The 115343-nt window shown below is 64.9% G+C and carries 96 protein-coding genes (1 of these 96 running past the window's edge); 50 read left to right on the top strand and 46 right to left on the bottom strand.

Annotated elements, in window-relative coordinates:
- Both creD and BLEFHOIH_RS06225 read right to left on the bottom strand, forming a co-directional pair.
- Positions 1-1363, bottom strand: the 5' portion of a protein-coding gene (gene creD / locus BLEFHOIH_RS06230) for a cell envelope integrity protein CreD (RefSeq protein ID WP_088343655.1). Its footprint begins 8 nt before the window's first position; the window shows 1363 of its 1371 coding nt (coding positions 1-1363); the start codon lies at positions 1361-1363; its stop codon lies off the left edge, out of view.
- A gap of 54 nt (positions 1364-1417) precedes the next feature.
- Positions 1418-2245, bottom strand: a complete 828-nt coding sequence (locus BLEFHOIH_RS06225; protein ID WP_245296888.1) for a helix-turn-helix transcriptional regulator — start codon at positions 2243-2245, stop codon at positions 1418-1420.
- Between the two features lie 67 nt (positions 2246-2312).
- Between BLEFHOIH_RS06225 and BLEFHOIH_RS06220 the strand changes: the two genes are divergently transcribed.
- Both BLEFHOIH_RS06220 and BLEFHOIH_RS06215 read left to right on the top strand, forming a co-directional pair.
- Positions 2313-3521 carry an MFS transporter gene (locus BLEFHOIH_RS06220; protein WP_170937027.1) on the top strand — a complete coding sequence of 403 codons (1209 nt, stop codon included), beginning with the start codon at positions 2313-2315 and terminating at the stop codon, positions 3519-3521.
- A gap of 84 nt (positions 3522-3605) precedes the next feature.
- The gene (locus tag BLEFHOIH_RS06215) at positions 3606-4094 is read left to right on the top strand and encodes an SRPBCC family protein (protein WP_088343653.1); all 489 of its coding nucleotides are present in this window, start codon (positions 3606-3608) and stop codon (positions 4092-4094) included.
- A gap of 368 nt (positions 4095-4462) precedes the next feature.
- On the opposite strand, the gene sdhA is transcribed toward BLEFHOIH_RS06215, so the two are convergent.
- From sdhA to sdhC, 3 genes are read right to left on the bottom strand one after another with little or no spacing between them, the layout of a single operon-like run.
- On the bottom strand, positions 4463-6304 hold the full coding sequence (sdhA, locus tag BLEFHOIH_RS06210; protein ID WP_088343652.1) for a succinate dehydrogenase flavoprotein subunit: 1842 nt from the start codon (positions 6302-6304) through the stop codon (positions 4463-4465).
- Between the two features lie 2 nt (positions 6305-6306).
- The gene (sdhD, locus tag BLEFHOIH_RS06205) at positions 6307-6690 is read right to left on the bottom strand and encodes a succinate dehydrogenase, hydrophobic membrane anchor protein (RefSeq protein ID WP_088343651.1); all 384 of its coding nucleotides are present in this window, start codon (positions 6688-6690) and stop codon (positions 6307-6309) included.
- A complete protein-coding gene (sdhC, locus tag BLEFHOIH_RS06200) occupies positions 6687-7097 on the bottom strand; it encodes a succinate dehydrogenase, cytochrome b556 subunit (protein ID WP_088343650.1) in 411 nt (136 codons plus the stop codon). The genes sdhD and sdhC overlap by 4 nt, the downstream gene beginning before the upstream one ends.
- Before the next feature lie 181 nt (positions 7098-7278).
- On the opposite strand from sdhC, the gene BLEFHOIH_RS06195 reads away from it, so the two are divergent.
- The 3 genes from BLEFHOIH_RS06195 (at position 7279) to BLEFHOIH_RS06185 (ending at position 10803) form a co-directional block, all read left to right on the top strand.
- A complete protein-coding gene (locus tag BLEFHOIH_RS06195; protein ID WP_170937026.1) occupies positions 7279-8214 on the top strand; it encodes a prolyl oligopeptidase family serine peptidase in 936 nt (311 codons plus the stop codon).
- A 130-nt stretch (positions 8215-8344) separates the two neighbouring features.
- Positions 8345-8902, top strand: a complete 558-nt coding sequence (locus BLEFHOIH_RS06190; protein WP_088343648.1) for a hypothetical protein — start codon at positions 8345-8347, stop codon at positions 8900-8902.
- A 92-nt stretch (positions 8903-8994) separates the two neighbouring features.
- Positions 8995-10803: a methyltransferase domain-containing protein gene (locus tag BLEFHOIH_RS06185; RefSeq protein ID WP_088343647.1), complete on the top strand. Its 1809-nt coding sequence runs from the start codon at positions 8995-8997 to the stop codon at positions 10801-10803.
- Between the two features lie 60 nt (positions 10804-10863).
- Here the strand turns inward: BLEFHOIH_RS06185 and BLEFHOIH_RS06180 are convergent, their stop codons facing one another.
- Positions 10864-11355, bottom strand: a complete 492-nt coding sequence (locus BLEFHOIH_RS06180) for a DUF992 domain-containing protein (RefSeq protein ID WP_088343646.1) — start codon at positions 11353-11355, stop codon at positions 10864-10866.
- A gap of 167 nt (positions 11356-11522) precedes the next feature.
- Positions 11523-12827, bottom strand: coding sequence for an O-antigen ligase family protein (locus tag BLEFHOIH_RS06175; protein WP_088343645.1), 1305 nt, complete (start codon positions 12825-12827; stop codon positions 11523-11525).
- A gap of 253 nt (positions 12828-13080) precedes the next feature.
- Here BLEFHOIH_RS06175 and BLEFHOIH_RS06170 point away from each other — a divergent pair, with 253 nt between their 5' ends.
- Positions 13081-14142, top strand: coding sequence for an NAD(P)-dependent oxidoreductase (locus BLEFHOIH_RS06170; protein ID WP_088343644.1), 1062 nt, complete (start codon positions 13081-13083; stop codon positions 14140-14142).
- Positions 14143-14145: 3 nt separating this feature from the next.
- Entirely contained in the window at positions 14146-15471 is a 1326-nt protein-coding gene (locus BLEFHOIH_RS06165; RefSeq protein ID WP_088343643.1) for a DUF4910 domain-containing protein, read from the top strand.
- 18 nt (positions 15472-15489) lie between these two features.
- On the opposite strand, the gene BLEFHOIH_RS06160 is transcribed toward BLEFHOIH_RS06165, so the two are convergent.
- Positions 15490-15858: a DUF971 domain-containing protein gene (locus tag BLEFHOIH_RS06160; RefSeq protein WP_210191657.1), complete on the bottom strand. Its 369-nt coding sequence runs from the start codon at positions 15856-15858 to the stop codon at positions 15490-15492.
- Between the two features lie 94 nt (positions 15859-15952).
- Between BLEFHOIH_RS06160 and BLEFHOIH_RS06155 the strand changes: the two genes are divergently transcribed.
- From BLEFHOIH_RS06155 to BLEFHOIH_RS06125, 7 genes are all read left to right on the top strand, one after another.
- Positions 15953-16234 carry a hypothetical protein gene (locus BLEFHOIH_RS06155; protein ID WP_088343642.1) on the top strand — a complete coding sequence of 94 codons (282 nt, stop codon included), beginning with the start codon at positions 15953-15955 and terminating at the stop codon, positions 16232-16234.
- Positions 16235-16356: 122 nt separating this feature from the next.
- Positions 16357-16671, top strand: a complete 315-nt coding sequence (locus tag BLEFHOIH_RS06150; protein ID WP_125461607.1) for a hypothetical protein — start codon at positions 16357-16359, stop codon at positions 16669-16671.
- Between the two features lie 89 nt (positions 16672-16760).
- Positions 16761-17240: a hypothetical protein gene (locus tag BLEFHOIH_RS06145; RefSeq protein ID WP_125461606.1), complete on the top strand. Its 480-nt coding sequence runs from the start codon at positions 16761-16763 to the stop codon at positions 17238-17240.
- A 308-nt stretch (positions 17241-17548) separates the two neighbouring features.
- A complete protein-coding gene (locus BLEFHOIH_RS06140; protein ID WP_088343639.1) occupies positions 17549-19228 on the top strand; it encodes a DEAD/DEAH box helicase in 1680 nt (559 codons plus the stop codon).
- A gap of 558 nt (positions 19229-19786) precedes the next feature.
- On the top strand, positions 19787-21115 hold the full coding sequence (locus BLEFHOIH_RS06135; protein ID WP_088343638.1) for an aspartate aminotransferase family protein: 1329 nt from the start codon (positions 19787-19789) through the stop codon (positions 21113-21115).
- 40 nt (positions 21116-21155) lie between these two features.
- Positions 21156-22124 carry a prolyl aminopeptidase gene (gene pip / locus BLEFHOIH_RS06130; protein WP_088343637.1) on the top strand — a complete coding sequence of 323 codons (969 nt, stop codon included), beginning with the start codon at positions 21156-21158 and terminating at the stop codon, positions 22122-22124.
- A gap of 41 nt (positions 22125-22165) precedes the next feature.
- The gene (locus tag BLEFHOIH_RS06125) at positions 22166-22753 is read left to right on the top strand and encodes a PEMT/PEM2 methyltransferase family protein (RefSeq protein ID WP_088343636.1); all 588 of its coding nucleotides are present in this window, start codon (positions 22166-22168) and stop codon (positions 22751-22753) included.
- Between the two features lie 205 nt (positions 22754-22958).
- On the opposite strand, the gene BLEFHOIH_RS06120 is transcribed toward BLEFHOIH_RS06125, so the two are convergent.
- Entirely contained in the window at positions 22959-25796 is a 2838-nt protein-coding gene (locus BLEFHOIH_RS06120) for an Rne/Rng family ribonuclease (protein WP_088343635.1), read from the bottom strand.
- A 765-nt stretch (positions 25797-26561) separates the two neighbouring features.
- On the opposite strand from BLEFHOIH_RS06120, the gene BLEFHOIH_RS06115 reads away from it, so the two are divergent.
- The 3 genes from BLEFHOIH_RS06115 (at position 26562) to prfB (ending at position 31751) form a co-directional block, all read left to right on the top strand.
- Positions 26562-27842, top strand: a complete 1281-nt coding sequence (locus BLEFHOIH_RS06115) for an N-acetylmuramoyl-L-alanine amidase (protein WP_088343634.1) — start codon at positions 26562-26564, stop codon at positions 27840-27842.
- 129 nt (positions 27843-27971) lie between these two features.
- Positions 27972-30530, top strand: a complete 2559-nt coding sequence (locus BLEFHOIH_RS06110; protein WP_245296887.1) for a penicillin-binding protein 1A — start codon at positions 27972-27974, stop codon at positions 30528-30530.
- Positions 30531-30619: 89 nt separating this feature from the next.
- Positions 30620-31751 (top strand): peptide chain release factor 2 gene (prfB, locus tag BLEFHOIH_RS06105; protein WP_125461605.1). Its coding sequence is split into 2 segments (ribosomal slippage): positions 30620-30688 and positions 30690-31751, totalling 1131 coding nucleotides; the frame shifts between segments, so codons are not numbered across the junction.
- 185 nt (positions 31752-31936) lie between these two features.
- Here the strand turns inward: prfB and BLEFHOIH_RS06100 are convergent.
- Positions 31937-32818: an AraC family transcriptional regulator gene (locus BLEFHOIH_RS06100; protein ID WP_088343632.1), complete on the bottom strand. Its 882-nt coding sequence runs from the start codon at positions 32816-32818 to the stop codon at positions 31937-31939.
- A 573-nt stretch (positions 32819-33391) separates the two neighbouring features.
- Between BLEFHOIH_RS06100 and gltB the strand changes: the two genes are divergently transcribed.
- From gltB to BLEFHOIH_RS06085, 3 genes are all read left to right on the top strand, one after another.
- On the top strand, positions 33392-38098 hold the full coding sequence (gene gltB / locus BLEFHOIH_RS06095) for a glutamate synthase large subunit (RefSeq protein ID WP_245296892.1): 4707 nt from the start codon (positions 33392-33394) through the stop codon (positions 38096-38098).
- Positions 38099-38462: 364 nt separating this feature from the next.
- The gene (locus BLEFHOIH_RS06090) at positions 38463-39881 is read left to right on the top strand and encodes a glutamate synthase subunit beta (RefSeq protein ID WP_088343630.1); all 1419 of its coding nucleotides are present in this window, start codon (positions 38463-38465) and stop codon (positions 39879-39881) included.
- Positions 39882-40028: 147 nt separating this feature from the next.
- Entirely contained in the window at positions 40029-41099 is a 1071-nt protein-coding gene (locus tag BLEFHOIH_RS06085) for an esterase-like activity of phytase family protein (protein WP_170937024.1), read from the top strand.
- 31 nt (positions 41100-41130) lie between these two features.
- Here the strand turns inward: BLEFHOIH_RS06085 and BLEFHOIH_RS06080 are convergent, their stop codons facing one another.
- Positions 41131-42231, bottom strand: a complete 1101-nt coding sequence (locus tag BLEFHOIH_RS06080; RefSeq protein WP_245296886.1) for a PQQ-dependent sugar dehydrogenase — start codon at positions 42229-42231, stop codon at positions 41131-41133.
- 198 nt (positions 42232-42429) lie between these two features.
- Here BLEFHOIH_RS06080 and BLEFHOIH_RS06075 point away from each other — a divergent pair, with 198 nt between their 5' ends.
- The 3 genes from BLEFHOIH_RS06075 (at position 42430) to BLEFHOIH_RS06065 (ending at position 45741) form a co-directional block, all read left to right on the top strand.
- Positions 42430-43233, top strand: coding sequence for an alpha/beta hydrolase (locus BLEFHOIH_RS06075; protein ID WP_088343627.1), 804 nt, complete (start codon positions 42430-42432; stop codon positions 43231-43233).
- A 347-nt stretch (positions 43234-43580) separates the two neighbouring features.
- Positions 43581-44960 (top strand): FAD-binding oxidoreductase, encoded by a 1380-nt coding sequence (locus BLEFHOIH_RS06070; protein WP_088343728.1) that lies wholly within the window; start codon positions 43581-43583, stop codon positions 44958-44960.
- A gap of 424 nt (positions 44961-45384) precedes the next feature.
- A complete protein-coding gene (locus tag BLEFHOIH_RS06065) occupies positions 45385-45741 on the top strand; it encodes a DUF1036 domain-containing protein (RefSeq protein WP_088343626.1) in 357 nt (118 codons plus the stop codon).
- A 214-nt stretch (positions 45742-45955) separates the two neighbouring features.
- Here the strand turns inward: BLEFHOIH_RS06065 and BLEFHOIH_RS06060 are convergent, their stop codons facing one another.
- The 5 genes from BLEFHOIH_RS06060 to BLEFHOIH_RS06040 all read right to left on the bottom strand — a co-directional run bounded on the left by BLEFHOIH_RS06060 (position 45956) and on the right by BLEFHOIH_RS06040 (position 55578).
- Positions 45956-46843 (bottom strand): transglutaminase family protein, encoded by an 888-nt coding sequence (locus BLEFHOIH_RS06060; protein ID WP_088343625.1) that lies wholly within the window; start codon positions 46841-46843, stop codon positions 45956-45958.
- A complete protein-coding gene (locus BLEFHOIH_RS06055; RefSeq protein ID WP_088343624.1) occupies positions 46840-49401 on the bottom strand; it encodes a circularly permuted type 2 ATP-grasp protein in 2562 nt (853 codons plus the stop codon). The genes BLEFHOIH_RS06060 and BLEFHOIH_RS06055 overlap by 4 nt, the downstream gene beginning before the upstream one ends.
- A 229-nt stretch (positions 49402-49630) precedes the next feature.
- Positions 49631-52927: a transglutaminase family protein gene (locus BLEFHOIH_RS06050; protein WP_088343623.1), complete on the bottom strand. Its 3297-nt coding sequence runs from the start codon at positions 52925-52927 to the stop codon at positions 49631-49633.
- A 93-nt stretch (positions 52928-53020) separates the two neighbouring features.
- A complete protein-coding gene (locus tag BLEFHOIH_RS06045) occupies positions 53021-54082 on the bottom strand; it encodes an alpha-E domain-containing protein (protein ID WP_170937023.1) in 1062 nt (353 codons plus the stop codon).
- On the bottom strand, positions 54079-55578 hold the full coding sequence (locus BLEFHOIH_RS06040; protein WP_088343622.1) for a circularly permuted type 2 ATP-grasp protein: 1500 nt from the start codon (positions 55576-55578) through the stop codon (positions 54079-54081). Before BLEFHOIH_RS06040 ends, BLEFHOIH_RS06045 begins: the two co-directional genes overlap by 4 nt.
- 331 nt (positions 55579-55909) lie before the next feature.
- Here BLEFHOIH_RS06040 and BLEFHOIH_RS06035 point away from each other — a divergent pair, with 331 nt between their 5' ends.
- A complete protein-coding gene (locus BLEFHOIH_RS06035; RefSeq protein ID WP_088360694.1) occupies positions 55910-56824 on the top strand; it encodes an alpha/beta hydrolase in 915 nt (304 codons plus the stop codon).
- Positions 56825-56974: 150 nt separating this feature from the next.
- On the opposite strand, the gene BLEFHOIH_RS06030 is transcribed toward BLEFHOIH_RS06035, so the two are convergent.
- The 5 genes from BLEFHOIH_RS06030 to BLEFHOIH_RS06010 form a co-directional block, all read right to left on the bottom strand.
- Positions 56975-57751, bottom strand: coding sequence for an SDR family NAD(P)-dependent oxidoreductase (locus BLEFHOIH_RS06030; protein ID WP_088343620.1), 777 nt, complete (start codon positions 57749-57751; stop codon positions 56975-56977).
- A gap of 64 nt (positions 57752-57815) precedes the next feature.
- Entirely contained in the window at positions 57816-58142 is a 327-nt protein-coding gene (locus tag BLEFHOIH_RS06025) for a heavy metal-binding domain-containing protein (protein WP_088343619.1), read from the bottom strand.
- Positions 58143-58146: 4 nt separating this feature from the next.
- The gene (locus BLEFHOIH_RS06020; protein WP_125461603.1) at positions 58147-59985 is read right to left on the bottom strand and encodes a hypothetical protein; all 1839 of its coding nucleotides are present in this window, start codon (positions 59983-59985) and stop codon (positions 58147-58149) included.
- Positions 59986-60087: 102 nt separating this feature from the next.
- On the bottom strand, positions 60088-60273 hold the full coding sequence (locus BLEFHOIH_RS06015) for a hypothetical protein (RefSeq protein ID WP_088343617.1): 186 nt from the start codon (positions 60271-60273) through the stop codon (positions 60088-60090).
- Between the two features lie 50 nt (positions 60274-60323).
- The gene (locus tag BLEFHOIH_RS06010) at positions 60324-61031 is read right to left on the bottom strand and encodes a ribonuclease HII (protein ID WP_245296885.1); all 708 of its coding nucleotides are present in this window, start codon (positions 61029-61031) and stop codon (positions 60324-60326) included.
- 208 nt (positions 61032-61239) lie between these two features.
- Between BLEFHOIH_RS06010 and BLEFHOIH_RS06005 the strand changes: the two genes are divergently transcribed.
- Positions 61240-62322, top strand: coding sequence for a PA0069 family radical SAM protein (locus tag BLEFHOIH_RS06005; protein WP_088343616.1), 1083 nt, complete (start codon positions 61240-61242; stop codon positions 62320-62322).
- Positions 62323-62646: 324 nt separating this feature from the next.
- Here the strand turns inward: BLEFHOIH_RS06005 and fdhF are convergent, their stop codons facing one another.
- The 5 genes from fdhF to BLEFHOIH_RS05980 all read right to left on the bottom strand — a co-directional run bounded on the left by fdhF (position 62647) and on the right by BLEFHOIH_RS05980 (position 69929).
- Positions 62647-65550, bottom strand: a complete 2904-nt coding sequence (fdhF, locus tag BLEFHOIH_RS06000) for a formate dehydrogenase subunit alpha (protein ID WP_088343615.1) — start codon at positions 65548-65550, stop codon at positions 62647-62649.
- Between the two features lie 49 nt (positions 65551-65599).
- Positions 65600-67309 (bottom strand): NADH-ubiquinone oxidoreductase-F iron-sulfur binding region domain-containing protein, encoded by a 1710-nt coding sequence (locus BLEFHOIH_RS05995; protein WP_088343614.1) that lies wholly within the window; start codon positions 67307-67309, stop codon positions 65600-65602.
- Between the two features lie 355 nt (positions 67310-67664).
- Positions 67665-68492, bottom strand: a complete 828-nt coding sequence (locus tag BLEFHOIH_RS05990) for a substrate-binding domain-containing protein (RefSeq protein ID WP_088343613.1) — start codon at positions 68490-68492, stop codon at positions 67665-67667.
- Positions 68493-68518: 26 nt separating this feature from the next.
- Entirely contained in the window at positions 68519-69235 is a 717-nt protein-coding gene (locus BLEFHOIH_RS05985; protein ID WP_088343612.1) for an ATP-binding cassette domain-containing protein, read from the bottom strand.
- Positions 69236-69239: 4 nt separating this feature from the next.
- Positions 69240-69929 (bottom strand): ABC transporter permease, encoded by a 690-nt coding sequence (locus BLEFHOIH_RS05980; RefSeq protein ID WP_088343611.1) that lies wholly within the window; start codon positions 69927-69929, stop codon positions 69240-69242.
- Positions 69930-70024: 95 nt separating this feature from the next.
- Here BLEFHOIH_RS05980 and BLEFHOIH_RS05975 point away from each other — a divergent pair, with 95 nt between their 5' ends.
- The gene (locus BLEFHOIH_RS05975) at positions 70025-70909 is read left to right on the top strand and encodes a helix-turn-helix transcriptional regulator (RefSeq protein WP_088343725.1); all 885 of its coding nucleotides are present in this window, start codon (positions 70025-70027) and stop codon (positions 70907-70909) included.
- Positions 70910-70933: 24 nt separating this feature from the next.
- On the opposite strand, the gene glp is transcribed toward BLEFHOIH_RS05975, so the two are convergent.
- The 3 genes from glp to BLEFHOIH_RS05960 form a co-directional block, all read right to left on the bottom strand.
- A complete protein-coding gene (gene glp, locus BLEFHOIH_RS05970) occupies positions 70934-72199 on the bottom strand; it encodes a gephyrin-like molybdotransferase Glp (protein ID WP_088343610.1) in 1266 nt (421 codons plus the stop codon).
- Positions 72200-72311: 112 nt separating this feature from the next.
- Positions 72312-74288, bottom strand: coding sequence for a molybdopterin biosynthesis protein (locus tag BLEFHOIH_RS05965; RefSeq protein ID WP_088343609.1), 1977 nt, complete (start codon positions 74286-74288; stop codon positions 72312-72314).
- A 6-nt stretch (positions 74289-74294) separates the two neighbouring features.
- On the bottom strand, positions 74295-75425 hold the full coding sequence (locus tag BLEFHOIH_RS05960) for a molybdopterin-binding protein (RefSeq protein ID WP_088343608.1): 1131 nt from the start codon (positions 75423-75425) through the stop codon (positions 74295-74297).
- Positions 75426-75869: 444 nt separating this feature from the next.
- Here BLEFHOIH_RS05960 and cyoA point away from each other — a divergent pair, with 444 nt between their 5' ends.
- From cyoA to BLEFHOIH_RS05925, 6 genes are all read left to right on the top strand, one after another.
- Positions 75870-76751 (top strand): ubiquinol oxidase subunit II, encoded by an 882-nt coding sequence (gene cyoA / locus BLEFHOIH_RS05950; protein ID WP_088343606.1) that lies wholly within the window; start codon positions 75870-75872, stop codon positions 76749-76751.
- 2 nt (positions 76752-76753) lie between these two features.
- A complete protein-coding gene (gene cyoB / locus BLEFHOIH_RS05945; RefSeq protein WP_088343724.1) occupies positions 76754-78754 on the top strand; it encodes a cytochrome o ubiquinol oxidase subunit I in 2001 nt (666 codons plus the stop codon).
- The gene (cyoC, locus tag BLEFHOIH_RS05940; protein WP_088343605.1) at positions 78751-79377 is read left to right on the top strand and encodes a cytochrome o ubiquinol oxidase subunit III; all 627 of its coding nucleotides are present in this window, start codon (positions 78751-78753) and stop codon (positions 79375-79377) included. The genes cyoB and cyoC overlap by 4 nt, the downstream gene beginning before the upstream one ends.
- Positions 79374-79766, top strand: a complete 393-nt coding sequence (cyoD, locus tag BLEFHOIH_RS05935) for a cytochrome o ubiquinol oxidase subunit IV (RefSeq protein WP_088343604.1) — start codon at positions 79374-79376, stop codon at positions 79764-79766. The genes cyoC and cyoD overlap by 4 nt, the downstream gene beginning before the upstream one ends.
- A 148-nt stretch (positions 79767-79914) precedes the next feature.
- On the top strand, positions 79915-80604 hold the full coding sequence (locus BLEFHOIH_RS05930) for a TIGR04283 family arsenosugar biosynthesis glycosyltransferase (RefSeq protein ID WP_088343723.1): 690 nt from the start codon (positions 79915-79917) through the stop codon (positions 80602-80604).
- On the top strand, positions 80601-81233 hold the full coding sequence (locus BLEFHOIH_RS05925) for a TIGR04282 family arsenosugar biosynthesis glycosyltransferase (RefSeq protein WP_245296884.1): 633 nt from the start codon (positions 80601-80603) through the stop codon (positions 81231-81233). Before BLEFHOIH_RS05930 ends, BLEFHOIH_RS05925 begins: the two co-directional genes overlap by 4 nt.
- On the opposite strand, the gene BLEFHOIH_RS05920 is transcribed toward BLEFHOIH_RS05925, so the two are convergent.
- The 5 genes from BLEFHOIH_RS05920 to BLEFHOIH_RS05900 form a co-directional block, all read right to left on the bottom strand.
- The gene (locus BLEFHOIH_RS05920; RefSeq protein WP_088343603.1) at positions 81218-81517 is read right to left on the bottom strand and encodes an HPr family phosphocarrier protein; all 300 of its coding nucleotides are present in this window, start codon (positions 81515-81517) and stop codon (positions 81218-81220) included. The two genes, BLEFHOIH_RS05925 and BLEFHOIH_RS05920, sit on opposite strands and share 16 nt — an antisense overlap.
- Positions 81518-81932: 415 nt before the next feature.
- Positions 81933-82334: a PTS sugar transporter subunit IIA gene (locus BLEFHOIH_RS05915; protein ID WP_088343602.1), complete on the bottom strand. Its 402-nt coding sequence runs from the start codon at positions 82332-82334 to the stop codon at positions 81933-81935.
- A gap of 166 nt (positions 82335-82500) precedes the next feature.
- Complete coding sequence (locus tag BLEFHOIH_RS05910; RefSeq protein WP_088343601.1) at positions 82501-82950, bottom strand: HPr kinase/phosphatase C-terminal domain-containing protein; 450 nt, start codon at positions 82948-82950, stop codon at positions 82501-82503.
- Positions 82947-84746, bottom strand: a complete 1800-nt coding sequence (locus BLEFHOIH_RS05905; RefSeq protein ID WP_088343600.1) for a stimulus-sensing domain-containing protein — start codon at positions 84744-84746, stop codon at positions 82947-82949. The genes BLEFHOIH_RS05910 and BLEFHOIH_RS05905 overlap by 4 nt, the downstream gene beginning before the upstream one ends.
- On the bottom strand, positions 84743-85438 hold the full coding sequence (locus BLEFHOIH_RS05900) for a response regulator transcription factor (RefSeq protein ID WP_088343721.1): 696 nt from the start codon (positions 85436-85438) through the stop codon (positions 84743-84745). The genes BLEFHOIH_RS05905 and BLEFHOIH_RS05900 overlap by 4 nt, the downstream gene beginning before the upstream one ends.
- A 130-nt stretch (positions 85439-85568) precedes the next feature.
- On the opposite strand from BLEFHOIH_RS05900, the gene BLEFHOIH_RS05895 reads away from it, so the two are divergent.
- From BLEFHOIH_RS05895 to BLEFHOIH_RS05875, 5 genes are all read left to right on the top strand, one after another.
- Positions 85569-86300: a pyridoxamine 5'-phosphate oxidase family protein gene (locus BLEFHOIH_RS05895; protein WP_088343599.1), complete on the top strand. Its 732-nt coding sequence runs from the start codon at positions 85569-85571 to the stop codon at positions 86298-86300.
- Between the two features lie 231 nt (positions 86301-86531).
- Positions 86532-88106, top strand: a complete 1575-nt coding sequence (locus tag BLEFHOIH_RS05890; protein ID WP_245296891.1) for a phosphoenolpyruvate carboxykinase — start codon at positions 86532-86534, stop codon at positions 88104-88106.
- Positions 88107-88281: 175 nt separating this feature from the next.
- Complete coding sequence (locus BLEFHOIH_RS05885; RefSeq protein ID WP_088343597.1) at positions 88282-90012, top strand: glycosyltransferase family 39 protein; 1731 nt, start codon at positions 88282-88284, stop codon at positions 90010-90012.
- A 61-nt stretch (positions 90013-90073) separates the two neighbouring features.
- A complete protein-coding gene (locus BLEFHOIH_RS05880; protein ID WP_088343596.1) occupies positions 90074-90322 on the top strand; it encodes a type II toxin-antitoxin system Phd/YefM family antitoxin in 249 nt (82 codons plus the stop codon).
- The gene (locus tag BLEFHOIH_RS05875; RefSeq protein WP_088343595.1) at positions 90319-90735 is read left to right on the top strand and encodes a type II toxin-antitoxin system VapC family toxin; all 417 of its coding nucleotides are present in this window, start codon (positions 90319-90321) and stop codon (positions 90733-90735) included. The genes BLEFHOIH_RS05880 and BLEFHOIH_RS05875 overlap by 4 nt, the downstream gene beginning before the upstream one ends.
- A gap of 20 nt (positions 90736-90755) precedes the next feature.
- On the opposite strand, the gene dapD is transcribed toward BLEFHOIH_RS05875, so the two are convergent.
- Positions 90756-91601, bottom strand: coding sequence for a 2,3,4,5-tetrahydropyridine-2,6-dicarboxylate N-succinyltransferase (gene dapD / locus BLEFHOIH_RS05870; protein WP_088343594.1), 846 nt, complete (start codon positions 91599-91601; stop codon positions 90756-90758).
- A gap of 212 nt (positions 91602-91813) precedes the next feature.
- Between dapD and BLEFHOIH_RS05865 the strand changes: the two genes are divergently transcribed.
- Positions 91814-92065 (top strand): hypothetical protein, encoded by a 252-nt coding sequence (locus BLEFHOIH_RS05865; RefSeq protein ID WP_088343593.1) that lies wholly within the window; start codon positions 91814-91816, stop codon positions 92063-92065.
- On the opposite strand, the gene BLEFHOIH_RS05860 is transcribed toward BLEFHOIH_RS05865, so the two are convergent.
- Positions 92059-92805 (bottom strand): pyrimidine 5'-nucleotidase, encoded by a 747-nt coding sequence (locus BLEFHOIH_RS05860; protein ID WP_088343592.1) that lies wholly within the window; start codon positions 92803-92805, stop codon positions 92059-92061. The genes BLEFHOIH_RS05865 and BLEFHOIH_RS05860 overlap by 7 nt on opposite strands.
- Positions 92806-92950: 145 nt before the next feature.
- Between BLEFHOIH_RS05860 and BLEFHOIH_RS05855 the strand changes: the two genes are divergently transcribed.
- Entirely contained in the window at positions 92951-94852 is a 1902-nt protein-coding gene (locus BLEFHOIH_RS05855; protein ID WP_088343591.1) for an acyltransferase family protein, read from the top strand.
- 109 nt (positions 94853-94961) lie between these two features.
- On the opposite strand, the gene argB is transcribed toward BLEFHOIH_RS05855, so the two are convergent.
- On the bottom strand, positions 94962-95876 hold the full coding sequence (gene argB, locus BLEFHOIH_RS05850; RefSeq protein ID WP_088343720.1) for an acetylglutamate kinase: 915 nt from the start codon (positions 95874-95876) through the stop codon (positions 94962-94964).
- Between the two features lie 183 nt (positions 95877-96059).
- Here argB and BLEFHOIH_RS05845 point away from each other — a divergent pair, with 183 nt between their 5' ends.
- Positions 96060-97724 carry a Clp protease N-terminal domain-containing protein gene (locus tag BLEFHOIH_RS05845; protein WP_170937021.1) on the top strand — a complete coding sequence of 555 codons (1665 nt, stop codon included), beginning with the start codon at positions 96060-96062 and terminating at the stop codon, positions 97722-97724.
- Positions 97725-97875: 151 nt separating this feature from the next.
- Here the strand turns inward: BLEFHOIH_RS05845 and mutY are convergent, their stop codons facing one another.
- A complete protein-coding gene (mutY, locus tag BLEFHOIH_RS05840; protein WP_088343589.1) occupies positions 97876-98961 on the bottom strand; it encodes an A/G-specific adenine glycosylase in 1086 nt (361 codons plus the stop codon).
- Between the two features lie 5 nt (positions 98962-98966).
- Complete coding sequence (locus tag BLEFHOIH_RS05835) at positions 98967-100604, bottom strand: lysine--tRNA ligase (RefSeq protein ID WP_088343719.1); 1638 nt, start codon at positions 100602-100604, stop codon at positions 98967-98969.
- A 357-nt stretch (positions 100605-100961) separates the two neighbouring features.
- On the opposite strand from BLEFHOIH_RS05835, the gene BLEFHOIH_RS05830 reads away from it, so the two are divergent.
- On the top strand, positions 100962-101375 hold the full coding sequence (locus BLEFHOIH_RS05830; RefSeq protein WP_088343588.1) for a tellurite resistance TerB family protein: 414 nt from the start codon (positions 100962-100964) through the stop codon (positions 101373-101375).
- A 23-nt stretch (positions 101376-101398) separates the two neighbouring features.
- Here the strand turns inward: BLEFHOIH_RS05830 and BLEFHOIH_RS05825 are convergent, their stop codons facing one another.
- Together BLEFHOIH_RS05825 and BLEFHOIH_RS05820 are read right to left on the bottom strand one after the other, a co-directional pair.
- Positions 101399-102505 (bottom strand): PHB depolymerase family esterase, encoded by a 1107-nt coding sequence (locus BLEFHOIH_RS05825; protein WP_088343587.1) that lies wholly within the window; start codon positions 102503-102505, stop codon positions 101399-101401.
- Positions 102506-102618: 113 nt separating this feature from the next.
- Positions 102619-103101 (bottom strand): TspO/MBR family protein, encoded by a 483-nt coding sequence (locus BLEFHOIH_RS05820; protein ID WP_245296883.1) that lies wholly within the window; start codon positions 103099-103101, stop codon positions 102619-102621.
- Positions 103102-103320: 219 nt separating this feature from the next.
- On the opposite strand from BLEFHOIH_RS05820, the gene BLEFHOIH_RS05815 reads away from it, so the two are divergent.
- The gene (locus BLEFHOIH_RS05815; protein ID WP_088343585.1) at positions 103321-104115 is read left to right on the top strand and encodes an undecaprenyl-diphosphate phosphatase; all 795 of its coding nucleotides are present in this window, start codon (positions 103321-103323) and stop codon (positions 104113-104115) included.
- 10 nt (positions 104116-104125) lie between these two features.
- On the opposite strand, the gene BLEFHOIH_RS05810 is transcribed toward BLEFHOIH_RS05815, so the two are convergent.
- Entirely contained in the window at positions 104126-104356 is a 231-nt protein-coding gene (locus BLEFHOIH_RS05810) for a hypothetical protein (RefSeq protein WP_088343584.1), read from the bottom strand.
- Positions 104357-104710: 354 nt separating this feature from the next.
- Here BLEFHOIH_RS05810 and BLEFHOIH_RS05805 point away from each other — a divergent pair, with 354 nt between their 5' ends.
- Both BLEFHOIH_RS05805 and BLEFHOIH_RS05800 read left to right on the top strand, forming a co-directional pair.
- Entirely contained in the window at positions 104711-104896 is a 186-nt protein-coding gene (locus tag BLEFHOIH_RS05805; protein ID WP_088343583.1) for a hypothetical protein, read from the top strand.
- Positions 104897-105037: 141 nt separating this feature from the next.
- A complete protein-coding gene (locus BLEFHOIH_RS05800; RefSeq protein ID WP_088360692.1) occupies positions 105038-105682 on the top strand; it encodes a hypothetical protein in 645 nt (214 codons plus the stop codon).
- Positions 105683-106011: 329 nt separating this feature from the next.
- Here the strand turns inward: BLEFHOIH_RS05800 and BLEFHOIH_RS05795 are convergent, their stop codons facing one another.
- The gene (locus BLEFHOIH_RS05795; protein WP_088343581.1) at positions 106012-107508 is read right to left on the bottom strand and encodes a CoA-acylating methylmalonate-semialdehyde dehydrogenase; all 1497 of its coding nucleotides are present in this window, start codon (positions 107506-107508) and stop codon (positions 106012-106014) included.
- 477 nt (positions 107509-107985) lie between these two features.
- Between BLEFHOIH_RS05795 and BLEFHOIH_RS05790 the strand changes: the two genes are divergently transcribed.
- Complete coding sequence (locus BLEFHOIH_RS05790) at positions 107986-108462, top strand: GNAT family N-acetyltransferase (protein WP_245296882.1); 477 nt, start codon at positions 107986-107988, stop codon at positions 108460-108462.
- Between the two features lie 157 nt (positions 108463-108619).
- On the top strand, positions 108620-108808 hold the full coding sequence (locus tag BLEFHOIH_RS26120; protein WP_125461600.1) for a hypothetical protein: 189 nt from the start codon (positions 108620-108622) through the stop codon (positions 108806-108808).
- A 156-nt stretch (positions 108809-108964) separates the two neighbouring features.
- On the opposite strand, the gene BLEFHOIH_RS05785 is transcribed toward BLEFHOIH_RS26120, so the two are convergent.
- The 3 genes from BLEFHOIH_RS05785 to BLEFHOIH_RS05775 all read right to left on the bottom strand — a co-directional run bounded on the left by BLEFHOIH_RS05785 (position 108965) and on the right by BLEFHOIH_RS05775 (position 110667).
- Positions 108965-109516 (bottom strand): Panacea domain-containing protein, encoded by a 552-nt coding sequence (locus BLEFHOIH_RS05785; protein WP_088343579.1) that lies wholly within the window; start codon positions 109514-109516, stop codon positions 108965-108967.
- A gap of 154 nt (positions 109517-109670) precedes the next feature.
- Positions 109671-110387, bottom strand: coding sequence for an aquaporin (locus tag BLEFHOIH_RS05780; RefSeq protein WP_170937020.1), 717 nt, complete (start codon positions 110385-110387; stop codon positions 109671-109673).
- Positions 110377-110667 (bottom strand): BolA family protein, encoded by a 291-nt coding sequence (locus BLEFHOIH_RS05775; RefSeq protein WP_088343577.1) that lies wholly within the window; start codon positions 110665-110667, stop codon positions 110377-110379. Before BLEFHOIH_RS05775 ends, BLEFHOIH_RS05780 begins: the two co-directional genes overlap by 11 nt.
- A 156-nt stretch (positions 110668-110823) precedes the next feature.
- On the opposite strand from BLEFHOIH_RS05775, the gene BLEFHOIH_RS05770 reads away from it, so the two are divergent.
- The 4 genes from BLEFHOIH_RS05770 to cobT all read left to right on the top strand — a co-directional run bounded on the left by BLEFHOIH_RS05770 (position 110824) and on the right by cobT (position 115072).
- The gene (locus BLEFHOIH_RS05770) at positions 110824-111456 is read left to right on the top strand and encodes a J domain-containing protein (protein ID WP_088343576.1); all 633 of its coding nucleotides are present in this window, start codon (positions 110824-110826) and stop codon (positions 111454-111456) included.
- Between the two features lie 92 nt (positions 111457-111548).
- On the top strand, positions 111549-112535 hold the full coding sequence (gene cobS / locus BLEFHOIH_RS05765) for a cobaltochelatase subunit CobS (RefSeq protein ID WP_088343575.1): 987 nt from the start codon (positions 111549-111551) through the stop codon (positions 112533-112535).
- Positions 112536-112551: 16 nt separating this feature from the next.
- On the top strand, positions 112552-112968 hold the full coding sequence (locus tag BLEFHOIH_RS05760; protein ID WP_088343574.1) for a MaoC family dehydratase: 417 nt from the start codon (positions 112552-112554) through the stop codon (positions 112966-112968).
- 220 nt (positions 112969-113188) lie between these two features.
- Complete coding sequence (gene cobT, locus BLEFHOIH_RS05755; RefSeq protein WP_088343573.1) at positions 113189-115072, top strand: cobaltochelatase subunit CobT; 1884 nt, start codon at positions 113189-113191, stop codon at positions 115070-115072.
- Positions 115073-115343 lie beyond the last annotated feature (271 nt).

Genomic DNA, 115343 nt, shown 5'->3' with positions numbered 1-115343 from the left:
GTGCCGCCTCGCCCGACCAGTTCACCCGCAAGGTCGCGAACATGGTCACCGTCAGCATGACGAAGCCGGCGACCGCTCCCGCCAGCATGGCGTAATCCTCAAGGCGCAGAATGAGATATAGCAGCCCGTATAGAATAAGAAAGACGCATAGCATAACCAGACCGCGGATGCTGCTATGCAGCGATTTGCCGACGTAAAGCGACAACATGCCGCCGGTCGCCACGGATGCGATCAGATAGGCGGCGGTGAAGCCGATATGTTCGGCAAAGCTGAGCAGCAGCACGTAGAACAGGATCATTGCCACGCCGACGAAGACATATTGCACCGGATGGACGCGCCGGCCCGAGGTCAGCTCGAGCACCAGCACGGCGAAGAAGGCGACGGCGAGGAACATCAGCCCGTATTTGGCGGCGCGGTTAACGAGGTCGTAATAGTCGACCGGCACGTAGAAATTCACGCCCGAGGCCGCCATCGCGAGGCTGTTATGGATGCCCATGGTGGCATTGGCATCGACGCGCCAGGCTTGCGGCACGCTGCGGGCCAGATGCGGAATGCGCCAGGTCGCGTTGAAGCCGTCATTGCGGATTTCGCGCCTGTCGGGAAGGAAGGCGCCGACGAAGGACGGATGCCGCCAGTCCGAGGCCAGGGTGATGCGGGTCTCCCGCCCGATCGGCGCGATGGTCAGCGAGGAGGAGCCGTTGAAAACCAGCTCTGTCTCGAAGCTGAAGGCGGCGGGCGGCTGATCGACCGAGGCATCGACGGGAAACAGCCTTGCGTTCAGCCCCGGCGTGACGTTGCTCGGCAGGCCGGCGCTCGGCTCGAAGGCGATGCGGCGCGCGCCGTCTAGCGTGATGGCGGCGGCTTCCTTCAGCCCGGACACATCGCTGAGGCCGAGCGACAGGAAGGCGTCGCGCCAGCGCACGGTGGCGGCGTCCGGATCGACGAGGCGGATGTCGGGCGCGGCGAAGCGGCCCGTCAGCTTCACGCGCCCAGAGTAAACCGTCACGTCATAGATCGAGCGGCGGCGCACCTCGGACTTGGCCTCGCCTTCGGCGGCAAAATCATCCGGCAGGAAGACGGCGTAGCGGGTTTCGGTGTCCTCGACGCTCTTGTCGTTGCGCACGCGGGTGATGGTGACGGAATAAGGCACGATCAGCAGAGGGCCGATGATGCGCTGCTCGCCGCCGAACTGGCCCGCGATTTCCAGCGCCACGCCGCGCGAGCGCGCCTCGCGTTCCGAAACCAGCAGCCAGATCAAGGCGAGCGGGATGGTCAGCAAGAGGATGAGGCCGGCGACCAGGAAGAATTTGAAGCCGGGCGAGCGGGTGAAGCGGCTGATGGCATCGGCGAAGGATGTGGCCATGGCGGGTCCGGAGTTGGCGGCGATGGCGGCAGGGTAGGGCTGGCTGGTTGAACGTCACCTGAAATAGCGGCTCGGCACCATGCCGAGTTCGCGGCGGAACATGGCGGTGAAGGCGCTCGGACTGTCATAGCCGAGGTCGAGGGCGACGGCGAGGACGGAGGCGCCCTCGGCAAGCCGTTCCAGCGCGCCGAGCAGCCGCGCCCGGCGCTGCCAGCGGCCGAAGCTGAGGCCGGTTTCGGATTTCAGCAGTCGGTTGAGGCTGCGCCCGCTCAGACCAGCGGCGCGGGCGGCGCTCTCCAGCGGCGCGTCATGGGCGAGGTCGGAGAGCACGGCGGCGCAGGCTTTGCGCGCGCGCTCGTCGGACGGCATCGGCAGGTTGAGGGGCAGGGCAGGGCGCAGCCGGATCTCGCTGAGGATCAGGCGCATGACGAAGCCGTCCGGCCCGTCCCACTCATAATCATTAGGGATTTCCACCGCCCGGATCAGCAATTCGCGCAAGAGCGGGGAGACGGCGACCGCCTCGCAGCGATTGGGAAGCCCGGCGGCGTCGGCCGCGGAGGGCTCGACATAGAGGGTGCGAATGCGCACAGCCCCGGAGGCGCGGAACCAATGATCGACGCCGGGCGGAATCCACAAGGCCCGGCTCGGCGGCACCACCCAGCTTCCCTGGCCGGTGCTGATGGTCATGATGCCGGTGATGGCGAAGAGGAGCTGCGCCCGGCGGTGATAATGCGGCAGCGAATGGTAGCCGTTGGGATAGTCGACCGCCAGGGCAGAGGCCGGCTGGGGCGTGTCCTGGTAATCCGCCGAATTGGTGCTCTTGCGGCGCGGCGCGATGTCCATATCGCAATGATAGCTGTCCTGGCGGCGCGGGCAAGCCATGAGCGCCGTATGTATGATGAATTTACGGGCGCAATCGGCGCCCATTTCAGCAGCGGGACGCGAGAGCATGGACGGTAAGGATTCTTCACGGCTGATCGCCTTTCTCAATTTCGGGCATGGGCTCGATCATTTCGTCATGCTGATCTATCCGGCAGCCGTGCTGGCGCTGTCGGTGTCGCTCAACCGGCCGTTCTCGGAATTGCTGCCCTATTCCATCGGCGGCTTCGTCGCCTTCGGCGTGTTCTCGATGCCGTTCGGCTGGATCGGCAAGCGGGTGAGCGGCCACAAGCTGATTACGCTGTTCTTCATCGGCGTCGGCGCGGGCTGCGTGCTGACGGGCCTCGCGCAAACGCCCTTGCAGATCGGCATCGCGCTGACCGTGGTAGGCGTCTTCGCCGCGATCTACCATCCGATCGGCAATTCCATGCTCTCGACCATCGACGCCGCGCGCCTCGGCCGGATCATGGGCCTGAACGGGCTGTGCGGAAATATGGGCATCGCCTCGGCGGCGCTGCTGACCGGCGTGCTGACCGACCTGATTTCCTGGCGCGCAGCCTTCATCATTCCCGGCCTTGCCGGCATCGCCATGGGCATCGCCTTCTGGGCGCTCGTCCCCGATCCCGGCCCGTTGCGCTCCTCGGCGCGGTCGGGCATGGCGCGGAACGTCACGCGGGCGGAGATGGTGCGCGTCTTCGCCATCATCATGATCTCGACCGCATTCGGCGGCTTCATCTTCAGCGCGACGACGGTCGTCATGCCAAAACTGTTCGAGGAACGGCTTGCCGACCTGACCACCACGGTTTCCGGCATCGGCCTGTTCGTCTTCGTCGTCTATTCCCTCGCCGCCCTGGCGCAGATCCTGATCGGCTCGCTGCTCGACCGCTATTCGCTCGCCCGCATCTTCCTCTGGGTCGGGCTGCTGCAGACGCCGTTCCTCTTGCTGACCGGCCTGATCGGCGGCATCCCGACTCTTTTGTTCGCGCTGCCGATGATGTTCGTGGTGTTCGGCCTCGTGCCGATCAACGAGGTGATGGTCGCGCGCTACACCGTGCCGGAATTGCGCACCCGCGTCTATTCGGTGCGCTACACGTTCAGCTTCGCCGCCGTCGCGGCGGCCATCCCGGCCGTGTCCTATTTCCACAAGACCTATGCCGGCTTTGCGGAGCTGTTCGTGGTGCTCGCGGTGTTCGCGGTGTTCCTGACGGCCTCGGCGGTCTGGCTCTATCTGGTGGAGCGGCAGCCGGCTGTCCCCTCAGCGCAAGTTGCCTCCGCGTAAAAGGTCCATTGTCCTGACTCTGCGCTGTGTCCTCTGCTAAGATCGCGAACCTTAGCAAGAAGAACAGTTTTAGGGAGCGGAACAATGTCTTATCGCTTTATTGCGAGTGCTCTGGCCGTCAGCTTTGCCTTCACGGCGGCGGCGAATGCCGCCGAGGTCAGGCGCAAGGTCGAAATCCGGGGCGAGAAAGCGGCCGTCTGGGCCAAGATCGGCGGCTGGTGCGCCATCGCCGACTGGCTCCCGCCGATCGCCAAATGCGAGGAGTCGAGCGCGGGCGGCAAGAAGATCCGCACGTTGACCACCAAGGATGGCGGCGTCATCAAGGAGACGCTGATCAAGAGCGAGCCGCTCAGCTACAGCTACACCATCGACGAGAGCCCTCTGCCGGTCGCGAACTACACAGCGACGCTGGCCGTCCTGCCCGACGATGACGACGAGGACGAGGTGAATGTGGTGTGGTCGGCCAAGTTCGACCCGAAGGGCGCGAGCGAGGCCGACGCCAAGAAGGTGATCGAGGGGATTTTCAAGGACGGGCTGGCCGAGATCCGGAAGCAGGCCAAGGCGAAGAAATAGTCGGCTTCCCTTCGCCCGGACTCTCCTCTCGTCGTCCCGGACGCCGCGCAGCGGTGAGCCGGGACCCAATCATCGATCCGCGCGTGCTGCGGCAAAAGGTGAAGCGAGTGGGCCCCGGCTCTGACGGCCGGGGCGACGGATGAGAGGCTTCGAATTGGCGGGGAGGTAAGGTTCGTGGCCCGCCGAGAGGCATTACCCCCTCACCCGGGGCCTCGCGCCGACCTCTCTCCGGGGGAGAGGTGAAGTAGCGCGAGGCGTTCAATCCGGGGCGCAGCGGAACTTCCTCTCCCATTGGGAGAGGGCAAGGGGTGAGGGGGTACAAACCTATCGGCGGACATTGCCCTCTCATCCTCACCGCTACTCCGCGCTCAATACACTCGCGCCTTAGGCTCGATATACTTCACCTCGTTCGTCAGCGTGCGGGTGTGTACCGGCCGGTAGTCCAGGCGCACCTCGCGCGTCTTGTCATTCGCCCAGGACAGCGTGTGCTTCATCCATTCGGCGTCGTTGCGGTTGGGGAAATCCTCGCGGGCGTGGGCGCCGCGGCTCTCTTGCCGGGCGACGGCCCCGGCGACCGTCACCGCAGCCTGCGCAATCAGATTGTCGAACTCCAGCGTCTCGACGAGGTCGGAGTTCCACACCAGCGAGCGGTCGGTGACCTTGATGTCGTCGACGCCGCTCCAGATTTCCTGGATGCGCTCGGCGCCTTCCTCCAGCACTTCGGCCGTGCGGAACACCGCGCAATTGGACTGCATCACCTTCTGCATCTGCAGGCGCAGCGCGGCGGTCGGTGTGCCGCCATCGGCGAAGCGGAAGCGGTCGAGGCGGGCAACGGCGGCATCCCCCGCGCCGGCCGGGAGCGGCGATTGCGTGGTGCCGGTCTCGATGCTCTCGGCGCAGCGCAGGGCGGCGGCGCGTCCGAACACCACGAGGTCGATCAGCGAATTGGAGCCGAGCCGGTTGGCGCCATGCACCGAGGCGCAGGACGCCTCGCCGATCGCCATCAGGCCGGGGACGAGCGCATCCGGGTCGCCGTGCTGCGGCATGACCATTTCGCCGTGATAGTTGGTGGGGATGCCGCCCATGTTGTAATGCACGGTCGGCAGCACCGGGATCGGCTGGCGGCGCAGATCGACGCCGGCGAAAATCTGCGCGCTCTCGGTGATGCCGGGCAGGCGCTCGGCCAGGATTTTCGGGTCGAGATGGTCCAGATGCAGATAGATGTGGTCGCGGTCCGGGCCGACGCCGCGGCCTTCGCGGATTTCGATGGTCATCGAGCGCGAGACGACGTCGCGTGAGGCGAGGTCCTTGGCGTGCGGGGCGTAGCGCTCCATGAAGCGCTCGCCCTCGGAATTGGTGAGGTAGCCGCCTTCGCCGCGCGCGCCCTCGGTGATGAGCACGCCCGCGCCGTAAATGCCGGTCGGGTGGAACTGCACGAACTCCATGTCCTGAAGCGGCAATCCGGCGCGTAGCACCATGGCGTTGCCGTCGCCGGTGCAGGTGTGGGCGGAGGTGCAGGAGAAATAGGTGCGGCCATAACCGCCCGTCGCAAGGATCGTCTTGCGCGCCCGGAAGCGGTGGATGGAGCCGTCCTCGATGCACATGGCGACGACGCCGCGGCAGGCGCCTTCATCGTCCATGATCAGGTCGAGCGCGAAATATTCGATGAAGAACTCGGCTGAATAGCGCAGCGACTGGCCGTAGAGCGTATGCAGCATGGCGTGGCCGGTGCGGTCGGCGGCGGCGCAGGTGCGCTGCGCGGGCGGGCCTTCGCCGAAATCGGTGGTCATGCCGCCGAAGGGGCGCTGGTAGATCTTCCCCTCCTCGGTGCGCGAGAAGGGCATGCCATAATGCTCCAGCTCGTAGACGGCGGCGGGCGCGTTGCGGCAGAGATATTCGATGGCGTCCTGGTCGCCGAGCCAGTCGGAGCCCTTCACCGTGTCGTACATGTGCCAGCGCCAGTCGTCCGGCCCCATATTGCCGAGCGAGGCCGCGATGCCGCCCTGCGCGGCGACCGTATGCGAGCGGGTCGGAAACACCTTAGTGATGCAGGCGGTCTTCAGCCCGGCCTCGGCGCAGCCGAGCGTCGCGCGCAATCCCGCGCCGCCCGCGCCGACCACGACGACGTCGAAAGTGTGATCGATGAAGGGGTAGGCGCGGCCATTGGTCTTCGGGGCGCCGACGCCATTTGCCTTGCCGTTTTCGGCCATCTTCAAGCTCCCAGGCTCAGCTTTATGATCGCTATCACAGAGGTAAGAGCGACCGCCGCCGCAAAAAAGGTGTTCAGGATCAGCAGGATGAATTTCGGTGTGTTCGCATGCACATAGTCCTCGATGATGACCTGCATCCCGAGCCGCATGTGGTAGGCGGAGGAAAAGGCGAACAGGGCGGCGAGCAGGGCGACGACCGGCGAGCGGAAATAGGCGCGCACCACGTCGAGCGGCTCGCCCGCGAGTTGGATCACCGAATAGATGAGGAATGTCACCAGGAAGAGATTGGCGACGGCCGACAGGCGCTGTCCCCAAAAATGTTCCGTGCCGGCCTGGGCCGAGCCGAGGCCCCGCACGCGCTTGAGCGGAGTGCCGTAGCGGTTCATGAGAAGGCTCCCCATTTCGTCAGGCCGATGAACCAGATGATGAGCGTGATGGTCACGGAACCGGCAAGCGTCGCCCAGGACATCAGCCGGATGGTCGGCAGCTCGAAGCCGCGGCCGGTATCCCAGATGAAATGCCGGATGCCGCCGAGCCCGTGATGGATGAGCGACCAGCTATAGAGGAACAAAATGATGAGGCCGATGGGCGAGGCGGTGACGGCGTTGGCCGCCATGAAGCCGTCCGGGCCGCTGGCGGTGGCGGTGAGCCAGGCCGCAAGGAGCAGGGTGCCGAAATAATTCGCCGCGCCGGTGATCCGGTGCAGGATCGACATCATCATATTGATGTAGGGGCGGAAGATCGTGAGATGCGGTGATAAGGGCCGCGCCGGTTGCGCCTCGGCTTTCCCCATGTTTTATCGCTCCTGTGCAATCGTGCCGCCGTTTTACCGCGCCGCAGCAATGGCCGCAACGGGACAATGTCGTGAAATGCCATGCATTCCGGGAGGGGCCGGACCCGCCGGAAGGATGGCTGCCGCGCCGTATGGATCTCAGCAGGCGCTGAGCCAGGCACGTTTAGGGGGGATGGTTAGAATGAACGCTAAACTCTTGCAAAGCCTTATTGGTTTTGCCCTCAGCCTTTCGCTGTTTTGCGCGCCCGCGTCAACAGCCCATGCCGAGATTCTGGACGCCAGCATCGAAAGCGGCGGCCGGGAGCGCACCTTCCGCATCGTGCTGCCCGACGATACGCGCCCGGGCGAGCGCCTGCCGACCGTTGTCGCCCTGCATGGCGGGCTGATGAGCGGCAAATCGATGCGCAAGATCTTCGGCCTGGAGGAGATCGCCGAGCGCGGGCGCTTCGCCGCCGTCTATCCGGACGGCGTGTTCCGCAAATGGAATGACGGCCGCAGCGACAGCGACGGCCCGGACGACGTCCGCTTCATGCGCAATCTCGCCGATTACCTCGTGCGCAAGGGCATCGCCGATCCGCGGCGCCTCTATCTGGTCGGCATCTCCAATGGCGGCATGATGACCTACCGGGTCGCTTGCGAGGCGCCGGGGATCTTTGCCGCCTATTCCGCCGTCATCGCCAATCTGCCGGCGAAGGTGTCGGAGGAATGCAAGGGCGGCGGCGCGCCGTTCCTGGTCATCAATTCGACGAATGACAGCGTCGTGCCGTGGGATGGCGGCGATGTCGGCAATTTCATCAATAAGGGCGAGGTGCTGTCGACGCCGGAGACGGTGGAGTTCTGGCGCCGCCGCAATGCCTGCGCGCGCGAGGCCGAGGTCAAGCCGCTGCCGGACCGCGATGCGCGTGACGGCTCGACGGTGATGGCGACGCAATATGGCGACTGCAAATCGGGTGCGCCGGTGGTGTTGCTGACGGTCGAAGGCGGCGGCCACCTGCCGCCCGGCGCCAAGCTCGGCAACCGGCCGTTCCTGCGCTCGGTGCTGGGGCCGGCTAACCAGGATATTTCAGCAGCGGATGTGAGCTGGAAATTCTTCAAGCGCTTTCCGCTGGAGCGGTGACGTACGTCTTTGGACAATTGAGGGGCCGCTTGCCCGAACTTCATGCCCTGACGCAGGTTTGATTCACCTGTGGTGCGAAACCGGCGGATAATGCCGGCTAGATGCGGAACATGATTTTGAGGGCTCGATCATGCGGACACGACCCAATTCGGGGCGGCGGCGGGGGTTTCTCCTGCTCGCCGCCATTCTCCTTTTGCCAGGCGTCGCGGCGATCGCCGCAACGAAGCACAAGCCGGCGGAGCAGGAGCGCTGGAACACCTACCAGAACGCGCGCTTCGGCTATAGCCTCTACTACCCGACCGCGCTGTTCGAGCCGGGGGAGTTGCCCGCCAATGGCGGCGGCCAGAGTTTTGCGACCCCGGACGGGCGCGCCAAGATCGTCGTCTACGGCACTCTGAATACCGAGAATTTTTCCCCGCGCGAATACCGCAAGATCATCCTCGAAGAGTTCGGTGGCTACGACAAGATGGACTACAGCCCGACCGCGCAAAGCTGGTTCGTGCTGTCGGGCTTTCGCGGCGACAACATCTATTATCAGAAGGTGATGTTCTCCTGCTCGGGCAAGGTCATCAACGTGCTCAGCGTCACCTTCCCGACCTCGGAAAAGCCATTCTATGAAGGGCTGATCGAAACCATCGAGGACAATTTCAAGCCTGGACGCGGCGCGGACACCCCGCCGGGCTGCTGACTTGGCGCCATCGGCGCAAAAATGATGTGCGGGCGAAAAACCTGGGGCGGTTTTCGGTGGCCTTCGGGCGAAATCCGTCCTAGGCATCGGCCATGAAATCAACCCGCCGTGCCAAGCCGTCACCGCCGGATTTTTTGAGCGAGGGCAGAAAAGCCTTTCTCGCCGGACGCCCGCATCTCGCCGCAGAGGCCTTCGCCAAGGCCGTCAAGGCCGAGCCGCGAAATCCGGTGGCGCTGTTCAATCTGGCGAGCGCCAAGGAGCGCATCGGCGATATCGACGAGGCGGCGCAATTGCTGACCCAGGCGCTGCGGCAGCGCCCGGCCTGGTTCGAGCCGGCGCAGCGTCTCGCCATGCTCAATCTGCGCTATGTGCTGCAATCGCCCGGCGCGCTCGATCCGCACGGGATGCTCGCGGCCTTTGCCTTCGACCGGATTGACCGGCAGGCCGTCGCGGCCGCCGCTATCGCGCATCTGCGCGCGGCCTCACCGCTCGGCGAATTCATCGCGCTGGCCGATGCGGGCGGCGCCGAGGATGCGGCGCGCGATCTGATCCTGCGCCGCACCGACAAGATCCTCGCCCATCCGCTGCTGCTTGCCGCGCTCACCAGCGGCGCGAACCGGGATCCAGGGCTCGAGCGCTTGCTGACCGCTTTGCGCCGCGTGCTGCTGCTCGAAGTTCCGGCAGATCGTTTCGAGGACAAGGCGCTGACCGGCTTCGTCCTGGCGCTGATCGGGCAATGTCTCGACAATGAACATGTCTTTGTGGCCGGGGACAATGAGCGCGACGCTCTCGCAGCGCTCGGCATCGATTGGAGCGCCTTGCGCGGCGGCGCCTCCACCGAAGCGCGAAAGCTGCTGCTCGGCCTGCTCTACCGGCCGCGGCACGAGCTGATCGGCGATGCGCTGACCAGCAGCGATTGCCGGTCGCTGCGGCCGCGCGGTCTCGGCGAACTGCTCGCGCGCTACCTTGACGAGGCCGCGCGGCAAACCGAGCTGGCCGAAAGCATCCCGGTGCTCGGCGCCATCGACGATCCGACCTCGCGCAAGGTCGCCCGCCAATATGAGGCGCATCCCTATCCGCGCTGGACCAGCCTGCAAATGCCGGTCGAGGGTAGCGCCCGGAAAATTCTGGCGCTCTACGCGCCGCCGCAAACGCTATCCCGACTCGAGGGCCCATATAAGGTGCTGATCGCGGGCGCGGGGACAGGCAAGCACGCGCTCGGTGTTGCGGTGCGCTATGGGCCGCAGGCCGACGTGCTGGCCGTCGATCTCAGCCGGGCAAGCCTTGCCTATGCCAAGGCGAAGGCCGAAAGCTTCGGCGTCGGCAATATCCGTTTTGCCCAGGCCGATCTGCTTGCCATTCCGCCCGAAGCCGGGCCGTTCGACATTATCGAAGCCGTCGGCGTGCTGCACCATATGGACGAGCCGTTCAAGGGCTGGCAGGCGTTGCTCGGCCTGCTCAAGCCGGGCGGCCTGATGCTGACCGGGCTCTACAGCGCGATCTCCCGCCGTAACATCACCGAGTTGCGCACGGAAGCGGACTATCCCGGCCCCGCCTGCGGCGACGATGCCGCGCGGGCCTATCGCGCCGGACTGATGGATCGCCCCGGCGCGGCGGGCGGGCTGACCGCCTCGCATGATTTCTATACGCTGAGCAATTTCCGCGATCTGGCGCTGCACGAGCATGAGCGCCCGATCTTCCTCTCCGAGATCGAGGCGTTCCTGGACGCCAACGGCCTGATCTTCCGGGGCTTCAACTTGCCGGGGCCGATCATGGCAGCGTTCCATAAGCAGTTCCCGGGCGAAAAGCATCCCGGCTCGCTGGCGGCCTGGGCGGCCTTCGAGGAGCAGCATCCGCGTCTGTTCGATGCCATGTACCAGCTCTGGTGCGAGAAGCGCTGAAGCATAAAAAAGGCGCCGGGAAAGGCGCCTTTTTCAAGCTCATCCAAGAGCGTGGCGGGCTTACGAGCCGCGCAGAACCAGTTCGGACACGGCCAGCGCCGCATTGACGCCGGTGCCGCCGGACACGCTGAGCGGCTGCAGCGAGATGGTTTCGTCCGAGCCGCCGACCAGCAGGTTCGCGCCGGCGCCGACGCCGGCAGAGGCTTCGGCCGAGGCGCCGACATAATTGCCCTCCAGCGCGCCGCGGCGGACGTCCTCGGTCGGAGCGACCACGGCCCAGGTCAGGGTCGCCGGGCCGGTGACGCCGACATCGATGCCGAACTTGTTGATCTCGCCCTCATAGCGCTCTGAGCGGCCACCCGAGCCCTCGAAACGGCAGTTCAGCTCCTTGCTGGAGCCGAAGACGAAGCCCGGGCCGCCCTCGACCTTGCAGGTCAGCACGCCGACGCGCACGCCGTCGCGGCTCGGTTTGGCCATGGACCCCGGCGCGGCGAAAGCCACGAGCGCCAGAGCACTGACAGCAAGCACCGGAAGTTTCAGCTTATTTGACATTGGAATCCCTCCATTGGTGTCAGACAGCATCGGTCACCCCGTCCCCGGCTCAGGGGAGGGAACCGAATTCGCGGAAAATCCTGCGAAAAACGACTAACCAACAGACAATGCTCGATTCAATATGAACCAAACATTGTCTTGGACTGATGTAATCCGCGAGAGCCGCGTCAGTTCCGCTCGGGCGAAACTTCGCCGATGGCGCTCCGCGGGGGCGTGGGGTCGCGCGCGGCCATCGCCACCACGAACAGCACTTGCAGCAATTGGTGGTTGGCAAAGAGCGGGTTCTCGGCGAAGGCGTAGGTGATGACGAACAGGAAGAACAGCAGCGCCCAAAGCGTCGAGATCGATTTCGTGCGCAGGAATTCCATGAACGAGCGGCGGATGCCGACGACCAGTCCCGCCACCAGCAGCAACGGCCCCCAGATGCCGAAGGCGACGGCCACTTCGACGAAATTATTGTGAAAGATCTCCAGATCCTGCTGCATGACATAGCGCAGTAGCAGCATGGTGGACTGCTCGCTCGACCAATAGCCGCGATAGCCGAAGCCGAACCATGGCCGGTCCATGAAGGCCTCCCAGCCGAACAGCCAGAGCACGGTGCGGCCGGTGAGGGTCGCGTCCTTGCCGACGCTGCCGAGCACGGATTCCACCGGATTGAAATCGGTGGTGAGCAGGACGATGGCGAAAGCGGCGGCGGTGATGATGCCCGCGCCGAGGATCGCCAGGGTCAGGTTGGCATTGCTACGGTAGAGCATGGCGAGCGGCACGATGCCGCCGACCACAAGCACCGCGATCAGGAGCGATGAGGCGGAGCCCGACAGCACGATCAGCACACAGGCAGCCAGGAAGGCGCTCGCCGTCAGCATCGGCCGCCAGCCCTGCAGCAACAGGCAAAGGCTGGTGATGAGCTGCAGCAGCATATAGCTGCCCAGCACGTTCTTATGCGTGAACGCACCGCCGCCGGCGAATCCGACAGTCAGGCTCGGCATCACGAACAGCACCAGGAACGAGATCAGTTGCGTTGGCAGCAGGCCGAGAAAAATGATCTGGATCAGCCGCGTGCGCGTGGTCCAGGCGCAAAGCAGGAAGCCCATCAAGATGGTGAACATCAATTGCAGGCCGAAATAGAGGCTCTGCGAGGAGGACAGCGACCAGATCATCGACAGGCAGGCTAGGCCGCCCCAGGCGATCAGGATCCGGTTGTTGCGGGTGATGGCGAGCACCTGCCCAGGCAGCAGCAGCAGCCAGGCCACCACGATGACGTCGGCGATGATCCAGAGAAAGCGCTCATTGGCGAAGAAGCCGGGGAGCAGCGGCCTGAGCCCTGTGCTGGCCCAGAGAATGAAGATGATGCAGGCAAAATCCGTGACCGTCTTGCGCGACAAGACGATGGTCCAGCGCCGGCGGCGCGCTCGCGCGGGGGCGGGCGGCGGCAGGGGCGGGTAGCCGGCCGTGGAGGCGGCATCGCTCATCGGCTGCTGATCTCGCGGTGTGCGGCCAAGGGGAGACAGGATAGATTAATCATGCATGCAGTGTCCGTAAACGGCCTTACCAAATCGCAAACCGGGCCGGGCATGCGTGTTTACTCCCGATCCCTCTCGCCGTTGTTAGCTGTTTTGGCCGGATTTTGCAGCCAAGATGCGAAAATACTGCTATGCGAGGGCGTCTAAATTGCCGGTTGGGTGCTTCGGCAGGCGTAACGACTTACGTGGGAGGTGATGTCGGATGAAGGTTCTTGTCACGGGCCATCTCGGCTATATCGGAACGGTCATGGTGCCTTTCCTTCTGAAGGCCGGCCATGACGTCAGCGGCATCGACAGCGATCTCTATGAACGCTGCACCTATGATGCGGGCGGCAAGATCACCCCGGTGCCGGGCCTGCGCAAGGATATTCGCGATCTGACCCCCGCCGACCTGAAGGGCGTCGAGGCCGTCGTGCATCTCGCCGCGCTCTCCAACGATCCGCTCAGCAATCTCAATCCGGACGTCACCTTCGCCATCAATCATCGCGGCAGCGTGCATCTGGCCAAGGTTGCCAAGGAGGCGGGCGTGTCGCGCTTCGTGATGGCGTCCTCCTGCAGCAATTACGGCCAGGCCGGCGACGACATGATCGACGAGACCGGCGACCTCAATCCGGTCACCGCCTACGGGCAATCGAAAGTCTGGTCGGAGCGGGACATCGCGCCGCTGGCGGATGAGAATTTCGTGCCGGTGTTCCTGCGCCCGGCGACCGCCTACGGCGTCTCGCCCCGGATGCGCTTCGACATCGTCTTGAACAATCTCGTCGCCTGGGCCGTCACCAAGGGGCTGATCTATCTGAAGTCGGACGGCACGCCCTGGCGGCCGATCGTGCATATCGAGGATATTTCCCGCGCCTTCGCCGCCGCCATCGAGGCGCCCGCCGACAAGGTCAGCGGTCAGGCGTTCAATGTCGGCCAGAGCGAGCATAATTACCGCATCCGCGACCTCGCCGAGATCGTCGCCGAAGTGGTGCCGGGCTGCCGGCTCGAATATGCCAGCGACGCCGGGCCCGACAAGCGCTCCTACCGGGTGAGCTTCGACAAGATCGCCGACACGCTCGATTTCAAGCCGCAATGGGACGCGCGGCGCGGGGCCGAGGAGCTTTATGCGGCCTACCGCAGCTCCGGCCTGACGCTGGAGGAATTCGAAGGTCCGCGCTACCAGCGCATCAGCCACATCAGGACGCTGATGGCGGACGGCATCATCGACGCCAATTTGCGCCACCCTGCCGGTCGCGATGAGGTCAAGACGGCGCTTGCAAGCTAGGCGATGGCGGACACCGGTTCACAGGCTGGCATCGGCGGCGAGATCTATGCGCTCGCCGCCGAGCTTTACCCGATCTGCCGCAGCATCACCGGCGACGGCGTGCGCCGGACGCTCGGCATTCTCGGCCGCCATCTCGATCTGACCGTGCATGAAGTGCCTTCCGGCACGCCGGTCTTCGACTGGACCGTGCCGCGCGAATGGAACATCCGTGACGCCTATATCGCCAACGCCGCCGGCGAGCGTGTCGTGGATTTCCGGGCGCATTCATTGCATGTGCTGAATTACAGTGTGCCCGTGCGCCGGACCATGCCGCTCGCCGAGCTGAAGGCGCATATCCATACGCTGCCCGACCAGCCCGAGCTCATTCCCTACCGCACGTCATATTATGCCGAGCGCTGGGGCTTCTGCATGAGTCACAATGCGCTCGCGGCGCTGCCGGACGGGATGTACGAAGCCGTCATCGACGCCGCGCTGACCGATGGCCATCTGAGCTACGGCGAATATCTGCATCGCGGCGAGAGAGAGGACGAATTTTTGCTCTCCGCCCATATCTGCCACCCTTCGCTCGCCAACGATAATTGCTCCGGTCTTGCGCTGCTCGCGTTGCTGGCGAAGCACCTGGCGGGACGCAAGACGCGGCTCAGCTACCGCTTCCTGTTCGCGCCCGGCACCATCGGCGCGATCACCTGGCTCGCCCGCAACGAGGCGCAGGCGCATCGGATCAAGCATGGGCTGACGGTCTCCTGTGTCGGCGATGGCGGCGGGCCGACCTATAAGAAGAGCCGGCGCGGCAATGCGATGATCGACCGCGCGATGAGCCATGTGCTGCGCCACGCCGCGCCCGCGCCTGATATCATCGACTTTTTTCCCTATGGCTATGACGAGCGGCAATATTGCTCGCCCGGCTTCAACCTGCCCGTCGGTATGTTCCAGCGCAGCCAGTTCGGCACCTTCCCCGAGTATCACACCTCCGCCGACAATCTCGATTTCATCCGCCCGGAGCATCTGGCCGCTTCCTTCGCCATGATCACCGCCGCCATCGACATCGTCGAGCATGACGGGCGCTATCTGAACCTGTCGCCGAAATGCGAGCCGCAGCTTGGCCGGCGCGGTCTCTACGGCGCGATCGGCGGCGACAAGGATGCGGCGGCGAAGAACATGGCGATGCTCTGGGTGCTGAACCTGTCCGACGGCGAGCACTCGCTGCTCGACATCGCCGAGAGGGCGGGCCTGCCCTTCGCCGTGGTGCTGGCGACAGCCCGTCTGCTGGAAGAGCACGGCCTGCTGGCGCCGCTGCGCGAAGATCCGCTGGAGCGGCTGGAACTGTGAGGCTTGGGGCGCTTCGCCCTAATCCCGGCTGAGCCCCCGCTCCGCGACCGCCGCAAGATAGTCCTCCCACAGCTTCGCCTGACCCTCACCGACCTCGCGCAGATAGACCCAGGAAAATATTCCGGTGCCATGCCCATCGCTGAAGATGAGGCGCACGGCATAATTGCCGACCGGCTCGATCCGGGCGATCAGCACATCGCGCTTGCCGGGGACGATCTTGCGCTCTTCCGCGCCATGCCCCGTCACTTCGGCGCTCGGGCTGTAGACGCGCAAGAATTCTGCGGGCAAGGCAAATCGCTTGCCGTCTTCGAAGGCGATATGCAGAAGGTCTTTCGCCGGATTGAGACGGATTTCGGTCGGCCAATCCTCACTTATAGGGGTCATCATCGCTTGCCTCTTTGTGCCCTTCAGCACTAATTTAACGGACTGCCGGTAAGTGTTGCGTAACGGGTGAAAGCCCGCTTGTCGACGAGGTCGTTTGATGCCGCCAATCCAGCTTTCCCGAAGCGAACGCGCCTCGCTGGCCAAGATCCTCGAACGCCCGCGCGAGGCCTTCGAAATCCCGGCGGACCATCGGGAAAAGCTGATCAATTACGACCTCGCCCGCCAGATGGCGATGCTGATCTATATCACCCCGCTCGGCCAGGTCGAGCTGTTGCGCCAGCGCTTCCGCGGCATCAAATTGCCGCCCTTGTCGCGCCGCGCCTCTCCGGCCCCCTTGCGCCCCGGCACATCCCTTAACCATATCGAAGGCGGGATTTAACCCGCCTGACATTTGTTTGATCCATATTGCGGAACCCGAAGAAATTCCTGGTGTTGCCTAAGGTGTTGTTGTCGTAGCGGCGGCGCGATCGACGCTTCCGCACGGTTGTAAAGGAGTTTTCCATGAAACCATTGACGGCCTTGGTTGCGGTTGCCTCGCTGACATTGTTTTCCGCCACGACCGTGCTGACGAGCACCGCCGATGCAGGCTGGTGGCGGCGCGATCACGGCAAGGATAATGACGCGCTCTCCCACCGCAAGCCGCAGGTGCGCGGCTTCCTGTTCCGGCCCGGCGGCCACCGCTATGCCTTCGAGAATCAGCCCTTCCTCGACTGGAATGGCCCCTACGGCAACTATCCCAATTTCGACCCGCGCAATTTCAAGGAACGGGTCTTCAGCGATCCGCGTTTCGACACGACCAGCCCGTCGGCCTTTTGATCGTCCTGGTGCGTCGAGATCGGCTTTGACAGCGGTATCCCTTGGCGGCTAATGCAGGACGAGATCTGTATGCCGTCGAGGGGGTTCCTATGAAGTCTATGCTGCGCTGCGCCTTGCTGTTTGGCCTGCTCGCCGTGCCCTCTGCCGCGAGGGCGGAAGACCCCGAAAAGCTGGCATCCGTCGTTCCCGCCGAAATCTCCGAAGTGGTGAGCGGGGGCACCTGGTCGGATAGTGGTGCCTCCGGCGTCTACCGCGCCATCGTCGTGTCGCCGAGCGCCGTCGGCCAGGCCAATGTGCTGGTGCAGATGCTGGCGCTCGACAAGACCGACGTGCCGCCGAAAGTCGTCCGCACGGTCCTCATCAAGGAAGTCGCCGACAAGAAGCTCGCCAATGCTTTTCTCGCCATGGATGCCGAGACCGAAAACGAGATGACGCTGATCATCACCGCCTATGGCGCCGAGAGCGAGCAGGACACCTCGTTGCATGTGAAGTTCGACGCCAAGGGCAAATATGAAATCATGCCTTCGGTCGGCGAAGATGCACCGGCCCCGGCAGAGCCGAAGAAGTGACGAAGCGGCGCCGGCGACGTTAAAGCTGCCATTCTGCAGTTTTGCCACAGGCGGATTGTGGCCCGACCGCCTCGCCGGCGCGTTTAATGCTTGCATATGGCGCGCTGTGGCCTATATCTGCCATTCAAGCAGTGTGCGTTGTCCAAAAACCTCAACGCGGCTTTAATTTCGATCACAATCAGGGTCGGAGTTTGACATTAGAGACGCGCTCTCTAATGTCTCGTCAAGAGCTTGCGGCCCGCGCCTGTTATAAAAGTTCACACTAACCTTGAACAGTTCGACAGCTTCATGGCTGCGAACGAGCGCACATGACATTCACTAATCTCGGTCTCAGTCAAAAAGTTTTGGACGCCACCGTCGCCGCTGGCTTCAACACGCCCACGCCCATCCAGCTTCAGGCCATTCCAGCCGCGAACGAAGGACGGGACATCGTCGGCATAGCGCAGACAGGCACCGGCAAAACGGCGTCCTTCGTGCTGCCCATGCTGACGCGCCTCGAAACCGGCCGCGCCAGGGCACGCATGCCGCGCTCGCTCATTCTGGAGCCGACGCGCGAATTGGCCGCCCAGGTGGCCCAGGCCTTCGAGCAGCTCGGCGTCAACCACAAGCTCAATGTGGCGCTGCTGATCGGCGGCGTCTCCTTCGACGAGCAGAACCGCAAGCTCGATCGCGGCGCCGATGTGCTGATCGCGACGCCGGGGCGGCTGCTCGATCATTTCGGGCGCGGCAGGCTGCTGCTCTCGGCGGTCGAAATCCTGGTCATCGACGAAGGCGACCGGATGCTCGACATGGGGTTCATCCCCGACATCGAAAAGATCTGCTCGACGCTGCCGACCAATCGCCAGACCATGTTCTACTCGGCCACCATGCCGAAAGAAGTTCAAAAGCTCGCCGACAAATTCCTGATCAATCCCAAGCGCATCGAAGTCGGCCAGGTCTCATCCGCCGCCACCACCATCATCCAGCGCTTAAAATTCTCTCCCTCCGACATCAAGGTGAAGCGCGAAGTTCTGCGCGACCTGATCAACGTATCGGGCGTCAAGAACGCGATCATCTTCTGCAACCGCAAGCGCGATGTCGGCATCCTGCTGAAATCGCTCTTGAAGCACGGCTATAATGCCGGTGGGTTGCATGGCGACATGGAGCAGCGCGACCGCACCGCGACGCTCGACGCATTCAGGCGCGGCGACATCGCCTTGCTCGCAGCCAGCGACGTGGCGGCGCGCGGCCTCGACATTCCCGATGTCAGCCACATCTTCAATTTCGACGTGCCGATCACCCCGGAGGATTACGTCCACCGCATCGGCCGCACCGGACGCGCGGGCCGGGAAGGCTACGCCGCGACCCTGGTGACGCCTAGCGATATGGACGCGATCCGGGCGATCGAGAAGCTTTGCCGCGAAAAGATCGAATGGATCGACGGCGAGCCGTCCCCCGAGGCGCTTGAAGAAGCGCGCGGCCTTGGCGGCCGCCGGGGCGGGCGCTCACGGCGCGGCGCATCGAGCGACAAGCCCGAACGGGCAGGCCGCGAACGCAGCGCCTCGCGCGGCTCGGGCCGCGAGCGCAATGGGGCCGCCCCCCGCGCCGAACGGCCGGAGCGCGCCGAGCAGCCGGAACGCGCCGAAGCCGCCCCTCGCGCTGAAAAAGCCGAACGGTCCGAGACGCCGCGCAGCAGTCGCCGCGACCGGGCCGATGCGCCCGCGCGTGGTGAGCGGCGCGAACGCACGCCGCGTGCCGAGCCTCGCGAGCAGCAGGCGGAAGCCGCGCCGCGCAACGAGCCGAGAGCGCCGCGCGAGCATAATGGCCGTGGCCGTGGCAATCATGGCGCGCCGCAGCCGACGCCGAATACTGTCGTCACCTCCACCGACCGCATGGCGCCTCCCCACCGCGAACGCAGCCGCCGCCGCGAAAAGGAAGAGCCCTCCGTCGTCGGCCTCGGCGAGCACGTCCCCGCCTTCCTGATGACCCCGATCCGCCGCACGAAATAAGCGGCGGACGGCGCCCCGCGCCTGCCAGCAGCATCAGTCCCGCAGTGCCGTGATCATCCTATCGGCCCGCTGCGGCTGTTCGCGCGCGAAACGCAACTTGCGGTCTTTGCCGGCACCGTTGCACGGTGGGCCTCCCGCTCCCATCGGCGACCCCTGTAAAACCCGCGCAATCCTAACTCCGTCGCCCCGGCCGTCAGAGCAGGGCCTACGCGCCTATCCGCGTTGCCGCAGTGCTCGCGGATAGGCGAGTGGGTCCCGGTCCGGCCCCACGGCCGCCAGGGACGACGCAAGAAGACCTCCAAGACTGCGGCGTTTCGTTGCGGCGGCTCGGCGCTTGCTCACCAGGGCCGGCACCGCTCCCCCCAACAAGCCAAGCGGCGCCCCATCCGCAGACCCCTGCGCCTCCACGATTCCGGCCTCACGGCGCCGCGCAATCCCTTCATCTCCCGAGATTTGCCGCGGAATTTGCGCAAAACCGGTTCCCTCCCCCTCCGGTCATGCTCTAAGCTTCGGCGATGACTTGCCTGGCCATCCGGCGCCGGGCATCCGGAGAGCCCCATGGAATATGCAGACGCCCTGTCCAATGAGCTGGATCTGTCCAATCTTTGGATGCCGTTCACCGCCAACCGCCAGTTCAAGGCCGATCCGCGCCTGTTCGTCGCCGCCGAGGGCGTCTGGTTCACCAGCGCCGACGGCCGCAAGGTGCTCGACGCCAGCGCCGGGCTCTGGTGCGTCAATGCCGGGCATTGCCGCAAGGAAATCTCCTCCGCCGTCGAGCGCCAGATCCAGACGCTGGATTTCGCGCCGCCCTTCCAGATGGCGCATCCGCTGGCCTTCGAACTGGCGACGCGGGTCGCCGCGCTCGCGCCTGACGGGCTCGACCGGGTGTTCTTCACCAATTCCGGCTCGGAAGCGGTCGATACGGCGCTGAAAATCGCGCTGGCCTATCACAAGGCGCGCGGCGAGGGCGGCCGGGTGCGCTTCATCGGCCGCGAGCGCAGCTATCACGGCGCCGGTTTCGGCGGCATGTCGGTCGGCGGCATCGTCAACAATCGCCGGGCGTTCGGCGCGCATCTGCTCACCGATCATCTGCCGCACACGCACGACCTCGTCCGCAATGCCTTCTCCAAGGGTCAGCCCGAGCACGGCGCCGAATTCGCCGATGCGCTGGAGAACATCATCGCGCTGCATGGCGCCGAGACCATCGCCGGCGTCATCGTCGAGCCGATGGCGGGATCGACCGGCGTGCTGGTGCCGCCGAAAGGCTATCTCGAGCGGCTGCGCGCCATCTGCGACAAGCACGGCCTGCTCTTGATCTTCGACGAGGTCATCACCGGCTTCGGACGGCTCGGCGCGCCTTTCGCCGCGACCAAATTCGGCGTGACGCCCGATCTGATGACCATCGCCAAGGGCCTGACCAATGCCGCCATCCCGATGGGCGGCGTCATCGCCAAGCGCGCCATCCACGACGCGCTGATGCACGGCCCCGAGCACATCATCGAGCTGTTCCACGGCTACACCTATTCCAGTCATCCGGTCGCCTGTGCCGCCGGCCTCGCCGCGCTCGACATCTATGCGCGCGAGGGGCTGTTCGAGCGCGCCGCCGCCATCTCCGGTTTCTGGCAGGAGGCGGTGCATACGCTGCGCGATCTGCCCCATGTCATCGACATCCGCAATATCGGCCTCGTCGCCGGCATCGAACTGGCGCCCCGCCCCGACGCGCCCGGCAAGCGCGGTTACGAGGTGTTCACGGACTGCTTCAAGAGCGGGCTCTATCTGCGCGTCACCGGCGACATCCTTGCCATGTCGCCGCCGCTGATCATCGAGAAGAGCGAGATCGAACTGGCGGTCGGCAAGCTCGGCGAGGCGCTCCGGCGGGCGGCATAGAGCCGATCGTGATCTAAGGCAAAACCGGCGAGGCAAATCGATGCTCAACCAAGGTCGACGCGACCTTTTCCCAGAGATCCGTCCCTACCGGACAGGCGCTCTCGCCGTCTCCGACCTGCACCGCATCTATTTCGAGGAATGCGGCAATCCGGAAGGCAAGCCGGTTGTCATGGTGCATGGCGGGCCGGGCGGCGGCTCGAACCCGACCATGCGCCGCTTCCACGACCCGGCCCGCTACCGCATCATCCTGTTCGACCAGCGCGGCTGCGGCCGCTCGACGCCCTATGCCTCGCTCGAGGATAACACCACCTGGCACCTGATCGCCGACATGGAGGCGCTGCGGGTGCATCTGGGCATCGAGCGCTGGCAGCTTTGCGGCGGCTCCTGGGGCTCGACGCTGGCGCTGGCTTATGCGCAGGCGCATCCCGAGCGTGTCACCGAGCTGATTTTGCGCGGTATTTTCCTGCTGCGCCGGGCGGAGTTGGAATGGTTCTACCAGGAGGGCTGTAGCTGGATCTATCCGGACGCCTTCGAGGATTATCTGCGGCCGATCCCGCCGGAGGAGCGCGGCGACATGATCGCCGCCTATCACCGCCGCCTGATCGGCCCCGATCCGGCCGTCCAGTTGGAAGCCGCCCGCGCCTGGAGCGTCTGGGAGGGCACAACCTTATCGCTGCTGCAGGATCCGGGGCGCGTCAGCCGCTTCAACGAGGACAGCTACGCCTTGGCCTTCGCCCGGATCGAGGCACATTATTTTGTCAATAAGGGCTTCTTCGAGCGCGACGACCAGTTGCTGCGCGATGTTTCAAAAATCCGTCATCTGCCTGGGGTAATCATTCACGGTCGCTATGACGTGGTGACGCCGATGCGCAATGCCTGGGATTTGAAGCAGGCTTGGCCGGAGGCGGATCTGCGCATGGTGCAGATCGCCGGTCACGCCATGACCGAATTCGCCATCGTGCACGAGATCGTCGAGGCCGGCGACCGCTTCGCCTCGATGCAGGGGTAGGCGGCGGACCGGCCCTTAACCGAACAGGGGCCGGAGACCGGATGCATTTGGCGATCTTCGCGATTGCGCTCGCCGCGCTGAGCGCGCTCAACATCCTGCTGGCGCTGACCGCTTTTTCCGACACGATCAAACTCTGGCCCCTCCCGGCGAGAGACGCCTGGCAGGCCTATGTGTTCTGGCCGCTCTTTCGCGGCGGCCTGGGCGCGACGATCCTGTTCGGGATCTTGACCTTCGCCGGCGCGCATGGCCATGGCTGGGAGGCGCTGATCGGGGTGCCGATGGCGCTGGCCGGCTTGGCGCTGACCGTCTACGGCTATTTCGATCTCGGCATCGGCAAGACCTATGGCGGGGATGACGGCTTAGTGACGTCCGGCCTCTACCGCTATAGCCGCAACCCGCAATATGTCAGCTCGATACTGGGCTTTGCGGGCCTCGCCATCGCGGCGGATACGGAGCGGGCCGCGCTGCTCTGCCTGCTCGCGGCCGGCGTTTATGTGCTGCTCCCCTATGCCGAAGAGCCCTGGCTCGCGCGCCTCTACGGCGCCCGCTACGAAGCCTATAAGCGCGCCACGCCGCGCTTTCTCAGCCTGTCGAAACTGTTTGAGAAGCCGGTCGCGGCGGAGCGGTAGCGCTCCCGCTTCGAAATCCCCGCGAAGGCGGGGATCCAGTACGCCGCAGCGCCAGCGGTTGAGCAGAAAGCTAATTTCGAGTTTGTGAATACTGGATCCCCGCCTTCGCGGGGATTTCGCCTGAGAGTGCGGCGCGCGTCTCCGCACCATCCGCCCCCCCACAATGAGAAGCGGCGGTCCCGTTGCCGGAGCCGCCGCTCAAATCCTATTCCTTCCGCTGCCACCAGCCGCGCTTGGGTCCGCGCGGTTTCGGCGGCGGGGGCGGGCCGTCTTCGGCGTCGGCCTGGGCTAGCTCCGGCTCAGCGCCTTGATCAGACGCCAGCCCCTTGCTGCTGCCCTCATCAACGGGTTTCGAATGGTCGATGCCGTTGGGCTTGCCGGCGCCGTTGGCGGCGTAGGCTGGCCGCTGCTCGTCCGCGCCGGGAAACGGTGCGCTAGCAGGTTGAGGCGATGCCTCAGGTGTGCGCTCGGCGGGCTGCTCGGATCGGACCACGATCTGGGTCTGCTCAGGCTCGGGCTGCCAGATATCCTGAACCGGCAGGCGAGGCTGCTCGTCCGCGACCTGATAGGTCTCGGCGAAATCCTCCGATTCGGAGAAACCGGCCAAGGGTGCGTTCAGGTCGTCGCGCACATTCGTCTCGGGCTGATCGCTGCGCAGATTGCGGTGCTGGCGTCCGCCGCGACGGCCACGGCGGCGCGAGCGCCGGCGCTGGCCGCCCTCTTCACCACCGTCCGATCCCGCTTCCCGCCCGGCATCGGCATGGACTTCGCGCGGCGCGTCGCCCCCGACTTCCTCGATGGCGTCGTCGTCGTCATGCGCGTCGGCCGCGTCGTCATCGGCGACATTGCGGGCAAAGCTCTCGCGATTGTCGCCATCTTCGCGGCCACCGCGTCTGCGGCGGCGCTTGCGGCGCGAGCCACGGCGCGCATCCTCTCCGGATTCGGCCTGCTCCGCCTCGAAGGGCTGAATGATGCGGTCGGTCTGGGTGATGGCGGCGCTCGCCGGGCCCGTGACGGCCGCGACGACCGAGACCTTCTCGATGTAGAAATTGGCGCCATGCATCCGGTCACTGGCGGTGACGCTGACAATGACGCCGTGGCGCGCTTCGATGTCGTTCAGATAGCTGCGCTTCTGATTGAGGATGTAGAGGGCGACCTCAGTGGCGCAGACCGCGTTGAGATTGCAGGGAATGTTGGTGCGCAGCCAGTCTTCGAGCCCGCGCAGCACGGAGAGTGCGACGGACTCGGTCGAGCGGACGACGCCGGTGCCCTGGCAATGCTGGCATTGGCTGGTCGAGCCTTCGACCATGCCGGTGCGCAGGCGCTGGCGCGACATTTCCAGAAGGCCGAAATGGCTGATGCGGCCGACCTGGATGCGGGCGCGGTCGTTGCGCAGGCATTCCTTGAGCTTGCGCTCGACGGAGCGGTTGTTGCGCTTCTCCTCCATGTCGATGAAGTCGGCGACGATCAGGCCGGCCAAATCGCGCAGCCGGAGCTGGCGGGCGATTTCCTCGGCCGCTTCCATATTCGTCTTGAGCGCGGTTTCCTCGATCGAGAATTCGCGCGTCGACTTGCCGGAGTTGATGTCGATGGCGACCAGCGCCTCAGTCTGGTTGATGATGATGTAGCCGCCCGACGGCAAGGTCACCTGCGGGCTGAACATGGCGTTGAGCTGCCGCTCGACCTCATAGCGCGCAAAGATCGGCTCGGGGTCCTTATAGGGCTGGACGTTCTTGGCATGGCTAGGCATGAGCATGCGCATGAAGTCCTTGGCGTCGCGATAGGCATCGTCGCCGGCGACCAGCACTTCATCGATCTCGCGATTATAGAGGTCGCGGATGGAGCGCTTGATGAGGTCGCCCTCCTCATAGACGAGGGCCGGCGCGGTCGATTTCAGCGTCAGGTCGCGCACATTCTCCCAAAGCCGGAGAAGATATTCGTAGTCGCGCTTGATCTCGGTCTTGGTGCGCGCGGCGCCCGCCGTGCGGATGATGAGACCCATCCCGTCCGGAACGTCGAGTTCGCCCGCGATTTCGCGCAGGCGCTTGCGGTCGCCGGGGGAGGAGATCTTGCGCGAGATGCCGCCGCCCGAGCCGGTATTCGGCATCAGCACGGTGTAGCGCCCGGCGAGCGACAGGTAGGTGGTGAGAGCCGCGCCCTTGTTGCCGCGCTCTTCCTTCACGACCTGGACGAGAATGATCTGGCCGCGCTTGATGACTTCCTGGATCTTGTAGATGCGGCGGCGGCGGCGGTTGCGCTGGGGCAGTTCCTCGAGCGCGTCCTCGCTGCCGACGGACTCGACATGGTCGAGATCGACGCCCTCTTCGGCACCATTGCCATTGCGGTCGCGGCGTCCGTGACGCTTGGGCTTGAAGGCGGCCGGCGCATCTTCGGCGTCGTCATCCCTGTCGCCGTCGCCATCATCGTCATGATCCGCCGAGATGGTCTCGACATTGGATTCCGGCCAGTTCTGCAGGTCCGGCTGCTCCGAGCGGCTCTCGTCATAGAGGTCACCGGAATATTTCGCGGCCGGAAGCGCGGCTTCGAGCGCGGCCGTCTGCTGGCGCGGATCGGCCTCGTCGTCGCCCAGCCCCTCATCATGGTGATGATGATGGTGGTGGTCGTGATGGCCATCATGGTGATGATGGCCGCCGGCCTCATGCGTCTCCTCGCCCTGCGGCGCCGCGCCCGCTTCATGTTCGTGCGACGCGGAATGGCCCGCGCCATCTTCATAGGCGGCCGAATCGGCGCGTGTGTCGCGTTCCTCTTCGCGCTTCAGCGCCTGCCTTTCGGCCATCGGCAGCTGGTAATAGTCCGGATGGATTTCGTTGAAGGCAAGAAAGCCGTGCCGGTTGCCGCCATAATTGACGAAAGCGGCCTGGAGCGACGGCTCGACGCGCGTGACCTTGGCGAGGTAGATATTGCCGCGCAGCTGTTTGCGCGAGGCGGATTCGAAGTCGAACTCCTCAACCCGATGACCACGCAGCACCACCACCCGGGTTTCCTCCGGATGGGTGGCGTCGATAAGCATTTTGTTTCCCATTTTTTCTTATCTCCCGCGCGTCAGAGCGGCGGAGATCAGCAAGTTCGAAGGCTTGATCTGAGATTCGCATCCGCGTCATGACACGCATTGTTGGCTGACGCTCGGCGGTGCAGCGATCCAGCACGAAGCGATGCGCCAAGCCGCGCCCTGAGGCGAGGCTGGAGCGGCCGCTTGTACCGCGATGTTCGTGCATGGCGCGCATGTCAAAATCCGAGCGCGAGAGTTTCATCTTTATTCCAAAATGTCCGGGCGTCTCTGCGTCCGCGACATCCAAATTCCTAAACGTCGGTGCGCAGATTGAGCCGATTCGAAAGCGACAATCTACGCTGGCGTTCCCGCTGCGCCTCACTAGTCCGCGCTGGGAACGAAAAACCCTAGAAGGGGCCTTGCCGCCTCCCATCCTTGCGGGCGGGCGCGGCTTGCCGGGTGCCAATCTCTCGCTTGCGGGCTTGCCCAAAGGGGCGGTTGTGCAAAAACGAGACATTTGCTGTGGACCATTTGCGAGGATCCGGGCCGGCGCCTGACACAAATGCGGAGCGGGCTTACGCTTCTCGTCGCTGATCCTTGCGAGTCGACACTATTAATCATTGTCGCTACGCTCGGCAAGTGCGACCTGCATTGTCTCCCGTGAGTAGCAGTCAAATCACAACGTTACCTTAATTCTCGGCTTTATCATGCGCCGTGAAACAAGCATAGTGCCGATCGTTCATTGCCGCGACGGACGGGAGAGGGGTATCGAAGGTGACGAAGCATGCTGATACGGCAATGCCGGCAAAGCTTCTAATCATCGCCATCGCCGCTATTTTATTGGCATTCTCGCCCGCGCAGGCCGCCGGTGGCGGATCCTCGGCCGTGGCCAAGGACGCCCGCGTCGGCGGCGACCTGACGCGCACGCGATTTGTCGCCGACCTCTCCGAGACCGTCGATTTCCGCGCCTTCCTGCTCTCCGACCCATATCGGGTCATCGTCGACCTGCCGGAGGTCAAGTTCCTGATGCCGACCGGCATCGGCGCCTCGGGCAAGGGGCTGATCAGCGCGTTCCGCTACGGGCTGTTCGCGCCGGGCAAGTCACGCATTGTCATCGATGTGGTGGAGCCGGTGCTGATCGACAAGGCCTTCGTGCGCGCGGCCGAGAACGGCCAGCCGGCGCGGCTCGTCATCGATCTCGTCCGCACCACGCCCGCCGAATTCGACAAGCAGCGCAAGAGCCAGACCTTGCTGCGCTCGATGTCGCCGGGCGATTTCCAGACCAGCATGGAGGAGCCTTCCGACCCGGCCAAGGAGACGCCGGCTCCCGGCGGCGGCCCGAAAAAGAAGCTCAAGCCGGTGATCGTGCTCGATCCCGGCCATGGCGGCGTCGATCCCGGCGCCATCAGCCCGGGCGGCCAGTATGAGAAGAACGTCGTCTTCGCCTTTTGCAAGGTGCTCAAGGCCAAGCTGGAGGAGACCGGCCAGTACCGGGTGCTGATGACGCGCGAGGAGGATATTTTCGTCCCGCTCGATTTGCGGGTCGATTCGGCACGCAAGGAGCAGGCCGACCTGTTGATTTCCGTCCACGCCGACGCGCTCGACCTGAAACATCCGCTGCTCGGCGGCAAAGTCGCCAAGGATGTGCGCGGCGCCAGCATCTATACGCTGTCCGAGGACGCCTCGGACGACCTGGCCAAGATCATCGCCGCGCGGGAGAATCGCTCCGACGTGCTGGCCGGCGTCGAGCTGCCCGGCGCCACCGACGACGACCTCGCCAGCATCCTCATCGATCTGATGCACCGCGAAACCAAGAACCTGTCCGTCACCTTCGCCAAGCAATTGCTGTCCAGCATCCGGGGCCAGATGGAAATGACCGGGAGTCCCCACCGTTTTGCCAATTTTAAAGTCCTAAAAGCCCAGGACGTGCCCTCGGTGCTGCTGGAGCTTGGGTATTTGAGCAATGTGGATGATGAAAGTGCCTTGACCTCCGACAAGTGGCGGACAAAGGTATCCGACGCGATCGTGGATGCCATCGGCGCCTTTTTCGCCAAACGCATGGTTAGCGTGCCCGGCTAGCGCCCGGCCCGGACATTTCGCCGTCCGTTGATCTTTGACACACAAGCCAGGCTGGAACAGAACCCACTCATGCAGCGACCCGCTCCCATCATGCCGCCGCCCGTGAAGCCCAAGCGTCGGAAGAGCATTATGTTGCGCCTGCTCGGCTTCGCCTTTGCGGCGGGCGGTATCCTGTTCATCGTGGCGGCGGCGGTCGCCTCCTATTTCCTCTGGCAGATTTCGCGCGATCTGCCCGATTACGAAGGGCTGGCCAATTACCAGCCGGGCGTGATGACGCGCGTGCATGCCGGCGACGGCAGCCTGATCGGCGAATTCGCCCGCGAAAAGCGTCTCTACGTGCCGATCGGCTCGATCCCGAAATCGGTGATTAATTCCTTCGTCTCCGCCGAGGACCAGAATTTCTACCAGCATAATGGGCTGGACTTCCAAGGCATCGCCCGCGCCGTGCTGACCAATTTCGCCAAGGCGGCGAAGGGCGGCGGTGCGCGCATGGAAGGCGCCTCGACCATCACCCAGCAGGTCGCCAAGAACTTTTTGCTCACCAATGAGCGCAGCATGATGCGCAAGGTGAAGGAAGCCATCCTGGCGGTGCGCATCGAGCGCGCCTTTCCGAAGGAGAAGATCCTCGAGCTCTATCTGAACGAGATCTATCTCGGCATGGGCTCCTACGGCGTCGCCGCCGCTGCGCTCAACTATTTCGGCAAGGAGCTGAAGGACCTGAATATCGAGGAGGCGGCCTATCTTGGCGCGCTTCCCAAGGCTCCGAACAATTACCACCCCTTCCGCTACGCCGACCGCGCCATCGCGCGCCGCAATTGGGTGATCCAGCGCGTTGCCGATGACGGCCACATCACGCAGGAGCAGGCCAAGCAGGCGCAGGCCGCCCCGTTCAAGATCAGCCCCCGCCCCTTCGGCGCCGCGCAATTCGCCGCCGAATATTTCTCCGAGGAAGTGCGGCGCACGCTGATCGACCTCTACGGCGAAGACAATCTCTATGGCGGCGGCCTCTCGGTGCGCACCACGCTCGATCCCAAGATCCAGCTTCTCGCCCGCAAGGCGCTGCGCGACGGACTTGTCCGCTATGACCGCAAGCAGGGCTATCGCGGCCCGATCAAGAAGATCAGCCCCGCCGGCGATTGGGGACCGGCGCTTGCCGAATTGGATTCGCTGGCCGATCTCGATCCCTGGCGGCTCGGCGTCGTGCTGGAGGCGAGCGCGGACCGCGCCACCGTCGGCGTGCGGCCGGGCAGGACCGCCAACGGCCAGGTCGACAAGAAGCGCGAGACGGTGATCGTGCCGCTGAAGAACGTTTCCTGGGCACGCCCCGCCGAGGGCTCCGCCAAGGGCAAGGTGAAGCTCGGCAAGCGGCCCAAGGCGGTCAGCGACGTGCTTTCGCCGGGCGATGTGATCTATGTCGCTCCCAAGGAGGAAGTCGCCGCCGACGACGATGAAGAGGACAAGGAGGACGCCGGCACCGCCGAGGGCTGGCGTCTCGTGCAGGTCCCCGAGATCGAAGGCTCGATGATCGTCATGGACCCGCATACCGGCCGCGTGCTGGCCGATGTCGGCGGTTTCAGCTATGCCGGCAGCCAGTTCGACCGCGGCATCCAGGCCAAGCGCCAGCCCGGCTCGTCCTTCAAGCCGATCGTTTACGCGGCGGCGCTGGACAATGGCTATACGCCGTCGAGCATCGTCGTCGACGGGCCGCTGGCGCTCGAACAGGGGAACGGCCAGGCCACCTGGAAGCCGGAGAATTACGAAAACAAGTTCTACGGCCCCTCGACCCTGCGCCTTGGCCTCGAGAAGTCGCGCAATCTGATGACGGTGCGCCTCGCCCAGGATCTGGGCATGCCGCTGATCGCCGAATATGCGCGCCGCTTCGGCGTTTACGACCAGCTCATGCCCCTCCTTTCCATGGCGCTCGGCGCCGGCGAGACGACGCTCTTGCGACTGGTGACGGGCTACTCGTCCTTCGCCAATGGCGGCAAGCAGGTGCAGGCGACGCTGATCGACCGCATCCAGGACCGCTACGGCAAGACCATCTGGCGGCATGACAATCGCGAATGCCCGGCCTGCAACGCCGAGGATTGGCATGGCCAGGACGAACCGCAACTGGCCGACAGCCGCAAGCAGATCATCGACCCGCACACCGCCTATCAGATGACCTCGCTGATGGAAGGCGTCGTCAAGCGCGGCACCGGCTATAAAGTCTCAAAGGTCGGCAAGCCGCTGGCCGGCAAGACCGGCACCTCCAACGACGAAAAGGACGCCTGGTTCGTCGGCTTCTCGCCCGACCTCGTCGCCGGCGTCTTCGTCGGCTTCGACAATCCCAAGCCGATGGGCAAGGGCGAGACCGGCGGCGGCATCGCCGCTCCGATCTTCCGCGATTTCATGAAATGGGCGCTCGAAGACAAGCCGGCGACGCCGTTCCGCGTGCCGCCCGGCATCAAGCTGGTGCGCATCGATGCCAAGACCGGTATGCGCGCCCAGCCCGGCGCCACCGAACGGACCATCTTGGAAGCCTATAAGCCGAATGAAGAGCCGCTGGACCCGTTCTCCTTCGTCACCTATCCCGGTGCCGATCTGAGCGGGCAGGGCGGCGGCACCGCTCAGCCGGATACCGGCTTCAGTGTCGGCGTTGGCGGGGTCGGCGGCGCGCGTCAGCCCCAGGCCGGCGGTCTCTACTGACGAGCGTATCGACACCTATATAGAGACGGGCGGCTGCCTTTTTCGCCAAAGGCGGCGCCCGCTTTGTTCTTTTCACCGGAGCCATCAACATGCGTGCTGAAACGCAGGCCGTCATCGACCAGATCCGCGAGTCCCTGTCCCTGCTGCGGAGGCATCTTTGACTGGGATAAGGCCAATGCGCGGCTGAAGCAGCTCAACGCTCTCGCCGAAGACCCCGATCTGTGGAACGAGCCGCAAAAAGCCCGCTCGGTCATGCAGGAGCGCCAGCAGCTCGAGGAGTCGATCCGCTCCTATGCCGAGCTGGAAAGCGGCCTCATCGACAATATCGAGCTGATCGGGCTCGGCGAGGAGGAGGGCGACCAGTCCGTCATCGCCGAGGCGGAAGCGGCGCTGCTCGCGCTCTCCCGCGTCGCCCAGAAGCGCGAGGTCGAGGCGCTGCTCTCGGGCGAGGCCGACGGCAATGACGCCTATCTCGAAGTCCATGCCGGCGCCGGCGGCACCGAGAGCCAGGACTGGGCGCAGATGCTCTTGCGCATGTATATGCGCTGGGCCGAGGACCGCCGCTTCAAGTCGGAGCTCTACGAAAGCAGCCCCGGCGAAGAGGCGGGCATCAAATCGGCGACGCTGCTGATCAAGGGACCGAACGCCTATGGCTGGCTGAAGACCGAATCCGGCGTGCATCGGCTGGTGCGCATCTCGCCCTATGATTCGAACGCCCGCCGCCATACCAGCTTCGCTTCGGTCTGGGTCTACCCGTCCATCGACGACACCATCAATATCGAAGTGAACGAGGGCGATTGCCGCATCGACACCTACCGGGCGAGCGGCGCCGGCGGCCAGCACGTCAACACGACGGACAGCGCTGTGCGCATCACCCACATCCCGACCGGCATCGTGGTGCAGTGCCAGAACGAGCGCTCGCAGCATAAGAACAAGGCGTCCGCCTGGGGAATGCTGAAGGCGCGGCTGTACGAGCTTGAGCTGAAGAAGCGCGAGGAAGCCGCGCAGGCGCAAGCCGCCGGCAAGACCGAGATCGGTTGGGGCCATCAGATCCGGTCCTATGTGCTGCAACCCTATCAGCTCGTGAAGGATCTGCGCACCGGGGTGGAGAGCACCAACCCGCCGGCCGTGCTGGATGGCGAGATCGACGCGTTTGTCGAAGCCGCGCTTGCCCAGCGCATCCGTGGCGGCGGCCCGGCGAAGGTCGAGGATTTGGCTTAGCCGGTTGAGTCCTCTCTTCCTTGGCGGATCATCGCAAAACTCGACAATTTGCTCCGTTGCCCCGGCCGTTAGGGCCGGGGGCTACCCGCCTCTCCGCAAGCACGGTGCTGGCTGTTCTGCCGGTGGGGCCCGCTTCGGCCTGACGGCTGCCCGGGACGACGGGGAGAGGCAGGCCGGCGCCCGTGTTATTTCAGCGGCAAGAACAAATCGGCGACCGCCTCATGCGCCGGCACCTCCGGGAAGAAGCTCAGCCGCTGGCAATAGATCGGGAAGTCGCGGGCTTCCTCGCCGCTCGCCGGAAGCCAGTCGCGGTAAAGGTAGAGCGCGGCGGGCTCCAGATTGTGGGTGTTGCCGGTGACGCGCAGTACCGCGCAGCGCCCGCCCGGAATTTCGCCGGCTTTGATCTGCTCGCCATTCGCCTCGATCGATAGGTCGGTCCCCACGCAAAGGTCGACGCTGTAATCGGCAGGCGAGGCCGGACGCCGCTCGGACCGCCAGACATTGAAGGTCGGATGTGTTCTGGGGTGCAGCCCGGCGGCCTTGCGCCACGCGATAAACCGCTGGATGGTCGCGCCGAGCGTGGCGGGATCGCCCCGATGCTCCAGGATCGCCACCGGCATCGTGGGCACATCGCGGATCGTCACGTCATCGGCCGTAAAATTCTTCTGCATGAGCTTGCTCCTCGCATTGTCGAGAGGCCCGAAGGCCGCAAACCACGGCTCCCAGTCGGGAGATTTCCGGAACGAGGACGGCGATTGCCCGAACCGTTGCCGGAAGGCGCGGGCGAAGGCATCCGGCGCATCGTATCCGGCATCCATCGCGATGTCGGTGACGCTTTCCGCATCCCGGTAGGCGAGCCGGAATGAAGCGCGCTTCATGCGGGCAAGCTGGACATAGCGATGCACCGACAGCCCGAAGGTCGCCGTGAACTGCCGGTGGAAATGATATTTCGAATAGGCCGCGATGCTGCTCAGCGCGTCCAGGTCCAGGTCCTCGTCCAGATGCCGGTCGATGTGATCCAGGACCCGCTGCATCCGGGCATGGTGGTTTTGCAGCGCCGCCTTCATTCTTCCGTCCTCCGTGGCCGCGCCAGCTAAGCGCAGGCGGAGCTGGCGCGCTCGACCGATCTTGCGGTTTGTCGCTGGCGGGGGGACGCGCCTTGGCCGCTTCGGGCATGCCTATTTGATGGGCGCCGAAGCGGAAAGTCATATCATGCGGGCAATTGGTCCTGCTTATGGACGGATAACGCCCCAGGCCGCGCCAAAACGTCGCCTGAATTACGCCTTTTTGCTGGGCTGTGCCTCCCTTGCCAACCTGCCTCAAATCTGTCATCTTCCTTAAAGGTAGGTCAGCCTTGCTGTCCTTTAAGGCGCGGGTCACTCGCACGTCTTTCGTTTTCGGATTGGAAATGAGGCGGGCGGGTCTTCTTGCGCGCAAAAGGCAAAAAGATTTAGGCTAATCTGCTCGAGCCGGCGGAAAGCGGTGACGAATACCACTTAGGATAGGCAGACCAATCCGCCCGGCGCCAGTTGCAGGATCGCCCCGCGATGTCTCTTCGCAGGCGACTTGCATGTCGATTGGTCCGGCGATCGTCCGGACTTGAGCGCATCGAGGCCAGTGAAATAGCCATGACGGAACGGATGCATGATCGCGCCGCCCCCTCTGCCGAGCAGCAGGGCGGCGGTGTTTTTCCGCGCGCGGCCGGCCTATATCGGCCCGAATTCGAGCACGATGCCTGCGGCATCGGCATGATCGCCGACATCAAGGGCCGAAAAAGCCACGAGATGATCGAGGACGGGTTGAAAATCCTGCTCAACCTCACCCATCGCGGCGCCGTCGGGGCCGATCCGCTGGCGGGCGACGGCGCAGGCATGCTGGTCCAGATTCCGCATGAATTCTTCGCCGCCGAAGCGGCGCGCCTCGGCTTTGCGCTGCCCGAGCCCGGCCATTACGGCGTCGGCCAGCTCTTCATGCCGCGCGAGGCCGAATGGCGCCTGCGCTGCGAGACCATCATCGAGGAGGCCATCGCCGAGCACGGCCAGGTCCTGCTCGGCTGGCGCGACGTGCCCGTGAACAATAGCGGCCTGCCCCCGATCGTCACCCGATCCGAGCCCGTCATCCGGCAGATCTTCATCGGCCGCGGCGCCGACATCGCCGACGAGGCCGATTTCGAGCGGCGCCTTTACCTCATTCGCAAGGTCACCTCGAACCGCATCATCGGCGAGCGCGACGCTGACAATTCTGGCTATTACCCGGTCTCGCTGTCGGCGCGCACGGTCGTTTATAAGGGCATGTTCCTGGCGTTCCAGCTCGGAGAATACTATCAGGATTTTCACGACCCGCGCTTCAAGTCGGCGCTCGCGCTGGTGCATCAGCGTTTCTCGACCAACACCTTCCCGTCCTGGCGGCTTGCACATCCCTATCGGCTGGTCGCTCACAACGGCGAAATCAACACACTGCGCGGCAACGTCAACTGGATGGCCGCGCGCCAGGCGAGCGTCTCGTCAAAATTTTTCGGCGAGGACATCTCAAAGCTCTGGCCGATCTCCTATGAGGGGCAGTCGGACACGGCTTGCTTCGACAATGCGCTGGAATTCCTGGTGCAGGGCGGCTATTCGCTCGCCCACGCCATGATGATGCTGATCCCGGAAGCCTGGGCCGGCAATCCGCTGATGGACGAAAAGCGCCGCGCCTTCTACGAATATCATGCCGCGCTGATGGAGCCGTGGGACGGCCCCGCCGCCGTCGCCTTCACCGATGGCCGTCAGATCGGCGCGACGCTCGACCGCAACGGCCTGCGCCCCGCCCGCTATTTCGTCACCGACGACGACAAGGTGATCCTCGCCTCCGAAATGGGCGTGCTGCCCTATCCCGAAGAGCGTATCGTGCAGAAATGGCGTTTGCAGCCGGGCAAGATGCTGCTGATCGACCTGGAGAAGGGCCGCATCGTCTCGGATGAGGAGATCAAGTCGGAGCTCGCCAACAGCCATCCGTTCCAGGAATGGCTCGACGCCGGCCAGATCCGCGTCACCGACCTGCCGCCACCGGGACCCGCCGCGCCGAAGTCGAACATCGCGCTGCTCGACCGCCAGCAGGCCTTCGGCTATTCCCAGGAGAGCTGGAAATTCGTCATGCAGCCGATGGTGGAAGGCGGCCAGGAGGCGATCGGCTCGATGGGCACCGACACACCGGTGTCGGCACTGTCGAACAAGCCAAAACTGCTGCACACCTATTTCAAGCAGAACTTCGCCCAGGTGACGAACCCGCCCATCGACCCGATCCGCGAGGAGCTGGTGATGAGTCTGGTCTCCTTCATCGGGCCGCGTCCGAACATCCTGGACCTCGAAGGCACCTCGACGCAGAAGCGGCTCGAAGTGCATCAGCCGATCCTGACCAACGACCAGATCGAGCGGCTGCGCTCGCTGCACGGCTCCTACAACGTGCCGTTCCGCACCATCACGCTGGACATCAGCTACAGCGCGGATCTCGGCGCGTCCGGCATGGAGAAGGCGCTCGACGTGCTCACCGAGCAGGCCGAGCAGGCGGTGCGCGACGGCTACAACATCATCATCGTCTCCGACCGTGCGGTCGGCCCGGCGCGCATTCCGATCCCGTCGCTGCTGGCGACCTCGGCCGTGCATCATCATTTGATCCGTAAGGGCCTGCGCACCTCGGTCGGCCTCGTCGTCGAGACCGGCGAGGCGCATGAGGTGCATCAGTTCTGCACGCTCGCCGGCTATGGCGCGGAGGCGATCAACCCTTATCTGGCCTTCGAGACCATCGAGGCCATGCTGCCCGAGATCGACGAGCCCATCGGCTACGACGAGGCGGTGAAGCGCTACATCAAGGCGACCAGCAAGGGCATTCTCAAGGTGATGTCCAAGATGGGCATCTCGACCTATCAGTCCTATTGCGGCGCGCAGATTTTTGACGCCGTCGGCCTGCGCACGGATTTCGTCGCCAAATATTTCAGCGGCACCCATACCCAGGTGGAAGGCGTCGGGCTGGAAGAGATCGCCCGGGAAGTGGCCGAGCGCCATCGCCAGGCCTTCGGCGACGTGCCGGTGCTCCGCAACGCGCTCGAGGTCGGCGGCGAATATGCCTACCGCATTCGCGGTGAGGCGCATATGTGGCGGCCTGAAACCGTCGCCAGCCTTCAGCACGCCGTGCGCGCCAATGTGCCGGACAAGTTCCGCGAATTCTCCAATGCGGTGAACGACCAGAGCGAGCAGCTGATGACCTTGCGCGGCCTTTTCCGCATCAAGGACGCCGCCGAGCTCGGACGGGCGCCGATCCCGCTCGAGGAGGTCGAGCCGGCGGTCGAGATCGTCAAGCGCTTCTCGACCGGCGCCATGTCCTTCGGCTCGATCAGCCGCGAGGCGCATACGACGCTCGCCATCGCCATGAACCGCATCGGCGGCAAGTCGAACACCGGCGAGGGCGGCGAGGAAGCCGACCGCTACGTGCCGATGGCCAACGGCGACTCCATGCGCTCGGCGATCAAGCAGGTGGCGTCGGGCCGCTTCGGCGTGACGGCGGAATATCTCGCCAATTCCGATGTGATGCAGATCAAGGTGGTGCAGGGCGCAAAGCCCGGCGAGGGCGGCCAGTTGCCCGGCCATAAGGTCGACGCCATCATCGCCAAGGTGCGGCACTCGACGCCGGGCGTCGGCCTGATCTCGCCGCCGCCGCATCACGACATCTATTCCATCGAGGACCTGGCCCAGCTCATCTTCGACCTGAAGAACGTCAATCCGGACGCCGATGTCAGCGTGAAGCTGGGCTCCGAAGTCGGCGTCGGCACGGTCGCGGCGGGCGTCGCCAAGGCGCGCGCGGATCATGTGACCATCGCAGGCTTCGAAGGCGGCACGGGCGCGTCGCCCCTCACCTCGATCAAGCACGCGGGCAGCCCCTGGGAAATCGGCCTCGCCGAGACGCATCAGACCTTGGTGCTGAACGGCCTGCGCGGCCGCATCGCGGTGCAGGTCGATGGCGGCGTGCGCACCGGGCGCGACGTGGTGATCGGGGCGCTGCTCGGGGCCGACGAATTCGGCTTCGCCACCGCGCCGCTGATCGCGGTCGGCTGCATCATGATGCGCAAGTGCCATCTGAACACCTGCCCGGTCGGCGTCGCCACGCAAGATCCGGTGCTGCGCAAGCGTTTCACCGGCAAGCCCGAGCACGTCATCAACTACTTCTTCATGGTGGCGGAGGAGGTGCGCGAATTCATGGCCGCGCTCGGCGTTCGCAAGCTGAGTGAGCTGACCGGCCATTCCGACTGGCTCGACAAGGAGCGCGCGATTGCCCATTACAAGGCCAAGGGCCTCGATTTCGGCAATCTGTTCTTCAAGCCCGACGTCGGCCCGGAGATCGCGACCAGCAACACCGAGCGGCAGAAGCATCCGATCGACACCGTGCTCGACCGCAAGCTGATCGAGCTCGCCAAAACCGCGATCAACGACCGCCAGCCGGTCAAGCTCGACCTGACCATCCGCAATTCGGACCGCACGACGGGCGCGATGCTGTCCGGCTTCGTCGCCAAGAAATACGGCCATGCGGGCCTGCCGGAAGACACCATCTGGATCACCCTGCGCGGCACCGCCGGCCAGAGTTTTGGCGCCTGGCTCGCGCATGGCATCACGCTCGACCTGATCGGCGACGGCAACGACTATGTCGGCAAGGGCCTCTCGGGCGGCCGCATCATCGCGCGACCGCCCAAGGGCAGCCGCATCGTGCCGGAGGACAGCATCATCGTCGGCAATACGGTGCTCTACGGCGCGATCTCGGGCGAATGCTATTTCCGGGGCGTCGCGGGGGAGCGTTTCGCCGTGCGCAATTCGGGCGCCATCGCGGTGGTCGAGGGCACCGGCGATCATGGCTGCGAATATATGACCGGCGGCATCGTCGTGGTGCTCGGCAAGACGGGGCGGAACTTTGCCGCCGGCATGTCGGGCGGCATCGCCTATGTCATGGACGAGGACGGCTCGTTCGAGCAGCGCTGCAACATGTCGATGGTCGACCTTGAGCCGATCCAGGCCGAGGAGGAGCGCATGAGCCGCTTCTCGCACCAGACCGGCGACCTGCAAGGCCACGGCCTCGTCGACGTGCAGCGCGACATGACCCGCTTCGACTCGGTCCGCCTGCGCCAGCTCATCGAGAACCACCGGCATTACACCGGCTCGGAGCGGGCGAGGCTCATTCTCGAGAATTGGGAGGCATGGCTGCCCAAATTCGTGAAGGTGATGCCGGTCGAATACAAGAAGGCGCTCGAAGCCATGAGCCGCGCCCAAGCCGCCGATCAGACCGGCTTCGACGTGCTGGAGATCGGTCTGCGGAATGGGCGGTGAGGTGCGGCGAAAGGTGCGGACGACCGATAGGCATTACCCCCTCACCCGGCGCTCCGCGCCGACCTCTCCCCATGGGAGAGGTTGGACTGCGGTACGCTGAGAGGATGGGTTTCTAAGCTTCTCCCCCAGGGAATCGAACGCCTCTCCCAGTGGGAGAGGGTCGGGGTGAGGGTTACGAACTATCGGTGAGGCAATATCCCTCATCCGCCCCACGGGTCGGTTGAGACGAACGGGCGCAGCGCTAAGCGCCGAAAAAGGGTCGAAGATCGCCGCCCGGCCAACCGGGCAGCGGAGTGAAACGCCAAGTCGAGAGCCGGCGGCCCCGCCGAACGGGCGCCGCTCCTACGGGAAGAAGAAAGACGCGATGGGAAAAATCACTGGCTTTCTGGAGATCGAGCGGCAGGACCGGGCCTATGCGCCGGCCTCCGACCGCGTCCGCCATTTCCGCGAATTCGTGATCCCGCTGGAGGAACGCGATGTCGGCCGGCAGGCGGCGCGCTGCATGGATTGCGGTATCCCCTATTGCCATAATGGCTGCCCGGTCAACAACCAGATCCCGGACTGGAACGACCTCGTCTATCACGGCGACTGGCGCGAGGCGGCGATCAACCTGCATTCGACCAACAATTTCCCCGAATTCACCGGCCGCATCTGCCCCGCCCCGTGCGAGGCCTCCTGCACGCTGAACCTGGACGACGCGCCGGTCACCATCAAGACCATCGAATGCACGATTGTCGACAAGGCCTGGGAAGAGGGCTGGGTCGCCGCCGAACCGGCCGAGACGCAGACCGGCAAGCGCGTCGCCATCATCGGCTCGGGGCCGGCCGGGCTCGCTGCCGCCCAGCAACTGGCGCGCGTCGGCCATGAGGTTCATGTCTTCGAGAAGAATTGCTATCCCGGCGGCCTGCTGCGCTACGGCATCCCCGACTTCAAGATGGAGAAATGGCTGATCGAGCGCCGCGTGCGCCAGATGGAGGCCGAGGGCGTCAGCTTCCATTGCAAGGTCAATGTCGGCGCAGACAAGAAGCTCGCCGAGCTGGAAGCCGAGTTCGACGCCGTATTGCTGGCGGGCGGCGCGGAGAAAGCGCGCGACCTGCCGATCGAGGGGCGCGACCTGCAAGGCATCGAATTCGCGATGGATTTCCTGCCGCAGCAGAATCGCCGCGTTGCCGGCGAGCCGGACGGCAAGTCAGAGCCGATCCTGGCGGCGGGCAAGCATGTCGTCGTCATCGGCGGCGGCGACACCGGCTCGGATTGCATCGGCACCTCGTTCCGGCAGGGCGCGCTGAGCGTCACCCAGCTCGAAATCATGCCGGAGCCGCCGCTGAAGGAGAACAAGCTGCTGACCTGGCCGAACTGGCCGCTGAAGATGCGGACCTCGTCGAGCCAGGCCGAGGGCGCCGAGCGCGCCTTCAGCGTGATGACGGCGAAATTCACCGGCGTGAACGGGCGGGTGCAGAAGCTGCATTGCACGCGGGTGGACGAGAAATTCCAGCACGTTCCCGGCTCGGAATTCGAGCTGAAGGCCGATCTTGTGCTGCTCGCCATGGGCTTCGTCAGCCCGGTGCATGAGGGCATGATCCAGGAGACTGGCCTTGAGCTCGACGGGCGCGGCAACGTCAAGGCCAATGACCGCGAATACCGCACCAGCCGCGAAAAGCTGTTCGCCGCCGGCGACATGCGGCGCGGCCAGTCGCTCGTCGTCTGGGCCATCCGCGAGGGCCGTCAGGCAGCGCATGCCATCGACAAGTTCCTGATGGGCAAGTCGGATCTGCCGCGCTGAGCCTTCGGACACGCCCTACCGGTTTCGTCTGTAACCCGAACCTTGCCGGGCGCTTTGTCTCAGCGCCTGCTTCCGCTTGCAAATGCGGCGCCGAGCCGGGATAGTCGCGCCATTCCGGCCAGAATGGGACAACGGGGAATTCAGCGAATGGCGAGTGCACGCTTGCGGGGGATTTTGCGGGACATCTCGCCGAGGACGCTGGTCCTCAGCGCGGTGCTGGTCATCGGCGGCATCATCGCCGCGGCCGCCGCGCAAAAGGCCGACATTGCGGCTCTGCGCCCGCAGGCCATCACCGTGTCCGCCAAGCCCTTCGACTTCGACCGCGCCAATCCGGAGCAGAAGACTTTCGGCCGGCTCGAATGGCGCGGCGGTCTGATCTTGTCATCGTCGTCGGAGTTTTTCGGCGGCTATTCCGACATCGCGCTGAGCGCCGACGGCGAGAAGCTGCTGATGATCTCCGATGCTGGAAGCTGGCTCTCCGCCACGATCGAGCACAAGGACGGCCGGCTCTCCGGCCTCGGCGACGCGCGCATCGGACCGATCCCGCAGAAGGATGGCCGGCCGCTGCAGCGCACGCGCGACCGCGATTCCGAATCGCTGGTGGCGCTCCGGCCCGGCGGCATCGAGGGACGCTATCTGATCGGCTTCGAGGGCCGCCACCGGATCGAGGAATATGTTTTCGAGAAGGGCGCGATGCGCGGGCCGGTCGGCGGCATCGCGCTGCCGGACCAGCTCAAGCGCATGAGCCGCAATGCCGGGCTCGAAGGCATGACCATGCTGCGCGGCGGCGACCATGCCGGCGCGGTCGTGGCCTTCGCCGAGCGCAAGCTCACCCGCGACGGCGACCATACCGGCGCCATGACGCTGGCGGGCAAATCCAAGCCGCTATTCCTGAAGCGTCATGGCGAGTTCGACGTGGTGTCGCTGGCGGGGCTGAAGGACGGCAGCCTCCTGATACTGGAGCGCAGCTTCATCCGTGCCACGCTGAAGCTCGACACGCGCCTGCGGCTGATCGAGGCCCGCGACATCCGGCCCGGCGCGATGCTCGAGGGCGAGGTGCTGCTGGAGGCCGGCCGCTCCTATATGATCGACAATTTCGAGGGAGTCACGGCGACGGAAGGCGAGAACGGCGAAACGCTCATTACCCTCATCTCCGACGACAATTTCAGCTTCTTTCAGAGCACGCTGCTGGCGCAATTTGCGCTGAAACGGCGTTAGCCTCAGAGCGCCAGGCCAAATTCCTCGTAATCTAGCGGGCCGGCTCCAGCCGCAGCACCCGTCCGTTGCTGGGGTCGTCGGTCACCACGTAAAGATGCCCGTCCGGTCCCGACCGCACGTCGCGGATGCGCTCGCCGAGGTCCGCCAGGAGCTCTTCCTGCTCGACCACCTTGGCGCCCTCCAGCCGGACGCGGCGCAAATGCGTGCCGGCCAGCGCGCCGACGAACAGGTCGCCCCTCCAATTCGGGAATTTGTCGCCGTCATAGAAGGCCATGCCGCTCGGGGCGATGGAGGGCTTCCAATAGACCACCGGCTGCTCCATCCCCGGCATCGCCGTCTTGTCGGAGATCACTGCGCCGCTATAGTCGACGCCATAGGTGATCTTGGGCCAGCCGTAATTGGCCCCGGCCTTCAAAATGTTGACCTCGTCGCCGCCGCGCGGGCCGTGCTCATGCTGCCAGATTTCCGCCGTGCCGGGCCGCAGCGCGATGCCTTGCGAATTGCGGTGGCCATAGGAAAAGATCTCGGGCCGCGCATTGTCCTTGCCGACGAAAGGATTGTCCTTCGGCACCGAGCCGTCATCATTGATGCGGACGACGGCGCCGAGATGGTTGACGACGTTCTGGGCCTCGTCGCGGCGGCTGAAGCGGTCGCCGAGGGTGACGAACAGCGTGCCGTCGGGCGCGAACAGCAGGCGCGAGCCGTAATGATTGCCCCCGCCCGTCTTGGGCTCGGCCTTGAAGATGACGGTTTTGTCTTCGAGCCGGCCGCCATCGAGCCTTGCCCGCGCGACTTCGGTATTGGCGCCGCCCGCGCCCGGTCCGGCATAGCTGAGATAGATCAGATGGTTGCGGTCAAAATCGGGATGCAGGGCCACGTCGAGCAGACCGCCCTGGCCCTGTGCCGCCACTTGCGGCGTTCCGGCGATCGGCTGGCCTTCGAGCTTGCCGGCCCGGATCAGCCGCAGCCGCCCGCCGCGCTCCGTCACCAGCATGTCCCCGCCCGGCAGGAAGGCGAGCGCCCATGGGTTGCTGAGGCCGCCGGCCACCTCGACAAGCCGGAAATTTTCGCCCGCGCTGGATTTCTGCAGCGCTTCGGCCGCGGCCGCCTCGGGCGCCTGCGCCAGGAGCACGGCGGTCGGCGCGGCTTTTATGAATGAGCTAAGCTTTGACCCGTTTTTCTTCGATAAATGTCTCCACTGCCTCAAGGCTTGCCTCACCTTTCCGTGCGACGAAAGTGCAGTCGCGGTTCGAGGACCATGGCTGCTAAATGAGCCGCGAATGATCCACCTAAAATTGTGACTTTGAAACAGGACTTGCAAGTCTGACCGATGCAGCTTGAGCTCTTATCCGCCATCCCCAGCGGCGCAAGACGCGATGTCAGCGTGCTTCTTGTGCATGGCATTTGCCTCGGCGCCTGGGTTTGGCAGGACAATTTCATGCCTTATCTGGCCGAACGCGGCTTTCCGACCTATGCGCTCAGCCTGCGCGGCCATGGCAAGAGCGAGGGAGGCGAGCGCATCCGGCAATGGCGGCTCGGCGATTTCAGCGACGACATCGCCTGGGCGGCGGAGCGGATCGGCGGGCGCGTCGCCATCGTCGCGCATCCGATGGGCGGCGGGGTGGCGCAATATTATCTGCGCCAGGGCCGGCGGGCCGCCGGGCTGGTGCTGATGGCCTCGGTGCCGCCGCACGGGCTGATGCGCGCGTCCTTCTCGATGTATTCGCGCAATCCCTCGTTGTGGGAGGAGCTGCAGAAAACCCGGCACGGCCAGCTCAAGGGCATCGACCTCGGCATCCTCGAGCGCGGGCTGTTGTCGGAGCCGATCGGGTCGGAGGAACGCAAATGGCTGCTGCGCCGGCTGACCGAGCCGGCCATCCAGGCCAGCCTCGAGCTGATGGGCTGGTGCCCGATCGCGCCGCTGCCCTGGATCACGCCGCCGCTGCTGGTGATCGGCGGCGCGCGCGACGACCTCATCCCGCCGACCGACGTGCATCTGACCGGCCTGTATTACGGCGTCCGCCCCGAATTGATCCCCGGCTGCGCCCACGCCATTATGCTGGAGCCGAGCTGGCAGAAGGCGGCGGAGTTGGTAAGCGGGTGGCTCGTCAGGAAGTTCGATAGGGCGAGTTGAGGCGGCGCGGAGGGATTTAACCTGCCGGTGCCCGGCGTTGTTCGGATTGGCCTCAAATCATTGAGCAAGGATGCGCAGGCCGCGACAGTGGTCGAGGCGCTGACGCGGCTTGGCGAGGACATATGCGGGGCGATCATTTCCATCGAACCAAGCCGGACTCGTGTTCGGACCGTCCTCCAAATGGTTGAAGCGGCCGCAAAAGCCTGCCGACCGCAATTACCTGCCTTCTTAGTACAAATCATCCGACCACCTCGCATTACGTCCGTAACGCGGTATGCAGAACCCGCAATCCCGGCGTAATGCAATGCAGTCAAACCTCCTCGCCGGATTCAATGGAGAGGTGCGACATGCACGGGAAGTTGCCTGCGCTGCGGGCGGGTCGGATTCGGGCGCTTCGCGACGGCATCAAGGCGGGCGGCAGCACGGTTTTCGAGCCCGGCGGCGACAGCTATGCCGAGGCCTGCGCGATCTGGAACGGCGCGGTGACGCATGAACCGGCGCTGGTCGTCCCCTGCCGGACGCCCGCCGATGTGCAGAACGCCGTCACCGCCGCCCAGGCGCATGGCATCCCTCTGTCGGCGCGCGGCGGCGGGCATGACTGGGCCGGGCGGGCGCTTCGCGATGGCGGGCTGGTGCTCGACCTCTCGGCCATGCGCGGCGTGAGCGTGGATGCCGCGGCTAGAGTTGCGACCGTTGCGGGCGGGGCGACGGCGCGCGATCTCAGCATGGCGGCGGGCGCGCACGGTCTTGCCGCCGTCACGGGCAATTCCAGCGGCATCGGCATGGCGGGCTATCTGCTGGGCGGCGGCTATGGTGCGCTGACGCCGCGTTTCGGCCTTGCGCTCGACAATCTGCTCGGCGCCGAGATCGTGCTCGCCGACGGCCGGCTGGTGATCGCCGACGCGCTGCAGAACACGGAGCTGTTTTGGGCGCTGCGCGGCGGCGGCGGCAATTTCGGCGTCGTCGTCTCGATGAAGATCCGCCTGCACCCCGTGGCCGAGCTGCTGGCCGGGGTTATCCTGTTCCCATGGAGCCAGGCGCCAAGGGTGCTGCGCGGTTACGCTGAAATCATGGCCCTCGCGCCGGACGAATTCTCGGCCGCCTCGGGCATGATTTCGGCGCCGGACGGCAGCCCGGCTATTTTCATCGCGCCGTGCTGGAGCGGCGAGGCGGGACGCGGCCAGGCCCATATCGAGCGGCTGCAGAAGCTCGGCACTCCGCTGTTCACGCAGATCGGCCCGATGAGCTGCACCGGTTTGATCGGCATGTTCGACGACCAGGTATCGAACGGCCGCCATTACGCGTTGCGGACGCGCTGGCTCGCCGACCTCACGCCCGGCGTCGCTGCCGCCATCGCGGCGGCGGGCGCCGCGCGGACATCGCCTTTCTCGGTGGTGGCGATGCATCATTTCCACGGCGCCGGCACGCGGGTGGCGGCGGATGCGACCGCCTTCGGCCTGCGCCGCCGGCATATCCTCGTTGAGATCGTGGCGGCCTGGGACCGGAGCGCCGGCGATGACGGCAGCCGCCACCGCGAATGGGCGTCGGATTTGTCCGCCGCGCTCGCCCGCTATGCCCTGCCGGGCGGCTACCCTAATTTGCTGACGCCCGAGGATGGCGAGCAGCTTGCGCTGTCCTATGGCGGCAACGCCTCGCGCCTGCGCGCCGTCAAGCGCCGCTACGATCCGGAAAATGTGTTCGCTTCGGCGATCCCGATTCCGGATTGATCCATCGAGTAGACTTGCACAGATTTATATCAAGTATTAGCATTGGATTTACGCGGGTGATTTATCCTGCCCGCTGTCAATGCTCGTCCCATACTTAGAACCAGTCGGTTACTTTAAGGTTGCTGCGCAAGCGGCGTTATTTTTAGCGGTCAGACATTGCGAACGCAGTGCCAGTTGGCTTTTGGCCTCGTCGCATCTTGGCCTTAGAGCGAGGTGTTTTATGCCAGATCCCAAAGGTATCGAGGGCGTTACGCCCAAGCCCGTCGCGCGCGGCGATCTTTCCGGGACCGGCCGCAAGGCCGGGCACACGCTGCAGACCCCCGGATACCAGGCGTCGGTGCCGCCTTCCTCGGAGACCGCCGCGCGTGCCGGAAAACCGGCCGTCAGGCGCCGTCCTGGCCAACCGGCGCGGGGAGAATGAGCCATGCTGACATTCTGCAATTCCTATCCCGTGCGGATCTGGACGGCGTTTTCCTTCTTCAGCCCCGAGGTTTGCGGCGGCGAAGGCGGCGAGTGGCAAAATATCGGCTGGTTTCCGGTCAACCCGGGGGCGTGCTCGCTGGTCTTTGCCAATGATCTCAGCGACGTCAACCGCTTCTGGTACTTCTTTGCCGAAGCCGATGACGGCGCGCGGTGGGAGGGCGAGTTTCCGACATTCGTGCATCCGACCGACGCCTTCAACATCTGCGACGGCATCGGAACCACGGCGCTGCAGCGGGTCGGCTTCCGTGAACTCGATGTCGGCGACAGCGACGGCTGGACGCTGACCTTCACGCCTTGAGCTGGCGCGGGGGCCGGGCGTGACCGGTCCCCGCCTGCATGGACCCTGCTGCCTTCGTGGCCATGCATCGCTTCAAATGTCAGGGCGATGCATCCACTTTTTGTCATTCCCGCGAAGGCGGGAATCCAGCCGCGTCCACGGCGGCTCCTCAAGGATGCTGGATTCCCGCCTTCGCGGGAATGACGACACGACTGACGGGCTGACGGAGTCCGACCTACCGCGCCGCCGTCAGCGCCGGCGTCACATCGACCGCGACGTCGATCTTGTGCTTGCCGCCGCCGAGCAGCACGCCGGTCACGGGGCTCACATCCTGAAAATCCCGGCCATAGGCGATGGTGATGTGCTCGTCGCGCGGGATCAGATTGTTGGTCGGGTCGAAATCCACCCAGCCGATCTGGGGAGCCCAGACCGAGACCCAGGCGTGCGAGGCATCCGCGCCGACCAGCTTCTCCTTGCCGGGCGCCGGATAGGTCAACAGATACCCGCTGACATAGCGCGCCGGCAGCCCGTAGGCGCGCATGGCGCCGATCAGCAGATGGGCAAAATCCTGGCAAACGCCGCGCCGGATGCTGAGCACCTCCTCGATGGTGGTGGCGATGTCGGTGGCGGCGTTGTCATAGGCAAAGCCGGTATAGATGGCATTGGTCAAGTCGCGCGCGCATTCCAAAATCGGGCGGCCGGGCGGGAAGAACGGCTCGGCGAAGGCGATCAGGCGCGGCGTGATCGTGGTGTGATGCGACGGCATCAGATATTGCGCGACCTCGATGTCGTAGCTCTTGCGCGCCGGGGCGAGGCTCGCGGCGACGCGGTCCCAGGGCTCCGACGCTTTCACGTCGATCGGTTTGGGCGCCACGACGTCGACGACGCAGCGCGAATGGATCAGGAGTTCGGTGTGGTTGCTCTCGATGGAGAGCGTCGAGGCCGGGTTGCCGAAATAGTCGGTGAAGTCGCTGCGTGAGGCGGGCACCGGCTCGACCAGCAGCGTGTGCCGGACGACGCGCTGGCGCGGATGCGGGCGCGGGGCGAGGTGGACGAGGTGATGGGCCTGCGCGACAGGAGCCGTGTAGTGGTAGACGGTCTTGTGGCTGACCTCAAAAATCATGGGCGGGGTCCAACACGCGGGTAAATGCGCTTCATTTCATCTTCCGTCAGGTTGAAATAGCGCCGGGTGATGGCTTCGGAGAGTTGCGGCAGATCTGACACGATATGGGTAAACAAGGCCTTAAATTTATCACGCGATTTGTCCGGCCCGGCCTTGGAAAGCTCATGCACGTCGGCGAGGCGGACCCTGGTCAAGAGGTCGAGGATCATCTTGCGCTCTTCGCTCTGCGGGGCGGGCTGCGGTGAGAGCGGCAGGCCGTCGAAATGCTGCGAGATGGCGTGGAGCTGGAACGCGACGCTGCGCGGGTTGGTTTCATCGACCAGCAAAAGATCGAGCACCAGCGGCAGGACCGGCGCGAACAGATAGCGCGAGCGGTACGTCAGGATGCTGTCGGCGACTTCCAGCGCGAAGGTGAGGCCCGCGGCTTCGGCGGCCTCGCCCTCGGCATTGCTGAAGAGCGCCTCCAGCAGCTCCGACAGGTTGATGGCGCGCTCGAGGCGCCGGCCGATCTCCATGAAAGTCCAGCCGTAATTGCGGGTCATGTTCTCGGCCGCCATGCCGTTGAAGGCGGCGAGCGTGGCGATGCCCTGGTCGAGCCCTTCCAGCGCTTCGGAGAGGCTTTCAGGCTCGGCTTCGCCGGACCAGACGGGCGAGGTCTGGAAGGTTTGCAGCGTGCGCCAGAGCTCGACCGAAAGCCGGTCGCGGATGAGGCTGGCGACATTGTGGACGTTGTCGAGGGTGCGCACCAGGCCGTAGCGGCCGCGCCCCGACAGCAGCGAGCGGGCGCGCCGTTCGATGGCGGCGTTCTGCGGCTGCAGCGCGAGCACGCCCTCGTCCTTGGCCAGCGGCACGTCGAGCGCGCGGATGACGACGTCGCGGTGCTGGTAGACGGCAAGGTCCGGGTCGAGGCGGCTGAGCGCGCCGCGCAGGAGGCGCATGATCCAGTCGGCGCGCTCGGCGTAGCGGCCGAGCCAGAACAGATTGTCGGCGATGCGGCTGCGCAGGCCGGTGCCGCCGCGGCTGATTTTCGGCGAGTCGAGGCTCAGCCGCAGCCGGCTGACCTGCTGGGTCACATCGGCGTCCGAGGCGACCCACACGTCGCGCGACCGGCCCTCCGGCTCGTAGAGCGCATAGCCCTGGCGGGTGTCGAGGTCGAGCGCGATGCCGCCGGGCATAACGCGGTATTCGCCGTCAACTTCGGTGGCGTAGAGCCGCATGATGTAGCCCTGCGGCCTCAAACCCTCCGGCGTCCAGGAGGGCAGGGTGGCGAATTCGGATTTTTCCTCGGCGACATAGCAATAGCCGTGAATCTCGATTTCCTGGCGCAGGCGGTCCAGCTCGGCGGCCGACATTTGCGACGGCATCAGCACGGTCTGCGGGCGGCCGGGGCGGCCGGTGCCCTCCTGGACGCGGCGGATGGCGAAATTCTCCAAGCCGGCGAGCACATGCTGGCGCGAGCCCGGATCGCCGAGCCACCAGCGCGTATGATCTGGGATTTCGAGCTCCTCGCCGAGCACGTCCCTGCACAGGGCGGGCAGCAACGGCCCCAGGCCGCGATTTTCGATGACGGCGGTGCCGATGGCGTTGACGGCGAGATCCGGATTGACGCGCAGCGCCTGCACGAAGCCGGCCGGGCCGAGATAGCCGCCCGGATCGAGCTGGAGGGGATCGGACTGCGCGCCGGCGACGCAGCGCATGATGAGGTCGATCGGGCGCAGGCCTTCCAGCGTCTTCATATAAATGCGGTTGCTGACGACGCGCAGGTCGCCGCCCTCGACTAGAAGGAAGCTGAAATAGCGGGCCAGATAAGCGTGGCCGAAATAATCCTCGTGATGCGCGCCGGGCGTCAGGAGGGCGATGGTGGCGTCGTCGCGTCCGGCGCGGGTGAGCAATTCGCCGTGCATGGCGTTGAAATAGGGGGCGAGGCGCAGCGCCCGGCTGTCGCGGAAGAGGTCGCTCGACACATGCGAATGCACGATGCGGTTGGCGAGCGCGAAGCCCGCCCCGGCGACGGTTTCGGCGTGATTGTCGAGGATGCGCCAATTGCCGGCGGCATCGCGGGTGAAGTCGGCGGCGAAGAAATTCAGTCGGCCGCGCCCCTGCGGCGCGCCGCTCATCGGCCTTAGGAATGCCGGATCGCCGAGCGTGAGCTGCGGCGGGATTTGCCCGGTCCGCAGCAGCGTCTGGTCGCCGTAAGTGTCGTTCAGGATGTGCGAATAGAGCCGGGCCCGCTGGATCACCGCCTTCTCCAGATGCCGCCATTCGGCGGGGGAGAGGATGAGCGGGATCAGGTCGATCTTCCAGGGCTCATCGGCGGTGTGGACTTCGGCGAACAGCTCCTGGGCGATGCCGTTTTCGCGCACCAGACGGCGGAGCTTGTCGTAACGGGCGGTCTGTTCGGCGGGATTGAATTCGGCGAAACGCTCGGTGAAGGGCTTCCAATGCGCCCGGACCTTCCCTTGCGGGTCCAGCATCTCATCGAAGCGCGGTCCATCCGCAGCATAATCGGCGAATGGATCCCCGCTTGGCGTGCCGATCCCTTCGATCATGGTCGTCATAGTGTGTGGAGCGCCCTGTTGCTGGTCCGTCTAGCGCTTCTCACGAAGGTATCTGAAAGAAGCGAGGATCAGATACCCCCAGCAAATACATGTGAGAACTGCACGCTAATCTTACGGTAAATTTATCATAGCACCTGGGGCAAGGGGGCGCCAGACGGCTCGCCTTGACCGAGCGGTCAAGGCGCAAACTTGTTGACAATTTGCAACTTTCCTATGTCTAGCGTCCGAATCAGCCGCCGAGGCGCATATCCAGTGTGAATGGGTATTCCGGGTTGATTTTTGCCGGCTCTACCCGCATCGCGCCAGGACTATGGCCGATGGTTTCGAACCGGGTCAGCCGCCGGCTTTCGGCTTCATAGGCATTGATCGGGAATGTGTCGAAGGCGCGTCCGCCGGAGTGCGCTACATGGTAGCGGCAACCCCCGATAGAGCGCCCGGTCCATGTATCGAGCACGTCGAAGGTCAGCGGCGTGTGCGGCGCGATGGTCGGATGCAGGGCGGATGCCGGCTGCCAGGCGCGGAAACGCACGCCCGCGACGAACTCGCCGCGCGTGCCGGTGGAGGTGAGCGGCAGCGTGCGTCCGTTGCAGGTTATCGCATAGCGGTCCTGCACCATCTGCTGGACCTTGACCTGCACGCGCTCCAGCGAGGAGTCCACATAGCGGGCCGTGCCGCCGATCACGCCTTCCTCGCCGAGCACATGCCAGGGCTCGAGCGCCTGCCGCAATTCCAGTTCCAGGCCGCCATGATGGGCCATGCCGTAAAGTGGGAAGCGGAATTCGAAATGCGGCGCGAACCATTCCGCCTCGATCGGGAAGCCGGCCGATTTCACGTCCTCGATGACGCTCAGAAGGTCCTGCCAGATGAAATGCGGCAGCATGAAGCGGTCATGCAGCTCGGTGCCCCAGCGGATCAGCTTGCCCTTATAGGGATGCTCCCAGAAGCGGGCGACGAGGGCGCGCAGCAGCAATTGCTGGGCAAGGCTCATCTGCGCGTGCGGCGGCATCTCGAAGGAGCGGAACTCGACGAGGCCGAGCCGTCCGGTCGGGCCATCGGGCGAATAGAGCTTGTCGATGCAGATCTCGGCGCGGTGGGTGTTGCCGGTGACGTCGACGAGCAGGTTGCGGAACAGCCGGTCGACCAGCCAGGGCGGGATGTGACCCTTGGTCGGGTCGGGCACCTGGGCGAGGGCGATCTCCATCTCGTAGAGGTGCTCGTGGCGCGCCTCGTCGATGCGCGGGGCCTGGCTGGTCGGGCCGATGAAGAGGCCCGAGAACAGGTAGGAGAGCGAGGGGTGATGCTGCCAGAAGGTGATCAGGCTGCCGAGCAGGTCCGGGCGGCGCAGGAAGGGGCTGTCGGCGGGGGTGAGGCCGCCGAGCACGATGTGATTGCCGCCGCCGGTGCCGGAATGGCGCCCGTCGAGCATGAATTTTTCCGTGCCGAGCCGGGTCTTGTGCGCCTCTTCATAGATCGCGGTGGTGATGTCGACGGCCTCGTCCCAGGAGCTGGCGGGCTGGATGTTGACCTCGATCACGCCGGGGTCGGGCGTCACCTTGATGACGTTCAGGCGGCTGTCGAAGGGCGGCGTATAGCCCTCGATATGCACCTTGAGGCCGGTCGCGGCGGCGGTGTCCTCCAGCGCGGCGACGAGGGCGGCGTAGTCCTCGGCATCCTCCAGGGGCGGCATGAACACGGTCAGGTGGCCGTCGCGCGGCTCGACGGTCAGCGCGGTGCGCACGGCGCCGACGACTTCGACCGGCTTGGCGGGCTCCATGATCGGCGCTTCCAGCGTGATGGCGCGGCGGTTCATGAGCAGCACTTGCCGGCGCGGCAGGGGAACCTGCTGCTGGCCGATCGGGTCCGCGGCGACGATATGGGGATAGTTGATCGGCGGAATATAGGGCAGACCGCCGAGCGGCAGGCGGAAGCCGGCGGGCGAATCGCCCGGCAGCAGGAACAGCTTTTCGCGCCGGAAGGCCCAGCGCTCCGTCACCCAGCGGCGGCCGCGCGCCTGAGCCTGCCAGACCTGGATCGGCAGCACGAAGCTGGTCGGCTCCTCGATGCCGCGGTCGAAGACGCGGATCAGGCGGGCGCGCTCGGCGGGGTCTTCGAGCTTGTTGGTCTTGGCTTCGAGATTCATCGGCAGCTTCTGCTCGACCAGCAGGAAATGCGCCGGGTCCTCGAAAGCCGGGATGGCGCTGTCGAGCGGCAGGCCGAGCGACTGCGTCAGCGTCTCGGCAAAACGCTGGGCGTCCTCGATGGTGGCGTTCTGCTCGGTGATCTCGTCGTCGATGAGGGCGGCGTCCTGCCAGAGCGGTTCGCCATCGGCGCGCCAATAGACGGCGAAGGCCCAGCGCGGCAATTGCTCGCCGGGATACCATTTGCCCTGGCCATAGTGCAAAAGCCCGCCCGGCGCGAAGCGATCGCGCAGGCGGCGCACCAGATCCTCGGCATAGCGGCGCTTGGTCGGGCCGACGGCGGCGGTGTTCCATTCGCCGCCATCCATGTCGTCGACGGAGACGAAGGTCGGTTCGCCGCCCATCGACAGGCGCACATCGCCCGCCTTCAGCCGCTCGTCCACCTGATGGCCGACGGTGTTGATCGCCGTCCACTGCGCCTCGCTATAGGGCTTGGTCACGCGCGGCGACTCGGCGATGCGCGTCACCTTCATCTCGAAGCCGAATTCGACCTTGGCCTCGTCATGGCCGCCGGTGATCGGCGCGGCGCTGGTCGGATTGGGCGTCGCCGCGAGCGGGATGTGGCCTTCGCCGGCGAGCAGCCCGGAGGTCGGGTCGAGGCCGACCCAGCCGGCGCCGGGCAAATAGACTTCGGCCCAGGCGTGCAGGTCGGTGAAATCGGAGGTCGGACCGGCCGGGCCTTCGAGCGGCTTCACGTCGGGCAGGAGCTGGATCAGGTAGCCGGAGACGAAGCGGGCGGCGAGGCCGTAATGGCGCAGGATCTGCACCAGCATCCAGCCGCTGTCGCGGCACGATCCGGCGCCGCGCTGCAAGGTCTCGTCCGGCGTCTGCACGCCCGGCTCCATGCGGATCAGATATTTCACGTCCTGCTGCACCTGCCGGTTCAGCTCGATCAGCACGTCGATCGAGGTCGGCGAGGCGGTCTTCAGCCCGGCGAGATAATCCTTGAACAGCGGGCCGGTGGGGATGGGCTCCAGATACGGCCCGAGCTCCTGCTTCAGCACCGGATCATATTTGAACGGCCATTCGCGCGCCGCATCATCGACGAAGAAATCGAACGGGTTGATGACCGCCATGTCGGCGACGAGATCGACCGTCACCGAGAATTCGCGCGTCTTGTTCGGCACGATCAGCCGGGCGAGGTAATTGCCGAAAGGATCCTGCTGCCAGTTGAGGAAATGCTCTTTCGGCGACAGGGTCAGCGAATAGCTCAGGATCGGCGTGCGGCAATGCGGGGCGGGACGCAGGCGGATGATCTGCGGCCCGAGGCCGGTCAGCCGGTCATAATGATATTCGGTCTTATGCGTCAGCGCGACGTGAAGTGTCATGAGCCCCTCTTGGCAAGCCGCCCCGTTTGCCGCCCCTTAGCGATGCCCGAGGCAGAATGCGATGTTTTTCTTCTCGCCTGGCCGAGGCCGCCGCTAGCTTTGCGACTGGATCTGGCCGGACTGGCTGGATTGAGACTGCGCCCCGTTCGAAATGCCCGGCGGCGGCGTCGGTGTCGGCTCGATTTCGGGGCTGGCCGTTTCGTGCAGATGGCCGAAAAACGCCGTGCCGAGTTCGGAGGTCAATTGCATCAGCTCGCTCTGCACCCAGTCGTTGAAACCGTGCAGCCCGTCGAGCAGCCCTTCGTTGCGCACCGCTTTTTGCAGATCGGCCTGGAAACTTTCGACGCGCTCGAAGGCGCGCTGGGCGTTGCGCAGCCGGAACTCGCCGCGCAATTGGCTGACCATGCGCTGGATCTCGCCGGCGCAGAAGGCGATCGAGCGCGGCAAGCGGGTGTCGAAGATCAGGAAGCGGGCGACATCGGCCGGGTCGAGGCCGCGGTGATGGGCGCGGCGGAAGGAGTGATAGGCCGACGCCGAGCGCAGCAATGCATTCCAGAGCGCGACCTGCTGCTCCGGAATGTTGGTGGCAACGCCCACGGCGCGCTGGGCGAACTGCACGTCGAGCAGGCGGGACGTCTGGTCGGCGCGCTCGATGAACAGGCCGAGGCGGAAGAACGGCCAGCTCTCATCGCGGTAGAGCGTGCTCTCGGCGACGCCGATCTCGGCATAGCAGCCGCGCTTGATGGTGTCGCAACTGCGGGAGAGGCGGTTTTCGGAGAAGTCGCCTTCGCCGAGCCCTAAGATGCGATTGTAGAAATCGTTGAGCTGGGTCCACATGTCGGTCGAGATCAGCGGGCGCAGGGCGCGGGCATTTTCGCGCGCCGAGCGGATGCTGGCCTGGATCGAGGACGGATTGTCGAGCTGCGTCACATAATAGGAGATGACGTTCTTGGCGCTCGTTTCGGGGAATTTCTTGGCGAAATTCTCCTGGTCCGAATAGAGCGCGATGATCCAGGCCCAGTTCTGCCCATCGGAGCGGCCGCGCTGAAAGGAGGAATGCGCCTCCAGGATGCGCGCCATGCTCTCGGCCCGCTCGAGATAGCGGGCGAGCCAGAAGGCGCATTCGGCGTGGCGGGAGAGCAGCGTCGTCGTCAACGGCCATTCCCCCTGGCGATGCCGTCGCCCTTCAAGACCCAGGTGTCCTTGGTGCCGCCGCCTTGCGAGGAATTCACCACGATCGAGCCTTTCGGCAGCGCGACGCGCGTCAGCCCGCCCGGCATCACCCAGGTCTCGCGCCCGGTCACGGCGAAGGGCCTGAGGTCCACATGGCGCGGCTCGACCGCGTCGCCGACCAGCGTCGGGCAGACCGAAAGATTGATCATGGGCTGGGCGATGTAATTGCTCGGATCCTTCTTCAGCCGGTCGCGGCACTCGTCGATCTCGGCCTTGGTCGCCTTCGGCCCGACGCAGATACCATAGCCGCCTGATTCGCCAACCGGCTTCACGACGAGCTTGTCGAGATTGTCCAGCGTATAGGCGAGCGCGCGCGGCTCGCGGCAGATATAGGTCTCGACATTGGGCAGGATCGGCTCCTCGTCGAGGTAATAGCGGATGATGCGCGGCACATAGGCGTAGACGGCCTTGTCGTCGGCGATGCCGGTGCCGACCGCATTGGCGAGCGTGACATTGCCCGCGCGCACTGCCCGCATCAGGCCGGGGACGCCGAGCATGCTCTCCTTGTTGAAGCATTCCGGGTCGAGGAAATCGTCGTTCAGGCGCCGGTAGATGACATGCACCGGCGTCGGCCCGGCGACGGTCTTCATGAAGACGCGGTCGTTCTCGACGAAGAGGTCGCGCCCCTCGACCAGCGGCACGCCCATTTCGCGGGCTAGGAAGATGTGCTCGAAATAAGCGGAGTTGAACACGCCCGGCGAGAGCAGCACGATCTGGGCGTCGCTCAGCACGGGCGGGGCGACTTCGCCGAGCTTGTTGGCGAGCTGCAGGCCGTAATCGGAGACCGGCTCGATGGCGAAGCCTTCCATCAGATCGGGGAAGGCGCGCTGGATCAGATGGCGGTTCTCGACGACATAGGAGACGCCGGAGGGCGTGCGGCTGTTGTCCTCGAGCACGAGGAAGCGGCCGTTCTCGTCGCGAATGATGTCGGTGCCGGCGACGTGGATATAGGTGCCGCCCGGCGGATCGTAATCCACCATCTCCTTGCGGAAGTTCACATTGCCGAACACCAGGTCGGTCGGCAGCGTGCCGTCCTTGAAAATGTGGCGGTCGTGATAGGTGTCCCAGATGAACAGGTTCAGCGCCTTGACGCGCTGTTTGATGCCCGCCTCGATCAGCGCCCAGTCCTTGGAGGGGATGACGCGCGGAATGACGTCGAAAGGCAGGATGCGGTCGATCGCATTCCTGTCGCTATAGACGGTGAAGGTGATGCCGAGCATGAACAGCTCCCGCTCGGCGTCCTTGGCCCGCGCGGCCAGGTCCGTCAGCTCCATCTGCTGGAGCCGGTGCCAGAGCTTGGTCAGTTCCTGATTGGGATTGTCGGGGCTACCGAGGAGTTCGCAATATGAGGAGCCTGCGTCGTATTCATCGAGCGTTGCTGCCATACCCGGATTGCGTAACACCGTAACGGTTGCCATTAGGTCTCCCTCGTGAAAAGTCGATCGCGTTCGGCCCTTCCACCCTCGTTGTTTTAGTCTAACCTTTTATGGTTACTAACAGCCTAACATAAGCCTTCACGGCAGCGAAAGGCGAAACCCTGCTCAAAATCTGAGCATTTTTCCTGACGGAATTTTCGGTGCCGCAAGCTCTTATCCGAATAAATCCCCAGTTACCGGTGTTGATCGATTAAGACGACCGTCCGAACGATATCGGTTGACGGCCCAGCCGGTAGAGTTGCGAAGCGCGCCCAAAGTTTGTGCATCTGGCTAGAAATTTGACGTATTCCGACCCAAGCGGTGGAGACCGATTTTGAAGACGCTGACGAGTTCCGGGCTGCCGATTGCCTATGCTGATGAGGGCAAAGGGAAAACGATCATTCTGGCCCATTGTTCCAGCGCGTCGCACCGAATGTGGCAGCGGCTGATCGACCGGCTGAAGGTCGATTTCCGGGTGCTCGCGCCCGATCTCAGCGGCTATGGACAGTCCGCGCTGTGGCCCGCCGACCGGCCGTTCGATCCCGGCGCCGACGCGCAAATCCTCGTCGATCTTGCCGGGATGGCGGAGGGCAGGGTGCATTTTGTCGGCCACTCCTATGGCGGCGCGATGGCGCTGGAGGCGGTGCGCCGGCTCGGCGGCCGGGCCCGCGGCATGACGCTGATCGAGCCGGTCGCTTTCCCGCTGCTGCGCGCGGCCGGCCGGCAGGCCGAATGGACCCGGATCGAAAGGCTGATCGCGTCCGTCAATGGCAAGCTGGCGGCGGGCGATAAAGAGGGCGCGGCCTCGGCCTATATGGGCTTTTGGCTCGGCCGGCTGAACTGGTGGCTGGCGCCGCGCCGGCTGAAGGAGAACATCGTCCAGACCATCGATAAGGTGGGGCTGGAGTTCCAGGCGGCGCGCGATGCGGACATGCCATTGCTCGGCGCGTTCCGGTCGCTCGATGTCCCGGCGCTGCTGATCCAGGGCAGCCGCACCCGCAAGCCGGCGAAGGCGGTCGTGCAGATCCTCGCCGGATGTTTGCCGGATGCCCGCGTCGAGACCATCGCCGGAGCCGGACATATGAGCCCGGTCTCGCATCGGGATTCGGTGTTCACGCTCGTACGCCAGCATATCGAGGAATGCGCGCAGATCCGGTTCGCGGGCGCTGCCAGGCCGAAGGCGGCAACCGATAGCGCCGCGTCAGACCCTGAATGGGAGAGGGGCGCTTGGCGCCGGGCGCGTACCTAGGTTCGTAAAAGCACAGTGTCATTCCCGCGAAAGCGGGAATCCAGTACGCCGCAGCGGTCGGAACTTAGGCAGCGCCTAACGGGAAAGTTTCCCCTTTACCGGATCCCCGCTTTTGCGGGGATGACAAAGAAGAGCGTCGCTAGTCCCGCCCTAGCCCTTCGTCTTCGCCGCGCTCATGCGCACCCACTGGCCATTGATCTCGTCATCGCCGATGACCTTCAGCACCGTGTCCGCGAATTCGCCGGGATCGGCGAGGCCGGAGGTCTCGCGCTCCTTGGCGCCGACGCGCTCGGTCATGTCCTCGGAGCGTTCGGCAAACATGGCGGTGTCGAAGCGGCCCGACATGATGGTGACGACGCGGATGCCTTCATTGACGAGGTCGCGCGCGAGCGGGCGCGTCATTGCGAGCACGCCGCCTTCGGAGGCCGCATAGGCCGCCTGGCCTTCCTGGCCGTCTTCGGCCGCGAGCGAGGCCGAGTTGATGATGATGCCGCGCACGCCGCCATCCAGCGCCGGCAGCGTCATCATCGCGGCGGCGGAGCGCGTCGCCATGTAGAAGGTGCCTGTCAGGTTGACCTGCAGCAGCCGCTCGAAGCTGGGCACGTCATGGGTCAGGATGCGGCCATTGCCCTTGTCGCGCCAGACGGCGGCCTGATCGAGGGCGATGCCGGCGCAATTGACCAGCACGCGCTCCAGCCCGTTCTCCTCGCGGGCGAAGTCGAGGGCGGTGTCGACGGTGATCTCGCTCGAGATTTCCAGATGGCGGTAGATCGCGCCGATGCGCGAGGCGAGCGCCTCACCTTCTTCGCGGTACATGTCCAGTATCGCGACCTTGCAGCCGGCGGCGGCCAGCTTGGTGGCGGCGGCGGCTCCAAGCCCCTTGGCGCCACCGGCGACGATGGCGCTGATATCGTTGCCAAGTCTCATGGTTCAACCCTCAACTACATGCGGCTGGAATGAACGGCACAAAAACGAGGCCGTAGTCAAATGCTTAATGCGATTCCTCGGCGACAAAATGGAAGGCCGTGCCGTAGACGAAGATTTCGCAGGCGCCGTCGGCGATGCGGGGGTGGCTGATGCGCACCGCGAGGCATCCGTCATAGCCCTTATCCTTGGCCTTGGCCTCCAGATCGGCCAGCGCCCGCTGCAGCGTCAGCTCCATCAGCCGCTCATAGCGGCGCATCTTGCCGCCGAAGGTATTGGTGATCATTTCGCGCACATCGCGCAGGATATTGGCGGCGTTCACCGCCGAGACCCACAGCATTTCGCCTTCCCTGACCTTGCGGTCGGAAATCCGGTCGACCGTATAAAGTGCCATGCCCCTATCTCTTGCCTCCGCTATCGGCCGTTCTGACGACGATGGTAGTGGGACGGCCGAAAATCACGCGGCGCAGCACCATCAGGATGAGCAGGGCGAGGAGAAGACCGACGATCAGCCCCGCCCAATAGCGCTCGATGAAAACCCGGTAATTCACCTCGCCCTGGCGCACAAGGCCGAAATCGCCGCCGATATTGGTGAGACTCAGCACGGAATTGTCGCGCAGCAGCATGGTCACGGCGGCGAGCTGGTCGCGGCTGCCGACGATGGCCTCGCGGATGGAGTTCTTGCCGAGCGTGTGCATCAGGCTGGGGTCTTGCGCCACCTCGCGCAGCACGCGGGAGGCGGCGGGCTTCTCGAGACCTTCCTGATAGGCGGCCAGCGCCGCCAGATCGCGCTCGCCGAGCCGGCGGGACAGCTCCTTCAGCGTGGCGGGCGGCAGCGAGAGCAGCGCGTCGCGGGCGGCGCGGTCGAGGCGGGCGATGCGGGTCGCGGCGGCGCGATTGTCGAAATCGAGCAGCGTCGCAAGCTGGGCCGGCGTGATGTCATCCGGCGCGATCAGTTGCGGCAGGCCGTAATCGATGGCCTTGGGGAGGCGCGAGCCGGCCAGTTCCGCCCAGGCCAGTGCCCGGTCGAGCGACTTGGTCTCGATGGCCATGGCGATGCCCTGGTCGTTCAGCTCGGTCATGGCGCGGCTGAGCGAGCCGTCGCGCGTCCGCTGCAAGACGCCCGCCTCGCCGTCCTCGCGAAGCAAATAGGCGACGAGCCGTCCGAGCCGCCCGAGCTGGTCGACGGTCCGGTTTTTCAGGAATTGCGCGAAGTCCGGGTTCTTCTCGGCAAGGCTCAGCAGGACATTGTATTTCTGCTTAAAATCCTGCCAGAAGGCGTAGATGCGCTCGGTCGTCTCCTCGGCGATGACGCCGACCTGCTGAGTGAGATCGGCCTCGATCGAGCGGGTGATCTCCTGCTTGATCAGGTTCTTCGCCTCATCCGACTTCATGCGCTCGGAGATCAGCGGGAAGACGCCTTCGCTTGCCTCGTAAATGTCGCGGGCGATCAAAGCAAGGCCGATCAGGCCGGTGAAGGTGGAGATGATGCGCGAGGCGACAAGCCCCGCAACGCGCCGGCCGATGGTCGCCACCATCTGCGCGATGATGCGGCGGGAGACGATCAGCACGATGCCGGAAATGGTGCCGGTGTTCTGCAGGATGAGATCGCCGGCGTCGATCTTGGCGCCGCCTACCTTGCTGGAGGCGGCATCGATATTCGACTCGGTCTCGCGCGCGAAAACCGTCGCAATCGCGCCGCCGTACCGGCTTTGCAGCGCCGTGCGGACGCAGGAAATCACCGGCCCGGACACCTTGGCCGCCGCCTGCTCGACGCGCGCGCCGAAATCGGCGCCGACGCCCTGGGCGAGATCGGCAAGCGCGCTCTTGAAGCCCTCCGAGCCGTAAGCGCGTTCGGCGACCAGGATGGCGGTGCGCTCGGCGGTCTCGCGGCTGATGGTGGAATAGGCGCGGTCGAGCATGTTGGTGTCGGCGCGCACCACGCGCACGGCCTCGTCGATCTCGACGTCGAGCCTTTCGCTCATCCGCACGTCGCGCCAGTGCTTATCGACGAGGGCGGCGTAATCCACCTGGGCCAGTTCGCCCTTCAGCGCGTCTTCGGTGAGCGCCTTGATCTGCGCCCGCACTTCCGGGTCGCCGAGGTCGCGGCATTGCTCGATGGCGACGCCGGTGCGGGGAGACTCCTGGGCCATCGCCGGCGGCATTTGCGCCAGGAGGAGGGAGAGGATGGTCAGGCTGCTGGCGAAGGAGCGATAGGGGTTGAGCCTTACGGACACGCGCATTTCCTCGCAAAGCAGGGGCCCCGGGCGGCGACCAAGCTGAAACAGTCAGCCGGAAGACTGGTTCCAGCCCCCGGTGTGCCAATATTGCGCGCCCCGTTACAGATTGAAAGTCACACCTGCGAATAGGAGCGCCCATGCGATGAGCGTAATCTCGAAAGGATGGCCCTCGACGACGGGCGTGAGGATCGGAACCTCGACGGCGAAATATTTCGCCAGAATAATGAGAATGACCAAGAGGCTCGATATGGCGAAAATGCCGAAGGAGGGGGTGCTCAGCTTCATGGACGCGTGCCTTTCGTCAGATGCGGTTCCGATTCCTGCCACGCAGCACATCAAATCTGGATGGACCTTAAAGCGGCCTCGTTCATCTCGTTGACCCGGCCCTCCAGCGCCGCGCGGATCGGGGCGAAGGAGCGGCGGTGATGCTGGGTGACGCCGAGCTTGGCGATGGCTTCGGCATGGCCGGGCGTACCGTAGCCCTTATTGGTGTGCCAGCCATATCCGGGAAACTCCCCTGCCAGCCCCGCCATCATCCGGTCGCGCGTGACCTTGGCGATGATCGAGGCGGCGGCGATCGAGGGGCAGAGCCGGTCGCCCTCGATCACGGGCACGGCGCGCTGCGTGAGCTTGGGGCAGCGATTGCCGTCGACCAGCACCACGTCCGGGCCGGCATCGAGCATCGCGACGGCGTCGATCATGGCGCGGAAGGTCGCCTGCAGGATGTTGATGCGGTCGATCTCCTCCACCGAGACGATGCCGACGCCGACCAGGGCCGTCGCGCGGATGGCGTCGTACAGGGCTTCGCGGCGTTCGGCGGTCAGCAGCTTGGAATCGTGGAGGCCCTTGGGCGCCGATTTCGGCTTGGCGAAGATCACCGCCGCCGCGACCACTGGCCCTGCCCACGGTCCGCGCCCGGCTTCGTCGACCCCGGCGACGAGGGTGCAGTCGCGTCCGGCGAGCGTGCGCTCGGTGCGGAAGGTCGGAGCTTTGACGGTTGTGCCGGTCGCGATCATCCGCAGCAGCGTGCACGCCGCGCGCATGATCGCAAGAGGCTTTGTCAGGATTTGAACAGATCTAGCGGCTGATTGCGGTATGCGGCGAGCGGCCTTCGTGCGCGGCACGCCCGGTCCGATCTGCTTGGTGTGCGGCGCGGATTGGCGAGGCGGCCCCTTCGATCCGCGCTTCCGCGCCGAGCGGGTAGGCGAAAAAGTTCTTGAAATGTTCTCTTTCGCGTAGCACATTCCCACCATGCAATCGCCCATCAAACCGTCAGCGCCGCTCGCCCGAGGCAGGGGAGCGAAATCGAACCGGAGCGGCCGCTTCGAGAGCCAGCAGGTGGAAGCGTTCGACGACGGCTGGCAACCGGATGAAGGCATCGGCCAGATCCGGACAACGCTGACGGCGATGAAGTCCCGCACGATCATCGCCAGCAACACCAGCCCCGATGTCGGTTTCAACCGGTCGATCAACCCTTACCGCGGGTGCAGCCACGGCTGCATCTATTGTTACGCGCGGCCGGCCCATGCCTATCTCGGCCTGTCGGCGGGCCTGGATTTCGAGACGAAGCTCTTCTACAAGCCCGAAGCCGCCAGCCTCCTGGAGCGGGAGCTTTCGGCGCCCCGCTACAAGCCCGAGGTGATCCATATCGGCGGCGACACCGATCCCTATCAACCGGACGAACGCGAGCTGCGGATTACCCGTGGCATAGTCGAGACGCTCGCCCGGTTCAGCCATCCCTTCTCCATCATCACCAAATCGGGGCTGATCTGCCGGGACATCGATGTCATGGCGCCTCTGGCGGCCAGAAATCGGGTGAGGGCCGCCGTTTCGGTCACGACGCTCGACAGGCGGCTCGCGCGGAGCATGGAGCCTCGGGCCTACACGCCGGAGAAGCGGCTCGATGCGGTGCGCCAGCTTTCCGAGGCCGGCATCCCGACGGTGGTCATGGTCGCGCCGGTCATCCCCGGCCTGAATGACCACGAGATCGAGGCCATCGTCGAAAGGGCCGCCCAAGCGGGGGCCGTGGGTGTCGGCTATGTCGCCCTGCGGCTGCCGCTGGAGCTGAAGGATCTTTTCGAGGAGTGGCTTGAGGCCGATCATCCCGGCCGGGCCAAGCGGGTCATGTCCCTGGTCAGGCAGATGCGGGGCGGCGCCGCCTATCAGAGCCAATGGGGGACGCGTATGCGGGGCGAGGGGCCGGTGGCGGAAGCGATGGCCCAGCGGTTCCGTGTGGCCAGGAAGCGTTTCGGCCTCGACCGCACTTTGCCCCAGCTCAACCTCTCGGAATTCAAGGTGCCGGGCCCCGGCCCAGCGCAATTGCAGCTTTTCTGACCTGGGCGCCACGCCGGACGCCCGTATCCCGCTCCTTAACGGCTCTATTTGGGTGGCCCAACGATCGACTTCGACGAGCCGTCGGCCGAGGCCTTCGCCAGCCCGGCCACCAGAATTTAGCGACGCGAATTCCGATCAGCGGACGCGCACTCCCGTGGGAGAAGGTCCCCTCCCGTCGTCCGGGACGCCCGCAATGGCGAGCCGGGAGCCAATCCCGCATCCGCAAGCGCTGCGGCAAGAGGAGAGGCGAGTTGGCCCCGGCTCTGACGGCCGGGGCGACGGATGATGGGATGTGCCGGAAGCTAAATCGCCCCCGACCCGACCTCACTCAGCCGCGGTCAGCACCGCAACCCGCTTCGCCCGCACGGCGCAGAACTTGAATTCGGGGATTTTCCCGAACGGGTCGAGCGCCGGATTGGTCAGCAGATTGGCGGCCGCCTCCGCGTAGCAGAAGGGCATGAACACCATGTTCTCCGGCACGTCGCGGTCCGATCGCACCTTGATCTCGACGGCGCCGCGCCGCGTCTCCAGGCGCAGGAACTCACCGGGCGCGACATTCATCCGGCGCAGATCCTTGGGCGACAGGAAGGCGACCGCCTCCGGCTCGATCTGGTCGAGCACGTTGGAGCGGCGGGTCATCGAGCCGGTGTGCCAGTGCTCGAGAACGCGGCCGGTCGAGAGCACCATCGGATAGTCGTCATCCGGCAATTCGTCCGGCGGCAGCACATGAGCCGGGACGATCTTGCCGCGGCCGCTCTCGGTCGGGAAGCCGGTGGTGAAGATGATCTCGTTGCCGGGCTTCTGGGGATCATCGACCGGATAGGTGACGGCGCCTTCGCGCTCGAGCCGCTCCCAGGTGATGTTCTTCAGCGACGGCATCACCTGCGTCATTTCGGCGAAGACGTCGGCGGGGCCGCTGTAATTCCAGTCGAGGCCGAGGCGTTTGCCGATCTCCTGGATGATCCACAAGTCCTGGCGGGCATCGCCCGGCGCCTTGATGACCTCGCGCGCGATCTGCACGCGCCGGTCGGTATTGGTGAAGGTGCCGACCTTCTCGGCGAAGGCCGAGGCCGGCAGGATCACGTCGGCATGGAAGGCGGTCTCGGTGACGAACAGGTCCTGCACCACGAGATGGTCGAGCTTGGCCAGCGCCTCGCGGGCATGCTGCACGTCCGGGTCGGACATGGCCGGGTTTTCGCCCTCGATGAACATGCCGGTGATTTCGCCGGCATGCACCGCATCCATGATCTCGACCACCGTCAGGCCGCGATTGGGATCGAGATCGTAATGCCACAGCTTCTCGAATGGCTCGCGCAGGTCGGTGCGCCCGACCGGCTGGTAATCCGGCAGGAACATCGGGATGAGCCCGGCGTCGGAGGCGCCCTGCACATTGTTCTGGCCGCGCAAGGGATGCAGGCCGGTGCCGGGGCGGCCGATCTGGCCGGTAATCAGGGCAAGCGCGATCAGGCAGCGGGCATTGTCGGTGCCGTGCACATGCTGGCTAATGCCCATGCCCCAGAAGATGATCGAGGCCCGCGAGCGCGCATACATCCGCGCCACTTCGCGCAGCGTTTCCGCCGGGATGCCGCAGATCGGCTCCATCGCCTCGGGCGAGAAATCCTTGATCCGCGCCTTCAGGTCCTCATAGCCGTCCGTGTAGCCCGCGATATACTGCTCGTCGGTCAGCCCTTCCGTGATGATGGTGTGGATCATTGCATTCAGCAGGGCGACGTCGCTGCCCGGCTTGAAGGCAAGATGCAGATCGGCGTGGCGCGACAGGCTCTGGCGGCGCGGATCGATGACGATCAGCTTGGCGCCGCGCTTGGCCGCATTCTTGATGAAGGTCGCCGCGACCGGATGGTTGACGGTCGGATTGGCGCCGATGACGATGATGACCTCGGCATCCAGGGCCGCCGAGAACGGCGCCGACACCGCGCCCGAATTCAGCCCCTCCATCAGCGCCGCAACCGACGAAGCATGGCACAGCCGCGTGCAGTGATCGACATTGTTGGAGCCAAAGCCGGTGCGCACCAGTTTCTGGAACAGATAGGCCTCTTCGTTCGAGCCCTTCGCCGAGCCGAAGCCGGCCAGCGCCTTGACACCCTTTTCGTCCCGGATGCGGGCGAGCCCCTTGGCGGCGACATCGAGCGCTTCGTCCCAGCTCGCCTCGCGGAAATGGGTGAACGGGTTGGCCGGATCGACCTGATCGTTGGCGTCCTTCTTGGCATTGGGCAGGCGCACCAGCGGCTTGGTCAGGCGGTGCGGATGGTGGATATAGTCGAAGCCGAAACGGCCCTTGACGCAGAGCCGGTTGTGATTGGCCGGGCCGTCGCGGCCTTCGGCGTAGATGATTTTCTCGTCCTTGACCTGATAGGTGACCTGGCAGCCGACGCCGCAGAACGGGCAGAGCGAATCCACCAGCCGGTCCGCGTAATTGACGCGGGTCTGGTTGGCGTCGAGCAGAGCGGAGGGCATCAGCGCGCCGGTCGGGCAGGCCTGCACGCATTCGCCGCAAGCGACGCAGGTCGACTCGCCCATCGGATCGTCGAAATCGAAGACGATCTTCGAATCGTGATTGCGGTAGGCCATGCCGATGACGTCGTTCACCTGCACCTCGCGGCAGGCGCGCACGCAGAGCCCGCATTGGATGCAGGCATCCAGATTGACGCTCATCGCCGGATGGCTGACATCGCTCTGCCAGCGCTCGGCGGCGGGAAAACGGCTCTGGGTGACGTCGACCTTGTCGGCCCAGTTCCAGAATTTCGAATCCGGATCGTGCGAGGTGGCGCGCTCGGGCTGGTCGGCGACCAGCAGTTCCATCACCATTTTTTGCGCGGCGACGGCGCGGGCGCTGGCCGACTTCACCTTCATGCCGACGGTGGGCGTGCGCTTGCAGGACGGCGCCAGCACGCGCTCGCCCTCGATCTCGACCATGCAGACGCGGCAATTGCCGTCCGGGCGGTAGTCCGGCTGCGGGGAATAGCACAGATGCGGGATCTCGCGGCCCTGCCGCTTGGCGACCTGCCAGATGGTCTCGCCGGCCCGCGCCTCGACCTGTTCGCCGTCGAGCTCGAACTGGATGGCCTTCGGGCCTGATCCCGCTCCGCCGACCGCGCCGACCGGCTGGGTGTGGGCGACATTGACCTTGCCGTCGGGCGCCGACGTTCCGCCGGCCTTGCCCTTCTCGTCATGGCCGTAACCCTGCGGCGTCGGACTGTCATTGCTCATATCGAAACCTCGTCGGCAAACACCGGAACGAACACATGCTGGATGCTCATCATTCGGCAGCGATCTTCGGTGCGAATTCGTCGGGGAAATATTTTATGACTGACGTCAGCGGATTCGAAGCCGCCTGGCCGAGCCCGCAAATCGAGGCATCCCGCATCGCCTGACTCAATTCCTCCAGCAGATCGCGGTTCCACTCGCGCTGTTCCATCAGCAGCGCCGCCTTCTGGGTGCCGACCCGGCAGGGCGTGCATTGACCGCAGCTCTCGTCCTCGAAGAAGCGCATCAGGTTCAGCGCGGCGCCTTTCACATCGTCCTTGTCGGACAGGATGATGACCGCCGCCGAACCGATGAAGCAGCCGTATTTTTCCAGCGTGCCGAAATCGAGCGGAATGTCGTCCATCCTCGCCGGCAGGATGCCGCCCGAGGCGCCCCCCGGCAGATAGGCGTGGAACGTGTGACCGTCCGCCATGCCGCCGCAGAATTCCTCGATCAGCTCGCGCACGGTGATGCCCGCCGGCGCCAGCTTCACGCCCGGATTTTTCACCCGGCCAGAGACCGAATAGCTGCGCAGCCCCTGGCGCTCGTTGCGGCCATGGCTCTTCCACCAGCCGGCGCCGCGCTCGACGATGTCGCGCACCCAGAACAGCGTCTCGACATTGTTGATCAGCGTCGGCAGGCCGAACAGCCCGACCTGGAACGGATAAGGCGGCTTGTGGCGCGGCAGGCCGCGCTTGCCCTCGATGCTTTCCAGCAGCGCCGATTCCTCGCCGCAAATATAGGCGCCCGCGCCGCGCCGCATATGCAGCACTGGGCCGCCGGGCGGCAGCTTGGCGATCTCGCGCTCAAGAATTTCGCGCGAGGCCGGATATTCGTCGCGGATGTAGATGTAGACGTCGTTGGCCTCGACCACATGCGCACCGATCAGCGTGCCTTCGAGAAAGCGGTGCGGATCGGTTTCGAGGAAATGGCGGTCCTTGAAGGTGCCGGGCTCGCCCTCGTCGCCATTGATGGCCATCATGCGCGGGCCGGGTTCGCCGAGCACGGCGCGCCATTTGCGCCCCGTTGGGAAGCCGGCGCCGCCGAGGCCGCGCAGCGAGGCGTCGTCGAGCGATTTCAGCAGCTCTTCCTTGCCGATCTCGCCGGAGCGCAGCCGCGCCAACAGGGCATAGCCGCCTTGGGCGACATAGGCGTCGTAATCGATATAATCGGGCAGATGGGCGTGGGTGTCGCCGTTGCCGATGGCGGTCAGGACGCTGGCGGCGCTGGCATGATCGACGAAATGATGGCCGACTTCGGCGACGGGCGCCGTATCGCAGCGGCCGACGCAAGGCGCGCGCACGACGCGGACGCTAGGCCCGGTCGCGCTGTGCAGCTCCTGCAGCAGCTTTTCCGCGCCGAACATGGCGCAGGTGAGGGAATCGCAGACGCGGATGGTCAGCTCCGGAATGTCCGGCTCGCCTTCCTTGACCACGTCGAAATGGGCGTAAAACGTCGCCGTCTCGAAGACTTCGGCGAAGGCCAGCTTCATCTCGTCGGCGAGGGCGGCGAGGTGAGCGGCGGAGATCTGGCGGTAGGTATCCTGGACCAGATGCAGATGCTCGATCAGCATGTCGCGCCGGCGCGGCCGGTCGCCGAGCAGCAGGCCGATCTCATACGCGGCTTGCGGATCGATCTGACGGCCCTTCGGCGTCGACTTAGCCCGCCGCCGGCCCTGGCCGGGGTGGTCGAACGGTCGAACTTTCTGCACGCTATCTGACATCGAACCACCAAACCCGCCTAATTACTACGCAACCCTAACCCCTGGTATGCCGCATGCCAAGCGGGAAACGTGGTTGAGAAAGACATTGATGCATGGATCGGAACGCGGAAAAACCCTGTGCGAGGGGGCAATGGGGACATCTTAGGCGGATGGCTTTGCGGGCGATCGAAGAAAAAGCCCCATCACCCGGTCGCTTCGCGTCCCTTGAGGAGAGAGGGCAAGTGCGGCGCGAGGGCGACCTCTGCACCTGAAGCCAGCTCAGCGTCGCCCTCTCCCCTGGAGGGAGAGGGCGGGCGCCGTCAGGCGACCGGGTGAGGGGGAGCCGCGAGCTCAATGCCAGCGGCGCCAGCCCGTTTCAGCCCGCTAGGCCGCCGGCATTGGGGAAGAACAATTGCTGCCCCTCGATGCGGTAGCCGCGGATCGCGCCCTGTCCCTCCGGCGAGATGACCCAGTCGATGAAGCTCTGGCCGAGCTCCTTCTTCACGCTCGGATGCTTCTGCGGATTGACCAGCATGACGCCATATTGGTTGAACAGCCGCTTGTCGCCTTCGACCACGATCTCCAGCGCATCCTTATTCTTGAACGCGAGCCAGGTGCCGCGGTCCGCCAGCACATAGGCGCCCATGGCGGCGGCGGTGTTGAGCGCCGCGCCCATGCCCTGGCCGATCTCCCGGTACCAGCCCGGCTTGGCCGCCGCCGGATCGAGCGCGGCGAGCTTCCACAAGGCCAGTTCGGCCGTATGGGTGCCGCTCTTGTCGCCCCGCGAGACGAAGGGCGCCGCCATCTCGCCGATGCGCTTCAGCGCCGCGACCACGTCCGTGCCGCCCTTCACGCCGGCGGGGTCGGTTTTCGGCCCGATCAGCACGAAGTCGTTATACATGACGTCGAACCGCTTCACGCCAAACCCTTCGGCGACGAATTTCTCCTCCTGCGGCTTGGCGTGCACGAACAGCACGTCGGCATCGCCGCGCCGGCCGGTTTCGAGCGCCTGACCGGTGCCTTGCGCGACAACCTTCACATCGATGCCGGTCTTGGCCTTGAACAGCGGCAGGAGATAGCCGAACAGGCCGGAATCCTGGGTCGAGGTGGTCGAGGCGACGACGATGGATTTGTCCTGCGCATGGAGCGGAGCGCCGCCCGCCAGCAAAAACCAGGCGGCGACAAAGGCAATAAGGCGCGACATGGTGTTCCTCCCTTTGGGATCTGCTTTTAGATGACGAGATCGCCGCGCAGGAAGGCCGACCCTTGCGCGCTCGCGGGGGACGCGAAGAATTGCTGTACCGGCGCATGTTCGGCGATGCGGCCGGTGACGAGAAAGACGATGTCGGCGGCGAGCCGGCGCGCCTGACCGAGGTCATGCGTCGAGAACACCACCTTCACGCCCGAAGCGGCGATTTCGGCGATGATGTCCTCGACCGCCTTGGTACCTGATGGGTCGAGGCTGGCGGTCGGCTCGTCGAGGAACAGCACTTCCGGATTGCGCGCGAGCGCGCGGGCGAGCGCCAGCCGCTGCTGCTCGCCGCCGGAGAGCCGCCGGGCGGGACGGCTGGCGCGGGCGCCGAGCCCGACCTGCTCCAGCAAAGCGTTGACGGTCGCCCGATCGGCGCTGCGTTCGGCTGCGCTCAGGGCGAAGGCGACATTGGCCGCCGCCGAGCGGCGCAGCATGGCAGGCTTCTGGAAGACGAAGGCGCGGCGCACGGGCGGTCCACCGCTGCGCCCGCCCCATGTCATGCGGCCGGAGGTGGGCTGGATCAGGCCCATGGCGAGCTTCAGCAGCGTCGTCTTGCCCGAGCCGTTCGGCCCGATCAGCGCGGTCGGCGCGCCCGGCTCCAGCATCAGCGAGATGCGGTCGAGGATCATCACCGGCCCGGCGCTGTAGCTGACGGCTGCGAATGCGATGGGTAGATCGCTCGCTCTGTCGCGCATGACCCTACCCTGCGTAATTTTCGGACCAGCGCCTGACCGTCCAGGCAATCGCGTTTACTGCCATCACCAGCCCGATCAGGATGATCCCGAGGCCGATGGCAAGCGAGAGGTTGCCCTTCGAGGTCTCCAGCGCGATCGAGGTCGTCATGACGCGCGTAAATCCGTCGATATTGCCGCCCACGATCATCACCGCGCCGACTTCGGCCGCCGCCCGGCCAAAACCGGCCAGCATGATGGTGGCCAGCGAAAAGCGCGCATCCCACAACAGCGCGCCGACGCTCGCCAGCGGCCCCAGATTCATGGCGCTCAGCTCGTCGCGATATTCGGTCCACAGATCCTCGATGACCTGCCGGGTCAGCGCGGCGAGGATCGGGGCGATGAGGATGGTCTGGGCGAGGATCATCGCCTGGGGCGTGAACAGGATGCCGAGGGCGCCGAGCGGCCCCGAGCGCGACAGCATCAGGAAGACCAGCAGCCCGACGACGACCGGCGGCAGGCCCATCAGGCCGTTCAGCAGCACGATGACGGCGTCGCGGCCAGGAAACGGCTTTAGCGCCACAAAGGCCCCGAGCGGCAGCGCGACGGCTGCGGCCAACAGGGTCGCTGATAAGCTCACGAGGAGGGAAAGCCGAACGATCGCGAACAGATTGGCGTCGCCAGCAAGAATAAGGTCGAGGGCGCTGCTCCCGTCCATTGCTGTCCATTCTTGGAGTTTCCCCTTGTTATCCGCCGTTCCTTCCGCAAGAGTCAAACTTTAGAAATTGCGCAGCCATGCGCAGGAAAATGCATATGGAATTGCTGACGACCACCGAAGCCGCCGACTATCTGCGGATCAAGGAGCGCAAGCTTTACGAACTGGTCGCGGAGCGGCAGATCCCTTGCACCAAGGTCACCGGCAAATGGGTTTTCCCGCGCGCCGAACTCGACCGCTGGCTGCTCGCCGGCATGGCGCGGCCGCTCGGGTTAACCCCCGCCGATCCGCCGCCCATCATCGGCGGCAGTCACGATCCGCTGCTGCAATGGGCGCTGCTGGAGAGCCGCTGCGAATTGGCGTCGCTCGCGGAGGGGAGCGAGGCCGGCTTCGCCAAGCTGCTGCAGGGAAAAGTCGTCGCAGCCGCCATCCATTTCCATGATGTGGAGGATCCGGACGCGGACGCGAATATCGCCGCCGTGCAGTCCGAGCCGCAGCTTTATGACGCCGTGCTGGTCGGCTTCGCCATTCGCGAGCAAGGGCTGCTTCTCGCCAGCGGCAACCCGCTCGGGATCGTGGACCTGGAGAGCGCGGCAGCTTCCGGCGCGCGGTTTGCCACCCGCCCGGACGGAGCCGGAGCGCAGCAATTGCTGCACGCGCTGCTCAACCGGCAGCGGTTGCAATACGCCAAGCTTACGCGAGCAAGCGGCACCGCGCCGACCGGCGCCGATATTGCCCAGGCCATTCGCGGCGGCCACGCCGATTGCGGCATCGCCACCCGCAGTATCGCGGCGTCGGCGGGGCTCGACTTCCTGTCGCTCGCCCATGAGCGTTTCGACCTGCTGCTGCGCCAGCGCGACTATTTTCGCCCGCCGATGCAGGCGATGCTTGGCCTGCTGGCCGATCCTCGCTTCGCGGCGCGGGCGACGGAACTGGGCGGGCTCGATGTCACCGGCGCCGGACGGATCCGCTGGGCTCCGTGATGGCCGCCGGGGAGGGCAGGGCGCTCAGTGCCGAATGCCGAACTCGGTGTAGGGGATGAAGCTGACGAGATCGCCTTCGGACACTGCGGGGACGTCTTCGGCAATTTCGATCAGGCCGTCGGAGTCGCGCAAGGAGGTAATCAGCCCGGAGCCGTCGCGCTCGAATTTGGTGACCGCGCCGTCGACGAGCCTGCCGCGCCAGAACTCGCGCCGGCCGGTCTTGCGTTTGCCGAGCGAGAAGGCTGCCGGCAGGGACAGGCGCCCGGGCTCGCGCCAAGCGCTGCCGCCGAGCGCGCCGATCAGAGGCTGCGCATAGAGCAGGAAGCAGACGAAGACGGCGACCGGATTGCCGGGCAAGCCGAGAACGACGCAATCGCCGATCTGGCCGAAGGCCATGGGGCGGCCCGGCTTGATGGCGAGCTGCCACATGCGCAGCTTGCCGAGCGCGTCGAGTGTCTTGACGACGTGGTCTTCCTCGCCGCGGCTCGCGCCGCCCGTCGTGATCAGCACGTCGAAGCGGGATGCCGCATCGCGCAATTGCCGCGCCACCGCCTCGGCATTGTCGGGCATGACGCCGAGATCCACGCAATCCGCGCCCGCTAAGCGGGCCAACGTCACTAGCATCGGCGCGTTGGAATCGTAGACCTTGCCGGGCTCGAAAGGGTCGCCGGGGCGGATGACTTCGTCGCCGCTGGAGATGATCGCGACCTTCAACCGGGCGAAACACTCCACCGCGCCAAAGCCGGCAGCCGCGATGGCGGCCACATCTTGCGGACGCAGCCTGTCGCCCGCCGCCAGCAGAGCTTGGCCAGCCATCACATCCTCGCCGGCCAGACGGCGATTGGCGCCTGACTTCATGCCTGGAGGGAGATCCACGAGCCTGTCCGCGCCCGCCTCGGTCAGCGTCACATCCTCCTGCATGATGACGGTGTCCGCGCCCTCCGGCATGGTGGCGCCGGTGAAAATGCGGGCGGCCTCGTGAGGTTTGAGGGCGTCGCGCAGCGCGTGGCCCGCCGCCGCGCGTCCGCCGATCTTGAGCCGCGAGCCGGAAACCGCGTCGTAATCGGCAAAGGCGAAGGCATAGCCGTCCACAGCCGCATTGTTATGCGCGGGGATCGGGCGCGGGGCGATGACGGGGGCCGCAGCGATCCGCCCTGCTGCATCGGCGAGGGCCACCATTTCGGTGCCCACGACAGGCCGCAGGCGCTCCTTCAGGATCGCCAGCGCCTCGGCGTGCAGGAGACGATCCTTGTCATGCAGGAAGCAATCGTCGAGCAGCTTGGCGTTCATGCGTGTCCTTGGCTGGCCGACCGGGTTTGACACCGGGAGGTCCGATGGCGGGCATCATCACAAGAATGCGGGCGTTTCGTCACGGAATGATGCCTGCTGGGTTTATTGAAGCCTATGTGTGACCGGCCCCGGACGGAGTAAAGCCAAGGCGCCTGAGCGCTGCCCGGGCCTCCGCGCTCGCCAGCGCGGCAAGGAAAGCCTGCACGGCCGGGCGGTCCCGGCGGCTGTCGGCCAGGAAGAAATCGTAATGCTCATCCGCGACGGGCAGGAAGCCAAGGCCGTAGAGCCGGGCGACATTCTCGATGGCCATGCCCCAGTCTGCCCGGCCCTGCGCGACCGCCGCCGCGACGGCGTTGTGCGATTTCGGCTGGTTGGCATATCCCGCCGGACGAGCGCCGCCAAGAATGCCGTCGAGCAGAATGCGGGTGCCGGAGCCTGCATTGCGGTTGACGAGGATCGCATCCGCGTTCGCCGCCGCCGAGGCGACGGCATCTTTCGCCGTCAGTCCTTCAAAACGATCGTCGCCCTTGCGGAAGACGATGCCCTGCTGGCGGCGCCAGCCTGGAACCAGCGACATGCCCAGCCCCAGGAAAGGCGCATTATACGTGCCGCTCTTGGCGTCGAGCAGATGCACCGGCGCAAGGTCGCATTCGCCGCGCTTCAGCGCCGCGAGACCGCCCATGCTGCCGATGGCCAGCGTGCGCACCGCGAGCCCTTGCTGGAGAAGCAGGCCCACGACGGCATCCAGGCCGATGTCCTGGCTTCCGGCGAGCACCAGATCGGGCAGGCGCAGATCCTTGGCGATCAACTGGATGTCGTGCTGCGACCCGGCATCGGCGGCATCCGCCAGCGCATCGATGGCGAAGAAGCCGTCGGCGCGCGAAAAGGCGGTCACCGAACCGGATCCGCGGCCGAGCGGGAAGGCCGCGACGCCCGCCTCTCCCTCGCTCAGCGACACCATTACATATTCGGTGCGGCCGAGTTCCGACGGGACGCGAACGGGAAGCGTCGCCCGCAGCAGATCGCCGCCATGCGGCGGCAGGCCGGCCATAGCGCGGATCAGCGGCGCGACGAAACTGTGAAAGGTGAAGATCGCCGAGGTCGGGAAGCCGGGCAGCACGACGACGGGCTTCTCATGGACGACGGCGAGGCAGAGCGGCTTGCCCGGCTTCAGCGCCACGCCGTGAACGATGATGCCGGGCAGTCCCAGCTCCGACAGGATGCGGTAGGAGACGTCGCCCGCGCCCTTCGAGGTGCCGCCGGAGAGCACGACGAGATCGGTCTCGGCGATGGCGCTTTTGACGATGGCGGCGAGCGCTGCCTCATCGTCGCGCACGATGCCGAAGGGGACGGGGACACCGCCATTTTCCTTCACGGCGGCGGCGATGATGGCGTGGTTGGAATCGTAGATGCCGCCATGCGGCAGCGCTTCGCCGGGCGGGACCAGTTCATCGCCCGTCGAGATGATGCCGACGCGCGGGCGCCGGACGACCGGGATATGGGCGAGCCCGCAGGCGGCGATGATGCCGATTTCGCGCGAGGTGAGCTCGACGCCCTGCCACAGCACGGCCTCGCCCCGGCCGACATCGGACCCGGCGAAAGCGATGAAATTGCCGGCCGCGACGGGTCGGCGGATCTCGACATAAGGCCCGCCGGCGTCCTCACCGAAGGCGGTGTGCTCGATCATCACGACGGCATCGGCGCCTCGCGGCACGACGCCGCCGGTCGAGATCACGGTCGCGGTCTTCGCCGCGACAGGCATGGCGGGCGCCGTGCCGCAGGCGAGGACTTCCGGGTTGAGACGGAGGCGGGCTGGCTTGCTCTCGCTCGCGCCGAGCGTGTCGTGGGCGCGCAAGGCAAAGCCGTCGACCGACGAGCGGTCGAACGGCGGCAGGTCGATGGGGGCGAAAAGGTTTTCCGCCAGTATCCGGCCCGAGGCATCGGCCAAAGACACCCGCTCCGGCGGCAAAGCGACGTACGGCACAGCATTGCGAAAGCGCTGCTCCGCCTCGTCCCGCGAGACGACTTCGAGAAATTGTTCCTGCCGCGCCGCGCGGCGGACCTGCTCGAGAACCGGTATGTCGCTCATAGCGCTCTATTTAGTCTCGAAGCTCCGTAATTGCACGGTGTCTCCAGCGGCAATGCCCTCCGAAGACGGCGGCACGACAAACCAGCCGACGGCGCGCGCGATTGCGTCGAAATTCGCACCGGCGAGCGGCACCGGCCGGATCTCGGAACCTGATGCGACGCCGAGGAAAAGCTCGTCGAAGCCGACGGTGGAGGTCACCTTTTCCGTCAGCCGGAACGGAGTCGATGCAGCAAGCGGTTCCGCGCGCGCAGCGGCGGCTAATGGAGGCCCGACCAGCAGCAAGAGCACCGCGATCATCGCATCGATCCGCCCTGGCACCAGGATGACAGGCATCGAGGCCACATGCCCGAAGGCGGCGCTCGAACCCGGATTCAATGCAAGACCGTAAAGTCCGACCGAGCCCGCCTCTGCCAGGGCGGCGACGGCGCAATCATTGCGTCCCTGACCGGTGCCGCCGACCGAAACCACAAGATCGGCATCCGCACGCGCAAAGCACGCGGCGAGCGCTGCCGAGCCAGCGGGCATCACCGCAATATCCGTAAGCTGGGCCCCCGCAGCTTCCAGCCAGAGACCGACCCAGTCTGAATGCGCCGCGAGGGCGGCGTTGGCGATTATCAGCCGCACTTTGGGGGAGCGCACCGGGATCGAGGCGAGGCCGCAGGCCGTCAGAAGTCCGAGATGGCGCGGCGTTAGGCGCGTCCCGGCGGAAAGGATCAACGCTCCCGCCGAAATGTCCTCGCCGGCGGCCCGAACACCGTCGCCATGCGTGGCAGAGGCGGTCGCCTCCGCCACTCCAGGCGCCGCGATGCTGACGGCCTCGGGCGGCAGGACCGCATTGCCGCCCTGCACCGGATCGCCCGCATCCACCCAATCCGGAGGGGGGGTCAGCATGGCCGCGCTATAGGCGCTGGAGCCCTGCACATCCTCGGCCTTCACCAGCCAGCCGTCCGCATGGGCCGTCGGCTGCACCGGCAAAGCCACCGGCGCATGCACGTCGCGGGCGAGGACCGCGCCAAGCGCCTGTATCAGAGGGCGATCGATCGGACCGGCGGGCGGGGTGAGCGCCGCCAAGCGCGAGAGCGCAATGTCCAATGGCGTCAGGCGCAGAATGCGGGGATTGATGGGCGAGGGGTCCACGCGCGGAAGGTGAGGGGTTGGCGGAGGGAGGTCAAGCGGAGTTTGACAATTGCCCGCGAAGGCCGGAGCGCCATGGAGCAGGTTTGGATTGGGGCGTTAGTGAATAAAGGGTTATCTTTTCATGACCGCCGTCCCCGTCAGCTCGGTCGCTCCAACAATCGCCTCGACGCCTGCCGCGCCGCGCGAGCCTTGATTGGCAGCAAGATTCGCTGTGCCTGCCATTCGCATCGCGGCCCGGCGGTGCTTGTGAAACGGTCGGCAGGCGGTTCTTAGCCTTTCCAATCTGTTTATCTTATTCGCGGCCTCGCCGCCGGCCACGGAACTCATCAAGGTCTCCCACATTCCCGTCAACAAGGGCGGCAAGCGTTCGCGCTAGCCGAACCCCTTCATTGCGTTCCGAATTTCATGCCCTTCCCCCGACGGCCGGGGAAGCGGAGGTCTGAAATGCGATATATTTTGCGGGCCGCCCTCGCCATCAGCGCCGTGACCCTCAGTGGTTGCGGCCAGGGCGTGCTGGATCCGAAGGGTCCCGTTGCGGAAGCGCAGCGGCTGATCCTGTTCAACTCGCTCGGCATCATGCTGGCGATCGTCATTCCGACCATCCTCGCCACCTTGGCCGTCGCCTTCTGGTTCCGCGCCTCGAACCGGCGCGCGACCTACATGCCCGATTTCGAATATTCCGGCCGCATCGAGCTGCTGGTCTGGGCCATCCCCGCCATGACGGTGGTACTGGTCGGCGGCGTCGCCTGGGTCGGCGCGCACGATCTCGATCCGCGCAAGCCGCTCGCCTCGGCGGTGAAGCCGGTCAATGTCCAGGTGGTCTCGCTCGACTGGAAATGGCTGTTCATCTATCCGGAGCAAGGCATCGCATCCGTCAACCGGCTGACCATCCCCACCGGCACGCCGATCCGTTTCGATCTGACCTCCTCGGGGGTGATGAACAGCTTCTTCGTGCCGCAGCTCGGCAGCCAGATCTACACCATGGCAGGAATGGCGACACGGCTGCACCTGCAGGCCGACTATCCCGGAACCTATCCCGGGCTTTCGGCCAATTTCAGCGGCGACGGCTTTGCCGATATGGACTTCCCCGCCGAAGCTGTGCCGCCCGAGCAGTTCGAACAATGGGTGAGTGCAACGCGCGGCGCCGGCGGGCCCACGCTCGATGCCGCCGCCTATGCCGATCTGGTCAAGCCGAGCCAGGGCGTCGCCCCCTTCACCTATCCCTCAGTCGCGCCGGGCCTGTTCGACGAGATCGTCAGCGCTGGAACGCCCATGCACGAGGCGTCGCGAGACACCCACCCGGCGACGATGGAGATGGCCAAATGAACCTGCTCGGCAATCTCGGCTGGGACGCCCTCCCCTGGTCTCAGCCCCTCCCCCTGATCAGCGGTATCGCCGTATTTGCCATCGTCATCGCCATCGTGGCGTGGATTTTCGTGAAGGGCCATTTCCCCTATCTCTGGCGCGAGTGGATCACCTCCGTCGACCATAAGCGCATCGGCATCATGTACATCATGCTGGCGCTCATCATGCTGCTGCGCGGCTTCACCGATGCGATCATGATGCGACTGCAGCAAGCCATGGCGGCGGGCGGGGCGCAAGGCTACCTGCCGCCGGATCATTTCAGCCAAATTTTCTCGGCCCACGGCACCATCATGATCTTCTTCATGGCGATGCCGCTGCTGATCGGCCTGATGAATTTCGTGCTGCCGCTGCAATTGGGCATCCGCGACGTCGCCTTCCCCACCCTGAATTCGGTGAGCTTCTGGCTGACCGCCTCGGGCGTCCTGCTGATAAACCTCTCGCTGCTGATCGGCGATTTCTCCAAGGCCGGCTGGGTCGCCTATCCCCCGCTCAGCGAGCTGCAATTCTCGCCCGGGGTCGGCGTCGACTATTATCTGTGGGCGCTGCAAATCTCCGGCGTGGGCACGCTCATGACCGGCATCAATTTCGTCACCACAATCCTAAAGCTCAGGGCGCCCGGCATGGGCTATATGCGCATGCCGGTCTTCTGCTGGACCGCGCTCGCCACCAACCTGCTCATCGTCGCCGCCTTCCCGGTGCTGACCGCGACCTTCGCCATGCTGCTGCTCGACCGCTATCTCGGCTTTCATTTCTTCACGGTCGATGCCGGCGGCAACGCCATGATGTATGTGAACCTGTTCTGGGTCTGGGGCCACCCGGAGGTCTACATTTTGGTGCTGCCCGCCTTCGGGATTTTTTCCGAAGTCATCGCCACCTTCTCCGGCAAGCCGCTCTTCGGCTACCGCTCGATGGTCGCCGCCACCATGGCGATCTGCATTCTCTCCTTCCTGGTCTGGCTGCATCATTTCTTCACCATGGGCGCGAGCGCGAATGTCAACGGCTTCTTCGGTGTCATGACCATGATCATCGCCGTGCCGACCGGCGTGAAGGTGTTCAACTGGCTGTTCACCATGTATGGCGGGCGCGTCCGCTACAATACGCCGATCCTGTGGTCGATCGGCTTCATGATCACCTTCGTCATCGGCGGCATGACCGGCGTGCTGATGGCCGTGCCTCCCGCCGATTTTCAATTACATAACAGCCTGTTCTTGGTCGCCCATTTCCACAATGTCATCATCGGCGGCGTGGTGTTCGGCGCGATGGCGGGCCTCAATTACTGGTTCCCGAAAGCCTTCGGCTTCACGCTGCACGAGGGCTGGGGCCGCGCCTCGTTCTGGTGCTGGCTGATCGGCTTCTATACCGCCTTCATGCCGCTCTACGCGCTCGGCCTGATGGGCATGACCCGGCGCATGCAGCATTATGACGACGTGACCTGGCAGCCCTGGCTCATCGTCGCCGCCCTCGGCGCCTTCATCATCCTGGCAGGCGTCGTCTGCCAGATCATCCAGCTCGTCGTGTCGGTCCGCGCCCGCGAGCAGAACCGCGACCTGACCGGCGATCCCTGGAACGGCCGCACCCTCGAATGGTCGACCGCCTCGCCGCCGCCGCCCTGGAATTTCGCCGTCCTGCCGCAGGTCGAAGACAAGGACGCGTTCTGGGTTTGGAAAGAGCAACAGCGGACGGGCCAGCACGCCCCGGTGGCGCCGCGCGATTACGAGGCGATCGAGATGCCGAAGAACAGTCCGGCCGGCTTCATCATCGCCTTCTTTGCCGTCATGGCCGGCTTCGCGATGATCTGGCACATCTGGTGGATGGCCGGCATCGGCGTGCTCGGCATTTTCGCGACGATGCTCGCCTACGCCTTCCGCCATGAAGAGGAAACCGAGATCCCGGCCGGGGAGCTCGCCCGCTTCGATCGCGAGCACCCGGTCCGGCACGAGAGCGAAGCGGAGGCGGCCGCATGAGCATCGCCGCCGCCGCCGATCATGGCCCTCCTCCGATCCCCGCGAGCGAAGCGGGTCCTGCTCCGAAGCGGATCTATGTCAGCTTCGGCTTCTGGATTTTCCTGCTCAGCGACATCGTAATGTTCTCGGCGTTTTTCGCCGTCTACGCGGTGCTGGTGAATGCGACCGCGGGCGGCCCGAACGGCGCCGAACTGTTCAGCCAGACCAATGTGGCGATCGAGACCGCCTGTCTTCTCGCCTCCAGCTACACCTGCGCATTGATGTCCCTGGCGGTTGCGTCCCGCAACCGCTTGCAAACCTATCTCTGGGCGGCGGTCACATTCGTGCTCGGCGGCGCATTCCTTGCGCTCGAACTGCAAGAATTCTCAAACATGATCGCTGAGGGCGCGACGCCGCAACGCAGCGCCTTTCTGTCCGCCTTCTTCGCCCTTGTCGGCTGCCACGGCCTGCATGTCGCTGCCGGGCTGGTCTGGCTGATCGTGTTGATGGCGCAACTGACGTTCGAAGGCTTCCGCGCCCGGGTGGAGCGCCGCCTGCTCTGCTTTGCGCTGTTCTGGCATGCGCTCGACATCATCTGGGTCGGGCTGTTCACCGTGGTTTACCTGATGGGAGTTCGCCCATGACGACGCCCGAAGATCGCGCCCCCGGCGAGGCGGAGCCATTCAGCGAGACCGGCGAAGGGCATGGAACCGGCGTGCTGGTCTACACGATCGGGCTGGGGGTGGCGGTGCTGCTCACGGCGACATCGTTCTGGGTCGCCAACACGCCGGCGCTTTGGGGGCCGGGCGTCGGCCTTGGGCTTGCCGTCCTGGCCGTCGCCCAGATGGGCGTGCATCTTGTGTTCTTCCTGCACATCACCACCGGGCCCGACAACACCAATAACGTGCTCGCGCTGGCCTTCGGCCTGCTGATCGTTTTCGTGGTCATGTTCGGATCGCTCTGGATCATGAACAATCTAAACGAGAACATGATGCCCTCGCCCGACCTGATGAATTTGCATATGCAGCGCTAGGACGGTTGGCCTTGCTTGGCGCGATGCGGGCGCTTCGGCGCTTCTCCATTGGTGGCCGCGAAGGGTCCCAATGCGCCGAGCGTCCAGCGGAGCAACGCGCGCTCATCTGCCGCTTGTGGAAAAGTTGTGAGCGATTATGATCCCGGTCATGATCTCGGTTGTCATTCCCACCTTGAACGCGGATGCGCATCTGGCGCGCACCCTGACCGCCCTCGTACCGGCGGCCGTTCATGGCATTGTGCGCGACGTCGTCGTCGCGGATGGCGGGTCGACGGATCGCACGCCGAATGTCGCCGAGGCGGCGGGCGCGCGCTTCGTCCTGGCCCAGCGCGGGCGCGGGCAGCAGCTTGCCGCCGGGGCGGGCGCGGCCAAGAGCGACTGGTTGCTGTTCCTCCACGCCGACACGGTGCTGCAGGAGGGCTGGGAAGAAGAAGCGCTGGAGATGATCCGAGGCATCGAGCTGCGCGGGCAGCCGCAAACGGCGGCGGTCTTCCGGTTCGGGCTCGACGATCGCGGCCTATGGGCATCCTATCTGAAGCTGATGGTCGGCCTGCGCTGCCTGGTGTTCCGGATGCCCTATGGCGACCAGGGCCTTCTGATCTCGCGCCGGCTCTATGACGAGGTCGGCGGCTTCAGGCCGATGGCGCTGATGGAGGACGTCGATATGATCGCGCGGCTCGGCCGGGGCCGTCTGCGCTTTCTGCGGGCGATCGCCGTCACCAGCGCCCGCCGCTATCGCGCCGAGGGCTATTTCCGCCGGACCTTGCGCAACCTGACCTGCCTCAGCCTCTATTACATGCGCGTGCCGCCGCACGTCCTCGCCCGGCTCTACGGGTGAACGGCGCGCGTGCCGGGTGTCTCATCATCATGGTGCGGGAGCCGCTGCTGGGGCGCGTGAAGACGCGTCTGGCGGCGGAGATCGGCGCAGCGGCGAGCTTGCGGTTTTATCGCGGGGTGTCGGGGAGTTTGATCCGGCGCCTTGCCTACGACCGGCGGTGGCGGGCGGTCTTGGCGGTGACGCCGGATCGGAAGGCCTGCTCGCGGTTCTGGCCGCGGGGCGTTCGGCGCGTGGCGCAGGGCGGCGGCGATCTCGGCGCGCGTATGGAGCGGCTGCTGCGGGGGCAGGGGCACCGGCCTGTGGTGCTGATCGGCTCGGATATTCCGGAAGTCAGCGCCGCGCATATTGCCGAGGCATTCCGGCTGCTGAAACGCAACGAGGCCGTCTTCGGTCCGGCCGCCGATGGCGGTTTCTGGCTGATCGGGCTAAACCCGTTGCCTCACCTGCCGGGCCTGTTCGACGGCGTGCGCTGGTCTACGCCGCATGCGCTAGGCGATACGCTCAACAATCTGTCGGACCGCAAGGTCGCCTTCGCGGCGGCGCTGACCGATGTCGATGAGATTTCGTCCTATCGCCGTGTCGGCCATCTCGGCGCGCGCTCGACGCTGCCGGCTCAGTCTTCCTCGTAAAACCCTTGCTCCACCAGTGCGGTGAGTGCGTCCAGGGCTTCCTCGGCGTCGGGGCCTTCGGTCTCGATCAGGATGGTCGACCCCGGCCCGGCGGTCAGCATCATCAAGCCCATGATCGAGGCACCGCTGACGCCTTGCCCATCCTTGGTGACGGTGACTTCGGCGTCGTATTTCTCGACGCATTTGACGAAGGCTGCGGAGGCCCGTGCATGCAGGCCTTTTTTATTCACGACCATGACTTCAGCCAGGCACTGATAGACGCCGGAAGCAGACATGTGGGTCATGATTACCCTGTGGGTTGATGGGCGCGCGAATGAGCGCAGGGATTATGCACGAGGCCGCTCCGAAGTAAAAGTCTGTTGAGCGGTTTCCGCTCACAAGGACTTATTCGCGCGGAGGGCGCAAACGAAGTCGAATTGCGACTTATCCTCAGGAAATTCACAGGAACGCAGTCGAACCAACGCCCCGCCTTGCGGCGATAAAGGCGGTCTCGGGGAGACCTTGGCGGTTGAACACGTCAGCCGCATGACAAGTTCGGCCCGCGCCGATCACAATCCGGTGCGCGGGCGGAGCATTGGCTACTAAATCTGCGCCTGACCTGCTCCGCAGCCGTGTCCCTTTCCCATGGGGAGCGGCAGGGCTGCGGCATACGCCTGGAAGGATCGCGGCGGCCTTTGAGGCCGCTTCAAATGCGCCCAGCTAACGGCCGGTCAGGACCTGGCTGGCGACATGGATGTACTTGCGGCCGGCGTCCTGGGCGAGCTTGATCGCCTCCGAGATCGGGCTTTCCTCGCGGACGCGGGCGAGTTTCACCAGCATCGGCAGGTTGATGCCGGCGATCACCTCGACATGCGATTCGTCCATCACGGAGATGGCGAGATTGGAGGGCGTGCCGCCGAACATGTCGGTGAGGAGGACGCAGCCATCGCCGGTGTCGACGCTGCCGATCGCCTTGAGGATGGCGAGCCGCCGCTCCTCCATATTGTCATCGGGCTGAATGCAGATCGTCGCGATCTGCTCCTGCGGTCCAACCACATGCTCAAGCGCCGCGCGGAATTCGCGGGCCAAATTGCCATGTGTGACGATCACCACACCGATCATGCTCGATTCTGCCCCAGCCAGACAGGAAACGGCCCAAGCCATCTCACGCTAGCATGCATTATATAACGGTTTGCCCTCGGCGTCGCCGCCTCTCGCGCCATCCTGGTGAAGAGCGGGCGGATATCAAAGGAATTTGCGCGTTTTCGATGCGATGCAGCAATTTTTTTCAATGAGCGATGCGTTGAAGCGCCAGCCGTAGTTTCAGCGGGGCCGAAGCTTCGAAGGGAGCGAGCGCCAGAACCGGCAGCGCGACGCCGCAGACGGTCTCGGTGGGCAGTTTGGGCGGGGGGAAGCGCGGCACGTCGTCGGGTTCGCTCAGCTCGACGATGAGTTTCAGCTCGGCCTCGCGGCGGTAGGGCAGGGTGACGATGCCGACGCCGCGCACTTCGAGCCGTCCGGCCAGCGCGGGCGGCGGGCTGCCGATCAGCCGGCCGCCACGGGCGGCGACGCTGAGCTGATCGTCGGATACCAGAGCGGCGTCGAGGACCGGGTCCATGCCGAGTACGAAGCGCAGCGCCAGATCGGATTTGCCGCTCCCCGACGGCCCGCGCAGCAAAGCGGCGCTCTCCCCGAGCGCGACGCAGGTGCCGTAAATCAACTGGGCCTGACCGCTCATCCGCTCGCCGGCAGGCGGATGACGAAGCGCGCGCCGAGGATACGGGGCGGCGTATAGGCGCCGGCCTTGGTCCGGATCGGCGGCGCCATGCGGTTCTCCGCCCAGATGCGGCCGCCATGCGCCGTAATGATCTGGCGCGAAATATTCAGGCCGAGGCCGGAATTCTTGCCAAAATCCTCTTGCGACGGGCGATCGGTGTAAAAGCGGTCGAAAATCTTTTCCAGGTTCTCGGCCGGAATGCCGGGGCCGTCATCCTCGACAGCCAGTTCGATCTCGTTCGACTTGCGGACAATGCCGCAGACGATGCGGATCTTGCCCTCCTTCGGCGTGAAGGACATGGCGTTGTCGAGCAGGTTGGCGACCACCTGCTGCAGCCGGCCCTCATGCGCCTGGATAGCGAAGGGGCTCTTCGCCCCCATGGCGATCGGCCGGGCGATTCCCTTGATCTGTACGTCGATGCGCGCGCGGCTGTCGCGGTGAACGTCGTTCAGCGCGCCGCACAGATCGTGTAGCAGCGCGGCGATATTGACCTGCTGGCGGCTTTCGCGCGCCATTTCCGAATCCAGCCGCGAGGCGTCGGAGATATCGGTAATCAGCCGGTCGAGCCGCTGCACGTCATGGCGCATGACCTGGATCAGCCGGTCGCGGTCCTCGTCCTTCCTGACGACGGAGAAGGTGTCGACGGCGCTATGCAGGGAGGTCAGCGGGTTCTTCAGCTCATGGGCGACGTCGGCGGCGAAGCTTTCGATGGCGTCGAGCCGGGCGTAGAGCGTCTTGGTCATGTCGCGCAGCGAGCGCGACAGATGGCCGATCTCATCGCGCCGGTCGGGATAGTCCGGGATCTCGGCGCGGGTCTTGCTATCCCGGCGCACGCTTTCGGCGGCGCTGGCGAGCTGGTGCATGGGCCTTGCAATGGTGCCGGCGAGCACGAAGGAGCCGGCCGTCGTCACGATCAGGATGAACAGCCAGACCCGGACCACAGAGGCGCGCTCATCGGCGAGAATGGCGTCGATATCGCCATCCGCCGTGGTCAGCAGCAATGCGCCGAGCACCTTGCCGCCCTTCTTGATCGGCGCGGCGATGCTGAGGATGGTCTCGCCGAGCTCGTTCTCGCGTACGAGCTGCGTCGAGCTGCCCTGCTGCAGAGCCGCCCTAACTTCCGCGAAGGCCTTGCCGTTCTGGATGCTGATTTCGCCCAGCTTGGGCAGGCTTTCGCCGCGCAGCATCCGCTCGACGCTCAGCCACAGCCGGTAGAGGCTGCTGACTTCCTCGCTGCGCCGGCTCGGGCTCTGGTAGCGGGTGAGCTTGCCGGCCTTGTAGATCTTGTCGCTGTCGACCAGCCAGGTGCCGTCGGCATGGTAGATATAGCCATGCGTCTGGGACGGCACGATCAGGGTCCGCAGCAATTCGGCGGATTTTTCCAGGCTGATCGTATAGGCCGCCTCGACGGGCGGGCCGAAAATGGCGTCGTCGATGCTCTCCGAGACGCGCGGCGTGCCCTCCAGCGTCACGGCGCTGGCGATGATCTCGGCCTCGATCTTCAAGCTGTTGCTGCGCGCGCCGATCAATCGGTCGCGAAAGTCGCTGAGATAGAGCATCCCGCCTAAAAGCACCAGGAGGCTCATGACATTAAGCGCGACGATGCGGCCGGTGATGCTGGTGAAGTGATAGTAGAATCCGACGCGCGACAAGGCGCTCTTCAGCCGCCGCCAACTGAAGCGGCTGAAGCGGGCGGCCGCGCGCCTGGCCAGCGACGGGCCGGCGTCGATGGCGATGTCCGGTGCGTCGAGCGTCATTCCTTAAAGCGGTAGCCCACCCCGTAAAGTGTCTCGATCACGTCGAAATTATTGTCCACCAGCTTGAACTTCTTGCGCAAGCGTTTGATGTGGCTGTCGATGGTGCGGTCGTCGACATAGACCTGATCGTCATAGGCCGCATCCATCAGCGCGTCACGGCTTTTCACCACCCCGGGACGATGGGCGAGCGCCTGCAGGATGAGGAATTCGGTCACCGTCAGCGTCACCTGCTTGTTGTCCCAGATGCAGGTATGGCGCTCGGGATCGAGCTTGAGCTTGCCGCGCTCGATGATTTTTGCCGGATCCTCGACGGCGGCGGAAGCCTCGCGCGGCGAGGAGCGGCGCAGGATCGCCTTCACCCGCTCGACCACGAGGCGCTGCGAGAACGGCTTCCGGATGAAATCATCCGCGCCCATTTTCAGCCCGAAAAGCTCGTCAATCTCGTCCTCTTTCGAGGTCAGGAAGATCACCGGCATTTCGGTGCGCTGGCGCAGGCGCCGGAGCAGTTCCATCCCGTCCATGCGGGGCATCTTGATATCCAATATCGCCAGGTCCGGCGGCTCGGCCGACAGGCCGTCCAGGGCGGAGGCGCCGTCGGTATAGGCCTGGATCTTGTAGCCTTCGGCTTCCAGGACCATTCGGAGGGAGGTGACGATGTTGCGGTCGTCGTCAACAAGTGCGATTGTCGGCATGAATTTCACGGCCTCGGCGACACTATGTCAGCGGTTATGATTCAAGCTTCAGGCTTGCCATGTGGTAAAAAAGTCACGGTCTGCAGAGGAACGCATCGTAGATCACTCTTCCTAAAATGCAATCGGAGAAATGATGTCCTCCCATAGCTCTGCGGAATGGGGCTTAATTTTGGCGTCAGCCCGCGGGTTGATGCGTATGGCTGGCGTTGCTTCCTTGGCAACGCTCGAATGTGGAACCGGCGCTCCTTACGCTTCGCTGATTACCGCCGCCACCGAAACCGATGGCTCGCCCATCATGCTGATCTCCAAACTGGCATGGCATACGCGCAATCTTGAGGCGGATGACCGTGCCTCGATCCTGTTTTCGGCGCAAGCGGGGGGCGACGATCCGCTCAATCTTGGCCGCGTCAGCCTTATGGGTCGTGCCGAAAGGACAAGCGAGCCGCGCGCCCGCGCCAGATTTCTCGCCCGCCATCCGAGCGCGGCGCTTTACGCCGATTTCGCCGATTTCAGCTTTTGGCGGCTGAAGGTCGAACGCGCGCATTATGTCGGCGGCTTCGGCCGCATCACCACCCTCGAGGGGGGCGACGTGCTGCTCGGTCCGGCCGCAGCACGCGCCTGGGACGCGGATGTCGATTCGGCGATCGAGGCGGTCAACTCCGCCCATGCGGAACTCGTCGCGCGCCTGGCTCCGGCAGGCGCATCCGCCCAGCCGCATCCGTGGCGAGTCGCCGCATGCGACCCCGATGGCTGCGAGATCGCCGCCGGCGATTACTCCCACAGGCTGGCGTTTCCGGCGCCGATTTCCGCGCCCGCCGAGCTTTCCGCCGCGCTCTTCGAGCTTTTCCGCCGCGCCGCGTAGGCAGCTTTGCCTAAATTGTATGCAAACAAAAACGGCGCCGATGAAGCCGGTTATTTATAAGCCATTCAGCCGGCTGGACATAATTTCAAGCCGGTGGCAACCTAAACGCGTCTACGCTGATTATCACGCAAAACACGTCTTTGACTCGGTCATCCTCGTCCCATGAAGACCTGGATTATTAGGGAGTAGTCTGTGAACCAAGAGACCAGCGGCAAGTCCTTGCCGGCGTCCGTGAATCTGACCGGCCAGCTGACGGCCAAACGTAAAAACCCATCCACCGCCGAATTGTACGAGCTGGCTGTCCAGCGCGGAGAAGGCGAAGTGGTCTCGACAGGCGCGCTGTCGATGCGGACCGGTGCTCATACGGGCCGCTCCGCCGCAGACAAGTTCATTGTCCGCGACGCGCTGACCGAGGACACCATCTGGTGGGGCAACAACAAGGCGCTTTCGCCCGAACATTTCGACGCGCTGCTGCAGGATTTCCTCGCCCATGCCGGCGGCGTCGAGCTGATTTCCCAGGATCTCTACGCCGGCGCCGACCCGCAATACCGGCTGAACGCCCGCGTCTATACGGAGCTGGCCTGGCACGCGCTGTTCATCCAGCACATGCTGATCGTGCCGCCCGCAGACGAACTGGCGGGCTTTGCGCCGCAATTCACCATCATCAACCTGCCGAGCTTCCGCGCCGATCCGGCACGCCACGGCTGCCGCACCGAGACCGTCATCGCCTGCGACTTCACCCGCAAGCTGGTGCTAATCGGCGGCACGTCCTATGCCGGCGAGACCAAGAAATCGGTGTTCGGCTACCTGAACTACGTGCTGCCCGAGCGCGGCGTGATGCCGATGCACTGCTCGGCGAGCGAGGAGAACGGCGGCGGCAATTCCGCAATCTTCTTCGGCCTGTCGGGCACCGGCAAGACCACGCTCTCGGCCGACCCCGCCCGCACGCTGATCGGCGACGACGAGCATGGCTGGTCGAAGGACGGCATCTATAATTTCGAGGGCGGCTGCTACGCCAAGACCATCAAGCTGTCGAAGGAGCAGGAGCCCGACATCTATGCCGCGACCAATCGCTGGGCAGCGGTGTTGGAAAACGTCGTGCTCGACCCGGCGACGCGCGAGCCGGACTTCAATGACGGCTCGCTGACCGAGAACACCCGCTCGGCCTATCCGCTGAGCTTCGTGCCCAACGCCAGCAAGAGCGGCCGCTCGGACCATCCCAAGAATATCGTCATGCTGACTGCCGACGCGTTCGGTGTGCTGCCGCCCATCGCCAAGCTGACGCCCAGCCAGGCCATGTACCACTTCCTCTCCGGCTATACGGCCAAGGTCGCCGGCACCGAAAAAGGCGTCTCCGGCGTGCAGGCGACCTTCTCGACCTGCTTCGGCGCACCGTTCATGCCGCGCCATCCGAGCGTCTACGGCAAGATGCTGCGCGAGCTGATCGCCGAACACGGCGTCGATTGCTGGCTGGTCAACACCGGCTGGACCGGCGGCAAATATGGGGTCGGCCAGCGCATGCCGCTGAAGTTCACCCGCGCCCTGCTCGATGGCGCGTTGTCCGGCAAGCTGCAGGCGGGCCGCTTCCGCCGCGACCCGATGTTCGGCTTTGACGTGCCGATGGATGTGGAAGGCGTGCCGCCGCATCTGCTCGATCCGCGCCGCACCTGGTCGGACAAGCTGGACTACGACACCCATGCCCGCCAGCTCGTGGCGATGTTTGCGGAGAATTTCCGCCGTTTCGAGGACGATGTCGACGCCGAAGTGCGGGGCGCCGGCCCTGCGATCCAGGTGGCGGCAGAGTAGGCCGGACGAGATATTCGGATTAACCGAAAGCTGGAAATGCGGAGGCGCGCCTCGACAAGGCGCGCCTCTATCTGTTTGCGCGCCCTGAGCTTTCGGCTACAAAGCGGGCAACTGGACATTTCGCTTGGCCGGGCCGAAGCGGGGTGCGCCTCAGCTTTGAGCGGGGAACTGATATATGGGGCATTTGATCGCCCAAATCGATCTTGGGGCGAAACGCGCGCTTGGCTGGCTGGCCTCGCGCCCAGTCCTAGCCGTCGCCTTTCTGATCGGCCTTTGCCTCGCGCTCTACCTGCCCGGCTTCGCCTCGCTCCCCGTCACCGACCGCGACGAGGCACGCTTCGCGCAGGCCACCAAGCAGATGATCGAGACCGGCGACGCCATCGACATCCGTTTTCAGGAAGAGCCGCGCTACAAGAAGCCGATCGGCATCTACTGGCTGCAGGCCGTCAGCGTCAACCTGCTTTCGCCCGATGACCTGACCCAGATCTGGGCCTACCGGGTGCCCTCGCTGATCGGCATCATCGCCGCCGTGCTGCTGAGCTGGTGGGCCGCCCGGCCGATATTCGGGCGAGAAACGGCGCTGCTTGCCGCCATCCTGCTCGCCACCGCCGTGACCATCAGCCTTGAATCCCGCATCGCCAAATCCGATGCGGTGCTGCTGGCCACCATCGTGCTGGCGCAAGGCGCGCTGTTCCGCATCTATCTCCTCCGCCGAAAACGGCAGGATATGGTCGGCATCGCCGCCGCCTTCTGGATCGCGCTCGGCCTCGGCATCCTGGTCAAGGGCCCCGTCGCTCCGGGCGTTGCGCTGTTCACCGCGCTCACACTCGTCATCTTCGACCGCGACCGCTCCTGGCTGAAGAACCTGCACGCCGCCTGGGGCATCCCGGTGATGCTGACCATCACGCTGCCCTGGTTCATCGCCATCGGCGTCAAGTCCGACTGGCAATTCTTCCAGCTCGCATTCGGCGAGGATTTCCTCGGCAAGATTCAGGGCGGCCAGGAAAAGCATTGGGGACCGCCCGGTTTCTATTTCGTCGTGTTCTGGTGGAGCTTTTGGCCGGCGGCCCTGGTCGCCACAGGCGGCGCGGCGCTCTGGCTCTGGCGCAACCGGACCAGCCGGCGCGCCTTGTTCCTGATCGGCTGGACGGTCCCGTTCTGGCTGGTGCTGGAGGCGACCCCGACCAAGCTGCCGCATTACGCCATGGTCTATTTCCCCGCCATCGCCATGGCCGCCGCCTGGGTGCTGCGCGAGGTGACGCTGCGCGGCCAAGTGCCGATGCGCACCTACCGGCAGGGCGCGGCGCTCTGGCTGTTCATCGCCGCGGCGCAATTGGTCTTCCTGGGCGGCCTGTTCGCCTATTTTCGCATCGCGCCCTCGCTCTGGTTGCTGCCTTTGGCGGGGGCCTTCGCTGGGCTGTCATGGCTGACGGCGAAGGCGAGCTGGGGCGGCAAATTCCACGCCGCGATCGCCATGGCGGTGGTGACCGCGGGGCTGCTCTATCTGGCCGCGTTTCGGCTCGTGCTGCCGAGCATTGAGCCGCTTTGGATGAGCCGGCAGGCCGCCGAAATCGTCGCGGCTCTCAAACCTTGCGCGCCCGGCCCCGTCATCCTCACCCGTTACCGCGAGCCGAGCGCCGTCTTCAACCTCGGCACCAAGACGCCGATGATGACGGTGGAGCAAGCCAATGTCGCGCTCAGCCAGGGCAAGGCCGACTTCGCGCTGATCCGCCAGGACGGTCCCGACCGGCTGCCGACCGTTGAGCCGGCCCCGCGCACCATCGCCTGCATCGACGGTTTCAACATCAATGGCGGCGATCCCATGCGCCTGCTGCTGATCACGACGAAGCCGCCGGAAAGTCTCGTCGCGTGCGCGGTGCCCGAGCGGTTTCGGTGCGGGGGATAAGTTGCACGCAAGGCGGGGTGCGCCTATATTAGACTAGTCAGACTAGTTTAAAGGCGCATCCATGAAGAACTGGCCCTTGCAGGACGCCAAGGCGCGCCTGTCGGAACTCATCAAGCAGGCGCAGGCCGACGGACCGCAGGAAATCACCGTTCGCGGCGAACCTGCCGTGATCGTGATGGCGAAGAAGGATTACGACACGCTGGTGCGGCCAAAGCCCGATCTGGTTGCCTTCCTGCGGAACTCGCCGCTGGCGGGCATGCCGCTCGATCTGGAGCGCGACGGCTCGCCCCCGCGCGACGTCGATCTGTGAGCTATCTGCTCGACACCAATGTCGTGTCCGAATTGCTGCGCCCTAAGCCCAACCTCCAGGTGGTCGCCTGGTTCAAGGACAAGCCGAATGAGTCCCTGTATCTCAGCGTGCTCAGCCTCGGCGAGATCCGCAAGGGTGTCGAGCGGCTGCAGGGCGGGGCGCGCAAGGAGCGATTGCGGCTCTGGCTGGAGCAGGAGCTGCCGGCCTGGTTCGGCGACCGGTTCATGCCCGTCGCGCAGGGCGTCGCGGATCGCTGGGGCCGGCTGCTGGCTCAGGCGGAACGCACGCCCGGCGCCATCGATAGCCTGATCGCCGCGACGGCCCTGCATCACGGTCTGCGTCTCGTCACCCGCAACGAGGCGGATTTCCGCTTCGATGGATTGGAGATCGTCAACCCGTGGCGGTCGGCTTAGCGCCGCGGAAGGGGCCGGACCTAATCCCGCAGCAGCTCATTGATCGACGTCTTGGACCTTGTCTGCGCGTCCACGCGCTTTACGATGACCACGCAATAAAGCGATGGCCCCGGCTCGCCATTGCCGTGCGGCAGCGGCTTGCCCGGCAGCGAGCCCGGCACGACGACCGAATAAGGCGGCACCCGGCCTTGCAGGATTTCGCCGGTGGTGCGGTCGACGATCTTGGTCGTCGCGCTGATATAGACCCCCATCGACAACACCGCGCCCTCGCCGATGACCACGCCCTCGACAACTTCGGAGCGCGCGCCGATGAAGCAATTATCCTCGATGATGACCGGCCCGGCCTGCAGCGGCTCCAGCACGCCGCCGATGCCGACGCCGCCGGACAGATGCACGTTCTTGCCGATCTGCGCGCAGGAGCCGACCGCCGCCCAGGTGTCGACCATGGTGCCGCTGCCGACATGGGCGCCCAGATTGACGAAGCTGGGCATCAGAATGACGCCCGGCGCGATATAGGCGGAGCGGCGCACGATGGCGCCCGGCACGGCGCGGAAGGCCGCCTCGCGGAATTCCGCTTCGCCCCAGCCATCGAATTTGGACGGCACCTTGTCCCACCAGCTCGCCCCGCCCGGACCGCCGGCGATCGGCGCCACGTCGTTCAGGCGGAAGGACAACAGCACCGCCTTTTTCAGCCATTCATTGACCACCCAGGCGCCGTCGCGCTTCTCGGCGACGCGGACCTCGCCCTTGTCGAGCAGCGTCAGCGCCTGATCCACGGCGTCGCGCACTTCGCCCTGGGTGGTGAGGCCGATCGTGTCGCGCGCCTCGAATGCGGCCTCAATGACGGCTTGCAGCGGGTGGGTCATGAATTTCGCCTCGGAAACAATGGTTGGCCGGTTTTCTCAGCACTTCGCCTTGTTTGTCAACGCCCGCCGCGAGGGCCAGCGCCGCGCCACTGCCCGCGCTTGCCGATTTTATGAATTCCTTACGCCATGGTCGAGCAGGCAATATCGATTTTATATGGCCGAGGCAGCACCTATTCCGTGCGGGCAACATGCCCGTGTCACGGATTGCATTCATGCGCAAAGATCGTGTTTCGGCCCAGCCTTCGGAAGAAACGCCGCTCTATCTCATCGGCAAGAATGGCTGCGGCAGGTGGGTGGTGCTCGAGGAGAAGGGCCAAAGCGGCGGCATCTTCGTCGAGCGCAGCCAAGCCATCAAATTCGCCATGTATGAAGGCGACCACGGCCCCCGCGCCGTGGTGATGGTCCCCGGCCGTCTCGAACTCGACCTGCACCGCCACCTGAAGCCCGGCAACGGCCATCACTGAGCGGCGCCGGCCGCTCCAGGTTTGCCTTCCCCCGTCACCGCGAGCACCTCTTCCAGAAAGCCCGTCAGATCGCCGGTGATATGGTGGACATGCGGCGGCAGCGTGCGCCACTCGGCGATGCCCTTCTGGGAGGGGTGATCGACATAGGTCGAGCGCACCAGCACGGTCGCCATGCCGAGCGCGTGCGGCGCTTCCAGATTATGCGGGATGTCCTCGAACATCGCCGCCGACGCGCCCGCGACGCCATGCGCCTTCAGGAAGCGGTCATAAGCCGCAGCCGAAGGTTTCGGCACATAATCTCCGGCCACGATGTCGAACAACTCGTCGAAATGCCCGAGGATGCCGAGCTTGCCGGCCACCCGCTCGGCATGGGCGCGCGAGCCGTTGGTGAAGATGAATTTCCGCCCCGGCAGCCGCTCCAGCGCCGCCCCGAGTGCCGGCGCCTCGCAGACCGGCGCCAGATCGATGTCATGCACGAAGTCGAGAAAGCGTTCGGGCGCCAGCTTGTGCTCGTGCATCAGCCCGGCGAGCGTGGTGCCGTAGCGGTAATAGTAATCCTTCTGCACGCGGCGCGCCTCCTCGAAGCTGACGCCGAGGAATTCGGAGATAAACGCTCCCATACGCTGGTCGACCTGGGCGAACAGATTGCACTCGGCCGGGTAGAGCGTGTTGTCGAGGTCGAAAATCCAGGTCTCGACGCGTGCGAAGGGGGCGAGGGAGGCGGGGGCGATGAATTGCATGAGGGGAAAGTAAGCTGCCGGAGCGGATTTGTCACCGTCCGCGCCCTTTTGGCTCCTGACCGGCTGGCGGCTCGCGAAAACTTGCCGGCCGGGTCCGCCCCGGGCTAGGGTGCCCACGGGCAATCGTTGGGGGACGACCGGAATTATGAAATATCGCAGCGATATCGATGGCTTGCGCGCGCTTGCGGTCCTCTCTGTCGTGCTGTTCCACTTCGATTATCTCGACGGCGGATTTGTCGGGGTCGACATTTTTTTCGTAATCTCGGGCTTCCTGATCACCAAGCTGATTCATGATGGCGTCAGCGCGGGCAGCTTCAGCATCGCCGATTTCTACGTCCGCCGCATCCGGCGCATCCTGCCGGCGCTGGTCGCCGTCTATCTCGCGACGCTGGCTTTTGCGCTGTTTTTCACCTTCTCCTTCGAAGCCGGCTACATCGGCAAGACGCTGCTTTCCTCGGTATTTTTCGTCTCCAACATCTTCTTCTATCGCGATACCGGCTATTTCAACGATGGCAGCACGGTCAACCCGCTGCTGCACACCTGGTCGCTCTCGGTCGAGGAGCAGTTCTACATCGTGCTGCCGCTGCTGATGATCGGCCTTGGCCATCTGTCGGCGCGCAAACGGTATCTCGCACTGGGCGGCATTGCGGCGGTGAGTTTCGCCGCGTCCGTATGGATGGTGCAAAAGGATGCCCCGGCGGCCTTTTACCTCATGCAGTACCGGGCCTGGGAATTCCTGTTCGGCTCGCTGATCGCGGTCGGCGCGGTGCCCGCCCTCAAGCGGCAATCGCTGGCGGATGCGGCGGGCCTCGCCGGCCTTGCCCTCGTCATCGGTAGCGTCGCGCTGATGTCGAAATCGGTGCCATTTCCGGGGCTTGGTGCACTCACGCCCGTGCTCGGCGCCGCGCTGATCATCCATTCTGGCGCGGCCGCCGAAACCAGGGCCGCCCGCTTCCTCAGCGCGCCCCCGATGCGCTTCATCGGCCTGATCTCCTATTCGCTCTACCTTTGGCACTATCCCGTCCGCGTCGCCTATATCCACATCTGGGGCAAGCCTGATTTCGCCATCCAATTGGCGCTGATCCTGCTCAGTTTCGCCCTCGCCACGCTTTCCTGGCGCTATATCGAGACGCCCTTCCGCCGAGGCGCGCCCGGCGCATCGCGCTACCCGGTCTTTGCCGCCGCCGCGATTGCGATGGTGGTCGTCGCGGTCGCCGCCGCGCCGCTCGGACCCGCCAACCGGGTCGTGCGCAATGAATCGCCGCAGGTGACAGCTCTCCTGAACCTCATGACCCCGCCGCCTGAAACGGCGCGGGCGGAGACGGCGGCCGTGCCTACTCCGAAATGCATGCTGAGTTCCCAGCGCGACGACTTCTCCGCCTTCGACATTGCCGGCTGCCTCGCGCTCAAGCCGGGGCGGAAAAATGTCCTGGTCGTCGGCGACAGCCATGCCGCACACCTGATGGCTGGTCTGAGGGAGGTCTATCCGGAGGTCAATTTCCTGATGGCGAGCGCCTCGGGCTGCCGCCCGATCCTCGGCGGCGGCGGCAGGGGAAGCTGCCTGGAATTGATGAATTACGTGTTCAACCAGTTTCTCCCCGCCAACCGCCTCGACGCCGTCATCATGGGCAGCCGCTGGCGCGCCCGCAATGTCGATGAAATGAAGCAGACGGCGATGAAACTGCGCGACTTCACCGACCGCGTCATCGTCTTCGGTCCGATCGTGGAATACAGGATGGCATTGCCGCGCGTCCTGGCGCTGACCTTGGGCGACAAAACCGGCAAGGCCATCGCCGGTTACCGCAACCCTGAACAGGAGAAGACCGACCGGGCGTTTGCACAGGCCCTGAAGGGGCTGCCGGTGGAATATGTATCGGTCTACGGCGCCCTCTGCGCGCCGGAATGCACGGTCTGGCTAGGGGACAGGGCGGAGCCGATCCAGTTCGACTATGGCCACCTGACGGCGGCGGGATCCGCGGAACTGGTGCGTCGGATCAAGGGGCAACTGTTCCCGGAAATGGCGGCGGCGGGGGTTCCGAAGGGGTGATGTTCGGGCGCCTACGCAACGCCGTCCGATTATCGCCACCCCTGGTGAGCCACTTAGGCCGATCATTGAAAAGGTGTCGCTAGGCCCCAGACAAAGGGGCCGCTGCCCCTCAATCCCTCTCAATCAGCGTCCCCGCCCCGTGCCTCGTAAACAACTCGATCAGCACCGCATGCGGCACCTTGCCGTTGATAATCACCACGCCCTCGACGCCCGACTCGACCACGTCAATGCACCCTTCGACCTTGGGGATCATGCCCCCCGTAATCGTCCCGTCCGCGATCAGCGCCCTGGCCTCGGTCACCGTCAGCTTCGGGATCAGTTTGCCGGTCTTGTCCAGCACGCCGGCCACGTCCGTCAGCAATAAAAGCCGCTTCACCTTCATCGCGCTCGCTAGGGCGCTTGCAAAAGTGTCCGCGTTGATATTGTAGGTCACGCCATCCCGAGAGGCGCCGATCGGCGCGATAACCGGGATCAGCTCGCCGGCGGCGATGACCTCGACGATGCGCGGGTTCACACTTTCCGGCTCCCCCACGAAGCCCAGGTCGAGCACGCTCTCGATATTGGAATGCGGGTCGCGCACGCGCCGCTCGAGCTTCCTCGCGATCAGCAGATTGGCGTCCTTGCCGGAAATTCCGCAGGCGCGTCCGCCCGCCTTGTTGATCTCGGCGACGATCTGCTTGTTGATCGAGCCGGCCAGAACCATCTCGACCACTTCGACGGTCGCCGCGTCCGTCACCCGCAAGCCGTCGGCGAATTCGCTCTTGATCTGCAGCCGGTCAAGCAGCTTGCCGATCTGCGGGCCGCCGCCGTGCACCACGATCGGGCGCACCCCGGATTGCTCCAAAAGCACGATATCCTTGGCGAAGCAGGTGGCGAGGTCAGCGTCGCCCATGGCGTGGCCGCCATACTTCACCACGATGGTCTGCTGGTCATAGCGCTGCATATAGGGCAGCGCCTCCGACAGAATCACGGCATGGGTTTGCGGGCTCAGCGGCGGGTTGTCGAGATGTGCGGGCGTGTCCATCGATCCTGCTCAAAAAGGGGGCATCGGGACGCATTTATAGCGGCTTCGGGCCGGCGCATAAACGATTTACGCGAACGGGTGTTTGCGGAGGCAATTGTGGCGCTAAAGCGCTTCCGCGAGGCCGAGGATTCAGCTATGTCAACCATGAGGCGTTCACAGTTGCTTAATTCTCCGGAGGGAGGCGTGGCCGAGACATCGGGATTTATGACCGATCTTCCGCAATCGGCCTATTTGTCGCTTTCGATACGGCGTGCGATCTCCGCCGCCCAGCAACGCTCGCACCGCTATGTGACGCTCGAACATCTGCTTTTGGCGCTGCTCGACGATCCCGACGCGCTGGCCTTGTTCGAGGCCATCCGCGCCGACATTCCCGCCATTCGCAGCAACGCCACGGATACGGTCAACCGCAACCTTGCGACGCTCTATACGCCCGGCCAGTTCGATCTGCGCGCCAGCTACAAGGTGGAGCGTGTGCTGCAGACGGCGTCTGACGACGCCAACCGGCTGAATTGCAGCGAGGTGGACGCGGCCTTTGTGCTGTCCGCCCTGTCGCGCGAGAGCGATAATCCGGCTGCGGACATTTTGAAGCGCAACGGCTTCACCTATCCGGCGGCGATGACCTGGCTCTACGGCAATCGCGGCCAATCCTATGGCAGCCGCACCGCTACGGCGAGAGCGCAATCCGTGCCGGCGGCTGATCCATCGCCGCCTCCCGCCCCCGCTCCGCAGCCGGTCCGCAGCGAGCCGCCGCGTGCGCCCGAGCCTGAGCCAGAGCCCGAGCCGGAGGACGAGGAGCCGGACGAGCTGGAGCTCGAAGTCATCGAAGACGAGGCTGAGGAAGAGCCGGCGCCGCCTCCGCCGCCGCCGGTTCCGGTGGCAAAAGTGCCGCGCCCCGGCCAGGGGGCCGGCGCCGCGGCCCGCATCGCGCATTCGGTCGCGCAGCCGGCGGCCCGGGCGGTTGAGAATAAGAGCGACTTCCGCAGGGAGCAGCGCGCCGCGCCCGAAGCGCCGCCTGTCCCGACGCCGCCGCCGAATCCGGCGCCCCATCGCCAGACGGTCAATGGTGCGCGGGAGGCGGCGCCCGCCGCCTCCGCCCCGCGCCCCTCGCCGCAGATGCCATCACAAAACCGGCTCGATGAAATGCGCGTCGGTAGCGCCGGGCGGGCGAAAGTTGCGGCGCCCGCTCCCGCCCCGGCACCTCCTCCGGTGCAGCCCGCGAGCCGCAGCGCCAAGCAGCGGTCCGCGCCCTCGGCCAAGGTCCTCACGCCCGCCTCCGCCGAGCGCCAGAAGGGCAGGAGCCGCCGCGCGCCCCGCCCGCATGAGGCGCTGATCGGACGGCTGATCGAGAATATCCCGCGCCGGATGCGCGCCTTGTCGGCGGAGCGGATCGAAGTGCGCATCTCGCGCGAAGAGACGCAGGCGATGGCGCGCGGGCTCGAAGGCAGCGGCCAGCCGGTGCGGCACGAGATCATGATCACCCAGGCTATGAGCGTGATCCTGCGCGCGCCCGACAGCGGCTTTATGATCGAGCCGCTCAGCCCCGAGACGCAGTGGATCTTCGACCGCCCGGATGGCACCGAAGGCGGCGAGGTTTATGGCCGCTGGCGCTGGTCGGTGACGCCGATGCAGACGGGCCAGCACCGGCTGCAACTCATCGTCGCCGCCCGCAGCATCGACCAGAACGGGCTTGTCGGCGATGTCGCCCTGCCGGATCAGGTGATTACGGTCAGGGTGCGGACGAATTACTGGCGTCTGATCCTGCGCAGCGTGCAATGGCTCGCCGCGATGGCGCTTGGCGGCGTGGTGACGGAATTGGCCATGCTCGGCATGAAGGCGTTTGCGCATTAGTCGGGTGGGCCGGAGCGATCTCCGCTGTCTCCCGGTATCCAGTACTCCGCAGCGGTCGTGCTAAGGGAATGCAAACGGCTAATTTTGCCCTTTACCGGATCCCCGCTTTCGCGGGAATGATAAAAACTGTGGCTACTTATGCATCGTAAGGTCACTCGCGCTCCACGGCGCGGGCGAGGACTTTGCGCATGACGCTCGGCAGGGCCTCGCCGGGGAGAGCCGCCTGTGGATACCAGCGGCAGCCCTCAGGGGCGTCGGGCGTCGCCGGGATCCTGCCGAGATAGACGTCCAGTTTGAGATGGAAATGGGTGAAGGTGTGGCCGACCGGCCCGGTTGCGCGCTGCCATTCGGCTGCCAGCGGGGCGGACGCAAGCGCGGCATCCGGGCCCGGCGGCTCCGCGCGCCATTCCGTCGAGGGCACTTCCAGCATTCCGCCGAGCAGCCCCTTCGGCGCCCGGCGCCGCAAAAGCACCGCGCCATCGCCCCGGATCGCGACGAACGCCGCGCCGAACCTGTTCGGACGCTCCTTCTTTGCGGCCTTGGCGGGGAGGGCCGCCGCGATGCCGCGCGCCCGCGCCGCGCAATGCGCCTCGATCGGGCATAGCAGACATGAGGGCGATCGCGGCGAGCAGATCGTCGCGCCGAGGTCCATCATGGCTTGAGTGAAGTCTCCGGGACGCTCGGCAGGCGTCAGCAGCGCGGCGAGCCGCTTGATCTCCGGCTTCGCCCCGGGCAGCGGCGCCTCTACCGCGAACAGCCGCGCCACCACGCGCTCGACATTGCCGTCGACCGCCGTCGCACGCAGGTCGAAGGCGATTGCCGCGATGGCCGCTCCCGTGTAGGCGCCGATGCCGGGCAGCGCCAGAAGCTGCGCCTCGTCACTCGGAAAACGGCCGCCATGGCGCTCGGCGACGGCTTGCGCGCAGGCGTGCAGATTGCGGGCGCGCGAGTAATAGCCGAGCCCGGCCCAGGCCGCGAGCACGTCGTTGAGATCGGCGGCGGCGAGGTCGGTGACGCGCGGCCAGCGGGCCAGGAATTTCGCGAAATAGGGGATAACGGCCTTCACCGTCGTCTGCTGGAGCATGATCTCCGACAGCCAGACGGCATAAGGATCGGCAGGGATGCCGGGCGGCTGCCGCCAGGGCAGCGCCCGCGCCGATACGTCGTACCAGGCCAGCAAATCGGCCGCGACGCTGCCCGAACCCGTGTCCGACCGTTGCGCCTGCGGCCTTGCCATGTCAGCTAAGCGCCCGCCTTGACCGTTTTCTTCTTCGGCTTCGGCTTGGGCGCGTCGGTATCCAGGCCGAGAATGCGCGCCATCAGCGCCCGCGTCTCGGCGATGCCGTATAGCTCGACGAAGGAGCCGAAGCGCGGTCCCTGCGACTGGCCCAGCAGCACTTCATACAGCCCCTGGAACCATGCGCGCAGCGGCTCGAACTGATGCGCCTTGCCGACCTCATAGACGACATTCTGGATGTCCTCGCCGCTGGACTTCTCCGGCAGCTTGCCGAGCTTTTCGTAGAGCTCGGTGATGGCCGCGCGCTCCTTATCGCTGGCCGTGCGGAACTTCTTCGCCGGCTTCACGAAATCATGGAAATAGGCGATCGCATAACCGACCAGCCGGTCCAGCTCCGGGTGGGTAGCAGGCGAGACGCCCGGCGCATGGCGGCGGATGAAGCCCCACAGCACCGCCTTGTCGCTCGCATTGGAGGCGCTGACCAGATTGAGCAGCAGGTTGAAGCTGACCGGCACGTCTGTCGCCGGCGGCTGGCCGCCATGGATGTGCCAGACCGGATTCATCAGCCGCTGCTCGGTCGCCTCGTCCGGGTAGTTGGCGAGATAGGTGAAATACTCGTCCACCGTCTTCGGGATAACATCGAAATGCAGCCGCTTGGCCGTGCGCGGCTTCTGATACATGAACAGCGACAGGCTTTCCGGCGGCGCATAAGTCAGCCAGTCGTCGATGGTGATGCCGTTGCCCTTCGACTTCGAAATCTTCTCGCCCTTCTCGTCGAGGAACAGCTCGTAATTGAACCCCTCGGGCGGCAGTCCGCCGAGCGCCTTGCAGATCTTTGAAGACAGCGTCACTGAGTCGATCAAATCCTTGCCGGCCATCTCGTAATCGACGCCGAGCGCCACCCAGCGCATCGCCCAGTCCGCCTTCCATTGGCACTTCACCCGCCCGCCCGTGACCGGCGTCTCGACCTTCTCGCCGGTCTCGGGATCGACATAGGTGATGGTGCCGGCCTCGACATCGCGCGCGACCATCGGCACTTGCAGCACTTGGCCAGTGCGCTCGGAGATCGGGAGGAAAGGCGAGTAGGTCTTGCGCCGCTCCTCGCCCAGCGTCGGCAAAATGATGTCCATCACCTTGTCATAGACGGCGAGCATCTTCAGCAGGGTCGCGTCCATCATGCCGGACTTGTAGCACTCGGTCGCCGACAGGAACTCATAGTCGAACCCGAAGGCGTCGAGGAAGCGCATCAGCCGCGCATTGTTGTGGGCGGCAAAGCTTGGATATTCGTTGGTGAACGGGTCGGGGATGCTCGACAGCGGCTTGCCGATCTGGGCGGCCAGCATCTCGCGGTTCGGCACATTGTCCGGCACCTTGCGCAGCGCGTCCATATCGTCGGAGAAGCAGATCAGCCGCGTGCTGGCGCCGGTCAGCGCCTCATAGGCGCGGCGGACCATGCTGGTGCGGGCGACCTCGCCGAAAGTGCCGATATGCGGCAGGCCGGACGGGCCGTAGCCGGTGGAGAAGATCGCCTCGGTGCCGTGGCCGCGTTTCTCGATGCGGGCGACCAGCTTGCGCGCTTCCTCAAACGGCCAGGCCTTCGAGACCCCCGCCGCTGCCGCCAATGCCGTATCGTCGATCGCCATCATCAACTGCCTTGCCAAACATCCATATCGAGGTGGAAAGAAGCCGCGACCGTAGAGCGGGCCGCGCAAAGCGTCAATTCACCAGTTGGTCCACGAAGCCCAACGGCTCATCGAGCTTTGGATATCTTACTCATATGCGCGTAATACCCGCGCTAGCGAACCGTTCCAGAGCATCCGGCGGGGCGGCTTCGCATGAATATAGGGATCGACGCCCCGGCCGGCCAATGGCAACGCTTCGCGTCGCCGGCCGCGGCTCTTCACGCCTTCGTAACCCGAACTCACGCCGGTTGAACAGATCGGTAAAAATCCTTACAAACGCGGGCAGTAGCGGGAGCGTAAGCGGAGGATTTTGGCTTCATGACGTCCAAACCCAGCATCCAGGAAGCCTTGATCTACGCCATGGTGACGATGTCGGCGGTGGACCGCATCATCTCCGACGGCGAGCTGCGAAAAATCGGCAGCATCGTCGCCCAGCTTCCGATTTTCGCCAGTTTCGACGAAAATCAACTGGTGAAAACGGCCGAGAAATGCGGCGACATCCTCAGCGACGAGGATGGGCTGGATGCGATCCTGAAGCTGATCGCGGCGTCACTGCCGAAAAAGCTGCACGAGACCGCCTACGCACTGGCCGTGGAAGTTGCCGCGGTCGACCGCGCCGTCAGCAATGAGGAAATCCGTTTCCTGGAATTGCTGCGCGACAGCCTCGAACTCGACAAGCTCGTCATTGCCGCCATCGAGCGCGGCGCCCGTGCGCGGCATCAAATCGTCTAGGTCAGCCGGGCACAGCGGTCCCATCACCCGGAAATGGCTGCGTCTTCCATGACCCGCGCTGCTTCCAGCCGGTGCGAGAGGAAGAAGCGCAACATCTCGCGCGAGGCGTCGGGACCGGCGCTGTCGGTGTAAGACCCCGTGCTGTCGCCGCCGGACCAGGCGTGGCCGCTATTATGCACCGCCCAATATTCCAGGACGGTCTGGCCGCGCGGATTGATGTAGCGGGTCAGGCTATAGGCGTGGCCGCCCTTGACGCGCCCCTGCTTCTTGGCCTGACGCAGCGCACTGCCGCCATCGGGCAGCACCTGCGCGATGACATGATCGGCGTTGCGCGGATGGACAGTGTCGTCGCGGTCGCCGTGGAAAACGATCGCCGGCACGAAGCGCCGCGCACCGTCCGGCCCGGTGCCGAGCAGAGGCGCTTCGGCGACCGAGGCGTGGCCATTGCGCATCGCCGACAGCGCCGACGGCACGTTGCGGGCCGAGCCGCGCGCGAGGCCAGAATGCACGCCGACAGCGGCGTAGAGATCGGGATAGGTTGCCGCCAGCACCGCCGTCAATGCGCCGCCCGCCGACAGGCCCGCTACATAAACGCGGCTCTGGTCGATGCCATATTGGCGCATGACTTCGCGGGTGATGCCGGCGATGATTGAGGGCTCGCCGCGTCCGCGATGCTGGTGGCGCGGGCTGAACCAGTTCCAGCAGCGCGAGCCGTTGGCGCTTTTCGGCTGGGCCGGATAGGCGACGAAACAGCCAAATTCCTCAGCCAGATAGTTCATCCGCGTGCCGGCGGCGAAATCGTCAGGCCATTGCTTGCAGCCATGCAGCATGACGATCAGCGGCAAAGCCTGGCCGCGATAGGCGCTCGGGATGAACAGCCGGTAATTGCGCATGCCGGCGAAATTGGCGAACACTTCCGTGATGAACCGCCCGCCCTGCGGCGTGACCGGCGCATCGGGCGCGAGCGTGCGCTTTTCGGTGTCGGCGCCCTCCTGAATGGCCCCGTGATGGCGCCCGATCAGTCGGCGCAGGAACGCGCCTGCCCGGCTCAAAGCCTTGGTGCGCTGACGCTGGCGCCCGCTGAGACTGTCCTGGTCTATGGCACTGCCCCGAGGTGCTGAAATTCCCATAAGCCTAAAGCATTTTCATCTGGAGTGATGATCGAAGGAAGCCGGACGATCTTGCGGTCCGGTATAAAGGCCCGGGGCTCTTGGCAAAAACCCACATCTTGTCGCGGGGCGCCTCACGAGCGCACCGGATTTCGTTGCCATATCGCGGCGTTGAGCGCTCCCGCGTAGCTCACCCAAATCAGATAGGGCAGGAACAGCAGCGAGGCGTTCCGATCGACGCGCCAGGCTATGATCGTAAATGTGGCAATGCTGAGCCAGAGCAGAATCAACTCGGCGAGAGCGAGCGCGACCGCCTTGCGCCCGAAGAATATGTAGGACCAGAGCGCATTGAGCAGGAGCTGCGCGCCCCAAAGCGTCAGCAGCAGCTCCCGCTCCGGATGTGGCGTGCGCCAGATCAGCCAGCCGGCTATCGCGATCATGACGTAAAGGACGGTCCAGGCGATCGGGAACAGCCAATTGGGCGGAGTCCAACTCGGTTTGGAGAGGGTGTTGTACCAGGGACGGGCACCCCATTGCCCGCCAAGCGCCGCGGCGGCCGCGACCAGGCCGAGAAATCCGACCAATGCCATCAAATCTTGCGAAAACCAGTCGGGCATCGGGCTTCATCTCCGTTACAGCAACGCATCTGGACTGACCGGGTTCCTCAATAGCGCGCGACTCCTTAGGCCCGGAAGAGATTCCGCACGGTTATTAACCGTTCCGCTGCGGCAGTTGCGGGCCTCACGCATTGCGGGCGTTCTTGCCTTGACTCGGGGAGCTTGGCGGGGCCATTGGCATGACGGACGCGCCTCCCGCGCCGCAGTTTGGGGCCTATCATGGAAAACTATCTGATCGCCGCGTTGCTCGGCGTCATCGAGGGGCTGACGGAATTTCTGCCCGTCTCCTCGACCGGCCATCTGATCCTGTTCGTCGATCTGCTCGGTTTCTCCGCCCCGCCCGGCCACACGTTCGAGGTGATGATCCAGCTTGGCGCGATCCTTGCGCTGATCGTCATCTACTTCCGCAAAATCTTCAGCACCATCATCGGCTTGCCGACCGACCCGGCGGCGCGGCGTTTCGCGCTGCTGATCCTGCTCGGCTTCTTGCCGGCGCTGGTTCTCGGCGCGGCATTCGGCGGCTTCATCAAGCAAGTGCTGTTCTCGCCGACCGTCGTGGCGGCGGCTCTCATCATCGGCGGCATCATCATCATGATCGTCGAGGAAACCCAGAAGCGCGTGCTCTATCGCGATGTCGACAGCATCCCGCTCAGGACCGGTTTCCTGGTCGGCGTGGCGCAGGCGGTGGCGATGATCCCAGGCGTCTCACGCTCGGGCGCGACCATCATCGGCGGCCTGCTGCTCGGCCTCGAACGGCGCACGGCGGCGGAGTTCTCCTTTTTCCTCTCGATCCCGACGATGGGCGCCGCCTTCGCCTATGACGCCTATAAGAACCGCGCGGTGCTCAGCTTCGACGATGCCGGGCTGATCGCCGTCGGCTTTTTCGCGGCGTTCATCGCGGCTCTGCTGGTGGTGAAACCGTTCCTCTCCGTGGTCAGCAAGATCGGCTTTGCGCCCTTTGCCATCTACCGCGTCGCGCTCGGCAGCTTCGTGCTGGTGCTGCTCTATCTGTGAGCCCATCCGGCTACTTGAACTCGTTCTGCACCATGATGAGATAGCACCCCGCGTAAGTATTCTCGTCGGCCAGATATTTGGCGTAGGTCTCCTCGCTGAGCGCCGGCAGGATCGAGCAGCCCTCGCTGCTGAGGAACTTGCCGCAATCGGCTTTGACGGCGCGCGCGGCCGCAGTGCAGGGATTGAGCGTGTGATGCTTGGACGCAAAATAGCTGGATGAGGTTAGGACAATTGCAAACAATATAAGGCCCCAGGGGAAGCCTCCGTCGCTCGGTTTCATTCGGGTACAATCTTTTCAAAAATGAATTGCTTGCGCTTTAGCATGCGGGGCAGGGCGGGCCCCGAAAGTTTCCAATATTATTTTGGGTAGAACTTGCCGTCAAAATGATTTGCTGGTATTCGTTAGACACTAATACGTTCCTGGCACATGGAAAATTGCACTTTTTCCTCAGGAATGTGCTGCGCTGAACAGCGTCACGCGTCGGCAGCTTCGAGCCCGTCGCAGCTTTGCTCAATAACGCACTGGATTTGAACGGGTTTTGAGCGGCCGGATTTGCAGGGCGGGCGCCAGGCTTCCCATAAGGATTGGTCAGAGATGAAAGAGACGTTCAGGCCCGGGCAGACGGCGCCGAAATCCGCCCAGTACGAGATCATCGGCCCGCGCGGCGGGCGGACGGGCGAGGAGCGGACCGTCGTGAAGGGCGAGCCGTTGCCGCCGACGCCGAAGCCGGGGCAGATCTATTCGCCCGTGGATCCGACGCGGAATCGCAGCGGGCGGTAGGCGGCTTCAGGGCCCGTCCATTAAGGCTTTTTTCGACTTCTGCGCGTAGTCTTGCGACCTGCAATCGAAATGATTGCGAGCTTTCGCCCTCTCGCGAAGGGCAGAGCGTTGAGTTTCTCCCCAGTGCTCAAGGTTCGCGCCATGACGGAAACGCTGCCGACCCCAGACACGCTTGAGAAGTTTTCAGCCATTGCTCAGCAATATGGGCCGTTCTTCTTTGCGGTCGTCTTCATTTTCTTTGTTCCGGTCATGGGGCAGCGCTGGTTTCGCAGCTTCCTGGAAAGCAGAACGGCGTCGGGTGAGGAGCGGAATGCTGCCTTGGCCGCCTATACGTTCTACTGGAAAACCGGAACCGTTTCCGGGCTGATCCTGGTCTTCGCGGCGGTCGGCTGGTGGATCCATGTCCAGCGCACCTATTTGAATCGCGCGCAATTGGCGGCGGCGGATAAACGGATCATCTCCGGTTTTATTCTGGGCCTGACCGAGGATTATGAGTTCATCCCAAGTATCGCTGAAAACAAATACAAGATGTATGTCGAGAAAATCGCCCAGAAGGGCAATACGATTTTCCGCTATGTGATTATCTTCGACGACATCCCGGCCGGAAACGAGCTGGTGGACTTCCAATATCTGCCGCCATCGAGCATCGGCGCATCGGATCAGGTCTACGGCGCCAAGACACACCGCCTGTCAATCTGCATCAAGCAGTGCAACGGCGCGCTCGAAATCATCCAGGAGAAAAACCAAAGCCCACGATTCAATAAAAGCTGCGGAGCGCAGACATGAAAAAATCGATTTTTCTGCTTTTACCATTGCTGATCTCGCCGCAGTCCGCGTCGGCGCAAGGATGCAACCCCGGCTGCGAGAATACGCTGAGGGCACGCGGCGCGGCGCCCTGGGTTATACAGGCGCAATGCTGCCCGAACGCCGCCGCCGCCAGCTCAAGTCAGGCAGCGATCGGCAATCAATGCGTCACCCCGAGCGCCGGGCGCTGTCCGCTTTACCAGGGCGGCACCGTCGGGACGGGTTGCTTCTGCCCATCCCAATCGGGGCCCGTCGCCGGGACGATCCAGTGACATTCTGGGATATGCGGGATGTCACCGGGACGTTAAAACTCATTTCATCGTCGGAATCGAGAATTCCGCGCCTTCCTTGACGCCGGAGGGCCAGCGGGCCGTGACCGTTTTCGTCTTCGTATAGAAGCGGAATGCATCGGGGCCGTGCTGGTTGAGATCGCCGAACACCGAGCGCTTCCAGCCGCCGAATGTGTAATAGGCGAGCGGCACCGGGATCGGCACGTTGACGCCGACCATGCCGGTATCGACCTTGCTGGCGAAGTCGCGCGCCGCATCGCCGTCGCGGGTGTAGATGGCGACGCCGTTGCCATATTCATGGGAGGATGGCAGCCGCAGCGCCTCGGCGTAATCCTTGGCGCGGGCGACCGCCAGCACCGGGCCGAAAATCTCCTCCTTGTAGATGCGCATGTCCGGCGTGACGTGGTCGAACAGGCAGCCGCGCATGAAGTAGCCGTTCTCATAGCCCTGCATGGTGAAACCGCGCCCGTCGACGGCGAGGGTCGCGCCCTCCTTCACGCCGAGATCGACATAGTCCTTCACCTTCTGCATATGCGCCTTGGTGACCAGCGGGCCGAAATCGGCGTTCTCGTCGGTATAGGGCCCGATCTTCAGCGCCTCGACGCGCGGGATGAGTTTTGCCATCAGCGCATCCGCCGTCTTGTCGCCGACCGGCACCGCGACCGAGATCGCCATGCAGCGTTCGCCCGCCGAGCCGTAGCCCGCGCCGATCAGCGCGTCGACGGCCTGGTCGAGATCGGCGTCCGGCATGACGATCATGTGGTTCTTGGCGCCGCCGAAACATTGCACCCGCTTGCCGTGCGCCGTGCCGGTGACATAGACGTATTCGGCAATCGGGGTGGAGCCGACGAAGCCCACCGCCTTGATATCGGGGTTGGTGAGGATGGCGTCGACCGACTCCTTGTCGCCATTGACGACATTGAAGACGCCCGCCGGCAGCCCGGCCTCCATCAGCAATTCGGCGATGCGCATCGGCACCGACGGATCGCGCTCGGACGGCTTCAGAATGAAGGCATTGCCGCAGGCCAAAGCCGGGCCGGCCTTCCACAAGGGGATCATGGCCGGGAAGTTGAACGGGGTGATGCCGGCGACGACGCCGAGCGGCTGGCGCATCGAATAGATGTCGATGCCGGGACCGGCGCCTTCGGTAAATTCGCCCTTCAGCAGATGTGGTGCACCGCAGCAAAACTCGACGACCTCGAGCCCGCGCTGGATGTCGCCCATCGAATCCGGGACGGTCTTGCCATGCTCGGAGGACAAAAGCTCGGCCAGCGAGCGCATCTCCTTCTGCGCCAGCTCGAGGAATTTGAACAGCACGCGGGCGCGGCGCTGCGGGTTGAGCGCGGCCCAGCCGACCTGCGCCGCCTTGGCATTTTCCAAAGCCCTGGCCATCTCGGCGGCCGATGCGAGCGCGACCTTGGCCTGCACCTCGCCCGTATGCGGCGCGAATACGTCGCCATAACGCCCGCTTTCGCCCGCGACATGTTTGCCGCCGACGAAATGCCCGATCTCCTTCATGCGCAGCCTCCCGACTGAAAATTGCTTGTTGAGCCAAGGCCAGGCCCGGCCATTCCGACGCCGCCCCCGAGCGCGGCGAAACCGCCAATTCGTCCCTACTCACAACGGATTGGGGTCCGCCGAATTGCTTAACCCTAAGCGCCGGGACGTCCAGCGGAATTGTGCGGCCGGCCTGCTCGCAAAGCAAGTGTGGCGCGCTGTCCGACGCGCAATGCGTGCATGGCTGCCATACCGCAACATCACTAATACCTAAGTGGACCTTCATTTAACCGCCACACTGCGCATATAGTTGTGCAGCGCAGCAATCGGGCGTCCGCCACAGAGGGAAGGGCGCCCGTTCGCTTTGCGAGCAACCAGTTGGAGGTTTGGCGTATGCCTGAAACTCGCATCTGGGGAGAAACGATAAGGAAATTGTGGTTCACGGAAACGGAGAAGTTTCGGGATCACCTGCTGAGACTGGACCGGGAAAGCCGGCGCATGCGGTTCGGGATGCTGGTGGACGACGCCTTCGTCCATAAATATGCCGAGCGCACCGGACAGTTCCAAAGCGTCATCTACGGCTCGTTCGCCGGACGCGAGATGCACGCGGCGGCCGAGTTGCGCATGATCGGCGATAGCTGGCATGGCGATGCGGAGGCCGCCTTTTCGGTCGAGCGCGAGTATCAGGATTCCGGCGTCGGAACCGAGCTGCTCGGCAAGATCATCCTCGCGGCGCGCAATCGCGGCGTCGACAGGCTCTATATGAACTGCCTGTCGGAGAACCGCAAAATGCAGCGCATCGCGAAGAAATACGAGGCCGACCTGTTCTTCGACCACGGTGAAGTGGTTGGGCAGTTGAAGCCGTCGGTGCCGACCCCGCTCTCGCTGTGGAGCGAGGCCCTCGACAACAGCAACGGCTTCGTCATGGCCGTGCTGGATTTCCCGCTGTTGCAGCGGTTCAATTCGGCCGCTTAGGCCGCAGCGAGACGCAACATACTCTGCCGCGCCGCTCAGCAGATCGCGAGCGGCGCGGCCGCGTCTGGGCCGGCATTCGGTCACGAAGCACGATGTTGAATTAGGCTGTGCTCACCCGGCGATAATATTCAGCGATCCGCTGCGCAATGAAGTCCGATTGGCTGATGCCTTCGCACATCCGGGCGACGAGCTCCGGCGTCATATCTTCCTTGGGCGTGAAATACCAACGGTCGACGCACTGGGCCAAATGCGTGCTCTTTTCAATTCTCGCGAGGCGGTAGACGGCAAAACTTTTCTCGCGAACGAAGGCATACTCGCCGGGTTCGAAGACGCACGCATCGTCTAGTGGACGCCGTCTTTCACGCGCGAAATGCTGATGAGAAGATGCTGCCCATCTTGGCAGGCATTGGTCAGCGTGACGAACAAGTGCTTCTTGTTCGGATCTCTCGCGGTGCCGCTGGGAATCAGTAGGGTTTTGCCCCGCCTGGTTCGTAGGGCATGGCTATTCGTCGAAGCTGGTCGCTACCTGCCGCTCCGACAGGATCCGGTCCTCCAGCTCCGCGCTATTGGCCTTGCGCAGAAAGTTGAACACGCGGCTGTAAGGGATCGGCATGCTCGAGCCGTTCGGGTCCTCCCATTCCGGGCAATGGTCGTGCGTATAGTCCCTGATCTCGAACCGCCCCATATGTCCGAACCGATCCCACACCTCTTGGAGCACGCGAAGCTCGGCTTTGCTGAGTTCGTCCAGATCGGCCTCGGTGAGATCGTCCCTCGACGTCGATACGCGATGGCTTTCCCGGTCACGCAGGAATTCGTTCCAGTGCTCGGATTCCATCGCGCCGTTGAGATAGTCGTATGAGATCGAATTGACGGGCCCGTGCTGCATCGACACGAGCTGATCATTGAGGATGGGAACGTCGTACAGCTCCATGAACCGGCGATCCGCCAGATACATCAGCTTGACGAGCTTTAGGACGTAAATCTCGCCGCGCTCCTTCAATGTGAAGAAAGCCGCGACCTGCGCCGCCTTGCGAATATTGAACCATGGTGCCATGACCGTAGCTCACTGTCCTTGTGCTGACGCCATATGCACTGAAATCGTGCTCCGCGCCAAGTGCCGCAAGCGGAGATGTGGGCAAACTGTAGCAAAGCTGCCCACCTGAAAATACCGTTCTTATTTTGTTCGGTCAAGCGTCGCCAAGTGCGCGCTACGCCCCCGCCTTCATCCATCGGTACAGGGCAAACGCCGCAAGCGCGGCGAGGAGCTGTATTCCCGCGATCGTTACGGCATCGTTCAGCCTGATCGCGGTAAAACTGTCCGTCAGCGTGCGGGCCAGGGTCAGCGCGGGATTGGCGAAGCTGGTCGAGGGCGTCGCGAGCGCGGCGGCCAGCAGGCAGAACGCGCCGGTGAGGGGGAGACGATCGGGCGATTGGGCCGAAACCGACAGCAGCGCGAACACGAACAGCGCGGTGCCGAGAAATTCGCCGGCCCAGACGCCTTCGCCGCTTTGAATTTGCGTGGCGACCTGGACCAGGCCGGTATTCGTCACGATATGAGCGATCATGACGCCGAGAAACGCCGCCGCGATCTGAGCCGCCGCGCAGCAAAGCCCCGTCACGAAATCAATTCGTCCCGACAGAATGAACGCAAGCGCCACGCCGGGGTTGAAGTAGCTGACGGCCGCCGGCGCCAGCACGCGGGCGAGCACTGCAAAGGACGCCGCGCCGGTGAGCGCGGTCGCCAGCGAGGCAATGGCGATATTGTCGATGGCGAAGCGCTCGCCGAGGAGGCCGGCGGCGACGATGAGGAAGCTCATCAGTCCGGCGCCGATCGCTTCCGAGGTGACGCTGCGGAACAGCGCGTCCGAAGCTTGAGCCCGCTCCGGCCGTTCGGGCCGCCAGCCGTCGGTGCCGTCAGCCGGCATCGGGCAGCTCGTCCGGCGACTTGGCCTTGATGGCGAGCGCATGCACGCCCGAGGCCAGTTCCTCGGCCAGCACGCTGTTCACCATACGGTGGCGCTCGACCAGCGACCGGCCCGCAAACTGCGCCGAGACGATGGTCACGGTGAAATGCGTCTCGCCGGTCTTTTCGACGCCGCGCATGGCGACGTGATGGGCGTGTTTGTGACTGTCGTTCTCGACCTTGAGGCGTTCCGGCGAAAATGCCTCAGTCAACTTGTCCCTGATCCGCGTTTCGATTTGCATGAGAATTCTCTGAGTTGGCGCAAGGGCTTAAATGGCAGGCTCCATAGAGCCGCAAAGAGCTGCTTACCCTTGTGTCGGCCCGCACGAAGCAGCATACTTGCGCTGTGTCGCATGGCCTCTAAATAGCCCTGCTATGGACCTTTGGATAGACGAAGCATGAAGCTGGACTCCAAATATTTCGATTGTATCCGGGTCAAGCCGGGTGCGGATCGGCTGAGCTCGCAGCAAGTGACCGGCTGCGGCTGGGTCGGCTGCAACAAGCCGGGCACGCACCGGGCGCCGAAGGGCCGCGGGCAGGAGGGGTCCTATCACCTGTTCTGCATCGACCATGTGCGCGACTACAACAAGTCCTATAATTACTTCGCCGGCATGAGCGACGAGGACGTCGCCACCTATCAGAAGGCTTCCATCACCGGCCACCGCCCGACCTGGTCGTCCGGCGTCAATGCCTGGGCGGCGACGGGTTTTAAATCCGCCGCGCAGGGCCATATGGGTGGTTTCAAGCGCGATTTCGGCACGCATGACCCGTTCGGCTTCTTCGAACAGGCCAGGAGCGGCGGCGCGGGGGCGGAAGTCCCGGAGCGCCGTCCGATCCGCAACGCCGAGCGCAAATGCTTTACCGCGCTCGATCTGCCCGAGAGCAGCGCGCCGGAAGAAATCAAGGCGCGCTTCAAGGCCCTGGTGAAACGTCACCATCCCGACAGCAATGGCGGTGACCGCGGCAGCGAGGATCGGTTGCGCGAGATCATCCAGGCCTATAATTATCTCAAGCAGGCTGGGTTTTGCTGACGCGCCGACCCTGGAGACTCCATAAGAATTTGCCCGTCCAGCCTCGGGTGAACGCTCCGCCCGTCAATTCGAGATCAGTCTAGGAAGCCCATATGCCTGCCATCAGTTCAGAGGTGATCGGCCTGCCGGATATGAAAGTGTCGGTGCGCCAGCTTTTCGGCATCGACACCGACTTGGAAGTGCCCGCCTATTCGACGGCCAACGAGCACGTGCCCGAGATCGACAGCGACTATCAGTTCAATCGCGAAACCACCTTGGCCATTCTCGCGGGCTTTGCGCATAACCGGCGCGTGATGATCCAGGGCTATCACGGCACCGGCAAATCCACCCATATCGAGCAAGTCGCCTCGCGCCTGAACTGGCCATGCGTGCGCATCAATCTCGACAGCCACGTCTCGCGCATCGACCTCGTCGGCAAGGACGCCATCGTGCTGCGCGACGGCATGCAGGTGACCGAATTCCGCGAGGGCATCCTGCCCTGGGCGCTGCAATCCAACACCGCGCTCGTTTTCGACGAGTACGATGCCGGCCGCCCGGACGTGATGTTCGTCATTCAGCGCGTGCTGGAAGTCTCCGGCCGGCTGACGCTGCTCGACCAGTCAAAAGTCATCCGCCCGCATCCGGCCTTCCGGCTGTTCGCGACCACCAACACCATCGGTCTCGGCGACACCTCCGGCCTCTATCACGGCACCCAGCAGATCAACCAGGGCCAGATGGACCGCTGGTCGATCGTCGTGACGCTCAACTACCTGCCGCATGACGACGAGGTCGACATCGTCGCCGCCAAGGTCAAGAGCTACAACACCGACGAGGGCCGCAAGACCATCGCCGCCATGGTGCGTCTCGCCGACCTCACCCGCAACGCTTTCATTAACGGCGATCTGTCCACGGTGATGAGCCCGCGAACGGTCATCACCTGGGCGGAAAACGCCAGGATCTTCAGCGATGTCGGATTTGCCTTCCGCCTGAGCTTCCTCAACAAATGCGACGAGCTCGAGCGCGGCCTGGTGGCCGAGTTCTACCAGCGCTGTTTTGGGGAAGAGCTGCCGGATTCGACGGTGAATGTTGCTCTAAGCTGAGCGCGGGTCGCGGGCGATGGTCAAAGTCGGCGATGAGATTGCGAAGCCGTACCGCTTCACCCTCGAAAACATCCGTGAATTCGCCAGGCTGGCGGGCGACGAGAACCCGCTGCATTCCGATCCGGAGTTCGCGGCTGCCTCGCGCTACGGCGGCATCATCGCCAGCGGGCCGCATATGACGGCGGTGCTGATGGGGCTGGTCGCCTCACGCACGACGGGGCTCGGCGACGGGGTGGGACTGGACTTCCACGTCCACTTCAAGAAGGCCATCCCCGCCGGCACCGACACCATCCTGACCTGGAAGGTGCTCGGCATCGAGCCGCATGCCGGGCTGAAGGGCAATCTGGCGACGCTCGAAGGCCGCATCGTCGATGCGGCGGGCAAAGTCTACGTGACCTGCGAAGGGCGCTCCGTGAACTGGCCGGCGCCTTAGGATTGATCGATGGGTTGGAAGCAACGCCTCGACCTCGCCGCAGCCTAGCCCTCTCCCATGGGGAGAGGGTGGCGCGCGTCAGCGTGCCGGGTGAGGGGTTGTAAGCTATCGGTGAGGCACCAACCCCTCACCCCAACCCTCTCCCCAAGGGAGAGGGAGTCCGGCTGTGCTTCGTTCGGGGCCAGCCAAAACCGCCGCCGTCGAGTAGAATGGACTGACCATGCCGACCTCGAACAAACGCAAGAGCGATCCCGGTTTGCCGTTCAAGCAGGCGCTGGCGGCGGCGACGCGCGCGCTCGCCGGCGACGATGAATTGCAGGTCGTCTACTCGGCCGAAACGCCCAGCCTCAAGGGCCATACCGCCACGCTGCCGCAGCCCTCGCGCGCGCCCTCCCGCAAGGAGGTCGCGGTGCTGCGCGGCCATGCCGATTCGCTGGCGCTGACGGTTGCCTGCCATAATCCGGCGCTGCACGCCAAGCTCGCCCCTTCCGCCGGCATGGCGCGCTCGGTGTTCGAAGCGGTCGAGCGGGCGCGGGTCGAGGCGGTCGGGGCGACGCGGATGCGGGGCGTCGCCGCCAATCTGGCCGCCAAGACCGAGGCCAAGTTCGAAGGCCGCGCCGCCATGCCGACCGCGCGCGAGGATGCGCCACTCGACGAATGCCTGGCGCTGATCGTGCGCGAGCGGATGCTGGGCCTCAAGCCGCCCAAGCGCGCGGCGCCCATGGTCGAGGCCTGGCGCCCCTGGATCGATGACCGCGCCAGCGATCTGATCGACAGCCTGTCCGAAAATCTCGACGACCAGGAAGCCTTCGGCCGCCTGCTGCGCGACGTGCTCTCCGCGCTCGAGCTGATCGACGAGCAGGCGCAGGGCAATGAAGACAGCGCCACCGGCGATGAGGACGAGGGCAACCAGCAGGCCGCCGGCGAGTCCGAGCAGAGCGGCCAGGACCAGGAGACCAAGCCCGTCGCCGCCGACGAGGAGACCGATCCCAATTCCCTCGGCTCGGAAGAGGCCGAGCTCACCGAGTCGAGCGACCGCGGCGAGATGGAGGGCGAGGGCCAGGACGAGCAGCGCACGCAAGCGCCGCCGCGCCGCCCCAACCTCTCGGTGCTCGATGACCCGAGCGCCTTCGGCTACGAGGTGTTCACCCGCCAGTTCGACGAGACCGTCGCGGCGGAAAATCTCTGCGACACCGATGAGCTGGAGCGCCTGCGCGGCTTCCTCGACAAGCAGCTCAGCAATCTGCATGTGGCGGTGTCGCGCCTCGCCAACCGCTTGCAGCGGCGTTTGCTCGCCCAGCAGAACCGCGCCTGGGATTTCGACATGGAGGAGGGCATTTTGGACGCCGCCCGCCTGTCGCGCGTCGTCACCGACCCCTATCAGCCGCTCTCCTTCAAGGTCGAGCGCGAGACCACCTTCCGCGACACCGTGGTGACGCTGCTGATCGACAATTCCGGCTCGATGCGCGGCCGCCCGATCATGGTCGCCGCCTCCTGCGCCGACATTCTGGCGCGCACCCTGGAGCGCTGCGGCGTGAAGGTGGAAATCCTCGGCTTCACCACGCGGCAATGGAAGGGCGGCCAGACGCGCGAGAAATGGCTGGCGCAAGGCAAGCCCGCCGCGCCCGGCCGTCTCAACGATCTGCGCCACATCATCTATAAGGCCGCCGACATGCCCTGGCGCCGCGCCCGCCGCAATCTCGGCCTGATGATGCGCGAGGGCCTGCTCAAGGAGAACATCGACGGCGAGGCTTTGGCCTGGGCGCATAACCGCCTGCTCGCCCGGCCGGAACAGCGGCGCATCCTGATGATGATCTCGGACGGCGCGCCGGTCGATGATTCGACGCTCTCGGTGAATTCCGGCTCCTATCTGGAGCGGCATCTGCGCCAGGTCATCCGCGAGATCGAGACGCGCTCCCCTGTCGAGCTGATCGCCATCGGCATCGGCCATGACGTGACGCGCTATTACAGCCGCGCCGTGACGATCACGGACGCCGAGGAACTGGGCGGCGCGATGACGGAGAAGCTGGCGGAGCTGTTCGACGAACACGCCCGCGAAGTGCCGACCGCGCGCTATCGCGGCGGGCGCAAGAAGTTGCACTGAGGGCCTCCCAAACCGCAATACCGAAATCCCCGCGAAGGCGGGGATCCAGTAAAGGGCAACATTTCCGTTCGGCATTGCCCTAAACGCGAATGCTGCGGCGTACTGGATTCCCGCTTTCGCGTGAATGACAAAGCTTGAGGTCTGGCGAGCCGCTTCGATCTAAGCCGACCCGCTCTCATCATGCCGCAGCCAAGCTCCCTCTCCCATGGGAGACCTTTGCAAAACTTCGATTCCTTCGCCCCGGCCGTTAGAGCCGGGGCCCACTCGCCTC

Source organism: Rhodomicrobium sp. R_RK_3 (assembly GCF_002198715.1).
Lineage (GTDB): Bacteria > Pseudomonadota > Alphaproteobacteria > Rhizobiales > Rhodomicrobiaceae > R-RK-3.
Note: the sequence above shows the minus strand (reverse complement) of the source record. Positions and strands in the feature narration are given on the sequence as shown.

Bases quoted from the DNA above. Each gene is read 5' to 3' on its own strand.
- BLEFHOIH_RS06225 (WP_245296888.1), bottom strand. From the start codon at position 2,245: ATGGCTTGCCCGCGCCGCCAGGACAGCTATCATTGCGATATGGACATC.
- BLEFHOIH_RS06220 (WP_170937027.1), top strand. From the start codon at position 2,313: ATGGACGGTAAGGATTCTTCACGGCTGATCGCCTTTCTCAATTTCGGG.
- BLEFHOIH_RS06215 (WP_088343653.1), top strand. From the start codon at position 3,606: ATGTCTTATCGCTTTATTGCGAGTGCTCTGGCCGTCAGCTTTGCCTTC.
- sdhA (WP_088343652.1), bottom strand. From the start codon at position 6,304: ATGGCCGAAAACGGCAAGGCAAATGGCGTCGGCGCCCCGAAGACCAAT.
- sdhD (WP_088343651.1), bottom strand. From the start codon at position 6,690: ATGAACCGCTACGGCACTCCGCTCAAGCGCGTGCGGGGCCTCGGCTCG.
- sdhC (WP_088343650.1), bottom strand. From the start codon at position 7,097: ATGGGGAAAGCCGAGGCGCAACCGGCGCGGCCCTTATCACCGCATCTC.
- BLEFHOIH_RS06195 (WP_170937026.1), top strand. From the start codon at position 7,279: ATGAACGCTAAACTCTTGCAAAGCCTTATTGGTTTTGCCCTCAGCCTT.
- BLEFHOIH_RS06190 (WP_088343648.1), top strand. From the start codon at position 8,345: ATGCGGACACGACCCAATTCGGGGCGGCGGCGGGGGTTTCTCCTGCTC.
- BLEFHOIH_RS06185 (WP_088343647.1), top strand. From the start codon at position 8,995: ATGAAATCAACCCGCCGTGCCAAGCCGTCACCGCCGGATTTTTTGAGC.
- BLEFHOIH_RS06180 (WP_088343646.1), bottom strand. From the start codon at position 11,355: ATGTCAAATAAGCTGAAACTTCCGGTGCTTGCTGTCAGTGCTCTGGCG.
- BLEFHOIH_RS06175 (WP_088343645.1), bottom strand. From the start codon at position 12,827: ATGAGCGATGCCGCCTCCACGGCCGGCTACCCGCCCCTGCCGCCGCCC.
- BLEFHOIH_RS06170 (WP_088343644.1), top strand. From the start codon at position 13,081: ATGAAGGTTCTTGTCACGGGCCATCTCGGCTATATCGGAACGGTCATG.
- BLEFHOIH_RS06165 (WP_088343643.1), top strand. From the start codon at position 14,146: ATGGCGGACACCGGTTCACAGGCTGGCATCGGCGGCGAGATCTATGCG.
- BLEFHOIH_RS06160 (WP_210191657.1), bottom strand. From the start codon at position 15,858: ATGATGACCCCTATAAGTGAGGATTGGCCGACCGAAATCCGTCTCAAT.
- BLEFHOIH_RS06155 (WP_088343642.1), top strand. From the start codon at position 15,953: ATGCCGCCAATCCAGCTTTCCCGAAGCGAACGCGCCTCGCTGGCCAAG.
- BLEFHOIH_RS06150 (WP_125461607.1), top strand. From the start codon at position 16,357: ATGAAACCATTGACGGCCTTGGTTGCGGTTGCCTCGCTGACATTGTTT.
- BLEFHOIH_RS06145 (WP_125461606.1), top strand. From the start codon at position 16,761: ATGAAGTCTATGCTGCGCTGCGCCTTGCTGTTTGGCCTGCTCGCCGTG.
- BLEFHOIH_RS06140 (WP_088343639.1), top strand. From the start codon at position 17,549: ATGACATTCACTAATCTCGGTCTCAGTCAAAAAGTTTTGGACGCCACC.
- BLEFHOIH_RS06135 (WP_088343638.1), top strand. From the start codon at position 19,787: ATGGAATATGCAGACGCCCTGTCCAATGAGCTGGATCTGTCCAATCTT.
- pip (WP_088343637.1), top strand. From the start codon at position 21,156: ATGCTCAACCAAGGTCGACGCGACCTTTTCCCAGAGATCCGTCCCTAC.
- BLEFHOIH_RS06125 (WP_088343636.1), top strand. From the start codon at position 22,166: ATGCATTTGGCGATCTTCGCGATTGCGCTCGCCGCGCTGAGCGCGCTC.
- BLEFHOIH_RS06120 (WP_088343635.1), bottom strand. From the start codon at position 25,796: ATGGGAAACAAAATGCTTATCGACGCCACCCATCCGGAGGAAACCCGG.
- BLEFHOIH_RS06115 (WP_088343634.1), top strand. From the start codon at position 26,562: ATGCCGGCAAAGCTTCTAATCATCGCCATCGCCGCTATTTTATTGGCA.
- BLEFHOIH_RS06110 (WP_245296887.1), top strand. From the start codon at position 27,972: ATGTTGCGCCTGCTCGGCTTCGCCTTTGCGGCGGGCGGTATCCTGTTC.
- BLEFHOIH_RS06100 (WP_088343632.1), bottom strand. From the start codon at position 32,818: ATGAAGGCGGCGCTGCAAAACCACCATGCCCGGATGCAGCGGGTCCTG.
- gltB (WP_245296892.1), top strand. From the start codon at position 33,392: ATGCATGATCGCGCCGCCCCCTCTGCCGAGCAGCAGGGCGGCGGTGTT.
- BLEFHOIH_RS06090 (WP_088343630.1), top strand. From the start codon at position 38,463: ATGGGAAAAATCACTGGCTTTCTGGAGATCGAGCGGCAGGACCGGGCC.
- BLEFHOIH_RS06085 (WP_170937024.1), top strand. From the start codon at position 40,029: ATGGCGAGTGCACGCTTGCGGGGGATTTTGCGGGACATCTCGCCGAGG.
- BLEFHOIH_RS06075 (WP_088343627.1), top strand. From the start codon at position 42,430: ATGCAGCTTGAGCTCTTATCCGCCATCCCCAGCGGCGCAAGACGCGAT.
- BLEFHOIH_RS06070 (WP_088343728.1), top strand. From the start codon at position 43,581: ATGCACGGGAAGTTGCCTGCGCTGCGGGCGGGTCGGATTCGGGCGCTT.
- BLEFHOIH_RS06065 (WP_088343626.1), top strand. From the start codon at position 45,385: ATGCTGACATTCTGCAATTCCTATCCCGTGCGGATCTGGACGGCGTTT.
- BLEFHOIH_RS06060 (WP_088343625.1), bottom strand. From the start codon at position 46,843: ATGATTTTTGAGGTCAGCCACAAGACCGTCTACCACTACACGGCTCCT.
- BLEFHOIH_RS06055 (WP_088343624.1), bottom strand. From the start codon at position 49,401: ATGACGACCATGATCGAAGGGATCGGCACGCCAAGCGGGGATCCATTC.
- BLEFHOIH_RS06050 (WP_088343623.1), bottom strand. From the start codon at position 52,927: ATGACACTTCACGTCGCGCTGACGCATAAGACCGAATATCATTATGAC.
- BLEFHOIH_RS06040 (WP_088343622.1), bottom strand. From the start codon at position 55,578: ATGGCAACCGTTACGGTGTTACGCAATCCGGGTATGGCAGCAACGCTC.
- BLEFHOIH_RS06030 (WP_088343620.1), bottom strand. From the start codon at position 57,751: ATGAGACTTGGCAACGATATCAGCGCCATCGTCGCCGGTGGCGCCAAG.
- BLEFHOIH_RS06025 (WP_088343619.1), bottom strand. From the start codon at position 58,142: ATGGCACTTTATACGGTCGACCGGATTTCCGACCGCAAGGTCAGGGAA.
- BLEFHOIH_RS06015 (WP_088343617.1), bottom strand. From the start codon at position 60,273: ATGAAGCTGAGCACCCCCTCCTTCGGCATTTTCGCCATATCGAGCCTC.
- BLEFHOIH_RS06010 (WP_245296885.1), bottom strand. From the start codon at position 61,031: ATGCGCGCGGCGTGCACGCTGCTGCGGATGATCGCGACCGGCACAACC.
- BLEFHOIH_RS06005 (WP_088343616.1), top strand. From the start codon at position 61,240: ATGCAATCGCCCATCAAACCGTCAGCGCCGCTCGCCCGAGGCAGGGGA.
- fdhF (WP_088343615.1), bottom strand. From the start codon at position 65,550: ATGAGCAATGACAGTCCGACGCCGCAGGGTTACGGCCATGACGAGAAG.
- BLEFHOIH_RS05995 (WP_088343614.1), bottom strand. From the start codon at position 67,309: ATGTCAGATAGCGTGCAGAAAGTTCGACCGTTCGACCACCCCGGCCAG.
- BLEFHOIH_RS05990 (WP_088343613.1), bottom strand. From the start codon at position 68,492: ATGTCGCGCCTTATTGCCTTTGTCGCCGCCTGGTTTTTGCTGGCGGGC.
- BLEFHOIH_RS05985 (WP_088343612.1), bottom strand. From the start codon at position 69,235: ATGCGCGACAGAGCGAGCGATCTACCCATCGCATTCGCAGCCGTCAGC.
- BLEFHOIH_RS05980 (WP_088343611.1), bottom strand. From the start codon at position 69,929: ATGGACGGGAGCAGCGCCCTCGACCTTATTCTTGCTGGCGACGCCAAT.
- BLEFHOIH_RS05975 (WP_088343725.1), top strand. From the start codon at position 70,025: ATGGAATTGCTGACGACCACCGAAGCCGCCGACTATCTGCGGATCAAG.
- glp (WP_088343610.1), bottom strand. From the start codon at position 72,199: ATGAACGCCAAGCTGCTCGACGATTGCTTCCTGCATGACAAGGATCGT.
- BLEFHOIH_RS05965 (WP_088343609.1), bottom strand. From the start codon at position 74,288: ATGAGCGACATACCGGTTCTCGAGCAGGTCCGCCGCGCGGCGCGGCAG.
- cyoA (WP_088343606.1), top strand. From the start codon at position 75,870: ATGCGATATATTTTGCGGGCCGCCCTCGCCATCAGCGCCGTGACCCTC.
- cyoC (WP_088343605.1), top strand. From the start codon at position 78,751: ATGAGCATCGCCGCCGCCGCCGATCATGGCCCTCCTCCGATCCCCGCG.
- cyoD (WP_088343604.1), top strand. From the start codon at position 79,374: ATGACGACGCCCGAAGATCGCGCCCCCGGCGAGGCGGAGCCATTCAGC.
- BLEFHOIH_RS05930 (WP_088343723.1), top strand. From the start codon at position 79,915: ATGATCTCGGTTGTCATTCCCACCTTGAACGCGGATGCGCATCTGGCG.
- BLEFHOIH_RS05920 (WP_088343603.1), bottom strand. From the start codon at position 81,517: ATGACCCACATGTCTGCTTCCGGCGTCTATCAGTGCCTGGCTGAAGTC.
- BLEFHOIH_RS05915 (WP_088343602.1), bottom strand. From the start codon at position 82,334: ATGATCGGTGTGGTGATCGTCACACATGGCAATTTGGCCCGCGAATTC.
- BLEFHOIH_RS05910 (WP_088343601.1), bottom strand. From the start codon at position 82,950: ATGAGCGGTCAGGCCCAGTTGATTTACGGCACCTGCGTCGCGCTCGGG.
- BLEFHOIH_RS05905 (WP_088343600.1), bottom strand. From the start codon at position 84,746: ATGACGCTCGACGCACCGGACATCGCCATCGACGCCGGCCCGTCGCTG.
- BLEFHOIH_RS05900 (WP_088343721.1), bottom strand. From the start codon at position 85,438: ATGCCGACAATCGCACTTGTTGACGACGACCGCAACATCGTCACCTCC.
- BLEFHOIH_RS05895 (WP_088343599.1), top strand. From the start codon at position 85,569: ATGATGTCCTCCCATAGCTCTGCGGAATGGGGCTTAATTTTGGCGTCA.
- BLEFHOIH_RS05885 (WP_088343597.1), top strand. From the start codon at position 88,282: ATGGGGCATTTGATCGCCCAAATCGATCTTGGGGCGAAACGCGCGCTT.
- BLEFHOIH_RS05880 (WP_088343596.1), top strand. From the start codon at position 90,074: ATGAAGAACTGGCCCTTGCAGGACGCCAAGGCGCGCCTGTCGGAACTC.
- dapD (WP_088343594.1), bottom strand. From the start codon at position 91,601: ATGACCCACCCGCTGCAAGCCGTCATTGAGGCCGCATTCGAGGCGCGC.
- BLEFHOIH_RS05865 (WP_088343593.1), top strand. From the start codon at position 91,814: ATGCGCAAAGATCGTGTTTCGGCCCAGCCTTCGGAAGAAACGCCGCTC.
- BLEFHOIH_RS05860 (WP_088343592.1), bottom strand. From the start codon at position 92,805: ATGCAATTCATCGCCCCCGCCTCCCTCGCCCCCTTCGCACGCGTCGAG.
- BLEFHOIH_RS05855 (WP_088343591.1), top strand. From the start codon at position 92,951: ATGAAATATCGCAGCGATATCGATGGCTTGCGCGCGCTTGCGGTCCTC.
- argB (WP_088343720.1), bottom strand. From the start codon at position 95,876: ATGGACACGCCCGCACATCTCGACAACCCGCCGCTGAGCCCGCAAACC.
- mutY (WP_088343589.1), bottom strand. From the start codon at position 98,961: ATGGCAAGGCCGCAGGCGCAACGGTCGGACACGGGTTCGGGCAGCGTC.
- BLEFHOIH_RS05835 (WP_088343719.1), bottom strand. From the start codon at position 100,604: ATGGCGATCGACGATACGGCATTGGCGGCAGCGGCGGGGGTCTCGAAG.
- BLEFHOIH_RS05830 (WP_088343588.1), top strand. From the start codon at position 100,962: ATGACGTCCAAACCCAGCATCCAGGAAGCCTTGATCTACGCCATGGTG.
- BLEFHOIH_RS05825 (WP_088343587.1), bottom strand. From the start codon at position 102,505: ATGGGAATTTCAGCACCTCGGGGCAGTGCCATAGACCAGGACAGTCTC.
- BLEFHOIH_RS05820 (WP_245296883.1), bottom strand. From the start codon at position 103,101: ATGCCCGACTGGTTTTCGCAAGATTTGATGGCATTGGTCGGATTTCTC.
- BLEFHOIH_RS05815 (WP_088343585.1), top strand. From the start codon at position 103,321: ATGGAAAACTATCTGATCGCCGCGTTGCTCGGCGTCATCGAGGGGCTG.
- BLEFHOIH_RS05805 (WP_088343583.1), top strand. From the start codon at position 104,711: ATGAAAGAGACGTTCAGGCCCGGGCAGACGGCGCCGAAATCCGCCCAG.
- BLEFHOIH_RS05800 (WP_088360692.1), top strand. From the start codon at position 105,038: ATGACGGAAACGCTGCCGACCCCAGACACGCTTGAGAAGTTTTCAGCC.
- BLEFHOIH_RS05795 (WP_088343581.1), bottom strand. From the start codon at position 107,508: ATGAAGGAGATCGGGCATTTCGTCGGCGGCAAACATGTCGCGGGCGAA.
- BLEFHOIH_RS05790 (WP_245296882.1), top strand. From the start codon at position 107,986: ATGCGGTTCGGGATGCTGGTGGACGACGCCTTCGTCCATAAATATGCC.
- BLEFHOIH_RS05785 (WP_088343579.1), bottom strand. From the start codon at position 109,516: ATGGCACCATGGTTCAATATTCGCAAGGCGGCGCAGGTCGCGGCTTTC.
- BLEFHOIH_RS05780 (WP_170937020.1), bottom strand. From the start codon at position 110,387: ATGCCGGCTGACGGCACCGACGGCTGGCGGCCCGAACGGCCGGAGCGG.
- BLEFHOIH_RS05775 (WP_088343577.1), bottom strand. From the start codon at position 110,667: ATGCAAATCGAAACGCGGATCAGGGACAAGTTGACTGAGGCATTTTCG.
- BLEFHOIH_RS05770 (WP_088343576.1), top strand. From the start codon at position 110,824: ATGAAGCTGGACTCCAAATATTTCGATTGTATCCGGGTCAAGCCGGGT.
- cobS (WP_088343575.1), top strand. From the start codon at position 111,549: ATGCCTGCCATCAGTTCAGAGGTGATCGGCCTGCCGGATATGAAAGTG.
- BLEFHOIH_RS05760 (WP_088343574.1), top strand. From the start codon at position 112,552: ATGGTCAAAGTCGGCGATGAGATTGCGAAGCCGTACCGCTTCACCCTC.
- cobT (WP_088343573.1), top strand. From the start codon at position 113,189: ATGCCGACCTCGAACAAACGCAAGAGCGATCCCGGTTTGCCGTTCAAG.